This is a genomic window from Sphaerotilus montanus (genome assembly GCF_013410775.1).
GTDB classification, from domain to species: domain Bacteria; phylum Pseudomonadota; class Gammaproteobacteria; order Burkholderiales; family Burkholderiaceae_C; genus Sphaerotilus; species Sphaerotilus montanus.
The window spans coordinates 963,013-1,074,827 of record NZ_JACCFH010000001.1 but is presented as its reverse complement, the minus strand read 5'-3'; the positions used below and the strand labels follow the sequence as shown (position 1 = coordinate 1,074,827).

Genomic DNA, 111,815 nt, shown 5'->3' with positions numbered 1-111,815 from the left:
CCGTGCCACCGTAGACGATGGCGGGAACCTTGCCGGCGATGCGCAGGCGGCGGCTCGCTCCGGTCCCCTGCAGCTCGCGCGTGAATGCGACGAATTTCATGTGGTTTCTCCAAAAGAGGAAGGTGCCCGCGACCAGGCACCTGGGGTAATGCAGCTCAGAAGTTGTTGTTCTGTTCTGCGAAGAGGGAGGTCACCGATTCGCCATCCGAGATGCGACGGATGGTCTCGGCGAACAGGAAGGCCACCGACAGCTGGCGGATCTTCTTGCAGTCCTTGGCGGGGCCCTGGAGCGGGATCGTGTTGGTGATCACCACTTCATCGAGCTTGGAGTTGCTGATGCGCTCCACGGCCGGGCCGGACAGGATGGGGTGCGTGCAGTACGCGAACACGCTCTTGGCGCCGCGCTCCTTGAGCACCTCGGCCGCCTTCACCAGCGTGCCGGCGGTGTCGATCATGTCGTCCATGATCACGCAGTTGCGCTTGTCGATCTCGCCGATGACGTGCATCACTTCCGACACGTTCGCCTTCGGGCGGCGCTTGTCGATGATGGCCAGGTCGCAGCCGAGCTGCTTGGCCAGCGCCCGGGCACGCACCACGCCACCGACGTCCGGCGACACCACGACCAGATCTTCGTAGCGCTTGCTCTTCAGATCGGTCAGCAGCACCGGCGAGGCGTAGATGTTGTCGACCGGGATGTCGAAGAAGCCCTGGATCTGGTCGGCGTGGAGATCCATGGTCAGCACGCGGTTGACACCGGCGGCTTCGAGCATGTTGGCCACGACCTTGGCGCTGATCGGCACACGCGTCGAGCGCGGGCGGCGGTCCTGGCGGGCGTAACCGTAGTAGGGGATGACGGCGGTGATGCGGCGGGCCGAGGCGCGCTTGAGTGCATCGACCATCAGCAGCAGCTCCATCAGGTGCTCGTTGGTCGGGGCGCAGGTCGGCTGCACCACGAACACGTCACGTGCACGCACGTTCTGCTGGATTTCGATCGTCACTTCGCCGTCGGAGAAGTGGCCCACGGCGGCCTTGCCCAGTTCGATGCCCAGATCGGAAGCGATCTCGCGTGCGAGAACAGGGTTGGCGTTGCCGGTGAAGATGACTGTATTGGAAAGCATGCTCGGTGCCCGCTGGGGACTTTGACGTGCCATCAAGAAACAAGCGCCTCACCGGAAGCCGGCGGGCGCTTGATGGATGGTTTGGCAGGGGAGGAAGGACTCGAACCCTCGCATGTCGGAATCAAAATCCGATGCCTTGACCAACTTGGCGACTCCCCTACACAGGACACTTCTTGCGAAGCACCCGAAATCTGGTCTTCAGTCTGTGCACCACCCTAACAGCGGGTGACTTTCAAGACTGCTGCAGTACCTCGCCAACCAACCTGAACCCGGATCAACCAAGCTTCGGACCAACTTGGTCGGTGACTGCGCACTGCATTCTTGCCTAAAAGCATCACAGGGTGCAAATACTGCACTTCCTGATCCACTCATTCTGCTGAGCCCGAAATTCTGCTTGAGAATTTCAAGTCCGTCAACAACTTGTTGGCTGTACGCTTCGGCGCTGGCCTGCAAATCGTTTTTTCCGAAGGACTTCGCCTGTGCAAGAAAGACCGCTATTGTGGTTCGCGGAGTGTCTCGTGTCAAGAGGGGGCTGGAAAATATCGCGGCTGTCGGCACCGCCACCGGAGGTTTGAGGACTGCGTAGGCTGCCGGCGGCAGATCGATCGGCGTGAGCTGCTCGCCTATGCCTTCGACCCAGGCGTTGTGTCCGCCGATGAAGAAGGGCACGTCCGCGCCCAGTGTCAGACCGAGCTGGAGCAGCCGGGAGCGCGGCCAGTGCAGCCCCCATAACCGGTTCAGCGCGATCAGCGTGGTGGCCGCATCCGAGCTTCCTCCACCGAGTCCGGCGCCCCACGGCACCTGCTTGTCGATGGCGATGTGTGCCCCCAGCGTGGTGCCGCTGGCCACCTGGAGGGCCCGGGCCGCCCGGGTGCAGAGGTCGTCTTCGGGCAGGGCCGGGCCGAGATCCTCCCGGCTGATCCGCCCGTCGGCACGCCGTTCCACATGCAGCGTGTCGCACCAGTCGATCAGCGTGAAGACCGACTGCAGCAGGTGGTAGCCGTCCGGCCTGCGGCCGACGACGTGCAGGAACAGGTTGAGCTTGGCCGGCGCGGGCAGGTCGTACAGGGCGGACAGGGACATGCGCGAACAGTCGAAGAGAAGCTGCGAAGGGGGGGTGGTTCAGGGGGGATCGAGCTTGATGCGCACGGTCAGCGTGGGGGCGGGCAGTCGCCGTTGCGCCACGATCACGCCATCGCTGATGCGGGCGGTCTGGACGTTCCAGCCAAGTTGCCGGAAACCGGTTCCGCCCTCGGTGTCCGACAGCGGCCGGCTTGGCATGGCCTGCCACGGCCGACCGGCCATCCAGTCGAACAGGGCGGCCAGCGGCACGGCCTCGCCCAGCATGTCTTCGGCGAGGGCGTCCAGGTTGTCGAATCGGCGTTCGCCATCCGCGCTCTGCCACAGCACCGAACCCGGTTGCCAGACCGCACGGCCCACCTGGGTCCCGATGGGACTGATCAGGGCGAGTTGCCCGCGGACATCGCTGCCCTGCAGATCGAAGCCGGCACTGAACGAGCGCGCGTCATCGCCTTCGACCTTCACGGCCAGCCGGCCGGCGTAGCTGCGTGCGAGCGGATCCGGCGCGGCGGCGGGCGGCGTGACCGTCGCACAGCCGGCCAGGGTCGCCAGCACCAGGACGGCGGCGAGCAACGGGCGTCGTGTCACAGCGCCACCTTCAGGCGCTTGAGGGTCTCGACCAGCACTTCATTGCCGGCATCCCGGGTGCGCGCTTCGCGCCAGACCTTGCGGGCATCGTCCTGGCGGCCCATCGTCCACAGCACCTCGCCCAGGTGGGCGCCGATCTCCACGTCCGGCCGTTGCCGATAGGCGTCGCCCAGCAGGCGGGCAGCTTCTTCCGCACGGCCCAGGCGGAACTCGACCCAGCCCAGACTGTCGGTGATGAACGGGTCGCCGGGGGTGAAGGAGAGGGCCTTCTCGATCAGCGTGCGGGCTTCGGGCAGGCGCACGTTCCGATCGGCCAGGCTGTAGCCGAGGGCGTTGTAGGCGTGCTGCTGGTCGGGCTTGAGCTGGATGACGCGGCGCAGCAGCGTTTCCATCTCGTCGAAACGCAGCAGCTTTTCGGCCAGCAGGGCCTGTTCGTAGAGCAGGTCGGTGTCGTCGGGGATCTGGGTGTTGGCCTGCGCCAGCAGCGTGTAGGCCGTGGTCCACTCCCTGGCGTCGCGCAGCAGCTGGGCTTCGGCCATGAAGCGGGTGCGTTTTTCTTCCACCGTGCCCGTCGGCATCTGCTGGAGCAGGGCGCGCGCCTGTGGCAGCTGGCCCTGGCGCATCAGCAGGGACGCACGGCGCTGCAGCACGCTGGGCACGTCGGCGGCGCTCGACCGGCTGGCCAGCTTCTCGAGCCAGACCAGGGCGCCGGGATAGTCCTGGAGCTGCTCGGCCGTCTGAGAAAGCATCAGGTAGGCCTGGGCCAGCTCCTGGTTCTCGCTGCGCTGCAGAACGGCCCGGGTCTCGCCGTCCGGCGGGTCCGCCATGTCGTCGCTGTCGCCCTCGCTGGCGATGGGCGGCGTCAGCACGGCTGCTGGTTCCGATTCCTTGAGCGACAGGAACTGCTTCAGCGACGTCTGGGCCGCCGCGGGCTGGCCGAGTTCGATCTGCAGCGCGCCCTGCATCAGCCAGCCGGTGGCCAGCTCCGGTTCGCCGGTCGTGAGCTTGCGGACTTCCGCCAGCGCTTCGCCATAGCGCTGCGAGGTCGTGAGCCGCCGGACATAGGCTGCGCGCACGCTGCCGGCCGGTTTCGGGGACGCCAGGTAGTCGGTGACGAGCACTTCGGCCGCGGGCGTGTCCTTCATCAGCTCCAGCGCGATGAGCGCGGTGGGCTGGTAGCCGCGGTCGAGGTCATGGGCCTCGCGCGCCAGCGCCAGGCTGCGGTCGCGCTTGCCCGCGGTCAGCCACGCACCGGACGACGCGCCAAGGGCGGCGAGCCGGGTCGCCGGCCTGGCGCGCCAGGGCTTGAGCGCCTCTTCGATGGCCTGTGCGGCGTCTTCCGGCTTTTCGCCGCTGAGCACCAGCCGCGGCAGGCTGGCGATGGCGCCGGACTGCTCGGCCGCTGGCGTCAGCTCGATGAAGGTGTGCAGTGGCTCCCGGGCGTCCTGGTAGCGGCCGAGCGCCATCAGCATCTGGGTCTCGATCTCGGCGGCATCGCGCGATTTCGGCAGGTTCTGGCGCCAGGCCTTGAGGGCGACGACCGCCTGCTCGCCAGCGCGGGCGCTGATGGCGATGTCGACCGCGCGCCGGAACAGCGCTTCTTCCCGGCTGCGCTTGGCCGCTTCGAGCATCACCTGGAACGCCAGACCGGCGTCCCCCTGGCGCAGCTCCAGTTCGCTGACCAGCAGCTGGTAGAACAACACGCCGTCCATCGCCGAGCGGGTCACGGCCCCGGTGGCCGGCGGCGTCGCAGGCTGCGCCGTCTGGGCGATGCCCAGTGCGGGATTCAATCCGAGTGCGACCAGCAACGCGAGCCATCGCCGGGCAGGGCGGCGGGCGGACCGGGTGCGGTCCGCGCGGATGGGGCATGCGGCGTGGTGCTGTGGCATCGAGATGGGCTCCGTGGTGCAGGCCATTCTAGGCGGGCGCCGGGCGGGCGTTCGGGCGCTCCGATAATGCGGCCATGCCCGAGTTGCCTGAAGTCGAAATCACCCGCCTGAGTCTGACGGACCGCATCCAGGGCGCGCGCGTGCGCTCCGCCCGACTGGGCAAGCCGCTGCGCTGGCCACTGGGCGTGGCGCCCGAGGTGCTCGTGGGCCGGACCGTCGGGCCGCTGACGCGGCGTGGCAAGTACCTGTGGATGCCCCTGGCTCCGGCGCCGGGCGCGGCACCGGAGCCAGGGGGTGTGCTGCTGCACCTCGGCATGTCGGGATCGCTCCGCTTCGAGGCGAGCCTGCCGCCGCCGGGGCCGCACGACCACTTCGAGCTGGACACCGACCGCGGCCTGCTGCGGCTGACCGACCCGCGCCGCTTCGGCGCCGTGGTCTGGTCCGAAGGGCTGGACCGCGCGCCAGCGGCGACGCTGCTGGCCCGGCTCGGCGTCGAGCCGCTGGAGCGGGCGTTTTCCGCCTCGGTGCTGCACGAGGCGCTGCGCGGGCGGCGCGTGGCGATCAAGCAGGCGCTGCTCGCGGGCGACGTGGTGGTCGGCGTGGGCAACATCTACTGCTCCGAAGCGCTGTTCGAGGCGGGCATCGATCCGCAGACCCCCGCGCAGCAGCTCGGCCCCGAACGCTGCGCGCGTCTGGTGACCGCCGTGCAGGACGTCTTGCGCCGCGCGCTGGCCGCGGGCGGCTCGACACTGCGCGATTTCCGCGACGCGCACGGCATGGGCGGCGCCTTCCAGTCGCAGGCCTGTGTCTACGACCGGGCCGGCTTGCCCTGCCTGCGCTGCGGCACGCCCATCCGCCGCATCGTGCAAGGACAACGGGCCACCTATTTCTGTCCGGTCTGCCAGCGTTCCTGAGACAGGCGCTGCGCTACCATGCCCGCTGACCTTTTGCGGACGCAGGCAACGGCACAGCGATGAGCGAGCACCCCCACGATCTGAACAGCACCCCGCCGACCCTGGTCGAATCCGTGCTCGCCGAAGCGAGCAGCGGTTCGGTCCAGGAGCCGTTTGTCCGCAGCCTCGACGCACTCGGGGTCTGGCGTGTCACGCTGGAAGAGCGGGTGCGCGATCTGGTGCGCTTCCTGCGCGAGCAGGGTCTGCTGGACGAGGGCGCGGGTGACCTGCTGGACTCGCTGCGCCAGCGGCTGGCGAGCGAGAAGCTCGTGGTGGCCTTCGTCGCCGAGTTCTCGCGCGGCAAGTCCGAGCTGATCAACGCCATCTTCTTCGCCGACGCCGGCCGGCGCATCATGCCGGCCTCGCCGGGGCGCACGACGATGTGCCCGGTCGAGCTGGGCTGGGATCCGGAAGACCCCCCGGGCCTGTCGCTGCTGCCGATCGAGACGCGGCTGGACGGCGCCTCGCTGGCCGAGCTGCGCGGACAGCCGCGGCTCTGGCACCGCCAGTCCATCGACGTGTCCGACCCGGCGTCCTTCGCCCATGCGCTCAATGCCGTCAAGGGCGTGCGGGCCGCCACGGTCGACGAGGCCCGCCAGCTCGGGTTCTGGGACGACGAGCAGCCGGCCGACAACCCGCCGATGCTGGACGACGGCCAGGTCGAGATCCCGCTGTGGCGCCACGCCGTCATCAACGTGCCGCACCCGCTGCTCAAGCGCGGGCTGGTCGTGCTCGACACGCCGGGCCTGAACGCGATCGGCGCCGAGCCGGAGCTGACGGTGGGGCTGTTGCCGAGCGCGCACGTCGTCGTGTTCGTGCTGGGGGCGGACACGGGCGTGACCAAGTCCGATCTGGAGATCTGGCGCGACCACCTCGCCTCGCAGTCCCTGACCCGCTACGTGGTGCTGAACAAGATCGACGCGCTGGTCGACCCCCTGTCGTCCACCGAAGAGAACGAGGCCCAGATCACCCAGCAGTGCGTGCAGGTGTCGCGCACGCTGGAGATGCCGATGGGGCGGGTGTTTCCGCTGTCGGCGCGCCAGGCGCTGGAGGCGCGGGTCGAGGGCAATGCCCAGCTGCTTGCCGACAGCCGCCTGCTGGCGCTGGAGCAGGCGCTGGCGCAGGAGCTGCTGCCGCAGCGCCGCGCGGTGTTCGAGCAGCTCACGCTGGAAGCGCTGGCGGTGGTGCAGCAGCAGACCTCGCGCAACCTCACCGACCTGCGCCGCCACCTGACGGAGCAGCTGCACGAGCTGCGCGGCCTGCGTGGTCGCAACAGCGGCAAGGTGGCGCTCATGCTGCAGCGGGTCGGCGCCGAGACGGTCGAGTTCGAACGTTGCACGACGCAGATCCAGGCCCTGCGCACGGTGCATTCGCGCACGCTGCGCAGCGTGCTGAACGGCGTGTCCGGCGAGCCGCTGCGCGCGCTGGTGGACGGCATGGTCCGCTCGATCCGCGAGTCCTTCCTCAAGCTGGGCGCGCGGCGTTCGTTCGTGCAGCTCTTCGCCGATCTGCGGCTGGCGCTCGACACCGCGCAGAAGGATGCGCAGGACCTGCGCGACCTGCTGGCCGGCTCGTTTGCCCGCCTCAACGCCGAATACGGCTTCAGTCTGGCCACGCCCTCGGCGCCGGAGCTGTCGCGCTTCCGCGATGACCTGGCGCTGATCGAGCGCAACTACGTGCAGTACCTCGGCCTGAGCCAGGCGATGCGGCTGGCCCAGCCCCGCTTCCTGGAGCAGTTCCGCCGCATGCTGATGTCGCGGCTGCGCGTGGTGTTCGAGAGTGCAGCCAGCGAGATCGAGCTGTGGAGCCGCACGACGTCGGCCCAGGTGGATGCGCAGTTGCGCGAGCGCCGCAAGGCCTTCAAGCGCCGGCGCGAGTCGCTGGAGCGCATCCGCATGGCGGCCAGCGATCTGGAGGCCCGCCTGCTGGAGATCGAGGCGCAGGACCAGCGGCTGGCCTCGATCGAGGTGCGGCTGCATGCGCTGTTCGAACGCAGCCGCCGTGCCGCCACCCGCCACGAGATGGGGCTGGCCAGCGACTTCGGGCTGTTCCAGTCGCCCCCGCCGGCCGCCTTGCCGGCGCCGACCGCCACGTCGGCATGAGCCCGCTCGCCGACGCGCTGGTGGCCTGGCAGCGCACCCACGGCCGCCACGCGCTGCCGTGGCAGAACACCCGCGATCCCTACCGCGTCTGGCTGTCGGAGATCATGCTGCAGCAGACGCAGGTGGCGGCGGTGCTGCGCTACTACGCGCGCTTCCTGGAGCGTTTCCCGGATGTCGCCACGCTGGCCGCCGCGCCGCTGGACGACGTGCTGGCGCTGTGGAGTGGCCTGGGCTACTACAGCCGTGCCCGCAACCTGCACCGCTGCGCGCAGACCGTGGTGAACGTGCACGGCGGTGTCTTTCCACCGAGTGCCGCGGTGCTGGCCGAGCTGCCCGGCATCGGGCGCTCGACCGCGGCCGCGATCGCGGCGTTCTGCCACGAGGAGCGGGTCTCCATCCTCGACGGCAACGTCAAGCGCGTGCTGACCCGCGTGCTGGCCTTCGACGGCGATCTGGCCCAGCAGGCGCAGGAGCGTGTCCTGTGGCAGCACGCCGCTGCGCTGCTGCCCGCCGACCGCACCGACATGCCGGCCTACACGCAGGGCCTGATGGACCTCGGGGCCACCGTCTGCGCGCTGCGCCAGCCGGACTGCCTGCTCTGCCCGCTGTCGGGGCTGTGTGCCGCGCGCGCATCGGGCCGGATGACCGACTACCCGGTGCGCACCCGCAAGCTCAAGCGTTCGCGCCGCGAGAACTGGTGTCTCTGGCTGCAGACCGCCGATGCGGTGTGGCTGCAGCAGCGCCCGGACAGCGGCATCTGGGCCGGGCTGTGGTCGCTGCCGCTGTTCGACGATGCCGAGGCGCTGCGGGCGGCAGCGGGGGCTGCAGCGGCGCGCGTGGTCGCGCTGCCCGGCTTCGTCCATGTGCTCACCCACCTCGACTGGACACTGCACCCGCACCGGCTCGACCTCGCCACGCCCGAGGCCGGCGTGGTGGCGGCCGGTCTGGGCGACGGGCGCTGGTGGCCGCTGGACCAGCTCGACCGCATCGGACTGCCGGCACCCTTCAGCCGGCTGCTGCTCAGTCGCTGATGATGCCGTGGCGGCGCAGGAAGCCGTCCACCAGTTGCAGCCGCGCGTGCGGGTCCGGCAGCATCATCAGCTTGTGGCGGGTTGGCAGCGGAATCGGCAGGATCTCGCACCAGCGGTTGGCCACCCAGCCGGCATCGTCCAGCGCATGCGGGGCCAGGAAGGGCGTCTGGTCGCGCACCTGCAAGGTGTCGATGGCCCGCTGCAAGGCGGTGATGCTGGCCTGAAACTCGGTTCGCGGCGGCTCGACCGGGTCGGCTGCCTGCAGCACGGCGTCCGCGCGCCACAGGCCGTCGGGGGCCTGGTGCACCTGCGAGACCGTGAAACGCTGCAGGCCGCGGCAGCGGATCTGCAGGATGCCGGCCTGGGGGCTGTCGCAGTCGATCACCTCGGCCAGGCAGCCTTCATGCTCGAAGCGCACCGGCGCCTCGGCCGCCCCCTGGATTTCGGTCCCCTGGCGCAGCGTCACGACGCCGAAGGGCGCGCCGCTGCGCAGGCAGTGCGTGATCAGGTCGAGGTAACGCGCCTCGAAGATCTTCAGCGCCAGCAGGCCTTGCGGAAACAGCACCGTGCCGAGCGGAAACAGCGGCAGGTGCGGCAGGAGGTCACCGAAGGCCCCGCGCACTGCGGCTGCCGAAGGCGGGCTGCGCACAGGGCGTTCGGGGGCGGGTGGCTGGGTCATTGGTGTGCCGCGGCTTCGCGGGCCTCGATCTCGCGGTGCCGGATCAGCGTCGGGATGCGCTCGCGGAAACGTGCGGCGAGCTGCTCGGCCGAGTACACCGAGCGGTGCTGCCCGCCGGTGCAGCCGATCGCCACCGTCAGGTAGCTGCGCTGGTCCTGCTCGTAGGCGGGCAGCCAGCGGGCGAGGAAACCTTCGATCTGCGCCAGCATCTCGGCCACCTCGGGCTGGGCGCGCAGGAAGTCGATCACGCCGGCGTCGCGGCCGTTCAGCGCGCGCAACTCGCGCACGTAATGCGGGTTCGGCAGCACGCGCAGGTCGAACACCAGATCGGCGTCCCGCGGCACGCCGTGCTTGAAGGCAAACGACTCGAACACCAGCGTCAGCGACGAATGCGCCGCGCCGACGAGCTGCCGCACCCACGAGCGCAGCTGCGTCGGGCGCAGGTCGCTGGTGTCGATCACGGTGCTGATCTCGCGCAGCAGGCTGAGCATCTCGCGCTCGCGTTCGATGGCCTCGCCGAGCGCCGTGCGGGACAGACCGTTGTCGTCGTCCTCGGCCGACAGCGGGTGGCGGCGGCGCGTCTCGGAGAAGCGCCGCACCAGCGTCTCGGTGCGCGAATCCAGGAAGATCGGCAGCACGGGCGTGCCTTCGCGGCGCAGTGCGTCGATCACCGGCAGCAGCTTGGGCAGCGACGAGGCGGTGCGCACGTCGGCGGCGATGGCCAGGCGGCGGCTCGGGAACTTGCGCTCCAGCCGGATGAAGTCGTGCAGCAGCTCCGGCGGCAGGTTGTCCACGCAGAAGTAGCCCGCGTCTTCGAGGGCATTGAGTGCCACGGATTTTCCGGAGCCCGAGATGCCCGAGATCAGGACCACCGGCGGAACCTTCTCCGTCGCCGGGGTGGCAGGGCTGCTGTCGTTGATGTGCATGGTCAGGGAACGCGGTTGGTCTTGGAATTCTGGGAGCGGGAGTCCACGGCGGCGAGCATCTCACGGGCATGGGCCAGCCCGGCGTCCGAGCGGGCTTGTCCCCCCAGCATGCGGGCAATTTCGCCGATGCGCTCGCTGGTGTCCAGCGTCCGGATGTCGCTGCGGGTGCGGCCGCCCTCGCTGGCCTTGCTCACGAGCAGGTGCGTGTCGGCGCAGGCGGCGACCTGCGGCAGGTGCGTGACCGCCAGCACCTGCCGCTCGCGGCCCAGGCGGCGCATCAGCTGGCCGACCGTGTCCGCCACCGCGCCACCCACGCCCGAATCCACCTCGTCGAAGATCAGCGTGGCCGCGCCCGCGCCGCGCGCCTGGCGCTGCTGGCTGGTGGTGACAGCAATCGCCAGCGCGATCCGCGACAGCTCGCCGCCCGAGGCGACCTTGCCCAGCGGCCGCGGCGTGCTGCCCGCGTGGCCGGCGACGAGGAACTCGGCCGACTCCAGCCCGTGCGACTGCGGCTCCGGCAGCGGCTCCAGCGCGATCTCGAAACGCCCGCCCGCCATGCCCAGCGCCTGCATCGCGGCGGTGACGGCGGCGGCCAGCGTCGGCGCGGCCCGGTGGCGTGCGGCCGAGACCCGGCTGGCGGCGGCCAGATAACGCTGCCACGCCGCTTCGGCCTGCTGCTGCAGGGCATCGAGGTCGGCGGTGGCATCGATTTTCTGCAGCTGCGCGCGCCACTGCGCCAGCACCGCCGGCAGCTCTTCTGGCATGCGCCGGTAGCGCCGCGCCAGCCCGATCCAGGACGACAGCCGGGCGTCGAGTTCATCGAGCCGGTCGGGGTCGAGTTCGGTGCGGCGCAGCAGGGCGCTCAGGCTGTGGGCGGCGTCGGCGAGCTGGGCCTGCGCGCTCTGCAGCACCTCGATGACCTCCTGCAGCTCGGGCGCGTAGCCGCTGACTTCGCTGAGCGTGTCCAGCGCGCGGCCGGTGAGCGTGTCGGCGCTGGCCTCGCCCTCGCTGGTGGCCTCGATGGCGGTGCGCAGCGCGTCGAGGATGGCCTGTGCGTGCGCGAGCCGCTGGTGCTCGGCGTTCAGCTCGGCCCATTCGTGTTCGCCCGGCGCGAGCTTGTCGACCTCGCCGATCTGCCAGGCCAGCCGTTCGCGCTCCAGCGCCCGCTCGGCGCCTTGCTGGCGGGCGGTGTCGAGCCGGGCCTGCTGGACACGCCACTGCTGCCAGGCGTCGGCCATGTGCCGGGTGTCGATGGCCGCGTAGTCGTCGAGCAGCGCACGCACCGAGGCCGGCCGGGTCAGGCTCTGCCAGGCGTGCTGGCCGTGGATGTCCACCAGGTGTTCGCCGACCTCCTTGAGCTGGCCGACCGTCGCCGCGCTGCCGTTGATCCAGGCGCGGCTCTTGCCCTGCGCGTCCACCGTGCGGCGCAGCAGCAGGGTGGTCGGCGCGTCGTCCTGGGCCTCGAAGCCAGCTTCGTCCAGCCACGCGGTCAGCACGGCGGGAATCGGCTCGAACTCGGCGCTGATCTCGGCCCGCGTCTCGCCTTCGCGGACCACGCCGGCATCGCCCCGGCCGCCGAGCGCCAGTTGCAGCGCATCGATCAGGATGGACTTGCCGGCGCCCGTCTCGCCGGTCAGCACGGCGAAGCCGGGTTGAAACTCCACTTCCAGCCGGCTGACGATCACGAAGTGGCGCAGGGACAGCCGTCGCAGCATCAGTGGCCTCCGTCGCCGGGCACGACGCCTTCGTTCCAGTGCAGCTTGTGGCGCAGCGTGGCGTAGTAGTTCCAGCCGCGCGGGTGCAGGAAGCGCACGCGGTGTTCCGAGCGTTTCACGAGGATCTTGTCGCCGTGCAGCAGGCTGGCCAGCGACTGCATGTCGAAGTTCACCGAGGGCTCGCGCGCCGAGACGATCTCGATGCTGATCTCGCCCGCGTCGGGCAGCACGATCGGCCGGTTGGAGAGCATGTGCGGCGCGATCGGCACCATCAGCCAGCCGGCCACGCCCGGGTGCAGGATCGGCCCGCCCGCCGACAGCGCATACGCGGTCGAGCCGGTCGGCGAGGACACGATCAGCCCGTCGGCGCGGAAGTTGGCGACGAACTGGCCGTCCACCTCGACGCGCAGCTCCAGCATCGAGGTCGTGCCGCTGCGCAGCACCACGTCGTTCATCGCCACCGCCGTGTAGATCGCCTCGCCGCCGCGCACCACGCGGCCGTCGAGCATGGCGCGGTGTTCCTCCTCGTAGTCACCGGCCAGCATCGCGCGCAGCGCCTGCGTCACGCGGGCCACGGGGATGTCGGTGATGAAGCCCAGCCGGCCCTGGTTGATGCCCACCATCGGCACACCGTAACGCGCCAGCGTCCGCGCGATGCCGAGCATGGTGCCGTCGCCGCCGACCACGATGGCCAGGTCACAGTGCTGGCCCAGCTCGTCGGGGGTGAGCATCGGATAGCCGGTCAGGCCGGTGTTCAATGCGGTGTCCACCTCGATCGACACCTCCAGCCCACGCCGGGTGAGCAGGTGGGCGATCTCTTCCAGCAGCGGGCGCATGCCCTGGGCCTGGTACTTGCCGATGAGCGCGGCGTGTCGGAATCGGCTGGTCATGCAGAAATTACACCACAGGCGTTTGACAGTTCCCCGCGGGCTGAACCCACCCGGGTACTCCGGCGAACTCTACAATCGGTTGCATGATGGATGACCGCGCGAAGATGCTGTTGAAGACGCTCGTCGAGCGCTATATCGCCGATGGGCAGCCCGTGGGGTCGCGCACGCTGTCGAAGACCTCGGGGCTGGAGCTGTCGCCTGCCACGATCCGCAACGTGATGGCCGATCTGGAGGAACTCGGACTCATCGCCAGCCCGCACACCTCGGCTGGCCGCATCCCCACCGCACGCGGCTACCGTGTCTTCGTCGACACGATGCTCACCTCGCGCCCGGCGCAGCGCTTCGAGGATTCCTCGATGGCGCCGCTGATCGAGCCGCTGCAGCCCGACCAGCCCAAGCGTGTCATCGCCAGCGCGGCGCACCTGCTGTCCAACCTGTCGAGCTTCGTCGGCGTCATCACCGCGCCGCGCAAGACCAGCGTGTTCCGCCACATGGAGTTCTTGCGGCTGGGCGAACGCCGCGTGCTGCTGATCCTGGTCTCGCCGGACGGCGACGTGCAGAACCGCGTGCTCTTCACGGTGCACGACTACACCCAGAGCCAGCTGGTCGAGGCCACCAACTACCTCAATACCCACTACGCCGGCCGCAGCATCGAGGACGTGCGCGAGGGGCTGAAGCACGAGGTCGACGCCCTGCGCGGCGAGATCGCCACGCTGATGCAGGCGGCGGTGCAGGCCGGCAGCGAGGCCGCCAGCGACGACTCGGCCCGCGTCGTCGTCTCGGGCGAGCGCAAGCTGCTGCAGGTCAGCGACTTCGGCAGCGACCTCGGCTCGCTGCGCAAGATGTTCGACCTGTTCGAGCAGAAGACCCAGCTCATGCGCCTGCTCGACGGATCGAGCCGTGCCGAGGGCGTGCGCATCTACATCGGCGGCGAGAGCGGGCTGGTGCCGATCGAGGACCTGTCGGTGGTGTCGGCGCCCTATGAAGTCGACGGGCAGGTGGTCGGCACGCTGGGCGTGATCGGCCCGACGCGCATGGCCTATGACCGCATGATCCAGATCGTCGACATCACCTCGCGGCTGGTCGGCAACGCGCTCAGCCAGAAGTAGGGTGGGCGTAGGGTGAAAATGAAAAGACCCTACAATTGCGGTCCTTCTTCCGGGGGCCGCTAGCTCATGTTGGTTAGAGCAGCAGACTCATAATCTGTTGGTGCCGTGTTCGACTCACGGGCGGCCTACCAATCAAATCAAGGACTTAGGCGCGGTTCGGCGTCTGTCGCAGTCGGTGCGGTGCTTCCATGTAAGCGTCCATGTACGCACTTCTCCACGGTGGCCCTTCGGCGTGGCGCTTTCACCGCGTCAGCATCGCAGCACAGAAGGCAGCGCCAGCAGCGTCGGCATCTGCTCCCCCGTTTTGGGGAGCTGCTCCCCTGAACGGTGGCGCATGTCGGGGCATGGGTTTCCTACCTGCTGGTAGCAAAGGGGCCGGCTCGATTCGGCGTGGCATTCCCCCGACAAGGGGAGAACTTGACCTACCAGCAGGTAGGGCAGCTAGGAACACGGTACCGGGCCATGTTTCCCGATGCAAATACACGGGGCGTGAACCTCAGCGCCAGCAGAAGCGACAAGGCCAGCGCATCGGCTGGCCTCTTGGCGGTTACGTTTTTACCGTCTGACGCAACACGGGTGTTGCATCTCTGCTCGCCTGTATCGGCCTGTTAACTCAGACGCTTCCCCTCTTGCGTCGTCCGATGCCAGCGGCGGCCCGTAGCTCCTTCCTCTGCTGCGGCGTGGACTCACCGAACACCAGCTCTAGCAGCGCGTCCATTCGTTCGGCCTCTTCCTCTCGGTCAAAGCGCCGACACGGGGCATTCACGACGGGCAGCGCCAGCGGTTCGCCGGCCAGCGCGTTGACCATCTCACTCCAACGGCGGCCGGCTTCGGTCATCGTGCGAGCGCCTGGGCAATGGCTTCGACAATCCACCACGCAAGCGCGCAGCCGGTCAGGAGGGCGGTGATGTCGCTCATTGCAGCGTGTGCGTGTTGTCGCCGGCCACGCGCACAACGCCACCGATACCCAGCGCCTCCAGTTCGCGGGCATGCTCTTCCAGGTCGTCCGGGTCCGCGTCCAGTGCAGCGGCGATGGCCTCCAGGCTGTACAGCGGTTCCCCGTCATCGGTGCAGCGGTCAGGCTTCGGCATCTGAATTCCGCACTCAGCCAGCATCCGGCTACAGCAGCCGGGTTCCTTCAGGTTCACGGCTTTGATGACTGCATCCAGCGTGCGCGGGTCATCCTCCCCCAGCGTGTCCATGAGGGTGCGGGCCTCCTTGAAAGCCTCTCGAATGGCCTTCTGGTGCGGTGTCTCGGCGTGCAGCACGGCCCATGCATCCAGCGCGGTCAGGATGGCGCCTATCAGCTCATCGTCAAGCAGCCCGGTAGCAGCACCACGCAGGGCACGCACTCGCGCAGCCTGCACACGCTCCGGGTCTGCCAGCTCATCCGGGTTCATCGCATCGGCCAGCGTGCGCAGGCTGGCGGCGTAGGTGCTGGCGCTGAATGGCGCCATGCCCAGCGCCACGGCCAGCCCCGCCTCATCGTCAGCGGCCACGGCTTCGCGCAGGTCTTCCAGCAGGAAAGCGCGTTCCTCGGCATAGGTGCCCGTGCGTGCTGCGGCGTGGTCGGTCAGCGTCTGGTCAATCAGCGCGGCGAAGTCGTCACCGATAGTGCAGCCGGGCCGGGCGCAGGCCTGTAGAGCCTTCTGGATGGCTTGCCGGGCCTCTGCTTCGGTATTGCCGTGCAGGTCGGCTAGGCGGTCGCTGAACTGGCGCAGGTCGCAGGGCAGGCGCGGAATCACTGCCTCGAACTGTTCAATCGTCGGGCCGGCTTGCAGCAGGTCGCGGAGTTCGGTTTCGGTCACGTAGGCGTTCATGGTGTTGGCGGTAGCGGTCATGGCGTTTGCTTTCGGTGTGGTGTTCATGCGTGGGTCAGCACCAGCCCGAAAGGGTCGGCGTCAGCACGGCAGGCGGGCGGCGGTGGCGCCAGTTGTCGGCGGTCTTCGGTGCGGTAATGGCGCGGCAGCGAGCGAACAGGCGCCCGATGTTTTCCAGCCTTGCGGCGGTGTCCTGCGTGTCGCCTTGGGTGCCCGTTTTGCCCGCTTGGAGGGGCTTCGGGCATGGCGTCATCGGTGTGGCTGGCGTGGCCTCGAAAACAGGCGTTTGTGGCCCGTTTTCCGTGACGGCTTGGGTGAGGGGAAGCACTGCGCAATAAGGGGGTTGCCCTTTTTGGTGTGCATGGGGGTTGCCCGTTGCGACCGACAGACCCCCATGCACATCGACGGCACCGACCCCCATGCACACATCAGCCCGCTTCCAGTCGGCACCAGCTTTTCGGCTTAGTTCTGCGTCTCGGCTTGCGGCTCCTGCGGCAGTCCGCGCGCCCTTGCCCGTGGACAGCGCCAGCCGTTTCAATGGGTCAGCGGCTCGCCTGTTCGGTCGCAGTCCGAGGGTTGCGAAGACGTGCGCCATGGGGCACTTCTAGAAACCGGCCCTGCAGCCCTGAACCTGGTCTGAGCCTGCACAAATCCAGCTCAGACGAGCAGTGGATGACGGCGGCGAGCCCCTGTCCCCACCGTCGCGGTACCCCGCGACGGGGTTTTGCCCCTCACGCGGGCTGTGCGGACGGACCTGCGCTCTTGACCAGCCACACCAGCCTGCGTGCGTTGTAGGCCGCGCACTGCAGCGTGATCGCCAGCGCATTGCGCGCCAGCGTCATCGCCCGCACGCACTTGCCGCCCTGCTGGCTCAGCGCCGCAAAGACGTGCTCGACCCGCGCCCGCGTGCGGTTGATCGTCTTGTTGCGCTGCTTGAGTCGAACCTTGGCCGTCTGCCCTGGCTTGGCGCGACGTGCGATGCCGTCGGCCAGTCCGTGCTGCTGCAGCGTCTGGCGGTTGGCCGCGCTGTCGTAGCCCCGGTCGGCCAGCAGCCGCTTGCGCGTATTCGCCACCTGCAGCACGTCGGGCAGTTGCTGTCCGTCGTCGGCGTTGGCCGCCGTGATCTTCATCTGGCGGATCAGCTTGTAGCGTGCGTCCACGTTGCCGTGCAGCTTGTAGCCGTAGTACGACTTGCCGTGCTTTTGCGTCCAGCGCGCGTCCCGGTCGGTGTGCGCCAGGCGCTTCTTGCTCCAGCCCTCGGGCGCCTCCCCCTTGTTCAGCGCCTCGCGCTCCCGGGCGTTGGCCTGCGTGATCGGCGCCTGCACGATGCTGGCGTCCACGATCTGCCCGCCCCTCGGGATGAAGCCGTGCCGCTGCAACTGCTGGCTCAACGCCTCGAAAATCGCCCGGCCGCCCAGCCCGCCTTCGGCCAGCCGCTGCCGGAAGTTCCACAGCGTGCGTGCGTCCGGAATGTTCAGCGCGCCGTCCAGCCGGCAGAAGCGCTGGAAGCTCAGCCTGTCCAGCACCTGGTGCTCGCACTGCTCGTCCGACAGGTTGTACAGCCCCTGCAGGAACACCATGCGCACCAGCGCCTCGGTCGGGTACGGCGGGCGTCCGCCCTTGCTGCGGTCAGCGCGAGGGCAGGCCTTGTCCACCGCCGAGGCCATCGCTGCGAAGTCGATCAGTTCGTCCATCGCCGCCAGCGTCTGCACGTAGCCCTCCAGCTTGGCCTTGCGCTGCTGCACCACGAACAGGTCGTCCGCGGCCTCCTCAGGAAAGAAGCTCGATGGCTTGGTGCGGGGTGTGATCATGGGGCGGCATCTTGCCGCAGCGCGCGGCTCAGGTGGCGGTCAGGGTCGGTTTCTAGAAGTGCCCCATGAACTCGCGTCGCTGGCGCTGCAGCAGGTTGACGCCTGACGTGAGCGTGTTCCCGGCCAGTCTTCCATCGGCCACGGCCAAAGCAATGATGTGCATGTGTGCCCGTTTCTGGTCGCGATGGACCACAGCACTGACGACGTGTTGATAACGGCCATCTACCCAGCGGAGGCACTCAGACCAGAACGCGGACGTGTCGTGTCCGTCAGGCGGTTGAAACATCAGCTCGATACCGGCGATGGCGTCCGCACGAGCCGGGACAATGCCCAGCTCATCGAAGGCATTGCGCACCAGTTCCACGGCTACGGGCAGGCTCGCAGGACCCCGCAAAACCTCGTTTAAGCCCCTGCGCGTCGGGTCAATGGGGCTACGGTGGCGGTGCGCCTCGTTGCCTTCCCGCAGGTTGTGCGACAGACAGACCGGCAGCACCTCGCCGAAGTCGGCGGCGCGTCGAACGGTCTTGACGTTCAGCGCCTTGCCTGCGAACCACAGGCCGGCTCTCCATTCGTCGGGGTTCATCGCCTTGTCGGCGCCGGCGGTCATTTCCGGCCACCTTTCAGCATCTTGCGCGCAATCGGAATGTCTTTCCTCGATAGCCCGTAGCTGGTGATTGTTCTACCTGGGCAGGCTATCGTCGGCGCCGGAATTTCTCGGTTATTGAAACCCCATCCGTGCAGGTGGTGCAACTGCCAAACATGAGCGGACAAGCGCCAAGAGCCTGTTTTTATTTCCCACTCAGGGCATGTGGAACGGTCACCCGCTGCGAAGTATTCCAACGCTTTGCGGGGCTGGGTTCCCGGATTCGGCAGACTGCGCGGCGCCTCTGCGGCACCCCCGAAAAGGTCCGTCTGAATCTCTTGCCGGGTATCCTTGCGGCTCGTCTGCGCGCTCGGCTTTCCATTCGTGGGGGTCGGGCGCTTCTTCATTGCGCCACCTCCAGACCCAGCACGCGGCTAATTTCAGCCACAGGCCAAAGCAGGCCACTGCATCCGGGGATGCGATGCGGGCGGATAACTCCCGTCTCGAAACATGCGTGAGCGCGCAGCGTCTGCGGGCGCAGATTCAGATGGTGCGCGGCCTCTTCGGTGGTGATATGGGTCCGGGTTTCCAGCGCCAGCGGCGTGAAGGTCCGGGGAATCGAGCGGTCGCGGGGGCGACGGCCTCGGGGTTTTGCGGTAGCGGTATCAGCTTGCATGAACATCTTCCAACGGGGAAAGATGCTCAATGTCTCGACGGGCTACCCTATCCCGTCAACGTCTCCCGTTCATCGGGATAGTCTCCCGTTGCGCCCTACCTCGCGCATAACCGCGCTCACAAGGTCTTGCCGCACCCCATCCTTGGTGCTCATCGGCCTGCCTGCGGCCTGTTCACGCGCTGTCAGCCTTGCGAGCGCGCCACGCCTCCCCCCCCGCACCTGTCCGTGCCGTTTCTCCCTGTCGGTCACTATGAATTCCGCCCCATCGGCGCGCAGTTCGCGCAAGCGCCGGTCTTGCCTCTCTTGCGTGGTTTCATCGGGGTCTGCAACCGGGGCCGCCACACGCTCAGGAACGGCCACGGCGGGCGCGCTGGCGCTTGGTGCAGGGGTAGATGCATCCACGGCAACGGATGGCGCTACTGGCTCAGGAATGCGGTGCAGATGCCCGATACGCTCAAGCCATGCGTTCAGCTCTTTCCTGCTTGTCGTTTCGCCATACAGACCGAAATGCCCCGCATACTCGCCCGGCTCGATTCTCAGTCCGCCATGGTCGTTGAAAACCAGCCTGCCCGCTTCCACTTCTCTGCACAGCCATTGAAGAGGGTCAATCCTGAATGGCCCGTGAGTTTTTCCGGTCGGCGGCGGTTGAATGCCGTAACGCTCAAGAAGGCCGACAGCCTCGAAAACAGTTAGCCTATCTGGCGGGCTAATGATGCGCCTGAATTTCTGTATGGCATTCTCGACCGTTATTACGTCATCGGATGATGATGAACGCAAAACCACTTCGCTACAGGGAGGGAGGCCTAGTAACTCCTTCGGTATATCCTGCGCGAATGCGGTAATTTCAAACCTCGGCAGCGAATGAATCCGCCCTATCTCTTCGGGCGTATAGGCGCCATCAATCAAACGAAAAAGGTTAAGCCTTAGACGGTCCGCTTCAGGTATTTCAAGATATGCGGAAGGGCGCGCCTCCTGCCAAACCTTTTCCCCTGTCTGTTCATCAACCCGCTCAACAACGAGAACCGGCTTTATATCCATCATTGCGTACCTCTACGCGCCTCGTTTAAGGTGCCACGGCAGGCGGGTGAGGTTGTCCCGCTTTTCGGTCCGGTTTCGACGCGGGCCTATCCGTGGCAGAAACTCAGGCGGGCGCGCGCTCGATGCGCACCACAGCCCGGCACCCAAGCGCCTGGGCGTACCGCTGCACCGTGCGCAGGGACGGCGGGCGCCTGCCGCTTTCCATGCGGGCAATCGTGCTTTGCGTCGTGCCCATGCGTTCGGCTACCTGCTGTTGCGTCAAGCCAGCGCGGGCACGGGCGGCCACCAGTTCGCGGGCCGTCTCGAACTCGGGCGCCAGTGCGTCATAGGCTGCACGGGTTGCAGGGTCGGCCAGCAGTTCGGCCTTGATGTCGTTCAGGGTCTTCATGGGGCGTTCTCCAGTCGTTTGCGGGCGGCGTCCAGTGCCTTGCGGGGTGTGGTCTGGGTCTTCTTGACGAACACATGCAACACCAGCAGGCGCCGGCCATGCATTGCCACGTACACGGCGCGGGCGATGCCGTCACGCCCCTGCATCCGCATCTCCCACAGCTTGCCTTCCAGCGGGCGAACGTGGGGCAACCCGACTTGATGCGGGCCGAACTCCTGCAGCATGTCGGCAATGCGCAGGAAGCGGGCGCGCATGTCGTCAGGCAGCGCCAGCAACTCGGGCTCCGCTTCGGGGTGAAGTGCAACAGTCCACATGGCTAAATTATGCTCTTTTTGCTATGTTACTGCACAGCGCGCAGGCGGGCGGGTTCCTCGCTGGCGCTGGGTTGCTCGATGCCGGCCTGTTCCAGCATCCACGCCTCGGCGCGGGTGTGCCACATGCGCAGCAGGTCCAGCGGGCGGCGGCGGTAGTGCTTCTCTGCCGTGGCGCTCGGCTTGTGCCCCTGAATCTGCGCTACGACACCGGCAGGCATCTCGACCCACTCGCACAGCGTGCCGAACGAACGGCGCAGGCCATGAATCGTCAGGTGTGGCAAACCCGCAGCAGATAGGGCGCGTTCGTGCGCCTCTCGGGGGTCTTGAATGCGGCCATCGGCAGCGGTCGGACTACTGAAAACCCATTGATTGCGACGGGGCAGGGCGGCCAGCAATTGCGAAACGAGGGGCGTTAGCGGGATTGTGCGGATGCCTTCCACCTTGTCGCGGATGCTCAGGGAACCCCAGCGGAAATCCACGTCATCCCAGCGCAACCCGGCCAGCTCTTCGCGGCGTGCGCCAGTCAGTAGGGCGGTTTGCAGGAACGCAGCCGGCACCGGGTTCGACAGCCTGCGCACGGCCTCGAACCACAGGGGGAGCTGTTCGCGCTGTAGGCAATCGTCCTTTGTGCCCACCTCCGGGACCAGCTCCCGCACGCGGCGCGGCTTGTGGGCTTCTGCCTGGGCGATGGCGCCGAACTCGGGATGCTCCCCGCACCAGCGCAGGAACGCGGCCAACTGCCTGAACGCCAGCGCGGCCACAGCAGGGCGTGCAGGGGCTTCGGCGGTCATCCATGCGGCGATGGTGTCGGCGTCAATCAGCGCCAGCGGACGGGCCAGCAGGGGGCGCAGGATGCCGGCTTGCAGGGTCTTGACCTTGGCACGGGTGCGCGGCTCTCCACCGGCTTGCACCATCACGGCATGGTTTCGGGCGTGGCGTTCGCTCCAGTGCGAAGCGCGGGCGGTGCAGTAGGTGCCCCACGCCTCAAGCCCCGTGACTTGCTGGCGCTGGCGTTCTACCTTGGCTTCCGCACGGTCGGCGGTGTCGGTGGCGATGGTGGCGGCCTTCGCGGCTCGCGGGTCGGCGCCCTTGTCCACCAGCGTCTGTAATCGGCGGGCCTCGGTGCGAGCTTCGGGGATGCTCCACGCTTCCGGCTTGCCTATGGTCATCCGCAGTACCGCGCCATTCAGCCGTGATTGGAAGATGAACGCCTTATCCCCGGCAGCAGTCACCCTCAGCGCCAGACCGGGCGCGGCGTCATCCCAGACGAATGCCTGAGCTTTCCCGTCCGGGCATGTAGCCGATGCAATGCGGCCGGCAGTGAGTCTGATTCGAGCCATCCTGAGTCCATGTAAGCGCCTATGTAAGCACCATTCTTGCACACGGATAAACGCCACTCAACGCGAGAACGTTTGCAAGTCATTGATTCACATGGTCTGCGGTATGGCTGGCGGGTATCTTCGGGGCTGGGTTTTGCTATGGCCTGCAGACTCATAATCTGTTGGTGCCGTGTTCGACTCACGGGCGGCCTACCAATCCAATCAAGGACTTGCAAGCGATTCGTCTGGCAGTTCCGGTGCCAGTCCGCACACCCGGTTGCGCCCCGCCGCCTTGGCGGCATAGAGCGCCTGGTCCGCCCGCTGCATCAGCGTGTTCAGGTCACCGCCGCAGTCGGCCATGGTCGCGATGCCGGCGCTGACCGTGCAGACCACCTCGCCCGCGGCCGTGCTGGCCGGGGACGCCGCCAGCTTGCGGCAGAAACGCTCGGCCACGGTGTGGGCGCCCTGGAGATCGGTCGACGGCAGCAGCACCGCAAATTCCTCGCCGCCGATGCGGGCGACCACGTCCACCTCGCGGAACGAGGCGCGCAGCGTGCTGGCGATGTGGCACAGCACCGCGTCACCGGCCGGGTGGCCCAGGGAGTCGTTGATGCGCTTGAAGTGGTCGGCGTCGAACAGCACCACCGACAGCGGCCGGGGGCGCTGCTTCACGCGCCGGGTCTCGCGCTCTGCGGCTTCGAAGAAGGCGCGGCGGTTGTGGATCCCGGTGAGGTAGTCGCAGACCGCTGCCTGCCGGACCTCGACGGCCGTGTCGCGGTGGTCGCTCAGGTCGCGCAGGATCAGGCAGTAGGCGGCATCGGCCGTGCGCCCGCCGCCGGCCGGTCGCAGCGGCGTGATCAGCATGCTGCCCCAGTAGCGGGTGCCGTCGGCGCGTGCGCGCCAGCCTTCATCCAGGCTGCAGCCGCTCTGGTCGGCTTCGCGAAGATGGTCCAGCACGCGCTCGGGCGTGATGCTGTCGGGCGGGTAGAACAGCGCCAGGGTCTGACCGTGCACGGCCTCGGGGCTGAAGCCGCTGATGCGCTGGATGCTGTCGTTCCACTCGACGACGCCCCCGCCGGGGTCCAGCGTGACCAGGGCGTAGTCCGTCACGCCGGAGAGGATGGCGCCGAGCCAGGCTTCCTGCTGCCGCAGCCGGTGTTCGCGGCGGACCTGCTCGGTCACGTCCTGCAGCAGGACCATGCAGTGTTCCGTGTCAATCCTGATCAGGCTGAACGACAGCAGACGCGCCTCGGATCTGGTGCCCTGGCCGATCTGCACCGGCAACTGCCGCCCGTCGCAGACCACGCCACTGGCGGGCGTGCCGGTGTCCAGCAGATCCTGCAGGTCGGGTGCGACCTCCCGCAAGGCCGTGAACAGGTTGTCCAGCGTGCCGTCGCGCGACAGGGGCATCAGCAGTTGCGCTGCCGTCGGGTTGACCATCACGATCTCGCCATCGCTGCGGACCTGCACCAGCCCGACCGGCGCCAGGTACACGAACTGCAGCAGCGCCTGGTGCTCCCGCTCCAGCTGCTGCAGGGCTTCCCGGGCGTCCATGGGCGTCAGACGCCGGTCTTGCGCTGGATCAGAACGAACCGGCGGGCTTCCCCCGGCCGCGCCAGCAGGCGCAACTGCACGCGCTGGGGACGCATGCGCAGGGTCAGCACGTAGTCGATGGTGGCGTCCAGTGGCAGGCCGTTCTCGGCGGCTTCCTCGAACCGATGGGCCACCATGAAGTTGTTCATGCAGATCGCGACCGCCGTGAACAGCGGCAGGCCGATCACCTTGTCGCGCGACAGCCCGGCCATGCGGGACTCGACGGCGTTGTAGTCCCGCACGATGGTGTCCACATCGAAGCCGATGACGCCGAACCCCAGGGCATCCAGGCCTTCACGGTCCAGCGGCAGCAGGGCATCCAGCAGGGCGTCCTGCGTGAAGTCGAGAGTGACCAGTGGCGGCATGGAGGGCTCCGTCGAGGTGCCGGAGCCATCTACCACGCGACTCCGACCAATTCCCGTTATCGGCCCTGGTCGGTCGCACTTGAAGCGATCCCCGCCCGCACAGCCCTCACATCACCGCCCCCAGCGACCACGGCACGAATTCGTTCTGGCCGTAGCCGTGGCGCTCGCTGGCGGTGCGCTCGCCCGACGCGGTGGCCAGCATCTGCCGGAAGATGCGCTCGCCCACCGCGTCGATGGTGGCCAGCCCTTCGACGATCGGGCCGCAGTCCAGGTCGATGTCCTCCTGCTGGCGCAGCCACAGCGCGGTGTTGGTCGAGAGTTTGAGCGAGGGCGCCGGTGCGCAGCCGTAGGCCGATCCGCGCCCGGTGGTGAAGCAGATCAGGTTCGCGCCGCCCGCGACCTGGCCGGTCGCGGACACCGGGTCGTAGCCGGGGGTGTCCATGTAGACCAGGCCCCGAGCGTGGACGGGCTCGGCGTACTCGAACACGTCCACGAGCGCCGAAGTCCCGCTCTTGGCGATGGCGCCGAGCGACTTTTCCAGGATGGTGGTCAGCCCGCCGGCCTTGTTGCCGGCCGAGGGGTTGTTGTCCATCTTCATGCCGTTGCGGGCGGTGTAGTCCTCCCACCAGCGGATGCGGGCGAGCAGCTTGTCGGCCACCTGGGTCGAGACGGCCCGGCGCAGCAGCAGGTGCTCGCCGCCGTAGATCTCGGGCGTCTCGGAGAGGATGGCGGTGCCGCCGTGTGCCACCAGCCGGTCCACGGCGGCACCGAGCGCCGGATTGGCGCTGATGCCGGAATAGCCGTCGGAGCCGCCGCACTGCAGCCCGACCGTCAGGTGGCGGGCCGGCACGGGTTCGCGCCGGACCGCGTTGGCCGGACCGAGCAGCGCCTGGATGGCGGCGACGCCGCGTGCCACGGTCCGTGCCGTGCCGCCCGAGTCCTGGATGCTGAAGGTCACCAGCCGGGTGCCTTCCTGCAGCGCCTCCTGGGCGACCAGGCCCTGGATCTGGTTCGTCTCGCAGCCCAGCCCGACGATCAGCACGGCGGCGAAGTTCGGGTGCCGCGCATACCCGCCCAGCGTGCGGCGCAGCACCTTCAGCGGTTCGCCGTCGCCATCGGTGGCGCAGCCGGTGCCGTGGGTCAGCGCCACCACGCCGTCGATGTTCGGGTAGTCGGCCAGCGCTTCGGGATGGATGTCGCGGCGGAAGTGGTCGGCAATGGCGCGGGCTGCCGTGGCCGAGCAGTTCACCGAGGTCAGCACGCCGATGTAGTTGCGCGTCGCCACCCGGCCATCGGCCCGGACGATGCCCTGGAAGGTGGCCGGCTCCTCGACGAACCGGGTCGGCCGGGCGTCGATGCCCACCTCGTGGTCACGGGTGAACTCGGCGTAGCGCAGGTTGTGGGTGTGGACATGCGCACCGGCCGCCACCGGCGCGCTGAGGTGGCCGATCACCTGGTTGTAGCGCCGCACTGGCGCGCCAGCCGGCAGGTCGCGCAGTGCCACCTTGTGGCCGGGCGGCACCATCCCGCGCACGACGACGCCGAGCGTGTCGAGCCGGGTGCCCGACAGCATCTGGCGCCGGGCAATGGCCACGTCATCGGCCGGGTGGATGCGCAGGGCCGCCTCGGTGGCGGGCACCGGCGCCGGGGTGGTGGCGGAGGGCTGGGGCATGTCTTGATTCATCCATTGGCAAATAATGTGTTCATGGATGAACATTAGTGTGGGCGCAGGCCGTTTACACTGGGACTTTCCCGCCCTCTGCGCCGCCATGTCCAGCCCCTTCGCCGATACCGAGGTCGATCGCTACCGCGCCCCTGCGCTGGACAAGGGCCTCGACATCCTGGAGCTGCTGTCGGAGCAGGCGCAGGGACTCACCCGCGCCGAGATCGTCAAGGCGATGGGGCGCAGTCCCAGCGAGATCTACCGGATGCTGGAGCGGCTGGTGGCCCGCGACTACGTCACCCGCTCGACCGAGGGAGACCGCTATGCGCTGAGCCTGAAGCTGTTCGTGCTGGCGCACCGCCACCCCCCGGTGAACCGGCTGGTGGCGCAGGCGCAGCCGGTGATCGAGGCCTTTGCCACGGCGGTCGAGCAGAGTGGCCACCTCGGTCTGTACGACCGCGGCAACATCACGGTGGTGGCGCAGGTGGACAGTCCCCACAAGCTCGGGTTCGCCTTGCGGCTGGGCGCCCGGGTCAGTCTGGTGGACACGGCCTCCGGCCATGTGCTGCTTGCCTTCCAGAGCGCAGAGCGCCGCGCCGAGATGCTGGCGGCGCACGAGGCGCTGGAGGGCGAGATTCCGCTGGCCGAGGCCGAGTTGCAGGCCCGGCTGGCCCGGGTGCGTGCCGATGGGGGCTGGGTGGGCGCCAGCCTGCAGACGGAGGGGGTGACCGATCTGTCGATGCCGGTGCTGGGGCCGGACGGCCATGCGGTGGCCGTGCTGACCTGCCCGTTCATCCGGCGCATCGACCGCCACCCGGGGCCGGACATCGGCGCCACCCGCGTCCTGCTGGCGGCTGCGGCGAGCGCCTTGTCGATCAGCTGACGGGGATGCTGGCGGGACCCGGACCGCGCAGGCCGTGGCGTTCGCCGGGTGCCAGGGCGGCGGGCGTGTCCAGCAGCCGTCGCAGGGCGGTGGCCACGGCCTCGACCTGTCCGAGCTGGCCGTCGCGCTGCCGTCGGGCGAAGGCGGCAGCGCCTGGATAGTCCGTGCTCGACGCGCTGCGCAGCACCGCCTGCATGTCGGTGTCGAGCGCGCCGGGGTCGAGGCTCAGTGCGAGGAAGGGATGTGCCTGGTGCGTCTGCTCGGCGGCGACGACGCGCATGAACTGGTCCATGCCCGCCTTGGCCGCGCTGTAGAGCGACAGCCCGGCGTGGGCGCGCACGGCCGCCCCCGAGGTGATCTGCGCGACGACCTTGCGGCCCGGGCAGGACTGGAAATGCGCCATCGCGGTGACGAGGAAGGCGATGCCCGAGACGAGGTTGACGTTCAGCGCGTCGATGACCTCGCCGACGGGCTTGTTGGCCGCGGGTCCGACTGGCTGCACGGTGCCCGCGTTGTGCAGCACGAGCAGTTCGCTGACCGAGATCGGATCGATCCCGGCCAGTGCCTCGGCGAGCACCTGCGCCACCGCGGCCGGCTGCGCCAGATCGACCCGTACCGAGTCCGCCATCGGCGCCGAGCGCGACAGCTCGACCACGCGCCAGCCCTCGGCCTGCAACTGCGTGACCAGCGCCCTACCGAGGCCGCGCGAGCCGCCCGTGACCAGCGCCAGCCGCGGGTTCAAAGCACCACCTTGCGGGCGTGCAGCGCTTCGGCCTGTCCGCTCGGGGCGCGGCACTCGATGCCGCGCAGCGCCATCAGCCCCTGGAAGGTCGCCTCGGTGAACCAGCCCTTCGAGCGCTGCGTGCCGAAGTGCTTCATCAGGTGGCGCACCTTGCGGCGAGCGATCTCCGCCGGCAGCGGCACGTAGACATTGGGCTGGCCGAGGTCGCCCTCGTACTTCGGGATCTCGTACTCCAGCACGAGGTGGTCGCGCCACGCCTGCCAGGTCAGCTCGGCGACGGTGCGGTGGTCCTGGTGGCGGTCTTCCAGGCGGTGGGTGAGCACGAGGTCGGGCGTGGTGCGCCGGCCCAGCTCGGCGAAGAAGGCCTTTATCCGCGCCGTCTCCGACGGGAAGTGCGCGTCGCTGAAATCGCCGATCACCACCTCGGCGGACGCTGCGCCCTTCAGCAGCGCCTTGGCGCTGCGCCGCGCCTCCAGGGCGCGCTCGCCGGGCGCGCTCAGCACGACCCAGGTCACATGCACTTCCGGCACCTCGGCCAGCCAGCGCAGCACGGCGCCGCTGCAGCCGATCTCGAGGTCGTCGCTGTGCGCCCCAAGGCAGAGCAGGTGCAGCCGGTCGCGGCCGGTCGCCGGGTTCAGGGACAGCATGGCGTGCGCGCTGGCTCGATGCGCTCGTGCTGCCAGACCATCCACGGGCAGTCGCCCTTGCCGGCCATGCGGTCGTAGCCGATCTTGTCCTTGAAGGTGTCCATCGGCTGCCAGAAGCCGCGGTGGCGGAAGGTGCCAAGCTGGCGCTGGGCGATGAGCCGCTGGAAGGGCGCTTCGACCAGTTCGTCGCCTTCGTTCAGCACGTCGAAGATCCCGCGGCGCAGGCAGAAGAAGCCGGCGTTGATCCAGTACGGCCGCTCGTTGAGCGGGCCGAAGCTGGTGACGATGCCGTTGTCGTCCTCGTGCAGCGCGTGGAAGCTCTGCGGCGACGGCACGGTGGCGAAGCTGGCCGTGACGCCGCTGGCGCGGAAGTCGGCGATCTGCGCATCCAGCGGCAGGTCGCTCAGGCCGTCGGCGTAGTTGGCCAGGAACTCCTCGTCATCACCCAGGTACTTGCGGGCGCGCAGCAGGCGCTGGCCGATGTTGGCGTGCAGGCCGGTGTCGACGAAGGTGATCTTCCAGTCCTGCAGATCGCTGTGGACCAGATCGATCTTGCGCCCGCCCTCGCTGAGCACGAAGTCGTTCGACAGCGCCTCGTTGTAGTTCAGGAAGTACTCGCGGATCAGGTCACCGCGGTAGCCCAGGCAGAGGATGAACTCCTTGTGGCCGTAGTGCGCGTAGTAGCGCATCAGGTGCCACAGGATCGGCCGCACGCCGATGTTGACCAGCGGCTTCGGGATGGTGTCGGAGTGCTCGCGCAGGCGCGTGCCGAGTCCGCCGCAGAAGAGGACGACTTTCATGGGGAAGGGCCTTTCGGTTCGGATTCGTGGGGACGGTCCAGCGTGCGCAGCAGGCCGGCGTGTTCGAGCGCGGCTGCGGCCTGCTCGACCTGCTCGAACGGCAGCCGGGCGCGCTCGGCGATGGCCAGCAGGTTGCGCGTCCCATCGGCCTGGTTGAGCACCCAGAGCAGCGCATGCTCGAACGCACCGGGCGCGCCGCCGCCGACGCTGCCGTACAGGCCGCGCTTGCCGAGCCGCGGCTCGCCCTTGGGGCTGAGGTTGAGCGGCGTGCGGTTGGCGTCGAGCACCGAGGCGAGGCGGGCCAGCGTCTGCAGTGCCTTGGCGAGCTGCGCCGGGCGGATCAGCGACAGGTCGTCGGCGCTGGTGTGATACTCGGGATACGTGCTGTTGGGAGAGCGGGTGAGGCGGCCCATCGGCAGGTCGAAGCCGGGGGAGCAGAACTGGCGCTCGTCGTAGCCGTAGGGCTCGAATTCCAGCAGCCTGGCGTCCGTGCCGCGCAGCACGTGGGCGGCGGCGCGGTCGGTCAGCGTGTCGCCGCGGCGGCTGTGCTTGTAGTGCAGCACGCCCGGATCGCCCAGCAGCCCGAGCACCAGCCCGGCGCGCACGCGGCCCAGGCGCTCCTCGTTGCGCGACAGCCAGGCCAGCGAGCCGATCGTGCCGGGGCCGAAGATGAAGCGCCACGTCAGCCGCGGTTTCGTCGGCGCTTGATGCAGCGCCCGCGCCAGCTCGACCGCCACGGCGATGCCACTCAGGTTGTCGTTGGCCAGCGCCGGGTGGCAGGTGTGCGTGTAGACCAGCACCTCGTCGGTGGACTGGCCCGGCACCACCGACTCGGCGTAGCTCAGGTGCCCCGGCGCCAGCGTGGCGTCGATCACCACCTCGTAGGGTCCGGGTCCGAGCCGCTCCCGGTCGCGGTGGCGCAGGCAGAAGCCCCACTGCTCGCGGTAGTAGCTGGTGCGGTATGGAATCCAGTCCGGCTGGTCGGGCAGCGAGTGCAGGTGCGGCTGCAGCTCTTCCAGCGTCATCGTGCGGCGCACCGGCACCGAGTAGCCCATGACGTGCAGGCTGTGCGCGCGGAAGTCGACCGCGCGGCGCCCCTCGGCATCCGCGATCCACGCATCCCGCAGGTTCCACTCGCGCGGGATCTCCCAGTCGAAGGCGGGCGTGCCGCTCGGGACTTCGGTGCGGATCAGCGGGATGCGCTCGCCGATCCGGTCCAGCGTCTGGCGCACGCCGTCGCCGGTCAGGCTGCGGCACAGCGGGTAGAGCGCCTCGATCAACGTCCAGGCGTCGGCGGCGCTGGCGCTGGCCGCGTCGTCGGGGAGCAGGGCGTCGAGCAGCATCAGCGCTCCAGCCCGGCGGCGTAGCGTTGGCGGTGCGCGGCCTCGTCGAAGAGCGGGCCGTCGCGGTCCCGGTCCGAGAGCGCGCTCACGGGCAGCGGCCAGGTCAACCCGAACGCCGGATCGTCCGCCCGCACACCGGCGCTGAGGTCGCCCCGGTACGCCTCGGTCATCATGTAGAAGACCTCGCTGTCATCGACCAGCGTCTGGAAGCCGTGCGCCACGCCGCGCGGAATCCACAGCGCGTTGCCCAGCGCCGAGTCCAGCGTGACCGACACCGTGGCGAGGTAGGTCGGCGACTCGGGGCGCAGATCGAGCAACTGGTCGAACACCCGCCCGCGTGTGCAGCGCACCAGCTTGCACTCGGTCGCCGGCGGCCACGCGAAGTGCATGCCGCGCAGCGTGCCGGCGCGAACGTTGAACGAGGTGCTGGTCTGCACCATCGCCGCGTCCAGCCCGTTCGCCGCAAACGTTTCCCGGCACCACGTCCGCGCGAACGAGCCGCGTTCGTCGGCCATCGGCGCGAGGCGGATGTGCCGCACGCCGTCGATCGCCGTCGGCTCGAAGACCAGACTCAACGCGCGCTCCAGAACAGGTCGTCGTCCACCTGCCCGGTGCGCTGCAGGTATTGCAACTGCTTCAGGCGGGTGTAGGGGCGCCAGCGGTGGTCGGCCTCGGTGAAGTCGATGCGCTGGAACAGGCTGGCCAGCTCCTCGGCGCCGCGCTTCGCAGTCCAGCGGGCGACAAAGCCGGGCAGGCGCTGCTCGATCTTCTCGAACGAGACGCGGTAGCTGCGGTTGTCCGCACTCGGCGGGCCGGCGGTGACTTCGCAGCCGGGGAAGGCGGCGGCCACCAGCGCGGCGATCTCGCGCACGCGGAAGTTCTCGTCCGTGCGCCCGACGTTGAACACCTCGCCGTTGATCGCGTCCGCCGGCGCTTCCACCGCGCAGCGCATCGCTTCGCAGATGTCCTCGACGTGGACGATCGGGCGCCACGGGCTGCCGTCGCTGACCATGGCGATGCGGCCGGTCGTGCGGGCCAGTGCGCAGAGGTCGTTCAGCACGATGTCGAAGCGCATGCGCGGCGACGGGCCGTAGGCGGTGGCGTTGCGCAGGAAGACGACGCTGAAATCGCTGCTGGCCATCGGCGTCACGTCGCGCTCGACCAGTGTCTTGCACACGGCGTAGGCGGTCTGCGGGTTGACGGGCGAGCGCTCGTCGAGGAAGTCGCCGGTGCCGACGCCGTAGACGCTGCACGACGAGGCGTAGACGAAGCGCTTCACGCCGGCTTCGCGCGCCGCCTGGGCGATGCGCACGGAGCCTTCGTGGTTGATCTTCATCGTGATCTCGGGGCGGTTCTGGCCCAGCGGATCGTTCGACAGCTCGGCCAGGTGGATCACCGCGTCGAAGCCGGCGAAATCGGCCGGCGTGACGGTGCGCAGATCCTTGTAGAGCGTGCGGGCGCTGAGGCGGGCGGCGAGCGGGTCGTGGTAGAGCCGGCCATCGCCGTAGAAGCCGATGTCGAGGCCGGTGACTTCATGGCCCGCGGCTTCGAGCCAGGGAGCGAGGCGGGCGCCGATGTAGCCCTCGGTGCCAGTGACGAGAATTTTCATGTGGACAGCTCGGTGAACGGGTCGGGAGGTCAGGCTCAGAACACGGTGACTTCGGGGATCGGCACGACGAACTGCCCGCCCCATTCGCGGATGTAGGCGGCGTCGCGGGCGATCTCGTCCTTCAGGTTCCACGGCAGGATCAGCACGTAGTCGGGCCTGGCTTCGCGGATGGCGGCCGGGGCCAGGATCGGGATGCGGGTGCCGGGGGTGAACTTGCCCTGCTTGTAGGGGTTGGCGTCCACCGTGAAGTCGAGGAAGTCGGTGCGGATGCCGCAGTAGTTCAGCAGCGTGTTGCCCTTGCCCGGCGCGCCGTAGCCGACGACGGTCTTGCCGTGCGCCTTGGCGTCGATCAGGAAGGCCAGCAGCTTGCGCTTGGTCTCGCGCACGCGTTCGCCAAAGCCCTGGTAGCGCTCGGTGCCGAGGTAGCCGTCGGCGATCTCGCGTTCGCGCAGCGCGTGGACCCGCTCGCCGACCGGGCGCGCGGTGTCCTCGGTGTGGCGCGCAAAAATGCGCAGCGAGCCGCCGTGCGTGGGCAGCTCCTCCACGTCGAACAGCGTCAGGCCGTGGTGCGCGAAGATGCGCTCGACCGTGACCAGCGACAGGTAGCTGAAGTGCTCGTGGTAGATGGTGTCGAACTGCACGCCCTCGATCAGGCGCAGCAGGTGCGGGAACTCCATCGTGATCGTGCCGCCCGGGGCGAGCAGGTCTTTCATGCCGCCGACGAAGTCGTTGATGTCGGGCACGTGCGCCAGCACGTTGTTGCCCAGCAGCAGGTCGGCCTTGCCGTGTTCGCGGGCGATGTCGGCGGCGGAGGCGCGGCCCATGAAGCGCACCGTCGTCGGGATGCCCTTGTCGATGGCCACCTGGGCGACGTTGGCGGCCGGCTCGATCCCCAGCACCGGGATGCCGGCGGCGACGAAGTGCTGGAGCAGGTAGCCGTCGTTGCTGGCGATTTCCATCACGCGGCTGTGCGCGCCCAGCTTGAAGCGATCCGCGGCCATCACGGCGTAACGGCGCGCATGTTCCACCCAGCTCGACGAGTAGGACGAGAAGTAGGCGTACTCGCTGAAGATCGAATCGGGGGCGACGAACTCCTGCAGCTGCACCAGGTGGCAGTCGTCGCAGACGTAGGCGTGCAGCGGGTAGAACGGCTCCATGTCGCCGAGCTGGTCGGGCGCGATGTGCGTCTGGCACAGCGGGCTCATCCCCAGGTCAACGAAGCTGGTGCGCAGCGGCGCCTTGCAGAAGCGGCATTCGAGGGCGGAGGAGCGTGTCGTCATGTCGGCAGGATCGGCGGTTCGGGTGGAAGGTTGAGGGCGGTGGCTCAGGCGCCCAGGCGCCTGGTCCAGCGGGTGACGGTTTCCCAGACCGGGTTGGCGCGGCTGGTGGACATCACCGCCGCCGCCATCGCATCCGGCAGGTAGAGCGCCCCGCTGGCCCAGGCCAACATCGCGGTGCGCTGCGTCGGGTTGTAGCCCGGGCAGACCTTGAGCGAGTCGCGCATCAGCTGCCAGAGGCTGCTGGCGGTGTCTTCCGGGAAGGGGTGTGCTTCCCGCGCCCAGCGCCAGGAGGTGATGCGGTGGCGCACATGGGTGGGCAGCATCAGGAAGGGGCCGTCCACCACGATGCCCGAGCGTTCGCGCAGCAGCGCCATCGTCCGGTCGCGGCTGCGCTCGACGAGGCTGACTTCGAGGCCGATGCTGCCGCTGTAGTTGCCGCGGTAGCCGGGAGCGGCCTGGGTGTCGGGCTTGCGGTGCAGGCGGTAGCCGCCGAGCGGGCGGTCGGCGCCGACCACCAGGCCGTGGAAGGGCGCGGTGATGAAGGGCACGGTGTCGGTGCAGATCGGCCAGTCTTCGGGCTTGACGGGGAAGTAGGGCGCGACGGCCGAGCGGCGGTAGAGGTTGCCGCTGCCGGGCGGGCCGGCGTAGTGGCCGAGCGCCTCGATGATCGGCACGACGTCGCCGTCATGGCGCAGGAACGGGATCACGCCGCCCAGCGGCGCCCCCTCCGCGTCGATCAGCCGCATCGGGTAGTGGACCTTGGCGGTGCCGGCATCGGCCAGCGACAGGCAGGTGGCCATCGCGTCGTCGTCGAGCACGTCGTCGGCGTCGAGCCAGACGATCCACTCGCCCCGCGCAGCCGCGATGCCGAGGTTGTAGCCCTGGCCCTGGCCGATGTTGACCTTCTGGCGCACGAGCCGCACCCGGTCGCCGTAGCGGCCGATCACCGCCAGCGAGTCGTCGGTCGAGCCGTTGTCGACCACGATCACCTCGCACTCGCCGGGCGGCAGCGTCTGGCGCAGGGCGGAGTCGATCGCCGCGCTGACAAAACGGGCGTAGTTGTAGTTCAGGACGACGATCGAGACTTGCATCAGGGCATACCAGGCAGAGGAGGCTGAATCGTAAATGAACGTAACGAGTGTTCTTTGATGCTGGAATATCGGCTGCGGCGCGGCATTTCGGAGGGTTCGGCGCGACATATACGATGGACGCATGCATCGCTTGCCGAACCGACCCCTCGCGCTGGATTGCCTGCGCACCTTCGAGGCCGCCGCACGGCGCCTGAGCTTCAGCGCCGCGGCGGAGGAACTGCACCTCACCCAGCCCGCCATCAGCCGCCAGATCAAGGGGCTGGAGGAGGCGCTCGGGGCCCAGCTGTTCCACCGCGGCACCCGCAGGATCGAGCTGACCCTGGCCGGCCAGACCCTGCAGCGCACCGTGCAGCCCGCTCTGGCGCGGCTGGACAGTTGTGTGCGGCAGATCCGCCTGTCGCACAGCCGGGCCATGGTCAGCGTGACCACCTTCCCCTCGTTTGCCTCGCTGTGGCTGATGCCGCGCCTGCCCGATTTCGAACGGGCGCACCCCGATGCCGACCTGCGCATCGCGGCATCGGACCGACTGGTCGAGACCGAGGATGTCGAACTGGACGTGGCGCTGCGCCATTGCAGCGCGGACAAGGTGCCGGCCGGTGCGGTGCGGCTCTTTGGCGAGGTGCTGACGCCGGTGGTCAGCGCGGGGCTGGCGGACGCGATTGACCGCGGACACGCCCCGCGGCTGGCGCAGCCGGCGGACCTGACCGAGCACACGCTGCTGGAGATGGACGATGGCCATTCGCCGTCGACGCTGCTGTCCTGGCCACGCTGGCTGGCCGGTTGCGGGCTGGCGCATCTGACGCCGCGGCGCTGGATCAGCGTCAACTACACCCACCAGCAGGTGCAGGCCGCGCTCGCCGGACAAGGGGTGGCGCTGGCGCGGCTGGCGATGGTGCACGACGCGCTGGCGCGTGGCGATCTGGTCGAGCCCTTTGGTGCCGGTGGGCGGCGCTGGGCGGAGCCGTGTTACTGGCTGGTGCCGCTGGTGCCGCCGGGTGGTCGCACCGGTGCAGCCGCACAGCGGCCGGAAGTCCGGGCGTTCTCGGACTGGGTGCTGGCACAGGCGGCGCTGACGCGGGCCGCGATCGGTGATGTGGCCGATCCGGAGACCGATGCCCACGCCGATTGAGGCTGTTCCAGGCCAACCGCACGCATGCGTGCAGTGCATGCATGCCATGCAGGATCGTCACCCGAGCGCACGGCTTCCCCCCGTAGCATCGACCCCATTCCAACGCAGAATCCCCACACGGAAGGCCCCTCATGCAGATCTACATCGGCAACAAGAACTATTCCTCCTGGTCCATGCGGCCGTGGGTGCTGCTGCGCCAGTTCGGCATCCCGTTCGACGAGGTGATGGTGCGCTTCGACAGTTTCGACGCCGGTTCGGTGTTCAAGACGACCCTGGCGCGGGTGACCCCGACGGGCACGGTGCCGGTGCTGGTGGACGACGGCGGACTGGCGGTGTGGGACACGCTGGCGATCGCCGAGTACCTGGCCGAGCGCCACCCGGAGCGGGCGCTGTGGCCGCGGGATGCGCGTCAGCGGGCCCGTGCCCGTTCGGTGTGCGCCGAGATGCATGCCGGTTTCCGGGCGCTGCGCAGCGCCTGCCCGATGAACATCGAGGCGTCGTTGCCGGAGGTGGGCGCGCAGGTGCTGGCCGAGCAGCCGGCGGTGCAGGCCGATCTGGACCGGCTGGTGGCGCTGTGGAGCGAGGCCCTGGCCGACAGCGGCGGGCCCTTCCTGTTCGGCACGTTCACCATCGCGGATGCGTACTTCGCGCCGGTCGTGTCCCGCCTGCGGACCTATGCGCTGCCGGTGCCGCCGGTGGTGGCAGACTGGATGGCGCAGGTCTGGGCCGCGCCGGGCGTGGCGGCCTGGGTGGCCGAGGCGCTCGCGGAGCGGGATTTCCTGGACTTCGAGGAGCCGTACCGGACCGCCCGCTGAGGGCGGATCAGTCCCCGCAGTGGACGCCTGCGAGCAGGGACTCGCGGGTGGCCGGCTCGTTCAGCAGCAGCTCCTGCAGCGGGCGGGAGCTGGCAGCCGGCAGCAGCTGGTCCTGCGCCGGCACGGTGTCGTCCGGCACCAGCACCTCGAAGCTCATCGTGCGTGCCTGCGTGCGTTCGGCAGGGGTCGTCGCCACCTTCTGCAGCACGACCACCATCGACGCCGCCTTCTCGCGGCGGCAGTTCTTGCGGTTCAGGTCGCGGTAGCCGGAGTTCTCGATCTGGAAACGGTGCGTGAACCAGCCGAGCTGCCAGAAGGTCTCGGTGTAGCAGGTCCAGGCGTTCTCGTTGAGCGCGCGCAGATGGGTCGGATCGCGCCAGGCGGTCGGCGAATGCTCGCAGGGCACCTCGACGACCAGGTGGCCCCCCTCGCGCAGCAGCGCCAGCGCCTGCGTCATCAGCAAGGCCAGATCCGGCGTGCGGACCAGCACGTTGCCGGCGCAGATCTCGGCGAACTGGCCTGCTTCCAGCCGCACCGGTCCGCAGAGCGTGCCACTGGTCAGCAGCGGCAGCGCCTGTGGCTGGCCGAGGTCGAGTACCAGGTCCGGCTGGGTCTCCGGGCTGGCGTCGATGTTGAGCCAGCCGACGCGGTAGTCGGCGCCTGCGGCCAGGTTCAGCCGCAGCGGGCGCCATGGTTCCGGGTCGCGGGTGCGCACATTGGTCTTGCCGTAGCCGCTGACGAAGGCCAGCATGTCGGCGAAGGCCTCGGCCGGATCCAGTTCCTCGAAATGCGCCAGTTGTGCGCGCGCCAGATCGAACCAGGCCGGCGTGCCGAAGTCCTGTTGGAAGAAGGCTTCCAGATGGTCGCTGTCGATCCAGCAGGCGGCCTCCTCGTAGAAGGCGGCCGTGGTGGCGTGGGGGGGCTGCTCGCCGATGACCGGTGTGCCCAGGCTCAGGCAATGTGCGAGCGTGAGGGGTTCGAGGCGGCTGGTGTCGTGCGGGCGCAGGTGCAGCACGGCCTTGGCCTGGCGGATGTACGCGTCACGCTCGCCGGCATAGACCGGGCGGTCGAACTGGCTCACCGTCACGCCGGTGTCCTCGATGCGCTTGACCAGGCGGCGGATGCGTTCGTTCTGCGTGCCGATGACGAGCAGGTCGATCGGGCGCTCTTCCAGCGGTACGGCAGGAGCCTGGGCATCCCCGGCGAGGTAGGGCGCATGGACGAAGGGCACCAGCGGCACATCGTCCGGGTGGTCGGTGTAGACCTCCAGATTGGCCGGGTCGTGGTCGACCACGGCCGAGCGGCGCAGCAGCTGCAGGTAGGCGGTGGAGACCTGCGAACCTTCGTGTCCGAGCGATTCCAGGTTCACGAACACGCAGGTGTGCTGCAGGCACTGGTTGCCATCGAAGCCCAGGTGGGCCCCAAAGACGAAGTTGATCGCGTCATGGCGCAGCCGGTTCTTGGACAGGCTGACCCGGGCACCCAGTCGCCGGAACTGATAGCGGAAGTAGCGTGCGGGATCGATCAGTGCCAGGGCATGGGGCTGATCGAGCGGCTGGACAACACACAGGTGGATATCCGGCAGGTTCATGGGCGTGGGTTCCGAGCAAAGGGGGCCAGGCCAGTCTAGGTGTCGCCGCCCCGGGGATCAGGCTGATCAGGGTGACCAAATCAGGCTACTTTCACTTCAGGCTGGCTGGGGCGCGCTGTCCAGATGGAACACGTCCACGGCTTGCAGCAGATGGCGCGCTTCCTCGCCGAGGCTGGTGGCGGCGGCGGCGCTCTGCTCGACCAGCGCGGCGTTCTGCTGCGTCATGGTGTCGAGTTCATGCACGGAGCTGTGGATGCTGCTGATGCCGACGCTCTGCTCGCTGGAGGCGGTGCTGATGTCCCGGATCGTCTCCTGCACGCGCTGCACGCTGGCGACGATCTCGGCCATGGTCGTGCCTGCTTCATTGACCAGGCGTGTGCCCGAGGCGACCTTGTCCACGCTGCTGCTGATCAGCTGGTGAATCTCGGTGGCCGCGGTGGCACTGCGCTGGGCCAGGTTGCGGACCTCTCCCGCGACCACGGCAAATCCGCGCCCCTGCTCGCCGGCACGGGCGGCTTCGACCGCGGCGTTGAGCGCCAGGATGTTGGTCTGGAAGGCGATGCCGTTGATGACGCCGATGATGTCGACGATCTTTTTCGAGCTGGCATCGATGTCGTGCATGGTGGTGATGACCTGGGTCACCACCTGGCCACCCCGCTGCGCCACCTCGCAGGCGGCGCTGGCGAGCGTGCTGGCTGCCTGAGCGCCGAGCGAGGTCTGCTGGACCGTGCTGGTCAGCTGCTCCATCGCGCTGGCCGTGGCCTGCAGGTGGCTGGCGGTCATCTCGGTGCGGCGCGACAGGTCGGTGTTGCCGCTGGCGATTTCCTGCGAGGCGGAGCCCACCTGGGTGGCGCTGGTCCGCACCAGCAGGATGGCGCGCTCGATGCCCCGGAGTGCTTCGAGCAGCGTGCCGGAGGCCGGGTCGCTCGATGTCTGCCGCGAGACCCGCAGGTCGATCCGGCCTTGCGTGTCGAGCAGCGCGTGCGTGATGTCGACCAGACGCTCCGCCGTGCGGAAGTCGGCGCGTGCCCGCTGCGCGAGCATGACCAGGATGCCGGCTTCCGCGACCACGTACAGGGCGTGCTCGATGACGCGGGTCAGGCTGGGCTCGGTGAAGCACACCGGGCCCCAGCCCCAGGCCTGGAAGTAGTTGAACGACAGGTGGTGCACGGCGATCGTGGCCGCGGCCGACAGCACCGGCAGCCAGTGCCGGTAGACCACCGTCACCGCCAGGAAGGCGAACACCGCGAAATGGGCCTCGGGGCGGCCCCGTGCCACGTGGATCAGCAGCGCCACCATGGCCATGCCCAGCATGGGCAGCCCGATGCGGCTGGCGATGCCCGAGCGTGAGGTCCAGGCCACCGCCCAGGACAGCGACAGGATGAGACCACCGGCCACCAGGGGCAGCATGGTGGTGCCGTTGCCGATGCCATAGGCCAGGGTGCCCGCCAGGATCAGCGTGATGGTGACCAGCAGGGAGCGGTCGTTGGCGTGCAGGGCAGGGAGGGATTGTGTGTCTGTGGACATGGTCATGTGTCAGTCTTGGCGGGAATCAAGGCGGTACTGCATGCGCGCAGCACCCCCAGGTTGTGCGTGGCGAGATGGCTGCCACGGCCGTGGACGGCGCCTTCCAGATCGGGCCGCTCTCCGATCTCCAGGCAGCGCTGCCAGGCGCCTTCGATCATGGGCAGCAGCTCGCCTGCACGGGCTGGTTCGCTGGCGGCCCAGTCGAGCATCAGGTCGCCCAGCGCGAAGAAGAAATCGGGGGAGCGCTCCCAGCGCGCCATGCCGTCCGAGGCGCGCTGCACGCCGTCGGCGTGGCGGCCGCAGCACTTGAGCGCGTGCAGGCTGCGCACGCTGAGGTCGTGCAGCCAGCTCGGCGTGCTGGCCTGTTCTGACAGCAGCCCCTCCGCCTGCGCGAAGCAGTGCAGCGCCTCGGCGTGGCGGCCGTAGACATCGTGGTCCTTGCCGAGCTGGTACCAGAGGTAGGGATCGCCCGGGTGCTCGTCGATCGAGCGTTGCAGCAGCACGGCGTTGCGGCCGGCCTTGCGGTCCAGCGCGACGGCGGCATAGCCATCGTGTCCGACCCGCAGCGGCAGACGCCGCACGGGCAGCGTGTGCTGCGGCTGCTCGTGGATGCGGCCGGCGTAGCGCACGTGGCCGGGCAGGAGGCGACTGATCCAGCTGGAGGCGACGCTGGTGTGCTCCTTCGGTCCGTGGTCGCTGTCCACCCGCACCGCGCCGACGAAGTCGGGCCGCAGCGTGCGCAGCGTGGCCAGGGTCTCGCCGCCGCGGGCCAGCCATTCGTCGCCGTCGAGCACGATGTGCCAGTCGGCGCCGGCCCGCTCCAGTGCGGCGTTGCGGGCGAGGCTGAAGTCGTCGCACCAGCGGACGTGCGACACCTCCGCGCCCCCCGCACGGGCGACGGCGATGGTGTCGTCCTGCGAGCCGGTGTCGACCACCACCAGACGGTCGGTCCAGGGGCGCAAGCTGTCGAGTGCGCGGCGCAGGCGCGGGGCCTCGTCGCGCACGATCAGGACGGCAGCGACGGTGTAGCGTTGCATTCAGTCTCTCCGGGGAGCCGGCTCGGCGGCCAGCGGGGTGGGGGGCAGTCCGGCGTCGTGGCGCGCGACCATGCGGGCCAGCAGGTGTTCCAGATCGCGTGCGCTGCGCGCGACGTCCAGGTGCGTCGCGTGGCTCCGCACGGCGGCGAGCCGGGTCTTGAGCTGTGCCATGGCGTCGGCGTCCCGCAGCAGGAGCACGGCAGTACGGACGTAGTGGTCGGCGTCCGCGCACACCAGTGCGGGCAGCCGGAACGCGGCCAGCAGGCTGGCGGTGCAGCGCGCCGCGAAGCCCTGGCCGAGGCGGGTCAGCACTGGCACGCCGGTCCCGAGCGCGTCCCGCGCCGCGGTCTCGGCGTTGCCGGGGAAGCAGTCGAGCACGAGGTCGGCCAGCGGCAGACGCGCCAGATGCGCCTGTGGCGCGACCCTGGGTGCAAAGACCAGCCGCACCGGATCGATGCCGGCGCGGGCCAGGCTGGCGCGCAGCCGCCGCCGGGCATCGGCCGCTGGCGCCAGCAGCCACAGCACCGCGCCGGGCACGGCCGACAGGATCTGGCACCACGCCCGGAACTGCTCGGCGGTGATGCGCTCCGGCGGGTTGAAGCTGGCGAGCACCGGGGCGGTGTCGGGCAGGCCACAGTCGGCGCGGCGAGGCGGGGCGGGCGGCTGCGACTCCGGCGGCGGCAGGTCGGCTGGCCGGTGGCATCCGGGCAGCTGGGCGATGCATTCGCTGAACTGCGCCTGTGCATCCAGCGGCGTGACGACCGGATCGCCGATCAGGTAGTCGACCCAGGGCGCGCCGGTGGTGCCGGCATGGCCCAGCCAGGCGACCTGGACTGGCGCCGGCCGCTGGGCGAGCACGCCCAGACGCGAGTCGTCGCCGGGGCCGGTGAGGTCCAGCAGCAGGTCGATCCGGTCGCCGCGGATGACGCTGACGAGGTCGTCGGTGCTGGCGTGGCGGCTGTCGTGCCAGTGCGCAGCGGCGAGCGCGGGTGGGGAGGCGGACCGGGCATCCGAGTAGACGTACAGCGCGACCTGTGCCCAGTCGAAGGCCTCGAACAGCGCCGCCACGGATGGCTCCAGCGCGGATCCGGATCGTTCGCGCCCGCCAGCGAGGATGCCGAGGCGCCATTTTCCTTGGCGGCGGTGGTCGCGGGCACCGGGTTTCGGCTTCTCGCGTGGGGCGCCGGGGCCATGGCGCTGCTGGCAGGCGAGTGCGGCGAGCCAGCGCTGCAGCAGCGGGTGGTCCAGCAAGGGGATGAGCTGGCTCGGGTCGAGCGGCACCGCCAGCGGCCACTGCGCCGCCGCGGGCGACTGGGCCATGCCGGCCAGCAGGCGGTCGAGGTGGGCCGGCAGGGCCTCCCAGTCCAGATCCGATGCACGGCCGAAGGCGGCGGCGAGCGCGGCATCGGCGGCCTGTGGCTGCGCGTCGAGGGCCATCTGGTGGCACCACGCGGCCTCGGTGTGTTCCTGCCGCCGCGTCAGGCCCTGGCCGAGTTGCAGCAGGGCGCGCTGGTGCAGGGCCGCATCCGGGCCTGCCTTGGCCACCGCTGCCTTGGCGTCGCACACCGCCTGCCGGTCGTCCCGCAGCGCGGACAGGGCGGTCGCCCGGGCCAGGTGCCAGGCGGCGCTGCGCTCGACGCTGGCATCGAGCAGGTCCAGGCAGTCGAGCACCTCGGTCGGGCGGTGCCGGGCCAGCAGCAGCTCGGCGGTGCGCACGCAGGCGGCGGCGTCGCGCCGGTTCAGGTCGAAGGCCTGGCGCGCCAGCAGCAGGGTCGGCAGCGCCAGCCGCAGCGCGGCGGTCGAACGGGGCGGGTGGTCGTGTGGTCGTGCCTGGGCGCTTGCATGGACAGGAACTTCGCCATGCCGTGCCGCCGGACGCTGGGTCCCGTGCGCATCGATGCCGGGCCCCGACGACGGACGGAGGCTGGCAGCAGCAGGGGCAGGGCGGAGGGCGTCCATGACGTGGCGGGTCGGGCCGCGGTCGGCGGCAATATGGACAGCCAGTCTAGGCAGCGGGTTCCCGGTGCATCGCGCGATAAGGCGCGCCACGGCGGCGGAGTTCGGAGTTCCGGCAGCGCCATGAAAAAAGCCCGTGCAGCGATTGCACGGGCTTTTCAGAATTTTGGTGGCGCTTCACGGACTCGAACCGCGGACCTGTGGATTATGATTCCATCGCTCTAACCGACTGAGCTAAAGCGCCAACAGCCCGCTATTATGCAGATGACCATCTGGTCGAGCAAGCATTTTCTGAAGAATTATTTGGTTCGCGTCTTGCTACCCTCGAAGACCGCGAACCACACACCGAGACCTGCCCCCATGAGCCCACTCCATTCGATCCCCGGACGCACCAAGAAACTGCCCCCGCTGCGCGTCGGCGTGGGCGGGCCGGTCGGCTCCGGCAAGACGACGCTGGTCGAGATGCTGTGCAAGACGATGCGCGATCGCTGGGACCTGGTGGTCGTCACCAACGACATCTACACCAAGGAAGACCAGCGCCTGCTGACGGTGGCCGGCGCGCTCGACCCGGAGCGCATCATGGGCGTGGAGACCGGCGGCTGCCCGCACACGGCGATCCGCGAGGACGCCTCGATCAACCTCGAGGCCGTCGACCGGATGCTGGAGAAGTTCCCGGACGCCGACATCGTCTTCATCGAGTCGGGCGGTGACAACCTGGCCGCCACCTTCAGCCCCGAGTTGTCCGACCTGACGATCTACGTCATCGACGTGGCTGCCGGCGAGAAGATCCCGCGCAAGGGCGGCCCCGGCATCACCAAGAGCGACCTGTTCGTGATCAACAAGACCGACCTGGCGCCCCATGTCGGGGCAAATCTGGATGTCATGCGCACCGATACGGTGCGCATGCGACCAAATCGGGCGTTTGTCATGACCAATCTCAAGACCCGCGACGGGCTGGCCGAGGTGGTGTCGTTCATCGAGCAGCGGGGTCTGCTGGTGGGCTGAGCGGGCCGTGCCTGGCTGCGCGCACCCTGTGCAGCGTGCCGCGCCCTCAATGCACCGCCGGCAGCGCGCGCAGCGCCCGCACGGCGCCTTCGCCCAGCGACGCGCCGAAGCGCTTGGCCAGCCGCTCGGCGACGTTTTCCTTGGTCGTGTAGTCGATGATGTCCTCGGCCTTGATCACCTCGCGGGCGACGTAGTCGAGGTTGCCGATGCCGTCGGCCAGCCCCATCTTGATGGCTTCCTCGCCGCTCCAGAACAGGCCGGAGAAGGTCTCCGGCGTTTCCTTCAGGCGCTTGCCTCGGCCTTCCTTCACCGTGTCGATGAACTGGCGGTGGATCTGGTCGAGCATGGTCTGGGCGTAGCCACGCTGCTTCTCGTCGAGCGGCGAGAACGGGTCGAGCATCCCCTTGTTGCTGCCGGCGGTCAGCAGGCGGCGTTCGACACCGACCTTCTTCATGACTTCCTCGAAGCCGAAGCCGTCCATCAGCACACCGATCGAGCCGACGATGGAGGCCTTGTCGACGTAGATCTCGTCGGCTGCGACGGCGATGTAGTACGCGCCCGAGGCCGCGCTTTCCTCGACCACCGCATAGACCTTCTTGTGGTGCTTTTCCTTCAGGCGGCGCAGTTCGTCGTAGACGATGCCCGCCTGCACCGGGCTGCCGCCAGGCGAGTTGATGCGCAGCACCACGGCCTGGGCACCGACGTCCTCGAAGGCGTCCTTCAGGCCCGACAGCAGCACTTCGGCACTGGCCTCGCCGCCCGAGGCGATCTCGCCGCGCAGATCGACCAGTGCGGTGTGCGGTCCGGTCGGGGCGCTGTTGTGCCGGTTCTCGCTGTAGACCGTCCAGGCCGCGAACAGGCCCAGACCCAGCCAGCCGAGCCGGAAGAACAGGCTCCAGCGCCGCGAACTGCGCCGGTCGCGCAGGTAGTCGCGCGCGAACTGCTCCATCACGTGGTCGAAGGCGCCGCGGGAGGCGGCCGGGGCCACCGGCGTGGCGGGCGTGGAGGCCGGTGCAGCGGAGGGGGCTGTGGAGGGAGTGTCGTCTGGCTGGGTCATGGAATCTTCAGTCGCCGAACGCCGGCGTCAAGGTGACAGAAGGATACCAAGACACCTGTCCGTCGTGCTCGTCCACCCGCAGCGCCTTGAGCCGCTTGCCCCGGCACGGCCCGCCCACGCAGTAGCCCGAGGCCGGCTCGTAGGCCGCCCCGTGGATGGAACAGAGGATCCACTGGCCGCTGTCGTCGAGGAACTGCCCCTCCTTCCAGTCCATCTCGGCCGGCACGTGGGCGCACTGGTTGAGATAGCCGACCACCTTTCCGCCGTGGCGCAGCACGAAGCCGCGCGCGGGCTGGCCGTATTCGAGCAGGTCGAAGACATGGGCCCGGCCGCCGTCGGCGAGGTCGGCGGAGGCGCACAGGGGGATGGCGCTGGCCTGGTCGCTCATGCGTGCGTCCCGAGCCACGCGCGCAGTTCCGCCACCGAATGCGCCACATGCCGCGGTCCCAGCTCCCGCAGCGGCGCGTGCTCGTGCGCGCCATAGGTGACGGCCACGCTGTGCGCGCCGGCGTTGGCGGCGAGCTGCAGGTCGTGCGTGGTGTCGCCGATCATCAGCGTGCGCTCGGGCTCGACGCCGAACTCGCGCATCAGCTCGTGCAGCATCTGCGGGTGCGGCTTGGAGCGGGTCTCGTCGGCGGTGCGGGTGGCGTCGAACAGCGGGGCCAGACCGGACAGGCGCAGCGCGTCGTTCAGGCCCTGCCGGTTCTTGCCGGTGGCCACGGCCAGCCAGTGCTGGCGCTGGCGCAGATCGGCCAGCAGATCGGGCACGCCACTGAAGAGCGTGACGTCCTCGTGGTCCTTGAAGTAGTGCTGGCGGTAGCGGCGGCCGAGTTCGGGGTAGCGGTCGGGGCTCAGGCCGGGGACGGCGTGCATCAGCGCATCCTGCAGCCCGAGGCCGATGACGTAGGACGCCGCTTCGTCGCTCGGCACGGCCACGCCCAGGTCCCGGCACGCGGCCTGGATGGCGCGCACGATCAGCGCGGTCGAGTCATAGAGCGTGCCGTCCCAGTCGAAGACGATGAGGTCGTACTGGCGCGGGCGGAAGGCGGTGGTGTCGGTCATGGCGCGGGGGCTGGAGCAGCGGCAGGTTTAGCGGCGGGACGCAGGTGGGACAGCAGGGCGGTGCATTCGGGCGGCAGCGGCGCTTCCAGCTCGATGCGCTCGCCCGTGGCGGGGTGGTCGAAGGCGAGACGGCGGGCGTGCAGGAACATGCGCTCGAAGCGGCAGCCCGGCGCGGCCGGCGCGTCGCCGCGGGCCAGCGCCTTGTTGAGCGCGAAGTCGCCGTACTTGTCGTCGCCGACGATGGCATGGCCTTCGTTCAGCAGGTGGACGCGGATCTGGTGCGTGCGGCCGGTCTTGATGGTCACGTCCAGCAGCGTGCAGTCCGCGTAGGTCTGCGCGATGCGCACGAGCGAGACCGAGCGGCGCCCGTCCGGGTGGTCCGCCTCGACCGCGCGCACGCGGCGCTCGCCCGCGGCATCCAGGTACTTGTGCAGCGCCACATCGACCACCTTGCGCGCGGCCGGCCAGGCGCCGATCACCAGCGCGGCGTAGGTCTTGCCGGTCTCGCGCTGGCGGAACTGGTCCTGCAGGGCGGTCAGGGCGCTGCGCTTCTTGGCGATCAGCAGCAGGCCCGAGGTCTCGCGGTCCAGCCGGTGCACCAGTTCGAGGAACTTCGCCTGCGGCCGCGCCCGGCGCAACTGCTCGATCACGCCGTGGCTCACGCCCGAGCCGCCGTGCACGGCCACGCCCGCCGGCTTGTCGATCACCAGCAGGTGCTCGTCCTCGAAGCGGACCGGGAACTCGCGCGGCGGCGCGGTCGACACCGTCGGCTCGCTCAGGCGCAGCGGCGGCACACGCACGTCATCGCCGGCCTCGACACGCGAATCGGCATGGGCGCGGCCCTTGTTGATGCGCACCTCGCCGCTGCGGATGATCCGGTAGACGAGGGTCTTGGGTGCGCCCTTGAGTTCGCGCAGCAGGAAGTTGTCGAGCCGCTGACCGGCGCTGTCGTCATCGACCAGCAGGTGGCGCACCTGCGGCGCGACCGGTGCGACCGCAGGTGCGGGCGCTGGCGGAACGGGTGGCCGAGGCACGGGTACTCCCGCGTTCACAGGCTTGCGCGTGGCTGGTTTCGGGCCGGCTTTTCCGGAGCCGGGCCGGCTGGGCTTTGCCCCTATAATGCGTTGGACCACGATTGCGCTGTAAGTGTTTGATTTGCCTGAGTTTAGCGGGCACTGAGAAGCAGCCCCCGGTGCAGGGTGGTCGGACTGGCACGCGACACCTGAGGTGGGTGCGGGCCGGGTCCAGACGCTGATGCAGCGTGTTGCCTGGCGCATGGTGTGCACTCCCAAGGTGAGTGTGCGGATGGACCGGCAGCATGCAAGAGACCACGCTGAAAGAGCCCCGACACAAGGTTTTCGGCGGCAGCTTCCGAAAGGGGCTGTCGCCCGCGTCCGACCACCGACGCCGTCGCATGAACGATTTCGAGTTTCCGCTTCCCGACCCGACCCCTGGTGACTGTCGTCCCCGGTCGGAGTCGCACGCCAGCGCGTGTGCGTCGGATGGCGGACCCGTGCCCTGCCGGCCCGGAGGCCGACACCACGGCGACACTGCGTTTCCTGCCCCGGCATCACGGTCGACGCACGCGCCAACGCTGCGCTGCTGAGGGCGCCGGCATCTGCCGGTGTCCGTTGCGCGCAGTCCAGGGCGATTCCTTCCCGGCTCCGCGGCGCGGTCTCGTGCATCTCATGAAGACATGAATCATGAGGAGAGACACGCATGAAACGCATGCTGATCAATGCCACGCAGCCCGAAGAGCGCCGCCTGGCCATCGTTGACGGTCAGAAACTGATCGACTTCGAAACCGAGATCGAAGGGCGCGAACAGCGCAAGGGCAACATCTACAAGGCCGTCGTCACCCGCGTCGAGCCTTCGCTGGAAGCCTGTTTCGTCGACTACGGCGAAGACCGCCACGGCTTCCTCCCCTTCAAGGAAATCGCCCGCAGCTACTTCCGCGAAGGCACCGACGTGCGCTCGGCGCGCATCCAGGACGCCATCCGCGAAGGCCAGGAACTGCTGGTCCAGGTCGAGAAGGAAGAGCGCGGCAACAAGGGCGCGGCCCTGACGACGTTTGTCTCGCTGGCCGGCCGCTACCTCGTGCTGATGCCCAACAACCCGCGGGGTGGTGGCGTGTCGCGCCGCATCGAGGGCGAGGACCGCGAGGAGCTGAAGGAGAACCTCGAACAGCTCGAATACCCGAAGGGCATGAGCCTGATCGCCCGCACCGCCGGCATCGGACGCACCGCCCCCGAGCTGCAGTGGGACCTGAACTACATGCTCAAGCTCTGGACCGCGATCGATGACGCGTCCCGGGGCGGCAAGGGCGCCTTCCTGATCTACCAGGAATCGTCGCTGGTGATCCGCGCCATCCGCGACTACTTCACCTCCGACATCGGCGAGATCCTGATCGACACGGACGACATCTACGAGCAGGCCAAGCAGTTCATGCTGCATGTCATGCCCGAGACGGCCAACCGCGTGAAGCGCTACCGCGACGACGCGCCGCTGTTCAGCCGCTTCCAGATCGAGCACCAGATCGAGACCGCGTTCAGCCGCACGGTGCACCTGCCGTCCGGCGGCGCGATCGTGATCGACCACACCGAAGCGCTGGTGTCGATCGACGTCAACTCGGCCCGCGCCACCCGTGGCGGTGACATCGAGGAGACTGCGACCCGCACCAACCTCGAAGCCGCCGACGAGATCGCCCGCCAGGCGCGTCTGCGCGACCTGGGTGGTCTGCTGGTGGTGGACTTCATCGACATGGAAGAGTCGAAGAACCGCCGCGAGGTCGAGACCCGCCTGCGCGACGCGCTGCGCTACGACCGCGCCCGCGTGCAGTTCTCGACCATCAGCAAGTTCGGCCTGCTGGAGATGAGCCGCCAGCGCCTGCGCCCGGCGCTGTCCGAGGGCAGCCACATCACCTGCCCGCGCTGCAACGGCACCGGCCACATCCGCGACACCGAGTCTTCCGCGCTGCAGACGCTGCGCATCATCCAGGAAGAGTCGATGAAGGAAGGCACGGCGGCGGTCCACGTCCAGGTGCCGGTCGAGGTGGCCAGCTTCCTGCTGAACGAGAAGCGCCCCGAGATCACCAAGATCGAGATGAAGCAGCGTGTGACGGTGATGCTGGTGCCGAACAAGCACCTCGACACGCCGAACTACAAGCTGGAGCGCCTGCGCCACGACGATCCGCGTCTGGAGAATCTGCAATCGAGCTACTCGATGGTGGAAGAGCCGGAAGAGGACGTCGGCATCACGCGCCGCGAGAAGAACATCAAGCCCAAGCAGGCGCCGATGATCCGCGGCGTGCTGCCTGACCAGCCGGCTCCGGTCGCTGTACCGAAGGCCGAAGCCGCACCGGCTCCGGTCGCTGCCGCACCGGCCCCCGTGGCCGCGCCTGCCCCGGTGGCCCCTGCGCCTGCTCCGGAAGCCGTGGCCGCCGGCACCGGCTTCTTCGGCTGGATGAAGCGTCTGTTCGGCGTTGCGCCGGCGCCGGCACCGGTCGCCCCGGTGGCCGCGCCGGTGGCTCCGGTGGTCGAAGCGCCGGTGGAAGCGAAGACCGACAAGCCCGCTGACAAGGCGGACGGCCGTGGCGAACGCCGCGGTGGCCGCGAAGGTGGACGTGAGGGTGGCCGCGACGGCAATCGCCGTGACGGGCGCCGTGGCGAGCGTGGTGGTGAGCGCGCCAAGCCCGAAGCGGCCGAGCGCAACGGTGAACGCCCGGCTGAACGTGCGCCGGCCGAGGCCCGCCCCGAAGGGGGCCGCGGTGGACGCGGTGACCGTTCGCAGGACCGCCGCCCGGCCGAGGCCGGCGCCGAACTGCCGAGCGGTGGTCGCCCGCCGCGCGAGCGCCGCCCCGCGCCCGAAGTGGCCGCGCTGGCCGTCGAGGACGTGCAACCCGGGTTCGAGGACACCGCGTCCCCGGCACCGGAAGGCGAGAGCGCTGCGGCCCAGGCCGAGCGCGAAGGCCGCCGCCGCCGCCGTGGTGGCCGTGGTCGCCGTGACCGCGATGAAGCCCGCGTGGGTGAAAACGGTGTCGAGGCCGAAGCCGAAGCGGGTGACGTTGCCGCTGCGGTGAGCACCGAGGCGGCTCCCGCCGCCGAGCCGGTGGCCGCCGAGGCTGCCGCTGGTGTCGAAGCGCGTGCGGACGAGTCGACCGAGGAGGGCCGTGAGGAAGGTCGCCGCCGTCGCCGTGGCCGTGGTGGTCGCAACCGCGAAGAGGCGCAGGCCGATGCGGCTGCCGAGGCCGACGTTGCACCCGTCGCCACCGAGGTCGCTGCCCCCGTCGTGGCCGCAGCAGCAGCCGTTGCGGCTGCGGTGGTGACCGATGCGGTCGAGGCGGATGCTGCGCCGGTGGCGGAGGCGCCCGCGGTGGCCCAGGTCGCCGAGCCGGTGGCTGCTCCCGTGGCCGAAGCGGTTCCGGAGGTCGTGGTCCAGGCGCCTGCAGTGGTGGCGCCCGCCGCCGCTGCTGCGGTCGTCGCGGCACCCGCCGCCTACGTCCTGCAGCTCGACGAGCTGGCCGCGGTCGCCCGCAGCGCCGGACTGGAGTGGATCAACAGCGACACCGACAAGGTCCGCGCCGTGCAGGACGCCATTGCCAGCACGCCGGCCCCGGTGCGCCAGCCGCGCGAGCCGCGTCCGGTGGTCGTGGTCGATGAAGGCCCGCTGATCCTGGTCGAGACGCGCCGCGATCTGGCCGGACTGCAACTGCCGTTCGAAACCACCAACTCGGAGTCCGCCGAGGCCTGATCGGCCAACGTGCTCCCCGTGCCAGCGGGGTGCTTCGGCACTCCGCCCTACAAAACGCCGCCCGGCCTTGTGCCCGGCGGCGTTTTTGCTTGCACCGCATCATCCGCACCCTGTGCCACTGTCCGTCTGCCTGTCCGACCATGCTTGATCCGCTCTCGACCGCTCCTTCGCCTGCTCCGGTCTTCGCCCTGCTGGACGATGCCAGCGCCCCTGCCGACCGGGCGGTGAGCCGGCTGTACACCGGCTGGCTCGGGGAACACCGCTGTGCGGACCCGGCCGAGCTGGACACGGTCTGGTCGGCCGCCGCGGCCGATCTGGCGCAGGGCGTGCACCTGGTGCTGCTGGCCGACTACGAATGGGGCGTGCGCCTGGCCGGGCTGGCCGCGCCGCCCGGCAGCCTGCGGCTGCTGCGTTTCGCGCACTGCGCGCGGCTCACACGCGATGCGGTGGATGCCTGGCTGGCGCAGCAGGACGGCACGCCGGTTCCCTCGGCTGCCGGCGTGTTCGGCCTGACGCCAGACGATGACGAGGCGACCTACACCGCCGCGATCGACGAGATCCACGCCCGCATCCGCGCGGGCGAGACCTACCAGGTCAACCACACGCAGCGCCTGCGCGGCCGCAGCGTCGGCTCACCCCTGGCGCTGTACCGGCGCTTGCGGGCGGCGCAGCCGGTGCCGTTCGGCGCGCTGATCGCCTTGCCGCAGGACCGCTGGGTGCTGTCGTGCTCGCCGGAGCTGTTCGTGCGCCACCAGGCGGGGCACCTCGTCACCCGCCCGATGAAGGGCACCGCGCCGCGCCACGCTGACCCGGCCGCCGACCAGGCCAGCGCCGACTGGCTGGCCCGCGACGTGAAGAACCGCGCCGAGAACCTGATGATCGTCGACCTGCTGCGCAACGACCTCGGCCGGCTGGCGACGGTGGGCAGCGTGCGCGTGCCGCAGTTGTTCCAGGTCGAGCCGTACCGGACGGTGTTCCAGATGACCTCGACCGTCGAGGCCGATCTGCCGCCCGCCACCGAGTTCCCCGCGGTGCTGCGGGCGCTGTTCCCCTGCGGCTCGATCACCGGCGCGCCCAAGCGCCAGACGATGTCGGTCATCGGCCGGCTGGAATCCTCGCCCCGCGGCCTCTACACCGGCGCGATCGGCTGGCTGGATGCGCCGGACGCCGCCGACCGCGCCGCGGGCCGGTCAATGGGCAATTTCTGCCTGTCGGTGGCGATCCGCACGCTGGAGATGGGCGCCGGCGATCCGCGGGACGGCACGCGGGCGGTGACGCTGGGCGTGGGCGGCGGCATCGTGCTGGACTCGGAGGCGGCGTCGGAGGCCGCGGAGTGCCGGCACAAGGTCCGCTTCCTGACCCGCACCGACCCCGGCTTCACGCTGTTCGAGACGCTGCGCGTCGAGGGCCGGCGGGTGTGCCGCTTCGAGGCCCATCTGGCGCGCTTGCTGGGCAGCGCGGCGGCACTCGGGTTCAGCGCTTCGGCGTCGGCGGTGCAGGCCGCGGTGGACGAGGTGTTGCAGACCTTCCCGGCGGACCCGGCGCAGGTGTTCCGCCTGCGGGTCGATCTGTCCCGTGACGGGCGGGTGTCCTGTCGCAGCGGGGCGCTGGTGCCCTTGCCCGAAGGGCCGGTGCGCCTGCTTGGTCCGACGGGCCGGGTTCCCCTGCAGGAGTCGGCGCTGCTGGGCCACAAGACGTCCCTGCGCACCGCCTACGACGCCGCCGTGCGCGACGCCGAAGCGGTCGGGGCCTTCGACCGGCTGTTCGTCAACGCCGACGGCGCGCTGACCGAAGGGGGGCGCAGCACGCTGCTGGTCCGGCTGGACGGGCGCTGGACCACGCCGCCGCTGTCGGCTGGCGTGCTGCCGGGGGTGATGCGGTCCGCGCTGATGGTGGATCCGGTCTGGCTGGTGTCCGAGCGCGTGCTCTGGCCGGCCGATCTGGGACGCGCGCAGGCGCTGGCGGTGTGCAACGCGCTGCGCGGCGTGCTGCCTGCGGTGCTGGGTTCTACATAGTACCCAAGCTTATCGGTTACCCCGATCCTCTCCGAAAGGATGTTAAAGAAGTCACAGGTACCGATACATTACTCGGCATTACGAACACAGGTGCCTGTGCAGTGACCCGGTCCGGGTGGGCCGTGATCGCTCGAACGGCGAGGAGGAGAAGCGATGTCGAGGCGATGGTTGAGCTGCCCGGTCTGCACCATGCTGGGCCTGGCCGGTCTGGCCCTGCTGGCCTGGATGCTGATCGGGCGTGGAGATGCCAAGGCGGACGCCGTGCGCCAGCGCACGGAAGCGGACGCAGCCCAGGTGCTCGGTGCTGCGGGGTTCCCGTGGGCGAGTCTGAAGATCGACAACGAGGTCGGCCGCATCGTCGGTGACGCGCCATCGCCCGCCCAGCGCGCGGCGGCCTACGCGGCGGCCAGCGTCACGCTGCTGCCGATGATGGGGGTGCCCGGCGTGTTCGCCCGGCTGGAAGACGGCCAGTCCTCGCCCGCGCTGACGCTGCCGCAGGTGTCCGCGCCGGCGCCGGCCGCTGCACCGGTGGTGGCCGCGGCCTCTCGTCCGCCGGTGGCGGCTTCCGGTCCGCTGACCGCCGCGGACTGCCAGGTGGCGATGGCCAAGGTGCTGGAAGCCCGGCAGATCCGCTTCAAGCTGGCGTCGGCCGAGCTGGACCCGTCCAGCGTGCCCCTGCTGGAGTCGCTGCACCAGTTGTCCATGCGCTGCCCGCAGGCCCGCATGCGCGTCGATGGCCACACCGATGCCCAGGGCGATGCCGCCGCGAACCTGCGCCTGTCGCAGCGCCGCGCGCAGGCCGTCGTCGATGCGCTGGTCAAGCGCGGTGTGCCGACCAGCCGGCTGCAGGCTCAGGGCTTTGGCGAGGACCGCCTGCTGGACCAGGGCACGACACCCGAGGCCCACGAGCGCAACCGCCGCATCGAGTTCCACCTGGCGTCCAAGGCGCCCTGAGTTCCGGCGGCACGCCGACGACCCACACCCGAACCTGCAAACACTGCGGAGAGATCACCATGTACCTGTTGAGCCAGTTGTGGCTGTACCTCCTGCTGGCCTGCCTGGCCGGCCTCGGACTCGGCCTTCTGCTGAACCGCATCTGCCAGCAACGCCGCCATGCCGCGGAGCTGGCTGCGCTGCAGACCCAGTACCGCGACGACCGTGCCCGTGCCGACGCTGCCCTCGCGGCGCAGCGCACCGCGCATGCGCAGGCGCTCGAAACCGCTGGCGCGGAGCAGGCGGCGCTGCAGGCCCGTCTGGATGCGCTGGACATCGAGCACGGCCAGACCAGCGCCCGCGCGCTGGCGCTGAGCAGCAGCGTCGATGAACACCACGCTGCGCGCCAGGGGCTGGGTGCCGAGGTCGAGTCGCTGCAAGGGCGCCTGGACGCGCTGCAGACGGCCTATGAATCGCGCATCATGCTGCTCAACACGGAGACCAGCCGCGCTGCGCACCTGTCCGACCAGCTCGCCGAGCTGCAGACCCGCCATGCGGCGCTGGAAGCGGCGCACGCCAAGGCGCTGGCCAACCAGGCCGACGTGGCCGGGGAGGCCTATGAAGCCCTGCTGACGGCCCGGTCCGAGCGCGATACGGCTCGCCAGGCGCTCGCTCGCACCGAGACCGAGCTGACCCATGAGCGCGCAGCCGCCCTGCTGGCTGCGGGTGCCGCGGCCACCGCGGCGCTGGCCGCTCGCCAGTCCCACCAGGACGAACTCGCGGCGCTGAAGGGCGAACTGACGGCGCTACAAGACACCCACAGCGCGACCGTGCGCGCCCAGGAAGCGCAAGCCGAGGCTGCACGCCAAGCGGCAGAACAGGCCGCGGCGGCACAGCAGCAGGCCGACGCCGCGGCCAAGGCCGCCGCGCAAGCAGCTGCCGACGAGGCCGAGCGCGCCGCCGCCGCGGCCCGCCAGCAAGCCGACGCCATCGCCGCACTGGAAGCCGAACTGGCCGCACTGCGCGACCAGCGTCAGGCGCTGCAGGGCGACCTGGGCCACCACCAGTCGCTGCTGTCGACCGAAACCGGCCGCGGCGTGGAACTGCTCGCCGCGCTGACGGCGCTGCAAGGCACCCACAGCGCGACCGTGAGCGCTCAAGAAGCACAAGCCGAGGCCGCACGTCAGGCCGCCGAGCAAGCCGCCGCGGCCCAGCAGCAGGCCGACGAAGCGCTGGCCCGCCTGCGCGCTGAACTGGAGGCGGCGCGTCAAGCCGCCGCTGCCACCGAGAGTGATCTGCAGGCCCGACTGGCTGCCGAGCACGCCGCAGCGCAGCAGGCCGACGCCGCGGCCAAGGCCGCCGCGCAAGCAGCTGCCGACGAGGCCGAGCGCGCCGCCGCCGCGGCCCGCCAGCAAGCCGACGCCATCGCCGCACTGGAAGCCGAACTGGCCGCACTGCGCGACCAGCGTCAGGCGCTGCAGGGCGACCTGGGCCACCACCAGTCGCTGCTGTCGACCGAAACCGGCCGCGGCGTGGAACTGCTCGCCGCGCTGACGGCGCTGCAAGGCACCCACAGCGCGACCGTGAGCGCTCAAGAAGCACAAGCCGAGGCCGCACGTCAGGCCGCCGCGGCCCAGCAGCAGGCCGACGAGGCGCTGGCCCGCCTGCGCGCTGAACTGGAGGCGGCGCGTCAAGCCGCCGCTGCCACCGAGAGTGATCTGCAGGCCCGACTGGCTGCCGAGCACGCCGCAGCGCAGCAGGCGAACGCCGCGGCCAAGGCCGCCGCGCAAGCAGCTGCCGACGAGGCCGAGCGCGCCGCCGCCGCGGCCCGCCAGCAAGCGGACGCCATCGCCTCGCTGGAAGCCGAACTGGCCGCACTGCGCGACCAGCGCCAGGCGCTGCAAGGCGACCTGAGCCACCACCAGTCGCTGCTGTCGACCCAAACCGGCCGTGGTGCGGAACTGCTCGGCGAACTGGACGCCGCGCGCCAGGCTGCTGCCGCCACCGAACGCGATCTGCAGGCACGACTCGCGGCTGAACACGCGGCCGTGCAGCAGGCGGAGGCGGCGGCCCAGGCCGCTGCGCAAGCTGCCGCCGACGACGCCGAACAGGCCGCCGCGGCCGCCCGACAGCAGGCTGACACGATCGCCGCGCTGGAAGCCCAGCTGGCGTCGGTCCGGCAGGAAGTGGTGTCCTCGGAAGCCGATGTGGCAGCGCGCGCCACCCGCGTGACCGAGCTGGAGTCCGAGCTGACCCAGGAGCGGGAACTCGCGGTGCTGGCGGCGGCGGCCGCTGCGGCGGCGGCGCTGCACAGCCGCCAGTCGCACCAGGATGCGCTGGCCGCGCTGGAACGGCAGCAGGCCGCGCTGGTCGATCAGGCGGCGCAGCGCGACCGCCAGCTCGCCGAGATGCAGGCCACGCTGGCCGATCAGGACGCCGCATGGCAGGCCGCCGAACGCCAGGCGCAGGAGCTGCGGGACGCCCAGGCCGCCGGCCAGTCGGCCACCCAGCTGCGCGAGCAAGCCCTGCAGCAGGAGCTGGCGCAGTCGCAGTCCCGTGCCCAGGAGCTGGAGGCTGAACTGCAGGCCCTGCGCCTGACGCTGGCCGAGAACGACGAGCAGCTCGCCACGCTGAGCGCCCGCCTGCAGGCCGAGCGTGAGCAGCAGCAGGCGGCCCAGGCCCGCATGGCCGAACTGGCGGCGCCGCCGGCACCGGAGGTGCCCATGGTCGTGCGACCGGCCGTGTCGGCCGCGGCGACGATCACCAGCGCCGAACTGGAGCGGCTGGTGCTGGAGGCCGGTGCCGGGCAGCAGCCCGCGCCGGTCGAGATCGACCACCAGCGCCCCGATGACCTGAAGATCATCGACGGCATCGGCCCGGTCAACGAGCGCTGGCTGCACGCGCAGGGTGTGCGCTACTTCTGGCAGATCGCGAGCTGGTCGCCGGCCGAGCTGGCGTGGGTGGCGCACCACCTGCCCAACTTCGGCTCCCGCGTCTACCGCGAGAACTGGATCGCGCAGGCGGCGAAACTGGCCGCCCAGCAGTCGATGGCCTGACGGCCGCGTGGGGGGCGGCCCGGCCGGGTCAGCTCCCCAGCCGCTCCAGCGCCCGCAGGTAGGGCGCGTGGTGCATCAGGTCATCCCACGGGATCGGCGGCGTCTGGGGCAGCAGCGCCAGGCGCCGTTCCTCGCTGTCGGGGCTGGTCTGCCACTCGCCGCGCTCCAGTGCCGCGGTCAAGCCGTCGAGCAGGTCGTCCACCGCCTTGCCGCCGTCCAGCGACTGGTTGCACAGCAGCACCATGTCGCAGCCCGCCGCCAGCGCCAGCACCGCCGCTTCGGCGTAGCTCAGCACCGCGCCGTTCTGCACCCCCGGCACGCGCCGCGCCCCTTCCATGCTCAGGTCGTCGCTGAACACCACCCCCGTGAAGCCAAGCCGCTCGCGCAGGATGTCGTTCAGCCAGCGCGTCGAGTAGCCGGCCGGGCGCTTGTCCACCTTCGGGTAGATGACGTGCGCCGGCATCACGCTGGTCAGGCTGGTCGAGAGCCATTCGTAGGGCCGCGCGTCGTCCGCGAGGATGGCGGTGAGCGTGCGTTCGTCCTTGGGCACCGCGACGTGGCTGTCGGCTTCCGCCCAGCCGTGGCCGGGGAAATGCTTGCCGCAGTTGGCCATGCCGGCTTGCAGCAGGCCGTGCATCAGGCTGCGGGCGAGTGTGCCGACCACCCGCGGATCGCGGTGGAAGGCGCGGCTGCCGATCACGCCGCTGCGGCCGTGGTCGAGGTCGAGCACCGGCGTGAAGCTCAGATCGACCCCGCACGCACGCAGCTCGGCCGCGAGGATGTAGCCCGCCGCGGTCGCCATGTCGCAGGCGGTCATCGCGCCGTGGCCCGGCCCGTGGCGGCCGTCGTTCAGCCAGCGCTCGCCCAGCGTGCGCATCGCTGGCAGGTGCGTGAAACCGTCGGTGCGGAAGCGCTGCACCCGGCCGCCTTCGTGGTCCACGCTGACCACCACGTCCGGGCGGACCGCCTTGATCTCGGCGACGAGCTGCGTGAGCTGCGCGCGGTCCTGCCAGTTGCGGCTGAACAGGATCAGGCCGCCGACCAGCGGGTGCTGCAGGCGGCGGCGGTCGTCGTCGTTGAGCGTGAGACCGGCGACATCGAGGACGACAGGAGCGTGGGCGTGGTGCATCGGCGGGGCAGGGTCCGTGGGGAGAGGTCAGGGGGTGCGGGTTTCGACCACGACGAAGCTGGTCGCGTAGTCGGTCTCGTCGGTCAGGCTCACATGGGCGCTCAGGTCACGCGCGGCGAACCAGTCGGCCAGCGCGCCGTGCAGGCGGATGAAGGGCTTGCCGCTTGGCTCGTTGAGCGTCTCGCAGTCGCGCCACTGCATCGGCGTGTGCAGCCCGAGGCCGATCGCCTTGGAAAACGATTCCTTGGCTGAAAAGCGCGTAGCCAGATACGCAACGCCGCGTGCCTCGACCTTGGCGCGCCGGTAGTGGAACACCTTCAGCTCGGTCGGCCCGAGCACCTTCTCGGCGAAGCGGTCGCCGCGCCGCGCGAGCACCGCGGCGATGCGCCGGATGTCGCAGATGTCCGTGCCGATGCCGTAGACCATCGCGGCGTCCGTCCCGGCTCAGCGCTGGGGGGCGAAGGCGCGCTGGATGCAGCGCTGGTAGTCGCGGATCGTCTCGGTGTAGCCGAGTTCGAGCGCATCGGCGACCAGCGCGTGGCCGATCGACACCTCCTGCACGCCCGGCACGGCGCGCAGGAAGTCGGTCAGGTTGTCGCGGTTCAGGTCATGGCCGGCGTTGATCCCGAGCCCCACCGACAGCGCGGCTTCCGCGGCGCGCACGTAGCGGTCGAGCACCTCGGCCTGCCGAGGTGTGCCCCAGGCGCTGGCGTAGGCCTCGGTGTACAGCTCGACCCGGTCGGCACCGATGTCGCGGGCGGCGCGCATCATCTCGGGGATCGGGTCCATGAACAGGCTCACGCGCACGCCGAGCGCCCGCGTTTCCTCGATCAACGGGCGCAGCCGCTCGGCGTCGTCGGGGAAGGTCCAGCCGTGGTCGGAGGTGAACTGGCCGACCGTGTCCGGCACGAACGTGGCCTGGTGCGGGCGCACGGCGCGGATCACGTCCATCAGGTTGTGGAACGGGTTGCCCTCAATGTTGTACTCGACGTGCGGCCAGGCCTTGAGCAGCTCGGCCAGATCGGTCACGTCGCCTGCGCGGATGTGGCGCTCGTCGGGGCGCGGGTGGACGGTGATGCCTTGGGCGCCGGCTTCCAGCACGAAGATGGCCGCACGGGTCACGCTCGGGATGCCGAGGTGGCGCGTGTTGCGCAGCAGCGCGACCTTGTTGAGGTTGACCGACAGCGCGGTGCGGCCACCGTGGGCGGACGATTCGGGGGCGACGAGGGGGTTCATGGGGACTCAGTCAGTTTCTGTACCTCGACCATCAGCGCGCGGGTGCGCAGCATCGAGGTGCCGAGATGGTAGTGCAGCAGGTGGCGCAGCTGCGTGCGTAGCTCGGGCAGCGCACCCTGGCAGGTCTGCTGCAGCGCGCCGAGGTCGAAGGCGTTCATGGCCGATTGCAGCGCCAGCAGCGTTGCGCCGCCCAGGCCGGCTGCGCCATCGGGCAGCGGGTGGACGCCCGTGTCGGGGTGCAGCCCGTGACGCGCGTCCGTGCGCACCGGCACCTGCGTCAGCGTGACCCGATCCAGCTCCGGCAGCACGCCCGATTCGCGCAGCAGCCACAGCTCGAAGGCGCGCAGCGCGGCGGCGGTCTGCGCCTCGTCGTGCGGGGCGAGGCGGGGCAGGGTGGCGGCGTAGACCTCGAACAGGCGCGGGTGGGCGTCATGCCGCGCCAGTCCGCGCAGCAGCAGCTCGTTCAGGTGGAAGCCCGCCAGCAGTGCGGCGCCGGACGGCATCGCGCCGCCGCCCGCCCATTCGGCGCTGCGCAGCAGGTGGAGATCAGGGGGCGCTTCGTGGCCACCGTGGTCGGGGCCGGGTTCGGTGTCGCGCCGGGCGGTCTTGCCGCCGAGCACGATGGTCAGCCGCTGGAAGGGCAGCAGCACGCAGCGCATCTGCGAATGTGGCCGTTTCGCGCCCTTGGCGACCGCGGCGATGCGGCCGTGCTCGCGGGTCCAGAGATCGAGGATCAGGCTGGACTCGCTCCAGTCGTGGTGGTGCAGCACGTAGGCCGCGATCGCAGCAGGCGCGGCACGGCGCGTGGCCATCAGCGCAGCGCCTCGGGCTTACTCGTAGCCGTAGCTCTTCAGGCGCTTCTCGTCGTCGGCCCAGCCCGAGCGGACCTTGACCCAGACTTCGAGGAAGACCTTCCGGCCGGTCAAGCGCTCCATCTCGGTGCGGGCTTCGGTGCTGATGCGCTTGAGGCGCTCGCCACCTTCGCCGATGACCATGCCCTTGTGCGCATCGCGCTCGACGATGATGGTCGCGGCGATGCGGTTCAGGCGCCCGCCTTCGACTTCCTCGTACTTGTCGATCTGCACCGTGGAGGTGTACGGCAGCTCGTCGCCGGTCAGCCGGAACAGCTTCTCGCGGATCAGCTCGGCCGCCAGGAACTTGTCGCTGCGGTCGGTCAGCGCGTCCTCGTCGTAGTACCAGGGCTGCTCGGGCAGGTAGGGGCGGATGATGTCCAGCAGGCGCTGGGTGTCGTCCTTCTTCGTCGCGGTCAGCGGCACGAACTCGGTGAAGGCGTGCCTGGCCTGCATCTGCTGCAGCCAGGGCAGCAGGTCCGAGCGGCGCGTGATCAGGTCGAGCTTGTTGGCGATCAGGAAGGTCGGCTTGCCCGGCGGGATCAGCGACAGCACCTTGGCATCGGCCGGGTTGAAGCGGCCGGCGTCCACCACGAACAGCACGACGTCCACGTCGCCCAGCACCGACTGCACCGTCTTGTTCAGGTTGCGGTTCAGCGCCGCGGTGCCGCGGGTGGTGTGGGTGGTCTGGAAGCCGGGCGTGTCGACGAAGACGTACTGCGTGTCGGCCTGGGTCGAGATGCCGGTGATGCGGTGGCGGGTGGTCTGCGCCTTGCGCGAGGTGATGCTGACCTTCTGGCCGATCAGCGTGTTCAGCAGCGTCGACTTGCCCACGTTCGGCCGGCCGACGATGGCGATCAGGCCGCAGCGGCGGTCGCCGTCGTTGGAGCCGACGGCGGCCTTGAGCATCGTGTCCAGGTCGGGTGCGTCGTAGGCGAGGGCGTCGATGTCTTCGCCGAGGTCGTCTTCGTCCTCGTCCTCGGCGTCCACGATGGGCTGTCCGTCGTCGTCGAGTTCGATCAGCGCGTCGTTCAGACCGTCTTCATCGGCGAATTCGTCCACCGGATCGAGCAGGTCGTCCGGCAGGGTGGCCGCATGCGGCTTGGAGGTGGTGGTCATTGTTCTGGAGCAGCGCTCAGTTGTTCGAGGACCAGGCGCGCGGCTTCCTGTTCGGCAGCGCGGCGTGAGCGGCCTTCGCCGCGGGCCTGCACACCGGAGCCGGCGATGGTGCACAGGACGACGAAGGTCTGGTCGTGTGCGCGGCCACGGGTGGCTTCGATGCGGTAGTCGGGGACGCTCTGGCGGCGTGCCTGCAGCCATTCCTGGAGCTGGGTCTTGGCGTCCTTGCCCCAGGCCTGGGTGGCGGTCTCGGAGATCAGCGGCTCGAACAGCCGGCGCACCAGCGCCTCGGCCGACTCGAAGCCGGAGTCGCGGTAGACGGCGCCGATGATCGCTTCGAGCGCGTCGGCCAGGATCGACGGACGCTGGGCGCCGCCGCCGCGGGCTTCGCCTTCGGACAGGCGCAGCACCGCCGGCAGGTCGAGCGAGAGCGCGATGCGGTGCAGCATGTCCTGGCGCACCAGGTGGGCGCGGATGCGGGTCAGGTCGCCTTCGGGGGACTCGTCGTACTGGTCGAACAGCAGGTCGGAGACGGCCATGTTCAGCACGGAGTCACCGAGGAATTCGAGCCGCTCGTTGTGGTCCGTGCCGAAGCTGCGGTGGGTCAGCGCGCAGGTGAGCAGCTCGCGCTGGCGGAAGGTGTAGCCCAGTCGCTGCGACAGGGATTCAAGAGGAGACGGATTCAAGGGAGGACCTTCGGGATCACGGGGCACAGGCGGTTCACTGGGACCGGCCGCGGTACTTGATCAGCAGCGACACGGGTCCGAACAGTTCGATTTCCTTGTCGTAGGCAAAGCTCACGACCACACGGTCATTGTCCTTCGTGATGTCGAGATCCTTGCCGGTGATCGACTGTATCGAATACTCGATGTCCTTGATCCGGTCGAAGGCAGCCCGGATCTCGGTCACGGTGCTGCCGCCTTCGGCGGCGACCTTGGTCACGGCGCGCTTGATGGTGGCAAATTCATTGACGGTCGGCAACACCCGCATCGCGACCAGGGCCGACATCGAGATCAGCACGGCCCAGAAGACGAGGCCGATCAGCGTGACGCCACGCTGGCCCGTCGGGCGGTTCGATACAGCGGGCGGTCGGAGACGAAAGGTCATCGAAGAACTCCTCGACGGCGGTCGCTGCAAGCCGACCGGCCGTGCGTCATGCCGGGATCAATGGAAGGGGCCGATGCGCTTGAGACTGCCGAAGTTCATCCACACGAAGAAGGCCCGGCCCACGATGTTCTCGTCCGGCACGAAGCCCCAGAAGCGCGAATCCTCGGAGTTGTCGCGGTTGTCGCCCATCATGAAGTAGTGTCCTGCAGGAACCTTGCAGGTGACGCCTTCGGCGGTGTAACGACAGTTTTCAGATCCGGGGAACGGCCGGGCACGCATGCCGTAGCTCGACGGCTGTTGCGGGTCCACCAGCAGACGGTGGGTCACGCCGCCGCCAACGTCCTCGCGGAACTGGCGCGAGTAGGTGCGGCGGTCTTCGTCGTAGTAGTCGTCGAGCTGCTGCAGCGGGGCGAGCTGGCCGTTCAGGTAGAGCTTCTGGTTGATGTAGGCCACCTCGTCCCCCGGTACGCCGACCACGCGCTTGATGAAGTCGATGCCCGGATCGACCGGGTAACGGAACACCATCACGTCGCCCCGCTTCGGATCGTTCAGCGGCACGACCTTCTTGTTGAGCACCGGAATGCGGATGCCGTAGTGGAACTTGTTCACCAGGATCAGGTCGCCGATCTCCAGCGTCGGGATCATCGAACCGGACGGGATCTTGAACGGCTCGAACAGGAACGAGCGCAGCAGGAACACCATCAGGATCACCGGGAACAGGCCGGCGGTCCAGTCCAGCCACCACGGCTGCGCCAGCAGGCGTTCGCGCGCGGACTCGACATCCATGTCCACCTTGTCGATGCCCAGGCGTGCCAGTTCGGCACGGCGCTCGCCGTCCTGGTGGGTCAGCGTCGCGGCGGCGGCCAGACGGCGTGGCAGGAACACGAAACGCTCGGCCAGCCAGTAGGCTGCGGTGACCACGGTCAGGGTGAACAGCAGCAGCGAGAAATTGCCGCTCCACTTGCCGAGGTACCAGCCAGTGCCAAAGAAGGCGAGGCAAGCGTAGAGGATGCCGGTGAGGAGGCCCATCGTTCGTCCGGTTGGGTGGGTTGCGAGCGCAGGGCTCAGTCTTCGACGCGCAGGATGGCGAGGAAGGCTTCCTGCGGCACTTCGACCGAGCCGATCTGCTTCATGCGCTTCTTGCCGGCCTTCTGCTTTTCGAGCAGCTTGCGCTTGCGGCTGATGTCGCCGCCGTAGCATTTTGCCAGCACGTTCTTGCGCAAGGCCTTGATGTTCTCGCGCGCGATGATGTTGGCGCCGATGGCGGCCTGGATCACCACGTCGTACATCTGGCGGGGAATCTGCTCGCGCATCTTCGAGGCCACGGCACGGCCGCGGTACAGGCTCTGCGCGCGGTGGACGATGATCGACAGCGCGTCGACCCGGTCGCCGTTGATCAGCAGATCGACCTTGACCACGTCCGAGGCACGGTATTCCTTGAACTCGTAGTCCATCGACGCGTAGCCGCGCGAGACGGATTTCAGCTTGTCGAAGAAGTCGAGCACGATCTCGGCCAGCGGCATCTCGTAGGTCAGCATGACCTGGCGGCCGTGGTAGGCCATGTTGAGCTGCACGCCGCGCTTCTGGTTGGCCAGCGTCATCACGGCGCCAACATAGTCCTGCGGCATGTACAGGTGCACGGTGACGATCGGCTCGCGGATCTCCTTGATGCGGCCCAGGTCCGGCATCTTGGACGGGTTCTCGACCTGGATGACCTCGCCGCCGTTCAGCTCGACCTCGTACACCACGCTCGGCGCGGTGGTGATCAGGTCCTGGTCGAATTCGCGCTCCAGGCGCTCCTGCACGATTTCCATGTGCAGCAGACCCAGGAAGCCGCAGCGGAAGCCGAAGCCCAGCGCCTGCGAGACTTCCGGTTCATAGCGCAGCGAGGAGTCGTTGAGCTTGAGCTTTTCCAGCGCGTCGCGGAGCTGGTCGTACTCGCTCGCCTCGGTGGGGTAGAGGCCGGCGAAGACCTGCGGCTGGATTTCCTTGAAGCCGGGCAGGGCTTCGGTGGCCGGGCCGGCGTTGTTCGGGAGCTTCTTTTCCAGCGTGATGGTATCGCCGACCTTGGCCGCCTGCAGCTCCTTGATGCCGCAGATGATGAAGCCGACCTCGCCGGCCTTCAGCAGTTCGCGGTTCTCGGACTTCGGGGTGAACACACCCAGGTGCTCGATCGGGTAGAGCGCGTTGCTCGCCATCATGCGGATGCGCTCGTTCTTGCGCAGCATGCCGTCCACCACGCGCACCAGCATCACGACGCCGACGTAGTTGTCGAACCACGAGTCGATGATCATCGCGCGTGGCGGGCCGTCCGGGTTGCCCTTGGGCGGGGGCATGCGGGTGATGACGGCTTCGAGGATCTCGTCGATGCCCATGCCGGTCTTGGCCGAGCAGGGGATGGCGTCGGTGGCATCGATGCCGATGACGTCCTCGATCTCCGACTTGGCGTTGTCCGGGTCGGCACTCGCCAGGTCCATCTTGTTCAGGACCGGCACCACCAGCACGCCCAGGTCGAGCGCGGTGTAGCAGTTCGCCACCGTCTGCGCTTCCACGCCCTGGCTGGCGTCCACCACCAGCAGCGCGCCTTCGCAGGCCGACAGCGAGCGGCTGACTTCGTAGGAGAAGTCCACGTGTCCGGGGGTGTCGATCAGGTTGAGGTTGTAGACCTGTCCGTTCTGCGCCTTGTAGTGCAGTGCCGCGGTCTGGGCCTTGATCGTGATGCCGCGCTCGCGCTCGATGTCCATCGAGTCGAGCACCTGCGCTTCCATCTCGCGGTCGCTCAGGCCTCCGCAGCGCTGAATGATCCGGTCGGCCAGCGTGCTCTTGCCGTGGTCGATGTGGGCGATGATGGAGAAGTTTCTGATGTGGTCCATGGGCCTGGGGGCATGCGCGCGGCGACAAAAAAAAGGCACGTCCTAGCGTTGACGCGCCTTCCAACACGCGTGTACGTCGGGCAACCGGGTCGCAGTGTTGGCGGGCGATTGTAGCGCGCAGCCGCACAGGGGGCCGTTTCCGTCCCTGCGCGGCTGCGCGGGGGTCAGCGGCCGGGGCGGATCACCACGTACTGCGCCCACTCGCCGCGGCGCAGCAGCAGGCTGACCGGGCGCGACTTGTCGAGCCTGGCCACCAGCGCCTCGAACTGGCGGGCATCGGTCACCTCGCTGTTGGCCACAGCGAGGACCAGATCGCCCTCCTGCACCCCGGCGCGGGCGGCCGGGCCGTCCACCGCGGAGATCAGCACGCCGCCCTTGAGCTTGAGTTCCTTGCGCTGCTCGGCGGTGAGGTCGACGACCGTCAGGCCGAGCGAGGCCACCTGCGTGCTGGCGGGCGGGGCCTTGGGGTCGGCCTTGCCGCGCTGGGCGACCGGGCGGGCTTCGGGTTCCAGCTCGGCCACGGTGATGCCGAGGTCGCGCGTGGATCCGCGGCGCAGCACCTGCAGCGTGCTCTTCGTTCCCGGCTTCGTGTTGCCGACCAGGCGGGGCAGATCGCTCCACTTCTCCACCGGCTTGCCGTCGAAGCGGGTCACGATGTCGCCGGCTTCCAGGCCCGCCTTCTCCGCCGGGCCGCCGGGCTCGACCGAGCGCACCAGTGCACCCGCCGCCTTGGGCAGGCCGAGCGACTCGGCCACGTCCTTGGTGACCTCGCCGATCTGCACGCCGATGCGTCCGCGCACGACCCGGCCGCTGCTCCTGAGCTGCTCGGCGACGCGGGTGGCCTCGTCGATGGGAATCGCGAACGAGATGCCCATGTAGCCGCCCGAGCGGCTGTAGATCTGCGAGTTGATGCCCACCACCTCGCCGCGCAGGTTGATCAGCGGACCGCCGGAGTTGCCGGGGTTGATCGCCACGTCGGTCTGGATGAAGGGCAGCAGATCGCCCGTGTCGCGTGCCTTGGCGCTGACGATGCCGGCGGTCACCGTGTTGTCGAGGTCGAAGGGCGAGCCGATGGCGATCACCCATTCCCCGACGCGCAGCTCGCCCACATCACCGAAGCGCACGGTGGGCAGGCCGCTGGCCTCGATCTTGAGCACGGCCACGTCGGTGCGCTTGTCGGCGCCGACCACCTTGGCCTTGAATTCGCGCTTGTCGGTCAGGCGCACGATGACCTCGTCCGCGCCCTCGACGACATGGGCGTTGGTCATCACGAGACCGTCCGCTGCGACGATGAACCCCGAGCCGACGCCACGGGGGGCACCACCACTGCCGTCGCCTTCCCCGTCATCCGGCTGGGGCTGGCCGCGCCGAGGGTCCTGCTGGCGCGGAATCGGGATGCCGAAGAAGCGGCGGAAGAATTCCTGCATCTCCGCATCGGGCATGCCGCCACCTTGCGGTCCCTGGGCCGTGCTGGTGGCCACCCTGGTCGATGTGCGGATGTTGACGACGGCCGGGCCGACCTGCTCGACGAGGTCGGCAAAGTCCGGCAATCCACGCACCAGCGGTGCGCTGGTGGCCGCCTGCGCAGCCGTGGAGGTCACGGCCAAGGAGGACTGCGCCGTGGCATCGTGGTGACTGACCAGGGCGGCGGTCAGACCGACGGAGGTGATCAATGCAGCGCCGGCGACCAGCCAGCGCCGCGAGGCGTGTCGGACATTGAACTCGGGCATCGAATGTTCCTGTGCAATCAGAGAAAGGACAGTATGAAACGGGAGCTTGTCGGGGTGTGGCGTCAGGGCTTGCGCCGCTCCAGCCCGCCGACGAACTGCTGCAGCGCCGCGACCGGCACGGCACCGACCGCCGTGATCCACCACTCCCCCTGCCGGTGGCTCAGCGCACTGGTGCTGCCGATCGTCGCCGGTGTTCCCCGTTTGTGCAGGGCTGCCACGAACGGTTCGATGAAGACCGAGACGTGCGTCAGTCCATCGCTGTAGACCGCTTGGAGGACCATGGCGTTGTCCGCGGCGGGCCCGGTGTCCGAAACGCCAGAGGCCGCCGTCCGTGCGATCCAGGGCGCCATCGGCCGCCGGACCACCTGCAGGGTCTCGAAGCCCGCCACCGGCGGGCGCATGGTCCAGCCCTCGCTGTCGAGGCTGGTAGGCAGATAGACCGGCCTGTTCACCCGGTAGCCGTCCAGGCGGTTCATTTCCTGGAGCAGGGTCTGCGCGGACAGCCGGACATTGATCTGCAACTCGGAGAACGAGGCCGATTCCAGCACGTCACCGCGCTCGTTGAGCAGGTCGGAGCGCAGCAGCAGCCCGGTGCGCCGCTCCAGCCACAGCCGTCTTGGATACCGCAAGGCGTCGCGGGGCTTGAAGAGCACGACCTGCGCATCGTGACCGGCGACCCGTTCGTCACCGCCCACCTGCAGTTCGTACTGGTGGATCTGTGTCCCGTCACCGGGCTGCAGCGGGGCAGGGAAGCGACCCACCAGTTCGCGCTGCTCGACCAGTGCGGTGCGACTGCCGGGCCAGAGCACGTGCACGGTGTCGTTGTGGCGATAGACCTGCCGCATCTGGCCGTCGAGGGCCTCGATGCGCTCGATCTGGTCGCGGCCGTCGCAGAAGTGGGTGATGCGCGAACTGGTCATGTGGCCGCCGTGGCTGACCACGTACGTGCCCACGAAACTGCGCCGCTGAGCGGCCTCCTGGATGCGCTTCACGACCGCGACGATGTCCTGCGGTGCCTGGGCGGCCCAGACCGCCGAGGCCGGTCCGACCAGGGCGCCCGCCAGCGCGACCGTGGCCTTCCAGCGGATGCGGTGCCGCGCGACCGAGGGTGCACTCATCGCGACGGCGTCGGCTCGTAGGTGGCGCTGCGCAGGAAGCCTGGGGCCGGGCCGAGGGCGGGTGTGCCGGGGAACTGCTGGTGCGCGTCGAGGTAGCGCACGAGTTCGGTGTCCGTCATGGGCGCTTTCGGATCGAGGGGAACCTGGATCGGCTCGACGCGTGTCACCGACGCCATCGTCAGGTCGGACAGTCCGTTGCCCGGGCGGGTCACCAGCACGGCTCCGGCGACCAGGGCCACGCCCGCCGCCATGCCGACCGGCGCCACCCAGCGGCGCAGGTGGAAGCGCGATCGGCGGCTGCCGCCCGCCTGTGCGATCCGCTCGGCGACAACCGTGTCGCCTGCCACACCGGCTGTTGCCTGCACGGGCGTCGGGGCCAGCACGATCGGTTCCTGGGCCAGGCGTTCACGCACGCCACGCAGGAAGTCGGCATCGCCGACACTGCGCTGCGACAGGTCTTCCGAGCGCAGCACGTCACCGATCAGGTGGTAGGTGTGCCACTGGGCACGGGTATCCGCGTCCTGGCGCCACTGGCGACAGGCGCGCGCGACGCTCTCTGCGGCAGCATCGCCATCCATTAGCGACGACAGTTGTTCCCGGGCACGGGTCCGGTCCTCGGGCAGATCTGGTTCGATCATCAGGCACTCCAGGCAAGGCTGCGCATCACCAGCGCTGACCCTGTTTCGTATCCAGCAAGGGACGCAGCTTCACGGCAATCGCTTCGCGGGCGCGGAAGATCCGCGAGCGAACCGTGCCGATCGGACACGCCATGGCCAAGGCAATTTCTTCATACGAGAGACCTTCGACTTCGCGCAGGAGAATGGCTTGACGCAGATCTTCCGGCAAGGCCTCGATGGCGTTGTTGACCGTGCTCGCGATCTCGCGGCTGGCCATCAGCGCCTCGGGTGTCTCGTCATGGCTTAGTTCGTGTCGGGGACGGTTAGTTTCATCGTCTTCGTCCGAAGACGATGCCAAGGCACTTTCCGTCAGCACCGGATCACGCTTCATGTCCGACAGCGCCTTCTTGGCGGTGTTGACGGCGATGCGGTAGAGCCAGGTGTAGAAGGCGCTTTCACCCCGGAACTGCGGAATGGCCCGGTAGGCGCGGATGAAGGTTTCCTGCGCGAGGTCCGGCACCAGGTCAACGTCGCGCACGAAGCGCCCGATCAGGCGTTCGATGCGGCGCTGGTACTTGACCACCAGCATCTCGAAGGCCTGCATGTCGCCGCGCTTGATGCGTTCGACCAGCAGCTGGTCGGCGTCGTCACTCATCGGAAGCCGCTGCCGGTTCGGGGCGTGCACCGGGGCTGAACACGGCGCAGCGCAGGGTGTGCCAATGGGCGGGATGGTCGCGGTGCGACACGCACAGCCAGACCGAGGCAATACCGCGACCGGTGTGGCGCAGCAGCATCCAGCGCATCCCGTCGGCGACACAATCGAGCCGGCCCGACCGGAGTGGGCTGGCCTGGCCGTTCGAATCCAGCGTTTGCAGACACCATTGGGCCTTTTCCGGATGCCACGACAGGTTGCAGCCGACCGCAGCCGTCGGCGTGTCCCTGCAGAGCAGCCAGAGCGCGGGCAGGCTGCACAAGGCGGCCAGCAGCAGCATCACCGGAGTGGGCGTGCCGGTCCGGACGGCGTGCCAGCCCAGCCAGACCAATGCCACGAGCAGGGCGGAGACACCGAGTATCCGGACGCTGCCCAGCCACAGGCGGTCGGGCGGCAGGGTGAGTGCAAGGGCGGGCGCCTGGTGCATCGCCGACGCCCGTCGCCGTGGGGGTGGGTGTACTCAGACGCGCCGGAACACCAGGGTGCCGTTGGTGCCGCCAAAACCGAAGTTGTTCTTGACGGCCACGTCGATGCGCATCTCGCGCGCCGTGTTGGCGCAGTAGTCGAGATCGCACGCCGGATCCTGGTTGAAGAGGTTGATCGTCGGCGGCGAGATCTGGTGGTAGAGCGCCAGCGTCGTGAACACCGACTCGATGCCCCCGGCGCCACCCAGCAGGTGACCGGTCATCGACTTGGTGGAGTTCACCACGAGGCTCTTCGCGTGATCGCCGAACGCCAGCTTGATCGCGTTGGTCTCGTTGGCATCGCCCAGCGGGGTCGAGGTGCCGTGGGCGTTGACGTACTGCACTGCGTCGGCGTTGATGCCGGCGTTGCGCAGGGCCAGCTGCATCGAGCGCTTCGGACCGTCCACGTTCGGGGCGGTCATGTGGTACGCGTCGCCGGTCATGCCGAAACCGGAGATTTCAGCGTAGATCCTGGCGCCACGCTTCTTCGCGTGTTCGTATTCCTCGACGACCATCACGCCAGCGCCTTCGCCGAGCACGAAGCCGTCGCGGTCCTTGTCCCAGGGGCGCGAGGCGGTCTTGGGATCGTCGTTGCGGGTGGACAGGGCCTTGGCCGAGGCAAAGCCGCCCATGCCCAACGGGGAAACCGTCGCTTCCGCGCCACCGGCGACCATCACGTCCGCATCGCCGCATTCGATCATGCGGGCGGCCATGCCGATGCTGTGCAGGCCCGTGGTGCAGGCCGTGACGATGGCCAGATTCGGTCCCTTGAAACCGCTCAGGATCGAGACGTGGCCAGAAATCATGTTGATGATCGAGGCCGGCACGAAGAAGGGCGAGATGCGGCGCGCACCGCGGGCGCGGTACTCGTCGTTCGTCGCTTCGATCAGCGGCAGGCCACCGATGCCCGAGCCCACCATCACGCCGATGCGTTCGGCGAGTTCGTCGCTCAGCGCATCGCCCGTGGGCAGCCCGGAATCCTTGATCGCCTGCAGCGACGCGGCAATGCCGTAATGGATGAAGGTATCCATGTGGCGGGCTTCCTTGGCGGGGATGTAATCCTCGATGCGGAAACCCTTGACCTCGCCCGCGAAGCGCACCGACATGTTCGATGCATCGAAACGGGTGACGTGGTCGATACCGGATTGTCCGGCCACGAGGTTGGCCCAGGACTCGTCCACGGTGTTGCCCACCGGGGTGACGAGGCCCAGACCGGTCACGACGATACGGCGACGGGTCATGCGTTTGCGTGCTGCGAAAGTGGCGAAAAGGAGGTCCGGCTGATCAGGAGATCAGCGGATCAGGGCTTGGCGTGGGCCGTGGCGTACTCGATCGCCGCCTTGACGGTGGTGATCTTTTCGGCCTCTTCATCGGGGATCTCGATGCCGAATTCGTCTTCCAGCGCCATCACGAGTTCGACCGTGTCCAGCGAGTCGGCACCCAGATCGGCCACGAAGGACTTTTCCGACGTGACTTCTTCTTCGGCCACACCGAGTTGTTCGGCGATGATCTTCTTGACGCGTGCTTCGATGTCGCTCATTTCTCTCCTCCGAGAGGGTTGGTACAAAACAGCCTGCGATTCTAAGGGTTCCGTGCGACAAGTCACTCGGAAGCTGCCTGAGGGGTCCGCGCAGGGCAGAAGTCGGACCCGCCAGGCGGGGTCATCAGTTCATGAACATGCCGCCATTGACGTGCAGTTCGGTCCCCGTGATGTAGCCGGCCGCCGGCGATGCCAGGAAGGCCACCGCTTCGGCGATGTCCTCGGGCGAGCCCAGGCGGCCGAGCGGGATCTGTGCGGTGAGCGCGGCCTTCTGGGCCTCGGGCAGCCCCTCGGTCATGTCGGTGGCGATGAAGCCCGGGGCGACGCAGTTGACCGTGATGTTGCGGCTGCCGAGTTCGCGGGCCAGCGAACGTGTCATCCCCGCCACACCGGCCTTGGAGGCGCAGTAGTTGGCCTGGCCCGGATTGCCGGAGGCGCCGACCACCGAGGTGATGTTGACGATGCGGCCGAAGCGCTGCTTCATCATTGGCTTGATCGCGGCGCGGCAGGCGCGGAAGACGGACTTGAGGTTGGTGTCGATCACCGCGTCCCAGTCGTCGTCCTTCAGGCGCATGGCCAGCGTGTCGCGGGTGATGCCGGCGTTGTTGACCAGCACGTGCAGGCCGCCATGCTGCTTGACGATGCCGTCGATGGCGGCGTCCAGCGCCGCGGCGTCGGTCACGTTCAGCGTCAGGCCCAGGCCGCCGAACGGGGCCAGCGCCTCGCCGATGGCGGCCGAGCCGCTGTCGCTGGTGGCGGTGCCGATGACCTTGAAGCCGCGCTGCGCGAGCGTCAGCGCGATGGCGCGTCCGATGCCGCGGCTGGCGCCGGTGACGAGGGCGATCTGTTGGGAGGCTTGGGCAGGAGCGTTCATGCGAGCAGCGCCTTGGCAGCGGCCAGCGTGGCCGGGTCGTAGAAGGGGGCAGTGACGAGGTCGGCGTCGATGCGCTTGACCATGCCGGACAGGACTTTGCCCGGGCCGCATTCGAGCACATGGGTCATGCCGCGGGCCTTGAGTTCGGTCACGAGTTCGACCCAGCGCACGGCGCCGAAGGCCTGGCGGTAGAGCGCGTCGCGGATCGCGTCCGGCTCGGTCTGCACCGCCACGTCGACGTTGTTCAGCACGGGGATCTGCGGCGTCTTCAGGTCGATCGACACCAGCCGCTCGCGCAGGCGCTCGGCCGCGGGCTTCATCAGGCTGGAGTGGAACGGCGCCGATACCGGCAGCGACAGCGCGCGCTTGGCGCCCATCGCCTTGAGGACCACGCAGCCGTGCTCGACACCGGCCTTGCTGCCGGCGATGACGGTCTGCTTCGGATCGTTGAAGTTGACGGCCTCGACCACCTCACCAGACTCTGCCGCCGCCTTGGCACAGCCTTCGCGCACGGCAGCCGGGTCAAGCCCGAGGATCGCGGCCATGCCACCAGTGCCGACCGGCACGGCGTCCTGCATCGCCTGGGCGCGCAGGCGCACCAGCGGCAATGCATCGGCCAGCGTCAGGCTGCCCGCGGCGACCAGCGCGGTGTATTCGCCCAGCGAGTGGCCGGCGACGATGGCTGGCGTAGCGCCACCTTCGGCCAGCCAGGCGCGGTAGCTGGCGATGCCGGCGGTCAGCATCACGGGCTGGGTGTTGGTGGTCAGGTCCAGCGCGTCCTTGGGGCCTTCGGCGATCAGGCGGGCGATGTCTTCGCCGAGGGCGGCACTGGCTTCTTCGAGGGTGGCGCGCACGGCGGGGTGGTCACCCCAGTCCGAAAGCATGCCCACCGACTGAGACCCCTGGCCGGGAAACACGAAGGCGAACGCGGTCATGGTGCGAGATCCGTGAAGAGAGGAATGAACGAGATGGGGTGAGGAGGCGGGGACGGTGGGCGCGCAGTGCGCTCAGTAGTCCACCAGCACCGAGCCCCAGGTGAATCCGCCGCCGACCCCTTCGAGCAGCAGCGTCTGGCCGCGCTGGATGCGGCCACTGCGCACGCCGGTGTCGAGCGCCAGCGGGATCGAGGCGGCGGAGGTGTTGCCGTGCTGGTCGACGGTGACGATCACCTTCTCCAGCGGCAGCTTCAGCTTCTTCGCCGTGCTCTGCATGATGCGGATGTTGGCCTGGTGCGGGATCAGCCAGTCGATGTCGCTGTCCTGGCGGTCGGCCTTGGCGAGGCTGGCGCGGGCGGTCTTCTCCAGCACGCCGACCGCCAGCTTGAACACGGCCTGCCCGTCCATCTTGAGCAGCGGATCGCCCAGGATCTGCCCGCCCGAGACGGTGCCCGGCACGCACAGGATGTCCAGATGGCGTCCGTCGGCGTTCAGATCGGTGGCCAGGATGCCCGGCGTGTCGCTGCCCGACAGCACCACGGCGCCGGCGCCGTCACCGAACAGCACGCAGGTCGTGCGGTCCTTGAAATCGAGGATGCGCGAGAACACCTCGGCGCCGATCACCAGCGCGTGGCGGGCGGTGCCGGTGCGGATCATCGCGTCGGCCACGGTCAGCGCGTAGACAAAGCCCGAGCAGACGGCCTGCACGTCGAATGCGGGGCAGCCGTGCACGATGCCGAGCTTGCGCTGCACGATGGTCGCGGTGGACGGGAACACCATGTCCGGCGTCGAGGTCGCGACGATGATCAGGCCGATGTCGGCACCGCTCAGCCCCGCGGCCTCGATGGCGTGGCGGCCTGCCTCGACGGCCAGGTCACTGGCGTTCTGGTCTGCGCCGACGAAATGCCGGGCGCGGATGCCGGTGCGCTCGACGATCCAGTCGTCCGAGGACTCGATGCCCTGCGCAGCCAGTTCGGCGACGAGGTCGGCATTGGTCAGGCGGCGCGGGGGCAGGGCACTGCCGGTGCCTGCGATGCGCGAGAAACGGGGTGTGGTGGTGGTCATGCGGCGTGGCGTGCCGCTGGCGCCTCGGGTTGAGCGGCGGACTGGCCCGCACCTGGGAGGGCCTGCAGCGTCTCGAGGATCCGGTCGTGCACGCGGTCCAGCAGTCGATTTCGGGCGGCATCATACGCCCGGTTCAGCGCGTTCTCGAAGGCCAGCGCATCGGCTGAGCCGTGGCTCTTGAACACGAGACCGCGCAGCCCGAGCAGGGCCGCACCGTTGAATCGGCGGTGGTCGAGGCGGCGCGAGAAGCGCTTGAGCGTCGGCATGGCCAGCATCGCGACCAGCTTCGTCAGCGGCGTGCGGGTGAACTCCTGCTTGAGGAAGCTGGTGATCATTCCGGCCAGACCTTCGGCGGTCTTCAGTGCCACATTGCCGACAAATCCGTCGCACACCACGAGGTCGGTGGTGCCCTTGAAGATGTCGTTGCCTTCGACGTTGCCGTGGAAGTTCAGGTGACCGGCGAGCGAAGCCGCGCGCAGCAGCTCGCCTGCGCGCTTGATCGTCTCGCTGCCCTTGATGACTTCCTCGCCGATGTTCAGGAGACCGACCGTGGGCTGCTCCTTGCCATCGACCGCCGACACCAGGGCGCTGCCCATCACCGCAAACTGCAGCAGGTGCTCCGCACTGCAATCGACATTGGCGCCCAGATCGAGCATGGTCGTGTAGTGGCCATGCTGGTTGGGCATCACGCTCGCGATGGCGGGCCGGTCGATGCCTTCGAGTGTCTTCAGCAGATAGCGGGCGACCGCCATCAGCGCGCCGGTGTTGCCGGCAGACACGCAGGCATCTGCCTCCGAGACACCTTCGGCATTGCGCTTGACCTGCTGGATGGCCACCCGCATCGAGGAGTCACGCTTCTTGCGAAGTGCAATCTCGACAGGATCGTCCATCTCGACCACCTCGCTCGCCTCGACCAGGCGGCAGCGCGCCCAGCCAGCAGCGGGCGCAAGTGCCTCGGCCTTGCCGACGAGAATCAGCTCAGCCTGCGGATGCTGATCAAGGAAGGAGCGGCAGGCGGGCAACGTCACGGAGGGACCGTGGTCTCCGCCCATGCAATCCACCGACAACCGGACCGTGCGCGAAAGAGGGGTAGTGGCGTTCAAGACTGGTCAGACTCGGTGTCAATACCCGCAGGCGATCGCGGGGCCCTGAGGCTGGGATGACTCAGGCGTCGGCCTTGGTCTTGAACACCTTGCGACCGCGGTAGAAGCCGGTCGGGCTGATGTGGTGGCGCAGATGCACTTCACCGGTGGTGGACTCGATCGCGGTGCCCGGGGTGTTCAGGGCGTTGTGCGAGCGGTGCATACCGCGCTTGGAAGGCGACTTCTTGTTTTGCTGGACAGCCATGGCTTACTCCTGGGATCCTGGGTTTTCCGATTGGAAAAGCTTTCGATTGTAGCACTACCCGGGACATCGGTCCAAAGACGCACTGGACGCATCGGCGGGACGCTGTTGCATTCACGCCGACAGGTCAGTCTTTCGCCGGGGTCTTGCGCAGGGAGGCCAGCACCGCGAACGGGTTCGGCTTGTCTGTGGTGGAGGGCTCCGCGGATGCCTCGGACGTCTCGTCTGCAGGCGCGTCGGACCAGTCGCCGACCGACAGCACCACGGGCGTCGGGCAGACCTCGTGCCGTGGCACGATCGGTGCGACGAGCAGCAGTTCGTCCTCGACCAGTTCCAGCAGGTCGAACTGGCGGCTGATGACCAGCACGTCGTCCTCGGACTCCGCATCGAGTTCGGCGGCCTGGCGTTCGTTGTCGACAAACTGGAACCAGCGCTCGAACGCCAGGGGGACCTCGACCGTTTCCAGGCAGCGCTGGCACTGCTGCGACAAGGCGGTCGATCCTGTCAGGTACAGCCACACCTCGGGCGGTCCGCTGCGCTGGGAGCGCAATTCGCCCTGTGCCGACCAGCGCACCGGCGCGGCGGTGTCGACGGCGGCGTCCGTGTGGCGCAGATGGAGCAGGCGCTCGAAGTCCCCGAGCGGGGTGCTGCCGTCGATCGGCTCGCCTGTCTCGGCGAAGGGCCGCACGTCGAGGCGGCGGGGATGGATTTCACGCGCTTTCATGGCGCGCAGTGTACGGGTGCCGCCGGGGTGGTGGAACAATGCCGGCATGGCCCCTTCCTCCTCCCCTGCTTTCGTGCCGCTGCAGCCCCTGGCGCTGGTGCTGGCGTCTACCTCCGCCTACCGGCGCGAGTTGCTGGCGCGGCTGCGCCTGCCGTTCGACGTGGTGTCCCCCGATGTCGACGAATCTCCCTGGCCCGGCGAGTCGCCTGCCGCGCTGAGCGAGCGGCTCGCGCTGGCCAAGGCGCGTGCCGTGTCGGCGCAGCGGCCGCACGCGGTCGTGATCGGCTCCGACCAGGTGGCCGAACTCGATGGTGTTCCCATGGGCAAACCCGGCGACCATGCCAACGCGGTGGCGCAGCTGCGGGCGATGCGCGGCCGCGCGGTGGTCTTCCACACGGCGGTGGCCGTGTTGCGGCACGACACGGCGTTCGAGGCGGTGCGGCGCGTGCCGGTGACCGTGCGCTTCCGGGCGCTGAGCGATGTGGAGATCGAGACCTACCTGCGCCTGGAGCAGCCCTACGACTGCGCCGGCAGCGCCAAGTGCGAGACGCTGGGCATCACGCTGCTCGACGCGATCGAGTCCGACGATCCGACCGCGCTGATCGGCCTGCCGCTGATCGTCACGTCGGCGCTGCTGCGGCAGGCGGGGCTGGACACGCTGGCGGTCCACGCCGGACACGGGGGTGCGGCATGAAGGGGCGTCTCTGGCTGATGCCCAACACGCTGGATCTGGGGACCGTGGCGGATGGCAAGCCGCTGCCCGACTTGCAGGAGGTGCTCCCGCTGGGCGCCATTCGCGTCGCGGCCGGCCTGACGCACTGGGTCGCCGAGAACGCCCGCAGCGCACGCGCACTCCTCAAGCGGGTCGATGCGGTGGTGCCGCTGGCGCAGCCGCTGCAGGCGCTGTCGATCCGCGAACTGCCGCGCCCGCCCAAGGGCAAACCGGATGCGCGCGCTCCGGCGCCGGATTGGGCTGGGCTGCTCGCGCCCGCGATGGAGGGGCACGATGTGGGGCTGGTGTCCGAAGCGGGGTTGCCGGCCGTGGCCGATCCCGGTGCTGAACTGGTGCGGGTCGCCCACGCGCAGGGTGTGACGGTGATGCCGCTGTCGGGGCCGAGTTCGCTGATCCTGGCGGTGGCGGCCAGCGGGCTCAATGGGCAGAGCTTCGCCTTTGTCGGCTACCTGCCGACCGATGCCACAGCCCGCACCCAGCGCCTGCGCGAGCTGGAGGCCCACTCGCGCCGCTGGCAGCAGACCCAGTTGCTGATCGAGACGCCCTACCGCAACGCCGCCATGGCGCAGGCCTTGCTGGCGAGCCTGCACCCGGACACGTGGCTGAGCATCAGTTGCGGCCTGACCCTGGAGGGCGGCAGTACCCGCACCCAGCGCGTGGCGAAATGGCGCGCCGCACCGCCAGCCTTGCCGTCCGACGTGCCGGCGGTGTTCGCGTTCCTGGCCTGACGCGATCCCGGCTTCCGGCCCGGATTCAGGTGGGCATCTTGCCGCCCAGCAGGGTGGCAATGCGGCGCTTGGGCTTGTGAACGGGATTCGACACCGGATTGACACCGGCGGACGGGCTCACCGGAGCGGGGGAGTCTTCCCAGACCGGCGCAGCTTTCGGATCCGGCTCGTACGGTCGATCGAAGAACGGATCCTGCGACGACCGGCTGCGCACCGGGCGTGGCGCGGGTGCAGCCGCCGGGGCCGCCATCGGGCGCGGTTCGTTGAGGGCTGCGGGGGCCTCTTCGGTCTCGCGGCGGCGGCGCGGCCGATCGTTCTCCAGCTCGGCCGTCTCCAGCGTGATCGTCTTCTTGATCAGCTTCTCGATGTCGCCCACCAGGCGCGCGTCGTCGCGGGTGGCCAGCGTGATGGCGATGCCCGAGGCGCCGGCACGGCCCGTGCGGCCGATGCGGTGGACGTAGTCCTCGGCGTTGAAGGGCACGTCGTAGTTGAAGACGGCAGGCAGGTCGGCGATGTCCAGGCCACGGGCGGCCACGTCGGTGGCCACCAGCAGATCGACTTCACCCGCCTTGAACGCCGCCAGCGACTTCAGGCGCTCGTCCTGCGACTTGTCGCCGTGCAGCGCGGCGGTGCGCAGGCCGTCGCGCTCGAACGTGCGCGCCAGTCGGGCCGCGCCGAGCTTGGAATTGACGAAGATGATGGCCTGGCGGATGTCGCGCTGGCGCAGGATCTGGGCGATCAGGCGGCGCTTGTCCTCGTCGGCGACGCTGTAGAAGCGCTGCTCGACGTTGGTGGCGGTCGCGTTCGGGCGGGCGACCTCCACCAGTACGGGGTCCTGCAGGTAGCTCTGCGCCAGCTTCTTGATCTCGGGCGAGAAGGTGGCCGAGAACAGCAGCGTCTGGCGCGTCTTGGGCAGGAAGCTCAGGATGCGCTGCAGGTCGGGCAGGAAGCCGATGTCGAGCATGCGGTCGGCTTCGTCAAGCACGACGTACTCGACCTGGTTGAGCTGGCAGTTCTTGAGCTGGATGTGGTCGAGCAGGCGGCCGGGGGTGGCGATCAGGACCTCGACGCCGCGCTTGAGTTCGGCGGTCTGTGGCGCGATGTCGATGCCGCCGAAGACGCAGGCCACGCGCAGGTTGCTGTGCTTCGCATAGGTCTTGACGTTCACGGCGACCTGGTCGGCCAGTTCGCGGGTCGGCGCCAGCACCAGTGCGCGCACCGGGTGGCGGGCGGGCGAAGCGCTCGCGTTTTCGTGCTTGAGCATCTTCTGCAGCAGCGGCAGCGAAAAGGCCGCCGTCTTGCCGGTACCCGTCTGGGCCGCACCCATCACGTCTCGGCCTTCCAGCACGATCGGGATGGCCTTGGCCTGGATGGGGGTCATCGTCTCGTAACCGGCGTCACCGATGGCGCGCTGGAGCTTGGCGTCCAGGGGCAGGGTGTCGAAGCGGGCGGGTGCGGCCAGATCGGGCGCAGCGTCAAGTTGGGGCGTCATCACGGCGGCGATTATCCCGCGGATGCTGCGCGTGGGTGTCGTTCTGGCGTGAAATGACCACAAGCGGGGTTTGGCTTGTCAAGTCCGGTGTCCGTTTCTCGCGTCACGCACTGGCGAGAACGTGCCGCGTGGTCTTCCTTGGCCTCGGCTGAATATGGAACAAACTTTGCACGGCAGGCGGTCCCTTGGACAGCTCCGGACCAGGAATTGACCCGGACGGTCTGCACAATTCAGGGCATCTACTCACCATCAGGGACACGGGCATCTCATGAGCCAACCTATTTCCGCATCTTCGCCGGTCGCCGTTCAACCCGTCATCATGGCCGGAGGCAGTGGCACGCGGCTGTGGCCGCTGTCGCGCGCGGGCTATCCCAAGCAGTTCCTGGTGCTGGGCGACAGCAACCAGAGCCTGTTCCAGGAAGCCGCAGAGCGCCTGTCCGCGCTGGCAGCGGACGATCTGGCCATTGCTGCCCCGCTGATCGTCGGCAACGAGGAGCACCGCTTCCTCGTGCTCGACCAGTTGCGCGAGATCCGCCAGACGCCGCTGGCGGTGGTGCTGGAGCCGATGGGCCGCAACACGGCGCCCGCGCTGACGCTGGCCGCGCTGCAGGCGCTCGAAGGCGGTGCCGATCCGGTGCTGGTGGTGACGCCGGCCGACCAGACCGTCACCGACCCGGCCGCCTACACCGCCGCGCTGCAGCAGGCGGTGCGGCTGGCCGCGCAAGGGGTGATCGCCATCCTCGGCATCACGCCGGACGCGCCCGAAACCGGCTACGGCTACATCCGCACGACCCCGGAACTCGGCGCCGCCCGCGTGGCCCAGTTCGTCGAGAAGCCGAACCTGGAGACCGCCCAGCGCTACCTGAGCGAAGGCGGCTATTTCTGGAACAGCGGCATGTTCGTGCTGAAGGCCTCGGTGTGGATGCAGGCGCTGGAGAACTTCCGCCCCGACATCGCCGAGGCGACCCGTGCGGCCTGGACGCCGCGCAAGTGCGATGCCAGCTTCGTGCGCCCCGGCAAGACCGAATTTGCCGCGGTGCCCAGCGAGTCGGTGGACTATGCGGTGATGGAGCGTTGCCCCGGCAGCGACTTCGACATCCGCATGGTGCCGCTGAGCGCCGGTTGGAACGACCTGGGCGCATGGGACGCCGTGTGGCAAGTAGCCCGCAAGGATGCGAACGGCAATGCCAGCGTCGGTGACGTGATCACGCAGGACAGCAACAACACGCTGGTCCACGCCTCGGGCCGGCTGGTCAGCGTGGTCGGGCTGGACGACGTGGTGGTGATCGAGACGGCCGACGCCGTGATGGTCGCCGACCGCAGCCGCAGCCAGGACGTGAAGAAGATCGTCGCGCAACTCGACAAGGCCGGCCGCACCGAGCACAGCCTGCACCGCAAGGTCCACCGCCCCTGGGGCTGGTATGACAGCATCGACAGCGGCCCGCGCTTCCAGGTCAAGCGCATCATGGTCAAGCCGGGCGCGTCCCTGAGCCTGCAGATGCACTACCACCGTGCCGAGCACTGGATCGTGGTCACCGGCACCGCCGAGATCACCAACGGCGACAAGGTGCTGGTGCTGAGCGAGAACCAGTCGACCTACATCCCGCTGGGGCAGGTGCACCGGCTGGCCAACCCGGGCCGGGTGCCGCTGGAGATCATCGAGGTGCAGTCGGGGTCCTACCTCGGCGAGGATGACATCGTGCGCTACGAGGACACCTACGGGCGCAACTGAGCCTCCTGCACAATCGCGAAAATCCGAGTCACCCACCCGTATGTACAGCACATGATCCTCATCACAGGCGCAGCCGGCTTCATCGGCGGAAATTTTGTCCACCACTGGTTCGAGCGCAGCGAAGAACCGATCGTCGTGCTGGACAAGCTGACGTACGCGGGCAACCCGCAGACGATCGCGGCGCACGTGGGGGCAGGGCGCTGCACGCTGGTGCAGGGTGATATCGGCGACCGGGCGCTGGTCAGCCAGTTGCTGCAGACGCACCAGCCGCGCGCCGTGCTGCACTTCGCGGCCGAGAGCCACGTCGACCGCAGCATCCACGGCCCCGGCGAGTTCATCCAGACCAACATGGTCGGCACGTTCGAGCTGCTCGAAGCCGTGCGGTCGTACTGGGGCGCGATGGCGGCGGAGGCCAAGGCGGCGTTCCGCTTCCTGCACGTCTCGACCGACGAGGTCTACGGCTCGCTGTCCGAGACCGACCCGGCGTTCAGCGAAACCACGCCCTACGCGCCCAACAGCCCGTATTCGGCGAGCAAGGCCGGCTCGGACCACCTGGTGCGCGCTTACCACCACACCTACGGCCTGCCGACGCTGACCACCAACTGCTCGAACAACTACGGCCCGTACCATTTCCCCGAGAAGCTCATCCCGCTGATGATCCTCAACGCGCTGGACGGCAAGCCGCTGCCGGTCTACGGCGATGGGCAGAACATCCGCGACTGGCTGTACGTGCGCGACCACTGCGAGGCGATCCGGCAGGTGCTGGCCAAGGGCCGGCTGGGCGAGGTCTACAACGTCGGCGGCAAGAACGAGATCAAGAACCTCGACGTGGTGCAGGTCATCTGCCGCAAGCTCGACGCGCTGCGGCCGAAGGCGGACGGCACGCAGTACGAAGCGCAGATCACCTTCGTCACTGACCGCCCCGGTCATGACCGCCGCTACGCGATCGACCCGACCAAGATCGAGCGCGAGATCGGCTGGACGCCAGCGGAGACGTTTGAATCGGGCATCGACAAGACGGTGCGCTGGTACCTGGAGAACACGCAGTGGATCGACGCGGTGCGCACTGGCGCCTACCGCGACTGGGTGAACCAGAACTACGGGGCGCGGGCATGAGCGGCCTGAAGATCCTGCTGCTCGGCAAGGGCGGGCAGGTTGGCTGGGAGCTGCAGCGCGCGCTGGCCCCGCTGGGCGACGTCGTCGGCCTGGACCACGACAGCACCGAACTGCATGGCGACTTCAGCCGGCCCGAGCGGCTGTCCGAGACCGTGGCGGCGGTGCGCCCGGACATCATCGTCAATGCTGCGGCGCACACCGCCGTGGACAAGGCCGAAAGCGAACCCGACCTCGCCCGCGCGATCAACGCCACCGCGCCGGCTGTGCTCGCCCGCTGTGCGGCCGAGACCGGTGCGTGGCTGGTCCACTACAGCACCGACTACGTCTTCGACGGCTCGGGCGACCAGCCCCGCAGCGAAGACGCGCCGACCGGCCCGCTGAGCGTCTACGGGCAGACCAAGCTCGAAGGCGAGGACGCCATCCGCGCCAGTGGCTGCCGGCACCTGATCCTGCGCACGAGCTGGGTCTACGCGGCGCGCGGTGGCAACTTTGCCAAGACCATGTTGCGGCTGGCGGCCGAGCGCGAGCGACTCACCGTCATCGACGACCAGATCGGAGCCCCCACCGGCGCCGACCTGCTGGCCGACCTGACCGCGCAGATGCTGCGCACCGCGGTGGCGCAACCGGATCTGGACCTCTCGGGCACCTACCACGCCGTGGCTGGTGGCCAGACGAGCTGGCACGGCTACGCCAGCTTCGTGGTCGAGCAGGCGCGCCGACTCGGGCGCGAGCTGAAGGTGCAGGCGATCGACCCGGTGCCGACCACCGCCTTCCCGACGCCAGCCAAGCGCCCGCTGAACTCGCGCCTCGCCACCACGAAGCTGCAGGCCACGTTCGGGCTGCGCCTGCCGCCGTGGCAGCAGGGCGTCGAGCGCATGCTCACCGAAATCCTCGGCTGATCCACTGGAGTTCCCATGCAACGCAAAGGCATCATCCTGGCCGGCGGCTCCGGCACCCGGCTGCACCCGGCGACACTGGCCATCAGCAAGCAGCTGCTGCCGGTGTATGACAAGCCGATGATCTACTACCCGCTGAGCACGCTGATGCTCGCCGGGATCCGCGACATCCTCATCATCAGCACGCCGCAGGACACGCCGCGTTTCGAGGCGCTGTTCGGTGACGGCAGCCGCTGGGGCCTTTCCTTGAGCTACTGCGTGCAGCCGAGCCCGGACGGGCTGGCGCAGGCGTTCATCCTCGGCCGCGCGTTCGTCGGCGGTGCGCCGAGCGCGCTGGTGCTGGGCGACAACATTTTCCACGGCCACGACCTGCAGCAACTGCTCAACAGCGCGACGGCCCGCACCAAAGGCGCCAGCGTCTTCGCCTACCACGTGCACGATCCGGAGCGCTACGGCGTGGTCGACTTCGACAGCCACCGCCGCGCGCTGAGCATCGAGGAAAAGCCCAAGGCACCGAAGAGCAACTACGCCGTCACGGGCCTGTACTTCTACGACGAGCAGGTCTGCGACATCGCGGCGGGCATCACTCCCAGCCAGCGCGGCGAGTTGGAGATCACCGACGTGAACGCGGCCTACCTGCAGCAGGGGCAGCTCACTGTCGAGATCATGGGCCGCGGCTACGCCTGGCTCGACACCGGCACGCACGACAGCCTGCTGGAAGCCGGGCAGTTCATCGCGACGCTGGAGAAGCGCCAAGGCCTGAAGGTGGCGTGTCCGGAGGAGATCGCGTACCGGCGTGGCTGGATCGACGCGGCGCAACTGGAGCGGCTTGCGCAGCCGCTGCTCAAGAACGGCTACGGGCAGTACCTGCAGAAGGTGCTGCACGAGAAGATCTACTGAAGAACCTGCTGAACATGAATGTCATCCGCACCGCCATTCCCGATGTGCTCATCCTAGAGCCCAAGGTCTTCGGGGACACCCGCGGCTTCTTCATGGAGAGTTACAACCAGAAGGTTTTCAACGAGGCCGTCGGCCACGACGTGCACTTCGTGCAGGACAACCACTCGCGCTCTGCCAAGGGCGTGCTGCGCGGGCTGCACTACCAGTTGCCGCCGCACGCGCAGGGCAAGCTCGTGCGCTGCACGCAAGGCGCCGTGTTTGACGTCGCGGTCGATCTGCGCCATAGCAGCCCGACCTTCGGGCGGTGGGTTGGAGTCGAACTGTCCGCCGAGAGTCACCGGCAGTGCTGGATCCCGCCGGGTTTCGCGCACGGGTTTGTCGTGACCAGCGACAGCGCGGACTTTCTCTACAAGACCACGGACCTCTACGCACCCGAGTGCGAAGGTGTTGTGCGCTGGGACGATCTTGCCATCGGCATCACCTGGCCCGACCTGGGGATCGCGCCTCTGTTGTCCGCGAAGGATGTGGCTGCGCCCGTGCTGGCAGCCGCACGCCACTTCGACTGAATCCTTACCACCCGCAGGACGACAGGCGGGCGTCCGGAATCCACCCTCTACAATCGCCGTCGGCCCCGGAACCCCGCGGGTCGGCCCCGTTTTGCTCCGACGCTCCATGTTCGCTTCTCGCCTGAAATATCCTCTTTGCCGCCTGAGCACCGTGGTCCTGGTTGCTGCAGGTTCGTCCTCCTTGGTGCTGGCGCAGACCGCCACGACGCAGACGACCGATGGTTCGACGGCAACGACGACTAGCACCAGTTCAGGGTCTGTCGCGGGCGGTCCGGTCCGGTTGCAGCAAGCGCCTGCACGGTCTTCCGGTGCCCGCAGCAGCCTGCAGGAGCTTCCCGATGAGCGCATGCCAGATCGCGACGAGGGCGCAGGCTCGCCTCTGACCCGCGTCTCCGGCGCGGGTGTCGACGAGTTCGAGGCCTATGTGCGCAAGCTGGGCTATGCCGGCGTGCAGCGCTTCGGACAGGAACTCATCACCGGCAAGGCCAGTTACGACACGGCCGAGTCGAGCGGGCTGGTGCCTGCCGACTATGTGGTCGGCACCGACGACGAGCTGCAGATCGCGCTCTGGGGCTCGGTGGATGCCGACCTGCGCGTCATGGTCGATCGCAGCGGCCGCATCTCGATTCCCCGCGTCGGCACGATCATGGTGGCCGGTGTGCGCTATGGTGACCTGACCGAGGTCATCTCCCGGCGCGTCGGACAGGTGTTCCGCAACTACCAGATCAGCGTGTCGCTGGGCCAGATCCGCAGCGTGCGGGTCTATCTCACCGGGTACGTCAAGCGCCCGGGGGTGTACACCGTGGGCGGGCTGTCGAGCGTGGTCAATGCGCTGATGCGCAGCGGCGGACCTGCCTCTGCGGGCAGCCTGCGCAGCATCGAGTTGCGGCGAGGCAAGGACACCATCACGCGCTACGACCTCTACGACCTGCTGCTCAAGGGCGACCGCAGCGCAGACCGTGTCGTGCAGAACGGCGATGTGATCCATGTCGGCCCGATCGGCCCGCAGGTCGCACTGGTGGGCAGTGTCAACCGTCCGGCCATCTTCGAGATGAAGCCCGGAGAGAAGGTCGCCGACATCGTCGCGATGGCTGGTGGCTTCACGGCCGTGGCCGACCGCCATCGTCTGGCCATCGAGCGCCTGGACGACCGCTCCAAGACGCGCATCACCCAGCTCAGCCTGCCCGAAGACAGTGCCCAGGCGCCAGGCAGCGGCGATGTGCTGCGGGCCTTCAGTGCCGTGGAGGCGACCCAGCCTGTGGCGCGCCAGAACAAGCGTGTGCGGATTGAAGGCGAGGTGCTCAAGCCTGGCGAATATGTGCTGCCGCCTGGCGTCACGACCCGCATGGCGGTTGGTCTGGCTGGTGGACTCACGCCGAATGCCTATGTGTACGGCACGGAGTTGACCCGTGAAAGCGTGCGCGTGGCGCAACAGCAGAGTTACGACCGGGCCTTGCGCGACATGGAAACCGAGTTCGCCCGCGCTTCGGCCACCCAGCGTGCCATCAGCGCCGATGAAGCGGCGACCTTCGAGCAGCGCAGCACGGCGACCTCTCGCCTGATCGAAAAACTGCGCCAGGTGCGCCCGACCGGCCGGATCGTCCTGCAGCTGGAGCCGGATGCCAGCACGATTCCGGACCTGCCCATCGAGGACGGTGACCGCGTCTACGTGCCGGCGCGCCCGACCACGGTCAGCGTGTTCGGCTCGGTCTTCAACAGCGGTGCGTTCCTGCTGGAGTCTGGCCGGACGGTGGGCGATGTCCTGAATCTGGCGGGTGGCCCGACGCGTGGATCCGATCCGGGCAGCACCTTTGTCTTGCGTCCGAACGGCAGTGTGCTGAGCCAGCTCCAGCGCTCATCCTTTTTCGGGTTGGTGGGCGGTGTGACCAAGCTCAAGGCTGAGCCTGGTGATACCGTGTTCGTGCCGGAAATGATGAACAAGACGACCTGGACGCAGGATCTGAAGGAATGGACGCAGATCATGTACCAGTTTGGTATCGGGGCGGCGGCGTTGAAGACGTTGCAGAATTGAAAGACGTCATGCCCGAATCGACAAAACAATCTGATGTGAGACTTTCGGGTCAAACACTGACCCACGGCTGGGAAGATGAAGACGATGGTGTGGACCTGATGGAGTTGGCTGCTGCCATCGGTGCCCGCTGGAAGGTGATCCTTGCGGGATCTGTCGTGGCCGGCATGCTTGGCTTCGGTGCCTCATCGCTGATGAAGCCTGTCTACACCGCGCGCACGGTGGTGATGCCGCCGCAGCAGCAGGGTTCGGCCGCCGCAGCCCTGGGCTCACTGGGTGCGCTCGCTGGACTGGCCGGAGGGGGCATCAAGAGTCCGGTTGACCAGTACATCGCGCTAATGCAAAGCGTCACGGTGTCCGACCGGTTGATCAGCCGTTTCCGGCTGATGGATGTGTACGAAGCTGAGCTCCACTCAGTGGCTCGTCAGACGCTGCTGGCAAATGCAATCATTTCCGCTGGAAAGAAAGATGGCCTGATCTCCATTGAGGTCGATGACCACGATCCGAAGCGCGCTGCCGAGATGGCCAATGCGTATGTCGATGAGTTGCGTCTGATGACCAACACACTGGCCGTCAGCGAGGCCCAGCAACGGCGCCGGTTTTTCGAGCAGCAGCTCGAGATCACCAAGAAGCGACTGACCGAGGCGCAGGTCACTCTGCAGGAGAGTGGCTTCAGTGCAGGGGTGCTGCGCGCCGAGCCGAAGGCTGCTGCGGATGGCTATGCCAGGATGCGTGCCGAGGTCACGGCAGCCGAAGTGCGACTGCAGACGATGCGCCGTGCGCTGGCAGATGGTGCGCCCGAAATGCAGCAGCAGCAGGCCCAGCTTGCTGCATTGCGTTCCGAATTGGCGAAACTGGAGCAGCGCGAGGCGAGCCCCGCCCAACGCGATATTGGCTACATCGGGCGTTACCGCGACTACAAGTACCAGGAGACGCTGTTCGATCTGTATGCCAAGCAGTTCGAGCTGGCTCGTCTCGACGAGAGCCGCGAGGGCGGCCTGATCCAGGTGGTGGATGTCGCGACTGCACCTGATCGCAAAAGCAAGCCCAAGCGCGCGATGTACGCGCTGGGTGCCGCCGTGCTCGCGGGCATGCTGCTGTCGGTCTGGGCTGTGGTGACCGGGTTGCGTGCTCGGCGTCCGGTCTGACACCCTGTCTCGAACCATTTCCCTATGCAGACATCTTCCGTTCTTCCTCTCGGCGCTCCGATCTTCGTCAGCGGCCACCGCGGCATGGTCGGCAGTGCGCTGCTGCGCAGACTGCAGGCGAGCGGTTACACGAACGTGATCACCCGCAGCCGCAGCGAGCTCGACTTGCTCGACCAGCACGCGGTGCAGGCTTTCCTGGCCGAGCAGAAGCCTGACTACATCTTCATTGCCGCAGCCCGTGTCGGTGGTATTCAGGCCAACAATACCTACCGCGCCGACTTCATCTACCAGAACCTGATGATCGAGGCGAACCTGATCCACGGTGCGCACCTGGCGGGCGTGCAGCGGCTGATGTTCCTCGGCTCCAGCTGCATCTACCCTCGCGACTGTCCGCAGCCGATTCGCGAGGACTACCTGCTGACTGGTCCGCTGGAGCCGACCAACGAGCCCTACGCGATCGCCAAGATCGCCGGCATCAAGCTGGCCGAGAGCTACAACCGCCAGCACGGCCGCCAGTACGTCAGCGTGATGCCGACCAACCTGTACGGCCCGAACGACAACTACGATCTGGCCAACAGCCATGTGCTGCCGGCGCTGCTGAGGAAGGCCCACGAGGCGAAGCTGCGCGGTGACGCGGAGTACGTGGTGTGGGGCACCGGCCGGCCGATGCGCGAGTTCCTGTACGTGGACGATCTGGCCGATGCGTGTGTGCACCTGATGGAGCGGGGCTACGATGGCCCGCTGGTGAACATGGGCACTGGCACCGATGTGACGATCCGGGAGCTCGCCGAGACAGTGATGCAGGTCGTCGGTTTCGGTGGTCGGATCGTGTTCGACGACAGCAAGCCCGATGGCACGCCGCGCAAGCTGCTGGATGTCAGCCGGCTGGCCGGACTCGGCTGGACAGCGAAGACCACGCTGCGCGACGGCATCCGCATGGCCTACAAGGCTGCCCCGTTTTTCCGTGGACAGGCCAGTTGATGCGTCAGCAATCTGCTGTCTTTCCGCAAACGACAGAATCGACATGAGCGAACAGAAAACCCTGAACAATTCCGCCGGCAAGGTGGCCCTGATCACTGGCGTCACCGGCCAGGATGGTGCGTATTTGGCCGAACTGCTCCTCAAAAAGGGCTACGAGGTCCACGGTATCAAGCGCCGCTCCAGCCTCTTCAACACCGACCGGATCGACCATCTCTATCAGGACCCACACGTCGATGGCCGAAAGTTCACGCTCCACTACGGGGACCTGACCGACTCCACCAGCCTGGTGCGCATCATCCAGCAGGTCCAGCCCGACGAGATCTACAACCTGGCGGCGATGAGCCATGTGGCGGTGTCATTCGAGGCGCCGGAGTACACGGCGAACGCAGACGGCATCGGCACGCTGCGCATCCTGGAAGCCATCCGCATTCTGGGTCTGACGAAGAAAACGCGTTTCTACCAGGCCTCGACCTCGGAGTTGTACGGGCTGGTGCAAGAGATTCCGCAGAAGGAGACGACGCCCTTCTACCCGCGCAGCCCGTACGCGGTGGCGAAGATGTATGCCTACTGGATCACGGTCAACTACCGTGAGGCCTACGGCATGTACGCCTGCAACGGCGTGCTGTTCAATCACGAGAGCCCGCTGCGTGGCGAGACTTTCGTGACGCGCAAGATCACCCGCGCGGTGGCTCGCATTGCGCTGGGTCTGCAGGACTGCCTGTACCTGGGCAACATGAGCGCGCTGCGCGACTGGGGCCATGCCCGCGACTATGTCGAGATGCAGTGGCTGATGCTCCAGCAGAACCAGCCGGAGGACTTCGTCATCGCCACTGGCGTGCAGTACAGCGTGCGGCAGTTCGTGGAGCGATCGGCAGCTGAGCTGGGCATCACGCTCAAGTTCGAAGGTGAAGGCGAAAAAGAAGTGGGTGTGGTCGTGCATGTCACGGGAGACAAGGCCAAGTGCAACGTGGGTGATGTGATCGTCAAGGTTGATCCACGTTATTACCGTCCTACCGAGGTCGAGACGTTGCTTGGCGACCCGACCAAGGCGAAAGAAAAGCTGGGCTGGGTGCCGACGACATCGTTCGATGAACTGGTCCGGGAGATGATCGAAGCCGACTACACTACGGCGCGCAAGGACAGCCTTGTCAGGATGGCTGGATTCCAGGCTTTTGATCACAATGAGTGAATCACCCCACTCCTATCAGGATATCGGATATGGCCAATAACACCTTCGTTACCCAGCCTTCACTGCCGCCCTTGGATGACTTCATTCCCTATCTGCGCGAGATCTGGGAGAGCAAGAACCTCACCAACGGCGGGCCATTCCACCAACGGCTGGAAGCTGCGCTTTGCGAGTACCTGGGTGTCGAGCACATTGCCCTGTTCTCAAACGGGACTTTGGGTCTGGTGACCGCCTTGCAGGCCTTGCGCGTAACGGGTGAGGTCATCACCACGCCTTACTCGTTCGTGGCCACGGCGCATTCGCTGCTCTGGAACGGTATCAAGCCGGTTTTCGTCGACGTTCAGGCCGATACCCTGAACTTGGATCCGGAAAAAATTGAGGCCGCTATCACGCCACAGACTACTGCCATCATGCCAGTGCACTGTTACGGCCATCCGTGCGATGTCGATGCCATTGCCAAGATCGCCGATACCTATGGCTTGAAGGTGATCTACGATGCGGCCCATTCCTTCGGTGTCCAGACTGAGACAGGAAGCGTGTTGCGCTACGGTGATCTATCTGTGCTGAGTTTTCACGCCACCAAGGTGTTCAATACTTTCGAGGGCGGTGCCATCGTCTGCCCCGACGCAAAGACCAAGCAGCGCATTGACCATCTCAAGAACTTCGGTTTTGTCGATGAAGTGACCGTGGTTGCGCCAGGTATCAACGGCAAGATGAATGAAGTATGTGCCTCGTTCGGCCTACTACAACTGCAGGGCGTAGATGAGGCTATCCGCCTGCGGGGCGAGGTTGACATACGCTACCGCCAAGGCCTCGAAAGTGTCCGCGGCATTCGTTGCTTGGGCGATGCTGGGGAGAGGGTCAAGAATTATTCCTATTTCCCCATCATGGTGGGTGTGGAGTACGGAATGAGTCGTGACGAGTTGTACGCTAAGCTGCGCAGCGAGGGCATCTATGGTCGACGATATTTCTATCCGCTGATCACTGATTTTCCAATGTACCGTGGTTTGCCATCGGCTGCTAGATCGAACCTGCCCAACGCGGCGAAAGCCGCTGCGGAAGTGATCTGTCTGCCTATTTATCCCTCTCTCGAGAAGGATATCCAAGACAAGATCATCTCGATCATCGCGGCCTGAGCGCCATGGCTTGGCTCACGTCCGAAAAGATTGCTTCAATGGGGTTTGCCGAGGTTGGTAAAGAAGTCTACCTGTCTGACAAAGCATCTTTCCATAACTGTGCGGCCATTCGTCTAGGCACCCGTGTACGCATCGACGACTTTTGTATTTTATCCGCAGGTGCTGGAGGCATCTATATTGGCAGTCATGTGCATGTGGCTGTGTTTTCGAGTCTGATTGGCGCTGGAGAAATTCGTCTGGATGATTTCTCTAACATCTCCTCGCGGGTTGCGATTTATAGCAGCACTGATGACTTCACTGGTGAGGCGATGACCAATCCCATGGTGCCAGCGCGCTTCACGAACGTTACCAGCGCACCGGTACACATCGGTCGCCACGTTGTCATTGGCACAGGATCGGTCGTGCTGCCCGGTTGCGTTCTCGCGGAAGGTGTCGCGGTGGGGGCGCTCAGCATGGTCAATCGTTCCTGTGAGGCATTTGGGATCTATGCGGGCGTACCTGCCCGTCTCAAGCGCCCACGCAGCAATCACCTGCTTGAGTTAGAGCAGCGTTTCGCAAGCGACATCGGCGCCCGCTGAGCTGCCTTCGACGTGGTCATTTCTGTACCCTGGATCAGGCCGAAGGCATGAGTTTTCGCAAGAATATCGCTGCGTCCTACGCCAGCCAGATCTACGTGACCCTCATTAGCATCGCGATGATGCCGATCTACCGGGGCTTGCTCGGTTCGGAGCCCTACGGGCTGGTCGGATTCTTCGCGATGATTCAAGCTTGGTTCATGTTGCTTGATCTCGGCTTGACACCCACGCTGGCTCGCGAAGCGGCCCGCTATCGGGGGGGGGCACTGTCAGCGCATGACTTCAGCTGTCTGCTCCGGGCGCTGGAGTGGTTCTTTGTTGGTGTGGCGGTGATTGGGGCGGCGCTCTTGTGGGTGGCTGCAGGGCCGATCGCTGGTTCGTGGCTCCGTTTGACGCAGATCCCCGTGGACGAGGTCCGCAGAGCTCTGCAGATCATGGCACTGATCGTAGCGCTTCGCTGGGTTAGCGGACTGTATCGCAGCCTTGTTAACGGCACCGAGGCGCTGGTCTGGTTGGCGTCCTTCACGAGTGGCTTCGCGACCTTGCGCTTCGTCGGGGTTCTTCTGGCGCTCAAGATGATCGATGCCTCCATCCAAGTGTTTTTCACTTATCAGTTGGTGGTGGCGGTCTTGGAGTTGATTTTCTTGCGGCGGCATGCCATTTCGCTGGCTCCGCCTCGTCCATCGGTGCGGGATCCCTGGCCTGAGGTCTGGCGGGTAGCTCGTCCCTTGCTGAAGCTATCCTTGTCGATCGCTTTGACGGCGTCCATCTGGATCGTGGTCACCCAGATCGACAAGTTGGTGCTATCGAAGATGCTGAACCTAGCGGACTACGGTGACTTTACGCTCGCAGTGCTGGTGGCTGGGGCCGTGTCCGTGCTGAGCGGGCCTGTGAGTTCCGTTGTTATGCCCCGCATGGCTCGCTTGGAAGCAGAATGTGACTTGGCTGGGCTGGAGTTGGTGTACCGGCGGTCTACGCAAGGCGTAGTTGCTGTTGCCTGCGCAGCCGGCGCGACCTTGGCAGTGTCCGCTCAGGCCCTTCTGCGCTCTTGGTCCGGCGATGCGGTGCTGGCTGAGCGTGCTGCACCGATCTTGGCCTTGTATGCGATTGGCAATAGCTTGCTGGCAGTGTCCGCTTTCCCCTACTACCTGCAGTACGCCAAGGGAACGATGCGCATGCATCTGTTGGGCAATCTCTTTTTTCTGGTGCTCCTTTTGCCTGCGATGGTGTTTGCGTCCATGAATTTCGGCGGCGTGGGCGCTGGGTGGGTCTGGCTCGGGATCAACCTCTTATACCTGCTGTTTTGGATTCCGCTGACGCACCGTAAGATTTGGCAGGGGATACATGCCCGTTGGATGCTGCGGGATGTGCTGGCTGTGGCAGTACCGGTTGCAGCCACCGCCTACGGTTTGAGCCAAGTCGGGATTCATTACCCGGTGCGCTGGCTGGAGTTTGTCGCCGTCGGTTTGCAGTTCGTGTTGACGGCCTCGGTGGGGCTGGCATGCACCTCGGCAGGGCGCCAGTGGTTGATGATGCGCGCCAGACGGTTGTTCGGGCGGCGGCGTGCAGGAGAGTCGCTTGTGGGAGATGGACCGTGATGGATGGCTTGAGAACAGAGGTGGAAATCACCGCTACATGGCGTGACATGGAGGTGCCGTTGCTCAGCATCGTGTGCACCACCTACAACCATGCTCGCTACGTCGAGGAAGCTCTGCACGGTTTCCTGATGCAGGAAACTGACTTCCCCTTCGAGATCATCCTTCACGACGATGTCTCAACCGACGGGACCCAGGCGATCATCTCGGCCTACGCCGAGCGTTATCCGCGGATCATCCGGACTGTTCTGCAGACGGTCAACCAGTACTCGCAGGGACGCACGTCCGCTGTGGTTGCCTTCGGCTACTGCCGCGGGCGCTACATCGCCTTCTGCGAGGGCGACGATTACTGGACTGATCCGCGCAAGCTCCAATTGCAAGTCGATGTGATGATGGTGAATCCTGCAGTCACGCTGACATTTCACGATTGCCTGTTGCGACATGAGGTGCGAGGAGACAGTACCAATGAGCGGGCCTGCCTGCTCGAAAAAATCGTATTCACGCTGGAGGACATCGTCCAGCGCGACTGGTTCATCCCGTCGCAGAGCATGGTGTTTCGCGCGGATGCTCTGCCCCTGCCTGAATGGTTGCATCGCGTCTTTGGCCTGGATTGGGCCATGCACTTGCTCCTCGCCGAACAGGGCGAGGTCCACTTTCTCGATCGTCTCATGGGGGTCTACCGCATCAATGGCGCGTCCATCTCCGCAAGTCGGCCCCCTGGCTTTTTTCAAGTCAAGCACATCCAGACTCTTAGCTACTTCAACGTCTATACCGAGTTTAAGCATGATCGCATCATTGCTCGACGACTAGATCGCGAGCGTGAACTCCTCTACCTCGCCTACCTGAATGGCCGGCCTGCCTATATCCGCTTGTGCTCTGTCGATTACTACCGCTTCAAGTTCCGTAACCTCCTGCACCGCTGGCGTCGCCGGACGAAACCACAAGTCGAACCATGACGACCAAGGCACTTGTCAGGCTGCGCTGGCAGTTTGGCTCAGCTGCAGCTGCCGGCGCGTGCAACGAGTCGGCACCGCGCTGGGGGTGGGCGGGTTTGGCTATTTTCGTGGGGATCAGTGCGGCCAATGCGATAGGCGGCGTTTTGCAGTTGCTTTTCTTCGGACTGTGCTTGGGCGTGTTGTTTCTGCGGCGGCATCGTGTGCCGCTTGGCCTGCTGGGCGGTGTGATGCTATGCGGCATGATCGCCACGTTGACCAGTCTGCGCGGAGAGCCGGGTATTGCGCCGCTGCTGCGCTTTGTCCGGCCGTTCGTTGAAGGCTATCTGCTGGCAATTCTGCTGTATCACGGCTGCCGCATCCGGACGCTGCAGTCGCTACTGGCTGCACTGGCTGGTTATGTCCTGATCGAGATGTTCTGCGCTCTGGCGATGGCCGCCTTGCCCGAGTTGCGCTCCAGTCTGCTTGAGCGCTGGTATGGCGACGATTCCTATGATGGACAGGCCTTCCAGGCGGCCCTGTTGTTTCGTGGTTTCGGGGTGTCCCGCCATCACCTGTTTGGTATGCCACTGGCGCTGGGCATCATCGGTGCGCTGCTGCTGGTCGGAGCGAGTCTTGAGCATCGACTGCTGCGGCGCATGCTGCTCACCGGTAGCGCATTTGCTTGCGCACTGCTGATTCTGCCGAATGCCCGTATCGGGCTGGTGCCGCTGATGCTCTGCTATGCGCTTGGCATCAGCCTACTTTTTCGCTTCTGCTACCTGCGTCAGCTCCTGGTTTTGTTTGGTGTTGGGCTGCCGCTGCTGTTGCTGCTGGTGCGCATGTACTTAGGCGATGCCGGAGAGGTTCTGATCGACTGGATGCTAGAGGGCGTAATCCAGTTCATTGATCCATCCCAGGCCTCCGACGTGACGACGGTCAGTGATCTGGGCGGTATGGTGATACTCCCAGTAGAACCGCTGGCTTGGCTGATCGGAGATGGGCGCATCTGTCAGCCTGGCGAGATCTGCTATTCGGACATCGGCTGGATCCGATTGCTGCAGGAAGGTGGGTTGCTGCTGGCGGTCCCGGTGTCCCTGCTCTATCTGGGTCTGATGCTGCAGATTCATGCCGGCCTGCGCCGCCTCGGTATGAACCGGCCGCTGCGCCGTGTACGCTCCTCGCGCGATTTGTTGCTGTGGGTGCTGCTGCTGACCTTCGTGCTGGCGACGGTCAAGGGCGAGGCATACGCTCCGAATGACTATTCTCGGCTGCTGATGGCCTTGGCGGTGCTGGTGCACCAGCTGCCGCGTCGGCGTGCGCGCATCTCTTCTGCTAGCTAATCCAATCTACGACGTGATCAGGCATTTCCTCAACTTTTTCCTGTGCTGGTTGCCACCCTCCCGCTTGTTTGCGCTGCGGCGCTGGCTGCTGCGCCGTGCCGGGGTCGATCTGGCCGACGATGTCTGCTTCTGCGGTGGCGGCTGGATCTACGGTCCCGGGCAGCTTCGCATTGGCGAGGGTAGCTGGCTCAGCCCTGCATGTATCTTTTACACCCATCACCAAGCTGCCATTCACATCGGTCAGCGATGTGATGTCGGCCCTGGCGTTGAGTTCATTCCAGGTGGACACTGCATTGGTACCGCTTGGCGCCGTGCCGGCCAAGGTACGGCGCTGCCGATCGACATCGGTGATGGCTGCTGGATTGGTGCGCGCTCCGTCATCTTGGGGGGCGTGCGTATCGGCGCCGGCAGCGTGATTGCGGCTGGCAGCGTGGTCACCCGCGATGTGCCGGACAACATGCTAGTCGCTGGTGTGCCAGCTTGCATCAAGCGGGAGCTTGGCGAATGAGCGGTCGTCCGTTCTGTCATGACCGCCCAGTGGTGCTCGTGGTGTGTAACGCGCTGGATGATGTCACCCGGATGGAGCGGCGCATCAGCACCGACAGCCCTGCGGCTTCGCGTAAGGTATTCCTGATGGCTCAAGCCCTGAGGCTGGCCGGTGTACGTCCGGTCGTGCTGAGCCTGGGCCGCGGCCGTGCGGACGGTTCGGGTGACTCCTTCTCAGCGAAGGTCTGCCGCGTTGGCGGCGTGCTGACGATCTATGCCCCCTTTTCTCATCGGCGTGGTGTCTCGGAGTTGCTGTCCCTGTTCGGGTTACTGAAACCATTGCGGCGCTTGGCGCGTCATCCACAGCGGGCTGTGATCTTCTACAACCGCATTCCTGCCTATCTGCCGCTGCTGCGCGCTGCCTCGCGCCTAGGCTACCGCAGCTTTCTCGATCTGGAGGACGGTGAAGTCATCACTGGCCAGTCGCTGAAGGACCGTTTGGCCCGAATCGTGCCTACTCAGTTCGATCGCCACTGCCGTAACGGGGCACTGCTGGCGTGTAGCGCGCTGGAGGCGATGACCACGGTGCGACCTATTCACTGCTATTACGGCACCGCGGTGGGGGATGTCGATGTGCCGCGCTGGCAGTCTTCCAGCATCACCTGCCTGATGTCGGGTACGCTGGCGCCGGATACCGGCGCTCCGCTACTGCTCGAGGCGATCCGGCGCTTGCGCGCGCGTCAACCGGGCTGGGCTGCTGGGCTGAGCTTCGAGGTCACCGGCAAGGGCGAGAGCCTAGCCGAGTTCGAGCGGCTGGCGGTCGAGTCTAGTCGGCCACTGGTGCGCGTTCATGGCCGCACGTCCGATGCTCGTTACCTTGAAATCTTGCGTAGCTGCGAGATAGGGCTAGCGCTCAAGCCGGTCGGAGGTACCCTTGCTGACACTACTTTTCCGTCGAAGGTCATCGAGTTTGCTGGTTCCGGACTGCTGGTGCTGTCGACTGACATCAGCGACGTGCGTCGGTTGCTCGGTGATGGTGTTCGCTATCTCCAGCGCAACGATCCGGAACTGCTGATCGAGCGGCTTGCAGAGATCGCTAGCGATCGCGAGGCCGCCGAACGCTGTGCTCGCCAAGGCCGCCTGACAGCTGAGCGCTACTGTGCGCCGCAGCGCGCGGGCGAGGACTTGCGCCAGTTTCTCTTCGGGAGGTCGGTATGAGGCCGCAGGTCAAAAGAATTGTTGCCTGGCATCCTGTTCTGACAGATCACCAAGCTTATACATACCAGGAGTTGTCGCGCCAGAGCGGCTTGCCGGTGGTAGTCCAAGTGGCAAAGCTTCAGGACGAGACCCGTCGAGCTCAAGGCTGGACTGATACTCGTGTGACTGGTGTCGGGCGTCAACTGATACCGTGCGATGGCTTTTTGAATTATGGGTTGAGGTATTTGTTTTCGAATAGACGGCAAATTCATATATTTGGTAGTGCGTTTGAGAATTGGAGAATGATGATAATTCTCTGGGTCGCATCGTTGCTGCGGGTTGAATTCTATATTGTTTCTGAGCCATACTCCAAGGTTGAGTTTGGCTATCTTGGGGATGGGTCGTCATTTTCCGGGAGGGCGAAGGCATTTCTGAGGCCTGTTCTTTATAAAATATATTCTAGGGTTCTTTGTAAAGGCATTTCTGGTTTGTTTGCTATATCAAGGGTGGCAATAGATCAGTATAAATTATCTGGTATTCCGGCTAAAAAAATATTCCCTTTTGGATATTTTGTACCCAGTGAGCCGGCTGGTGAGGAGAATTATTCTGTGTCCCTCGTTGAAGAGCGGGGCTCTCTGAATATTGTATTTATTGGAAGTTTGATAAAAATCAAAGGTATTCCGACGCTCTTGGCTGGGGTCCGTAGAGCTGCTGGCTCCGGTGCCTCTGTGAGGCTTGATGTCTATGGCCCGGGTGATGCTTCACAATTTGATTTTGATGGCGATCATGTGCGTTATCGCGGAAAAATACCTTTCGGTAAGGCTCAGAGCTATTTGACTGGGTATGACATTTTGGTGCTGCCCAGTTACTACGACGGCTGGGGTGTCGTAGTCAACGAGGCGCTGTGTGCCGGCGTGCCGGTGCTCTGCAGCGATCAGGTCGGCGCCCGCGTGCTGGTCGAGACCTTTGGGGCTGGACAGGTCTTTCCGCGTGGTAATGAGCAGGCGCTGGCCGAGCAGCTCATTGCGTTGGCGGCCAATCCGGCCAAATTGCAGGCCATGAAGTCGGCCTGTCCCGCCGCTGCCGATGCCATCCAGCCGGCGCGGGCCGCGGCCTACATGCTGCAGGTGCTGTCGGCCGAGCCGGCCGCGCGCGCCGCCATTCCTTCTCCTTGGTACCGGACTGCCTGATTGATGACTGTCGCCGTTTTTTCCCGCATCCCGGTACGGATCCATCTGACTAATGTGGCAGGTGCCGGTGCCTCGCAGCTGCTGCAGTCGCTGCTGCCGGCGCTGGAGCGCGATCCTAGTGTCGTCGTCGAGCGCATCGAGCTGCCCGATCGCGGCAAGCTGGCGGCCTACCGCAGCAGCAACGCCAGCACGGTGACCGAGGTCTACCGCCGTCGCCTGCCCAATGCGCTGTCGCGCATGCTGGAGTGCACCTGGCTGGCCAGTCGTTTTGATGGCAACTCGCCGTTGCTGGTGCTGGGGGATTTGCCGTTGCGTTGCCGCGGGCCGCAGACGGTGTTTCTGCAGCAATCCAATTTGCTGAAGCCTGTGCGGACTGACTGGCGGCCGGGGCGCCTGAAATATGCGCTTGGTCGAGCCATCTTCCGTTGGAACCTTGGCTTGGTGCACTCCTTCATCGTCCAGACCGACGTGATGCGCGACGCGCTCGAGCGCAGTTACCCCGGTGTCGCCGGTCGGGTCCATGTGATCGCCCAGCCGGTACCGTCCTGGTTGCTGCACAGCGGACTGAAGCGCCGAGCCCGGGTACATCCGACTGGGCAAGGATTGAACCTGATCTATCCGGCTGCCGGCTATCCGCACAAGAACCATGCGCTGCTGTCTCGGCTCGATCCTCAGGCTGGCTGGCCAGTCGAGCGGCTGACACTCACGCTCGATGCACCAGCCCATCCCGCACCGCAACTGTCCTGGGTGCACTGCAGCGGCTTCCTGTCGCCTCAGGCGATGATCGAGGCCTACTCGCAGGTTGACGCACTGCTGTTCCTGTCGAGGGACGAGAGCTATGGATTTCCGCTGGTCGAGGCGATGTTCGTCGGCCTGCCCATTGTCTGTCCGGACCTGCCGTACGCGCGCACGCTGTGCGGTGACCGGGCGATCTACTTCGACCCCGAACAGCCCGAATCGCTGCGTCAGGCGCTGCGCACGCTGCAGTCGCGTCTCGACGAAGGCTGGTGGCCGGACTGGCGGGACCGCCTGGCCGGCGTGCCGCCCGACTGGGAGACCGTGGCCCGCCGAATGCTGGCAGTGGCATGCGACAACAGGGGCAATGCGCCGATGACGCCATGAAGATCACCCTCATCACGGTCTCCTATAACAGCGCCGCGACGATCGGGGACACGCTGCGCTCGGTGGAGGAGCAGACCCATCCGGACATCGAGCACATCGTGATCGATGGAGGATCTAAGGATGGCACGCTGGAAATCGTGCAGCGACTTGGGCAGCGGGTCAGCCGCTGCGTATCCGAGCCAGACCGCGGCATCTACGATGGCATGAACAAGGGCCTGCGCCAGGCGACCGGCGAGTTCGTCGGTTTCCTGAACGCCGACGATGTCCTTGCTGATCCCGACGCGATCGCCCGGATGGCCAGGCTGCTGCAGCAGCAGCCTGGCGCGGACGCTGTCTACTCCGATCTGGTCTACGTGAAAGCCGATGACCTTCAGTCGGTCATCCGGCACTGGTACAGCGGACACTTCGTGCCGGCTTCGCTGAGGCGGGGCTGGATGCCGCCTCATCCGACCTTCTATCTCCGTCGTTCTCGCCTGGTCGATATCGGCGAGTTCGACACTGGCCTGCGCATCGCTGCCGACTATGATTTCATGCTGCGTTGCCTGTCGCGCAGCGACTTCTCTGTGGTCTACCTGCCGGGAATCTTGGTCAGGATGCGTACCGGTGGTGCCAGTAATCGCTCGCTGAAAGCCATGCTGCGCAAGAGTCGCGAGGACCTCTGGGCCATGAAACGCAGCCGTGTCGGTGGCATTGGGACGCTGCTCTGCAAGAATCTGCGCAAAATTCCTCAGTTCTTGCTGAGAGCCGCTCGCAAAGCGGGTTGAGTCCACCAGTGTGGGTTCGGCTGGATTGTTTCATCCGGACAACAGGCTGGACGTAATATTTGTCGTGGTCGCAATCGGCATAAACATGTCTTTACATGTCGCGCTTGCATCGGTACGAGTCTGCCGGCATCTTCGCAGCGTGACCTATTGCGCATGAGTGCAACCCTATCTCTGTAAGAGACAAACAGAGCAGGGCTTCGCTGGCACACCCCAGCAAAAGGATTGACTGCATGCTGTTTCTGATTGTTTCTTTCCTGGCGGCTTTCGTCACTACCTTGGCGGTGGTCCGCTCGTCGGTGCACCACGCCCACTTGACAGGCGATACCGACAAGGACCAGCCCCAGAAGTTCCATGCACGGGTCGTGCCACGCATCGGCGGCATCGGGATCCTGGTCGGTGTGGTGTGCGGTGGATTGATCGCCGTCGAGAAAGGCTCGGACGACTGGCAACTGCTGGTGGCGCTGATCGGCTGCAGCCTTGTCGCCTTCGGCGCCGGCCTGATCGAAGACTTCACCAAGCGCGTCACGCCCAAACAGCGCTTGCTCGCGACCATCGCCGCTGCCGCACTCGCGGTCTGGCTGGCGGATGCCATCATTTCCCGCACAGGCATTCCCGGCGTGGACAGCCTGCTGCTGGTCGCTGGATTCCCGCTCGCGCTGACACTGCTGGCGGTGGCCGGTGTCGCCAATTCGGTCAACATCATCGACGGCTTCAACGGCCTGGCCTCGATGTGCGTGGCCATCATGCTGGCGGCGCTGGCCTATGTGGCGTTCCAGGTGGGGGACTACGCGATCATGAACTGCGCGCTGATCGGCCTGGGTGCGGTGCTGGGCTTCTTCGTCCTCAACTACCCGCTCGGCCTGATCTTCCTCGGTGACGGCGGCGCCTACTTCCTCGGTTTCTGGGTCGCAGAACTCGGCATCCTGCTGGTGCATCGCAACCCGGAGGTTTCCCCGGTGTTTCCGCTGCTGCTGTGCGCCTATCCGATCTTCGAAACGCTGTTCACGATGTACCGCCGCCGCGTGATCCGCGGGCGCCCCGTCGGACTGCCCGACGCGACCCATCTGCACAGCCTCATCTACCGCCGCCTGATGCGCTGGGCCATCGGCAAGCGCGACGCTGCCAACCTGCTTCGCCGCAATTCGATGACTTCGCCCTACCTCTGGGCGCTGTGCTCGATGTCGGTGGTGCCTGCCGTGCTCTGGTGGGATGACGGGCAGTCGCTCTCGATCTGGCTGCTGCTGTTCTGCGTGTCCTATCTGGCCATCTACCGCGCCATTGTCCAGTTCCGTACACCCCGCTTCCTGCTGCGCAAGGCCGACCACTGGGCCGTCCCGGTCGAGGAACTCTGACCGAGGGGCACGGCGCGCGGTTACGATCCGCGCTGTCGCTGCCTACTCCACAGGTTCCTTCCTTGAACGTTTCGCTGTCTCTTCTCCAGGCCGCCCGGGTCCTCGTCGTCGGCGATGCCATGCTCGACCGCTACTGGTTCGGCTCCGTCGATCGCATCTCTCCGGAGGCGCCGGTTCCCATCGTGCGCGTCACCCGCGAGGAGGAGCGCCTCGGCGGTGCGGCCAACGTCGCGCTCAACGTCAAGACGCTCGGCGCACAGTGCACGCTGCTGACCGTCGTCGGCGAGGACGAACCCGCGCGCATCCTGCGCCGCCTGCTGGAAGAGCAGGGCGTCACCACCGTGCTCGGCAGCGATCCAAGGCTCTACACCATCGTCAAGCTGCGCGTCATCGGCCGCTCGCAGCAGCTCATCCGCGTCGATTTCGAGAACCAGCCCGAACACGAGGTGCTGCAGCAGATGCTCACCGACTACGAGCGTGTGTTGCCTGCGCACGAGGCGGTGCTGTTCTCCGACTACGGCAAGGGGGGCCTGACCCACATCCCGCGCATGATCGAGCTGGCGCGTGCCGCGGGCAAGCCGGTGCTGATCGATCCCAAGGGCAGCGACTACCGCCGCTACGCCGGCGCCACCGTGATCACGCCGAACCGGGCCGAGCTGGCCCAGGTGATCGGCGCCTGGTCGGGCGAGGCGCAACTGCATGAACGCGCGCAGAACCTGCGGGCCGAGCTGGGCCTGACCGGTCTGCTGCTGACCCGATCGGAAGAGGGCATGACGCTGTTCGACGACGCCGGCCACCTGGATGTGCCGGCGCAGGCGCGCGAGGTGTTCGATGTCACCGGGGCGGGCGACACCGTCATCGCCACGATGGCCACCCTGCTGGCTGCGGGCCTGTCGCTGCGCGAGGCCGTGCCCATCGCCAACCGCGCCGGCAGCATCGTGGTCGGCAAGTTCGGCACGGCCAGCGTGTCCTATGAGGAGTTGTTCGCATGAGAGTCGTCGTCACCGGCGCCGCCGGCATGATCGGCAGCAATCTGGTCCACGGGCTGAACCGCCTGGGGGCCAAGGAGGTCATCGCCGTCGATGACCTGACCGATGGACCGAAGTACCGCAACCTGCTCGGCTCGACGTTGGCCGACTACTTCGACAAGGACGAGTTCTACCGCCGTTTCGCGGCCGGTGAACTCGGCCACATCGACGCCATCCTGCATGAAGGCGCCTGCTCCGACACCATGGAGCACGACGGCAAGTACATGCTGGAAACCAACTACCGCTGCTCGAAGACGCTGCTCGACGCCTGCCTGGCGCAAGGCACGCGGCTGCTCTACGCCAGCTCGGCCGCGACCTACGGCGGCAGCGAGACCTTCCGCGAGGAGCCCGCCTTCGAGGCGCCGCTGAACGTCTACGGCTACTCCAAGCTGCTGTTTGACCAGGTGGTGCGGCGTTACCTGCCGACGCTGCGCTCGCAGGGCGGCACGCAGGACGGACAGGTGGTCGGTTTCCGCTACTTCAACGTCTACGGCCCGCGCGAGCAGCACAAGGCCCGCATGGCCAGCGTCGCCTTCCACCACTTCCACCAGTTCCGCCAGCACGGCCACGTCAAGCTCTTCGGCGAGTACAACGGCTACGCCCCGGGGATGCAGTCACGCGATTTCGTCTATGTCGATGACGTGGTCGCGGTGAACCTGTGGTTCCTGCAGCATCCGGACCAGAGCGGCATCTTCAACCTGGGCTCCGGTCGGGCACAGCCGTTCAATGACGTGGCACACGCGACGGTCAACGCCTGCCGGGCTCTGGATGGACTGCCCGCCTTGACGCTGGCGGAACAGGTCGCGCACGGGCTGGTGAGCTACATCGACTTCCCGGATGCGCTGCGGGGCAAGTACCAGTGCCACACCGAGGCCGATCTGACGCGCTTGCGCGCCACAGGTTGTGACCATGTGTTCAGCAGTGTGGCCAGTGGTGTGTCGGGCTACGTGGCCTGGCTGGCCGGCCAACCCAGCAACTGAGCCACCACCGCGACGGCCAGCACCGCCGGTTCCTTGCCGGCGATGCCTGGCAGCCCGATCGGACACGTCATCCGCGCCAGCACCGCGCCAGACAGGCCCCGCGCCTCGAACCGGTGCAGAAACCGCGCCCGCTTCGTCCCGCTCCCGATCAGCCCGCAGTACCCGAAATCCCCCCGCAGCAGCACCGCTTCCGTGATCCGCTCATCCAGGTCATGCCGATGTGTCATCACCAGATAGAACGCCCCCGGCGGCGCCAGCGCGACCTCGGCCTCCGGCGTGTCGACACACACCCGTTCGATGTGCGGCGGCTCTGCGCCCGTCAGCCGGGGGAATTCCTCCTCGCGCTCGTCGATCCACTGGACGCGGCAGTCGATGTCGGCGAGCAGCCGCACGATCGCGCGGCCGACATGCCCGGCGCCGTGCAACTGCAGGAAGAAGCGCGGCTGCGGCGCCGGCCAGTCGGCCAGAGAGGCTTCGGACAGCGCCTGCAGCCGCAGCACGACCCGGCCGCCGCAGCACTGCCCCAGCGCCGGCCCCAGTGGCAGGTCCAGATCCTGCGGAGCGAAGAGCGCTTGGCGCAGACCTTCCCGTGCCGCCGTGATCGCCAGCAACTCCAGATGCCCGCCGCCGATGGTGCCGAGCACGGCGTCCTCGGCGACGACCATGCGCGTGCCGGTCTCGCGCGGGGTCGAGCCGCGGTGCGACAGGATCTGTACCTCGACCGCGCGCCGCCCCTGCGCGAGCCAGCGCCGCGCTTCAGCCTTCAGTACGCCGGGCGTCATCCGGCCTGCGCCGCCTGCACCGCTTGGACCGCGCCGATGGCGTCGAGCGCGTCGAGGATCGCCTCGCTGGTCGCCGGTGCCCGCAGCGGCGGATCGATCTGGTGCTCGCCCACCGCCGACACCGCATCGCGGATCGCCAGGAACACGCTGAACGGCAGCAGCAGCGGCGGCTCGCCCACGGCCTTGCTGCGGTGGATGCTGTCGGCCGGGTTGCGGTGGTCGTAGAGCCGGACGTTGAACGCGCCCGGCGTGACCGGTACGTCGTTGGCGGTTGGAATCTTGTAGGTGCTCGGAGCGTGCGTCAGCAGCAGGCCGGCGTTGCGCGAGCCGTCCATCGGCTGCCAGCGCAGTTCCTCCGTGGTCAGCCAGCCCATGCCCTGCACGAAGGCGCCCTCGATCTGGCCGATGTCCACGGCCGGGTTCAGCGACGCGCCGACATCGTGCAGCGCATCCGCCCGCAGCAGCCGCCACTCGCCGGTCAGCGTGTCCACGACGACTTCGCTCAGCGCCGCGCCGTAGGCGAAGTAGTAGAACGGCTTGCCTTGCAGCTTCTCGCGGTCCCAGTGCAGGCCGGGGGTGGCGTAGAAGCCGTCGCTCCAGAGCTGGACCCGCGCGGCGTAGGCCTGTGCGACGAGGTCGTCGAAGGCCATCGCGTGGGCGCCCGCAGTGACTCGGCCGTCGGCGAACTGCACCGCGCCGACCGGGACCAGCCAGCGCGCCGCGATGTGCTGCGCCAGTCGGAACACGATCTGGCGGGCAGCGTCCTGCGCGGCCTTGCCGTTGAGGTCGGTGCCGGTGGAGGCGGCGGTGGCGGAGGTGTTGGCGACCTTGTGCGTGTCGGTGGCGCTGACCCGCACGCGCTCGAAGGGAATGCCAAGTTCGTGCGCGACGACCTGCGCGACCTTGGTGTTCAGCCCTTGCCCCATTTCGGTGCCGCCGTGGTTCACCAGCACCGAGCCGTCGGTGTAGACGTGGACCAGTGCGCCGGCCTGGTTGAAGTGCGCGACGTTGAAGCTGATGCCGAACTTGACCGGCGTGAGCGCCAGGCCGCGTTTCAGCACCGGGCTGGTGGCGTTGAAGCTGGCGATCTCGGCGCGGCGCTGGCGGTAGTGGGCGGTGTCGGCGAGTTCGGTGACCAGCGGGGCGATGATGTTGTCCTCGACCGTCTGGCCGTAGGGCGTGACGTTGTGCTCGGTCGTGCCGTAGAAGTTGGCGCGGCGCACCTCCAGCGGGTCCAGCCCGAGCCTGCGCGCCACCGAGTCCAGCACCATCTCCACCGCGAGCGCCCCTTGCGGCCCGCCGAAGCCGCGGAAGGCGGTGTTGCTCTGCGTGTTGGTTCGCGCACAGTAACCGCGCAGGTCGACGTTCGGCAGCCAGTAGGTATTGTCGAAATGGCACAGCGCCCGCGTCATCACCGGCGCCGACAGGTCCGCCGACGCCCCCGCGTTCGACACCATTTCCACGTCCGCGCCGAGGATCCGCCCGAGGTCGTCGTGGCCGATGCGGTAGCGGAACTCGAAGCCGTGGCGCCGGCCGGTGATCAGGAAATCGTCGTCGCGGTCGGGGCGCAGCTTGACCGGGCATTGCAGCCGGTGCGCGGCGATGGCGGCGACGGCGGCGAACACGGCCGACTGCGATTCCTTGCCACCAAAACCGCCGCCCATGCGCCGGCACTGCACCTGCACCTGGTGCGCCGACAGCCCGAGCGCGTGCGCGACGACGTGCTGCATCTCGGTCGGGTGCTGGGTGGAGCTGTGGACGAGCAGGCCGTCGTTTTCCTGCGGGATGGCGTAGGCGATCTGGCCTTCCAGGTAGAACTGCTCCTGGCCGCCGAGGCTGAAGCGGCCGTCGAGCTGGTGCGGCGCGCTGGCGATGGCGGCTTTTGCGTCGCCGCGGACGAGGTGCATCGGCGGCACGACGTACTGCTGCAGCGCGTGGGCTTCGAGCGGGTCGAGCACGGCGGGCAGCGGCTCGATCGTCGCCACCTGCACGGCGAGGGCGGCGGCGCGGCGGGCTTCACCGCGGCTGCGGGCGATGACGGCGAACATCGGCTGGCCGCGCCACGTCACGGTGTCCTGGGCGAGGATCGGGTCGTCGTGGACGATCGGGCCGCAGTCGTTGGTGCCTGGGATGTCAGCGGCGCTCAGCACGGCGACGACGCCGGGCATGGCGCGCACCCGGTCGAGGTCCAGCGCCAGCAGCCGGCCGTGTGCGATGGGCGACAGACCGAGCGCGGCGTGCAGCGTGCCGGCGACTTCGGCGATGTCGTCGATGTAGGGCGCGGCGCCGGCGACGTGCAGGTGGGCCGACTCGTGCGGGCGGGCGGTGCCGACGGTGCTCATGCGCGGGTCTCCGGGTGGATCGGGACGGTCAGGCGCGGCGTCCAGACCGTGGTGTCTTCGGGCGGCAGCGGATCATCCGGCCGGGTTTCGAGCCACAGCCGGCGCAGCAGGTTGGCGCTGACCTTCAGCCGGTAGGCGGCGCTGGCGCGCAGGTCGCTCAAGGGGTGGAAGTCCTGCGCGAGCGCGGCCTGTGCGGCGACGAGGGTGGCCTCGGTCCACGGCTGGCCGAGCAGCGCGGCCTCGGTTTGAGCGGCGCGCTGGACGATCGCCGCCATGCCGCCGAACGCCAGCCGCACCTCGGCCACGCGGTCCCCGTCGAGCCGCAGCGCAAACGCGGCGCAGACGGCGGAGATGTCGCTGTCGTAGCGCTTGCTGATCTTCCAGGCGCGGACCTGCGTGCCGTCGGTCGGTTTCGGCACGACGAGCCGCGCGACGAACTCACCAGGCTGCAGCGCGTTTCTCATGTAGTCGAGGTAGAACGCCTGCAGCGGCATCGTGCGCTCCACCGCGCCGCGCCGCAGCACGATGTCCGCCCCGAGCGCGATCAGCACCGGCGCGCTGTCCCCGATCGGCGAGCCGTTGGCGATGTTGCCGCCCATCGTGCCGGCGTGGCGGATCGGCGGCGAGGCGAAGCGCTGCCACACCTCGCGCAGCGTCGGCACCACGTCGGCCAGCGTGCGCCAGGCGTCTTCGAGCGACGCGGCGGCGCCGATGTGCAGCGCGTCGGCGGTGACCTCGATGCGCCGGAGTTCGGCCACACGCCCGATCCACAGCGGCTCGCCGATGTCGCGGAACTGCTTGTTCACCCACAGCGCGACATCGGTGGCGCCGGCCACGATGCGGGTGTCCGGGCGGGCCAGTCGCTGCGCGGCGAAGTCGTCGAGCGTCAGCGGCGTGGCGTCGGCGGCCAGCGTGTCGAGTTGCTGGCGCAGGGCGGCGCGGTCGATCGGCGCGGCCGGCGCGTCGAACATCTGCTCGCCTGCGTCCACGATCGGCCGGTAGCCGGTGCAGCGGCAGAGGTTGCCGGCGAGGTCGTCGGCGAGTTGCTGGCGCGTCGGGCGGGTGCCGGCGGCGCAGTGTTCTTCATAGATGCCGGTCATCGTCATCGCGAAGCCGGGTGTGCAGAACCCGCACTGCGAGCCGTGGCAGGCGACCAGCGCTTGCTGCACCGGGTGCGCGGGCTGGCCATGCGCGACAGCGATCGGCTTCAGGTCTTCGACGGTGAGCACCGCGCAACCGTCCAGCGTCGGCAGGAAGCGCAGGCAGGCGTTGACGTTGCGGATCGCCACGCCGCCCGGCGCCGCGTCGTCGCGCTCGGCCACCAAGACGGTGCAGGCGCCGCAGTCCCCTTCGTTGCAGCCTTCCTTGGTGCCGGTGCAGCGCGGGCGGGCATCCTCGCGCAGCCAGTCGAGCAGGGTGCGTGTGGGCGCGGCACTGTCGATCTGCTGCAGGGCGCCGCGGTGGAAGAACCGGATGGGCCGGGTCGGTCGGGGTGGATGAGACGCTGACATGGCGCCGAACATACTCCTTTGCATGGTTCTCGCTATGGGTCTAGGGTGATGACCAGTATCAGAATGCACGTATGACGAGCCGCCCCGTTTTCGACACCATCGAGCTTCATCTCGTCAGGGTCTTCCACACCGTGATCTCCGAACGCAGTGTCTCGCGGGCCGCGATGCACCTGTCCTCCACCCAGCCGGTTGTCAGCGCACAGCTCAAGCGGCTGCGCGCGCTGATCGGCGACCCGCTGCTGGTGCGGGCGGGCAGCGGCATGGTGCCGACCGAGGTCGCGCTGCAGCTGATGGAGCCGGCCGAGACCCTGCTGCGCAGCGCCGAGCAGCTCTTCGGCGGCAAGTCCGGCAGCCGCGCCTTCACGCCCGGGGCGGCCGAGATCGAGTTCCGCATCGCCGCCAGCGACTACATCGACCCGCTCTTCCTGCCCGCCCTCGTCACCCGGCTGCGCCAGGAAGCGCCCCGCGCCCGGGTCACCATCCACGCGCTGTCGGCCGAGTTCGACTACCGCGCCAGGCTCGCCCGCGGCGAGGTGGATCTGGTGATCGGCAACTGGCTGGAGCCACCCGCCGAGCTGCACATCGGCCGGCTCTTCTCCGACGAGATCGTCTGCCTCGTCGGTGCCGACCACCTCGCCGCGCGCCGTCCCGACGAGTGGACACCCGCGCACTATCTGGAGTCCGACCACGTCGCCCCGACCGCCTTGCACACCGGCGGCCACGGCGTCATCGACGAACACCTCGACCGCCTCGGCCTGCGTCGGCGCATCGTCGTGCGCAGCCCGCATTTCGCGCTGGTGCCGACGATGCTGGCGCAGTCTTCTCTCGTGCTGACCACCGGGCGGCTGTTCTGCCTGCGCCACCTGGAGCGGCTGCCGCTGCGCATCGTGCCCAGCCCGATCGCCTTTCCTTCGATGACGTACTACCAGCTCTGGCACGACGTGACGCACAGCGCCGCGTCGCTGCGCTGGCTGCGCGAGACGGTGCGCGATGTCGCCCGCCGCCTCACCGCTCAACCTCTGGCCCTCTCATGACCCGATCCCGCCTGGCGCTGCGCGCCGACCTGCTTGATTTCACCGCCGACCCGGGCTGGAGCGCGCCCGACGCCGCGCCCGGCGTGCGCTGGCGCCCGGACCACTGGCTGCTGGTCGAGGACGGCAAGATCCTCGGTGCCGAGCCGGCCGGCGTCTTCACCCCCGGCGCGGACTGGCAGACCGAAGACCACCGCGGCCGCCTGCTGCTCCCCGGCTTCATCGACACCCACGTCCACAGCCCGCAGCTTGACGTCATCGCCAGCTTCGGCACCGAGCTGCTCGACTGGCTGAACACCTACACCTTCCCGGCCGAGCTGCGCCACGCCGATCCAGTCGTCGCGGGGCAGGGCGCCGAGACCTTCCTCGACGCGCTGCTGTCGCACGGCACGACCACGGCCGTCGTCTTCCCCACCGTGCACCGCACCTCCGCCGACGCGCTGCTGTCCGGCGCGCACCGCCGCGGGATGCGCCTGATCGCCGGCAAGGTGCTGATGGACCGCCACGCGCCGGATGGTCTGCGCGACGACGTGGTTGGCGCCGAACGTGACAGCCGCGAACTGATCCACCAGTGGCATGGCACCGGGCGGCTGTCCTACGCGATGACCGTGCGCTTCGCCCCGACCAGCACGCCCGAGCAGCTCGCGATGGCGGGCCGGCTGATGCGCGAGGTTCCCGGCCTCTACATGCAGACCCACGTCGCCGAGAACCGCGCCGAGGTCGCCTGGGTCGCCGAGCTGTTCCCCGAGGCGCGCAGCTACCTTGATGTCTACCACCGCGCCGGCCTGCTGAACGAGCGCGCCGTGCTCGCCCACGGCATCTGGCTTGACGACGCCGACCGCCAGCTGCTCGCCGACACCGGCGCCCAGATCGCGCACAGCCCGAGTTCCAACCTCTTCCTCGGCAGCGGCCTGTGCGCGTGGCCCGAGCTGGAGGCCGCGGGCGCGCGCGTCACGCTGGCCAGCGACGTGGGCGGCGGCACCAGCCTGTCGATGCTGCGCACGCTGGCGGATGCCTACAAGGTGCAGGCGATGCGCGGCGTGAAGCTCACTGCATGGAAGGCGCTGCACGGCGCGACGCTGGGCGCCGCGCAGGCGCTTGGGCTCGACCACGAGATCGGCTCGCTCGACGCCGGCCGCACCGCCGATCTGGCGCTGTGGGACTGGGCGCACGGGCCGGTCGCGCAGCACCGCGACGGGCGGGCCCGGAAGGTGCATGAGCGGGTGTTTGCCTGGATGACGCTGGGCGACGAGCGCAACCTCGCGGCCACCTGGGTCGCGGGTCACGCGATTTTCCGGCGTCCCGGGTCGGAACCGTGACAGTTTCCATGACAATGCGCACCGCTTCAGTGCGCCCGACCGCGTAACGACCTGCGCGATGACCTTCACCCGGAGTCCGTTCATGACTGCTCCCCCCCGCCTGGAACTCCTGGGCATCACCAAGCAGTACCCCGCGGTGCGCGCCAACGATGGCGTGGCGCTGACGGTGGCGCCTGGGCAGATCCACGCCGTGCTGGGCGAGAACGGCGCGGGCAAGTCCACGATGATGAAGATCATCTACGGCGCGGTGAAACCCGACGCGGGCGAGATCCGCTGGAACGGCCAGTCGGTGCAGATCGCGAGCCCCGCCCACGCCCGTGCGCTGGGCATCAGCATGGTCTACCAGCACTTCTCGCTGTTCGACACGCTGACCGCCGCCGAGAACGTCTGGCTCGGCCTCGACAAGGCGATGTCGCTGGCGCAGGTGATCGAGCGCATCCGGGCGGTGGCGGGCGAGTACGGGCTGGACGTGGATCCGCTGCGCCCCGTGCACAGCTTGAGCGTCGGCGAACGCCAGCGCGTCGAGATCGTGCGCGCGCTGCTGACCAACCCGAAGCTGCTGATCCTCGACGAGCCGACCTCGGTGCTGACCCCGCAGGCGGTGGAAAAGCTCTTCGTCACGCTGCGCAAGCTCTCCGCCAACGGCTGCTCGATCCTCTACATCAGCCACAAGCTCGACGAGATCCGCGCGCTGTGCCACCACTGCACCGTGCTGCGCGGTGGCAAGGTGACGGGCGAAGTCGATCCGACGAAGGAAACCAACGCCTCGTTGTCCCGCCTGATGATCGGCGCCGAACCACCGCAGTTGCAGCACCGGCCGGCGAAGCTCGGCGAGGTCGCGCTGGCGGTGCGCGGGCTGGCGCTGCCGAAGGAAGACCCGTTCGGCACGACGCTGGAGCGCATCGGCTTCGAGGTCCGCGCGGGCGAGATCGTCGGCATCGCGGGCGTGTCCGGCAACGGGCAGCAGGAACTCATGGCCGCGCTCTCCGGCGAGGACCGGCGCGCCCCGGCCGGCTCGGTCACGCTCTTCGGCCAGGACATCGCGCAGGCCTCGCCCATGGCACGGCGTCGGCAGGGCCTGCATTTCGTGCCGGAAGAGCGCCTCGGCCGTGGCGCGGTGCCGACGTTGTCGCTCGCGCACAACGTGCTGCTGACCCGCACCGAAGGGGTGAACCGCCGCACCGGCTGGCTCGACATGGCCGCGATCCGCGCGCAGTCGGCCGAGCTGATCCGGCGCTTCAACGTCAAGGCGGGCGGGCCGGAGTCGGCGGCGAAGTCGCTGTCGGGCGGCAACCTGCAGAAGTACCTCGTCGGCCGCGAGATCGCCGCCAACCCGAAGCTGCTGATCGTCAGCCAGCCGACCTGGGGCGTGGACGTGGGCGCAGCGGCGCAGATCCGCGGCGAGCTGCTGGCGCTGCGCGACGCGGGCTGCGCGCTGCTGGTGGTGAGCGAGGAACTGGACGAGCTGTTCGAGATCTGCGACCGGCTGGTGGTCATCGCGCAGGGCCGCGTGTCGCCGTCGATCGCGACCAAGGACGCCACCATCGAGCGCATCGGCGCGTGGATGTCGGGATTGTGGGAGCGTGACCATGTTGAAGCTTGAAGCGCGGCCGCAGCCGTCGCAGGTGATGTCGCTGGCGTCGCCGCTGATCGCGCTGGTGCTGACGGTGCTGATCGGCATCGCGCTGTTCGCCCTGCTCGGCAAGGATCCGGTGAAGGGCCTGCAGGTCTTCTTCGTCGAGCCGGTGAAGAACGCGCGGGCGCTGTCGGAGCTGGCGGTGAAGGCGGTGCCGCTGGTGCTGATCGCGCTGGGGCTGGCGGTGTGTTTCCGCTCCAACCTGTGGAACATCGGCGCCGAGGGGCAGTTCATCCTGGGCGCGATCGCCGCGGGCTGGGTGGCGCTGCAGGCGGATGCGTCGTCGTCGAAGTGGATCGTCGTGGCCATTCTCGCGGCGGGTGTGCTCGGTGGCATGGCCTGGGCGGCGATCACGGCGCTGCTGCGCGACCGTTTCAACGCCAGCGAGATCCTGGTCAGCCTGATGCTGGTCTACGTGGCGGAGATGGTGCTGAGCTACCTCGTGTACGGCCCGTGGAAGGATCCGCAGGGCTTCAATTTCCCGCAGACCATCACCTTCGCCGCACCGACCAAGGTGCCGCGGCTGATCGACGGGATGCGCGCCAACATCGGCGTGCTGATCGCGCTGGGGC

At 68.0% G+C, this 111,815-nt stretch carries 104 protein-coding genes and 3 tRNA genes (2 of these 107 only partly in view); 41 read left to right on the top strand and 66 right to left on the bottom strand.

Annotated elements, in window-relative coordinates; translation table 11 throughout:
• From BDD16_RS04780 to BDD16_RS04755, 6 genes are all read right to left on the bottom strand, one after another.
• Positions 1 to 100 carry the 5' end (the start) of a 50S ribosomal protein L25/general stress protein Ctc gene (locus BDD16_RS04780; RefSeq protein WP_179632891.1) on the bottom strand. The gene continues 521 nt to the left of window position 1, outside the view, so only the first 100 of its 621 coding nucleotides appear in the window; its start codon is at positions 98 to 100; its stop codon lies beyond the left edge, outside the window.
• Positions 101 to 155: 55 nt separating this feature from the next.
• Positions 156 to 1,118 carry a ribose-phosphate pyrophosphokinase gene (locus BDD16_RS04775; RefSeq protein ID WP_179632890.1) on the bottom strand — a complete coding sequence of 321 codons (963 nt, stop codon included), beginning with the start codon at positions 1,116 to 1,118 and terminating at the stop codon, positions 156 to 158.
• A gap of 82 nt (positions 1,119 to 1,200) precedes the next feature.
• Positions 1,201 to 1,277 (bottom strand) — tRNA-Gln (locus BDD16_RS04770).
• Positions 1,278 to 1,316: 39 nt separating this feature from the next.
• Entirely contained in the window at positions 1,317 to 2,201 is an 885-nt protein-coding gene (gene ispE, locus BDD16_RS04765) for a 4-(cytidine 5'-diphospho)-2-C-methyl-D-erythritol kinase (RefSeq protein ID WP_179632889.1), read from the bottom strand.
• A 39-nt stretch (positions 2,202 to 2,240) separates the two neighbouring features.
• Positions 2,241 to 2,786, bottom strand: coding sequence for a lipoprotein insertase outer membrane protein LolB (locus BDD16_RS04760; protein ID WP_180552410.1), 546 nt, complete (start codon positions 2,784 to 2,786; stop codon positions 2,241 to 2,243).
• The gene (locus BDD16_RS04755) at positions 2,783 to 4,675 is read right to left on the bottom strand and encodes a tetratricopeptide repeat protein (RefSeq protein WP_179632887.1); all 1,893 of its coding nucleotides are present in this window, start codon (positions 4,673 to 4,675) and stop codon (positions 2,783 to 2,785) included. Before BDD16_RS04755 ends, BDD16_RS04760 begins: the two co-directional genes overlap by 4 nt.
• Before the next feature lie 74 nt (positions 4,676 to 4,749).
• Between BDD16_RS04755 and mutM the strand changes: the two genes are divergently transcribed.
• Genes mutM through mutY form a run of 3 tightly spaced genes read left to right on the top strand, consistent with a single transcriptional unit; the run spans position 4,750 to position 8,761 of the window.
• Positions 4,750 to 5,589, top strand: a complete 840-nt coding sequence (gene mutM / locus BDD16_RS04750; RefSeq protein ID WP_179632886.1) for a bifunctional DNA-formamidopyrimidine glycosylase/DNA-(apurinic or apyrimidinic site) lyase — start codon at positions 4,750 to 4,752, stop codon at positions 5,587 to 5,589.
• 59 nt (positions 5,590 to 5,648) lie between these two features.
• On the top strand, positions 5,649 to 7,730 hold the full coding sequence (locus BDD16_RS04745) for a dynamin family protein (protein WP_179632885.1): 2,082 nt from the start codon (positions 5,649 to 5,651) through the stop codon (positions 7,728 to 7,730).
• Positions 7,727 to 8,761 (top strand): A/G-specific adenine glycosylase, encoded by a 1,035-nt coding sequence (gene mutY, locus BDD16_RS04740; protein ID WP_179632884.1) that lies wholly within the window; start codon positions 7,727 to 7,729, stop codon positions 8,759 to 8,761. The genes BDD16_RS04745 and mutY overlap by 4 nt, the downstream gene beginning before the upstream one ends.
• On the opposite strand, the gene BDD16_RS04735 is transcribed toward mutY, so the two are convergent.
• The 4 genes from BDD16_RS04735 to BDD16_RS04720 are packed head-to-tail and all read right to left on the bottom strand — an operon-like array spanning position 8,751 to position 12,971.
• Complete coding sequence (locus BDD16_RS04735) at positions 8,751 to 9,440, bottom strand: LON peptidase substrate-binding domain-containing protein (RefSeq protein ID WP_179632883.1); 690 nt, start codon at positions 9,438 to 9,440, stop codon at positions 8,751 to 8,753. The two genes, mutY and BDD16_RS04735, sit on opposite strands and share 11 nt — an antisense overlap.
• On the bottom strand, positions 9,437 to 10,366 hold the full coding sequence (gene rapZ, locus BDD16_RS04730; protein ID WP_179632882.1) for an RNase adapter RapZ: 930 nt from the start codon (positions 10,364 to 10,366) through the stop codon (positions 9,437 to 9,439). Before rapZ ends, BDD16_RS04735 begins: the two co-directional genes overlap by 4 nt.
• A 2-nt stretch (positions 10,367 to 10,368) precedes the next feature.
• A complete protein-coding gene (gene recN, locus BDD16_RS04725) occupies positions 10,369 to 12,081 on the bottom strand; it encodes a DNA repair protein RecN (RefSeq protein ID WP_179632881.1) in 1,713 nt (570 codons plus the stop codon).
• Positions 12,081 to 12,971 (bottom strand): NAD kinase, encoded by an 891-nt coding sequence (locus BDD16_RS04720; RefSeq protein WP_179632880.1) that lies wholly within the window; start codon positions 12,969 to 12,971, stop codon positions 12,081 to 12,083. Before BDD16_RS04720 ends, recN begins: the two co-directional genes overlap by 1 nt.
• A gap of 83 nt (positions 12,972 to 13,054) precedes the next feature.
• Here BDD16_RS04720 and hrcA point away from each other — a divergent pair, with 83 nt between their 5' ends.
• Together hrcA and BDD16_RS04710 are read left to right on the top strand one after the other, a co-directional pair.
• A complete protein-coding gene (gene hrcA, locus BDD16_RS04715) occupies positions 13,055 to 14,080 on the top strand; it encodes a heat-inducible transcriptional repressor HrcA (protein WP_179632879.1) in 1,026 nt (341 codons plus the stop codon).
• A 53-nt stretch (positions 14,081 to 14,133) separates the two neighbouring features.
• Positions 14,134 to 14,211: transfer RNA gene (locus BDD16_RS04710), tRNA-Ile, on the top strand.
• A gap of 482 nt (positions 14,212 to 14,693) precedes the next feature.
• Here BDD16_RS04710 and BDD16_RS04705 read toward each other — a convergent pair.
• From BDD16_RS04705 to BDD16_RS04645, 13 genes are all read right to left on the bottom strand, one after another.
• Positions 14,694 to 14,918 carry a hypothetical protein gene (locus tag BDD16_RS04705; RefSeq protein ID WP_179632878.1) on the bottom strand — a complete coding sequence of 75 codons (225 nt, stop codon included), beginning with the start codon at positions 14,916 to 14,918 and terminating at the stop codon, positions 14,694 to 14,696.
• Positions 14,919 to 14,994: 76 nt separating this feature from the next.
• Positions 14,995 to 15,948 carry a hypothetical protein gene (locus tag BDD16_RS04700; protein WP_179632877.1) on the bottom strand — a complete coding sequence of 318 codons (954 nt, stop codon included), beginning with the start codon at positions 15,946 to 15,948 and terminating at the stop codon, positions 14,995 to 14,997.
• 7 nt (positions 15,949 to 15,955) lie between these two features.
• On the bottom strand, positions 15,956 to 16,495 hold the full coding sequence (locus BDD16_RS04695; protein WP_179632876.1) for a hypothetical protein: 540 nt from the start codon (positions 16,493 to 16,495) through the stop codon (positions 15,956 to 15,958).
• A 136-nt stretch (positions 16,496 to 16,631) separates the two neighbouring features.
• Positions 16,632 to 17,711 (bottom strand): IS5 family transposase, encoded by a 1,080-nt coding sequence (locus BDD16_RS04690; protein WP_179632875.1) that lies wholly within the window; start codon positions 17,709 to 17,711, stop codon positions 16,632 to 16,634.
• A 52-nt stretch (positions 17,712 to 17,763) separates the two neighbouring features.
• On the bottom strand, positions 17,764 to 18,318 hold the full coding sequence (locus tag BDD16_RS04685) for a plasmid recombination protein (protein ID WP_179632874.1): 555 nt from the start codon (positions 18,316 to 18,318) through the stop codon (positions 17,764 to 17,766).
• Between the two features lie 379 nt (positions 18,319 to 18,697).
• The gene (locus BDD16_RS04680) at positions 18,698 to 18,970 is read right to left on the bottom strand and encodes a hypothetical protein (protein WP_218897690.1); all 273 of its coding nucleotides are present in this window, start codon (positions 18,968 to 18,970) and stop codon (positions 18,698 to 18,700) included.
• Positions 18,971 to 19,039: 69 nt separating this feature from the next.
• Positions 19,040 to 20,008 carry a hypothetical protein gene (locus BDD16_RS04675; RefSeq protein WP_179632873.1) on the bottom strand — a complete coding sequence of 323 codons (969 nt, stop codon included), beginning with the start codon at positions 20,006 to 20,008 and terminating at the stop codon, positions 19,040 to 19,042.
• Positions 20,009 to 20,111: 103 nt separating this feature from the next.
• Positions 20,112 to 20,396, bottom strand: coding sequence for a helix-turn-helix domain-containing protein (locus BDD16_RS04670; protein ID WP_179632872.1), 285 nt, complete (start codon positions 20,394 to 20,396; stop codon positions 20,112 to 20,114).
• Entirely contained in the window at positions 20,393 to 20,671 is a 279-nt protein-coding gene (locus tag BDD16_RS04665; protein WP_246332467.1) for a type II toxin-antitoxin system RelE/ParE family toxin, read from the bottom strand. The genes BDD16_RS04670 and BDD16_RS04665 overlap by 4 nt, the downstream gene beginning before the upstream one ends.
• A gap of 65 nt (positions 20,672 to 20,736) precedes the next feature.
• Positions 20,737 to 22,050, bottom strand: coding sequence for a tyrosine-type recombinase/integrase (locus tag BDD16_RS04660; protein ID WP_179632870.1), 1,314 nt, complete (start codon positions 22,048 to 22,050; stop codon positions 20,737 to 20,739).
• A gap of 201 nt (positions 22,051 to 22,251) precedes the next feature.
• The gene (locus BDD16_RS04655; RefSeq protein WP_179632869.1) at positions 22,252 to 23,583 is read right to left on the bottom strand and encodes a sensor domain-containing diguanylate cyclase; all 1,332 of its coding nucleotides are present in this window, start codon (positions 23,581 to 23,583) and stop codon (positions 22,252 to 22,254) included.
• A 5-nt stretch (positions 23,584 to 23,588) separates the two neighbouring features.
• Positions 23,589 to 23,987, bottom strand: coding sequence for a phosphonate transporter (locus BDD16_RS04650; protein WP_179632868.1), 399 nt, complete (start codon positions 23,985 to 23,987; stop codon positions 23,589 to 23,591).
• Between the two features lie 106 nt (positions 23,988 to 24,093).
• A complete protein-coding gene (locus tag BDD16_RS04645; protein WP_246332466.1) occupies positions 24,094 to 25,659 on the bottom strand; it encodes a UxaA family hydrolase in 1,566 nt (521 codons plus the stop codon).
• A gap of 97 nt (positions 25,660 to 25,756) precedes the next feature.
• Here BDD16_RS04645 and BDD16_RS04640 point away from each other — a divergent pair, with 97 nt between their 5' ends.
• Positions 25,757 to 26,533, top strand: a complete 777-nt coding sequence (locus BDD16_RS04640; RefSeq protein WP_179632866.1) for an IclR family transcriptional regulator — start codon at positions 25,757 to 25,759, stop codon at positions 26,531 to 26,533.
• Here the strand turns inward: BDD16_RS04640 and BDD16_RS04635 are convergent.
• The 8 genes from BDD16_RS04635 to BDD16_RS04600 are packed head-to-tail and all read right to left on the bottom strand — an operon-like array spanning position 26,526 to position 34,045.
• Positions 26,526 to 27,275, bottom strand: a complete 750-nt coding sequence (locus BDD16_RS04635; protein ID WP_179632865.1) for an SDR family NAD(P)-dependent oxidoreductase — start codon at positions 27,273 to 27,275, stop codon at positions 26,526 to 26,528. The two genes, BDD16_RS04640 and BDD16_RS04635, sit on opposite strands and share 8 nt — an antisense overlap.
• A complete protein-coding gene (locus BDD16_RS04630; protein ID WP_179632864.1) occupies positions 27,272 to 27,922 on the bottom strand; it encodes a PIG-L deacetylase family protein in 651 nt (216 codons plus the stop codon). Before BDD16_RS04630 ends, BDD16_RS04635 begins: the two co-directional genes overlap by 4 nt.
• Positions 27,910 to 28,722: a sugar phosphate nucleotidyltransferase gene (locus tag BDD16_RS04625; RefSeq protein WP_179632863.1), complete on the bottom strand. Its 813-nt coding sequence runs from the start codon at positions 28,720 to 28,722 to the stop codon at positions 27,910 to 27,912. Before BDD16_RS04625 ends, BDD16_RS04630 begins: the two co-directional genes overlap by 13 nt.
• Entirely contained in the window at positions 28,719 to 30,065 is a 1,347-nt protein-coding gene (locus BDD16_RS04620) for a DUF4910 domain-containing protein (RefSeq protein ID WP_179632862.1), read from the bottom strand. Before BDD16_RS04620 ends, BDD16_RS04625 begins: the two co-directional genes overlap by 4 nt.
• Complete coding sequence (locus BDD16_RS04615; protein ID WP_246332465.1) at positions 30,065 to 30,640, bottom strand: dTDP-4-dehydrorhamnose 3,5-epimerase family protein; 576 nt, start codon at positions 30,638 to 30,640, stop codon at positions 30,065 to 30,067. Before BDD16_RS04615 ends, BDD16_RS04620 begins: the two co-directional genes overlap by 1 nt.
• Positions 30,637 to 31,674 carry an NAD-dependent epimerase/dehydratase family protein gene (locus BDD16_RS04610; protein ID WP_179632861.1) on the bottom strand — a complete coding sequence of 346 codons (1,038 nt, stop codon included), beginning with the start codon at positions 31,672 to 31,674 and terminating at the stop codon, positions 30,637 to 30,639. Before BDD16_RS04610 ends, BDD16_RS04615 begins: the two co-directional genes overlap by 4 nt.
• A gap of 35 nt (positions 31,675 to 31,709) precedes the next feature.
• The gene (locus BDD16_RS04605; RefSeq protein WP_179632860.1) at positions 31,710 to 32,954 is read right to left on the bottom strand and encodes a class I SAM-dependent methyltransferase; all 1,245 of its coding nucleotides are present in this window, start codon (positions 32,952 to 32,954) and stop codon (positions 31,710 to 31,712) included.
• A 44-nt stretch (positions 32,955 to 32,998) separates the two neighbouring features.
• Positions 32,999 to 34,045, bottom strand: a complete 1,047-nt coding sequence (locus tag BDD16_RS04600; protein WP_179632859.1) for a glycosyltransferase family 2 protein — start codon at positions 34,043 to 34,045, stop codon at positions 32,999 to 33,001.
• Between the two features lie 121 nt (positions 34,046 to 34,166).
• On the opposite strand from BDD16_RS04600, the gene BDD16_RS04595 reads away from it, so the two are divergent.
• Complete coding sequence (locus BDD16_RS04595; protein ID WP_179632858.1) at positions 34,167 to 35,174, top strand: LysR family transcriptional regulator; 1,008 nt, start codon at positions 34,167 to 34,169, stop codon at positions 35,172 to 35,174.
• 131 nt (positions 35,175 to 35,305) lie between these two features.
• Entirely contained in the window at positions 35,306 to 35,989 is a 684-nt protein-coding gene (locus BDD16_RS04590; protein ID WP_179632857.1) for a glutathione S-transferase family protein, read from the top strand.
• Between the two features lie 7 nt (positions 35,990 to 35,996).
• Here BDD16_RS04590 and BDD16_RS04585 read toward each other — a convergent pair whose 3' ends face one another.
• From BDD16_RS04585 to BDD16_RS04565, 5 genes are all read right to left on the bottom strand, one after another.
• Positions 35,997 to 37,580: a class I SAM-dependent methyltransferase gene (locus tag BDD16_RS04585; protein WP_179632856.1), complete on the bottom strand. Its 1,584-nt coding sequence runs from the start codon at positions 37,578 to 37,580 to the stop codon at positions 35,997 to 35,999.
• A 96-nt stretch (positions 37,581 to 37,676) separates the two neighbouring features.
• A complete protein-coding gene (locus BDD16_RS23255; RefSeq protein WP_218897688.1) occupies positions 37,677 to 39,113 on the bottom strand; it encodes a methyl-accepting chemotaxis protein in 1,437 nt (478 codons plus the stop codon).
• Positions 39,110 to 40,144, bottom strand: a complete 1,035-nt coding sequence (locus BDD16_RS04575) for a glycosyltransferase (RefSeq protein WP_179632855.1) — start codon at positions 40,142 to 40,144, stop codon at positions 39,110 to 39,112. The genes BDD16_RS23255 and BDD16_RS04575 overlap by 4 nt, the downstream gene beginning before the upstream one ends.
• Positions 40,145 to 42,103 (bottom strand): O-linked N-acetylglucosamine transferase, SPINDLY family protein, encoded by a 1,959-nt coding sequence (locus BDD16_RS04570; RefSeq protein WP_179632854.1) that lies wholly within the window; start codon positions 42,101 to 42,103, stop codon positions 40,145 to 40,147. It abuts the gene before it with no gap.
• Positions 42,104 to 42,267: 164 nt separating this feature from the next.
• Positions 42,268 to 42,344 (bottom strand) — tRNA-Met (locus tag BDD16_RS04565).
• A gap of 116 nt (positions 42,345 to 42,460) precedes the next feature.
• Between BDD16_RS04565 and ureG the strand changes: the two genes are divergently transcribed.
• On the top strand, positions 42,461 to 43,105 hold the full coding sequence (gene ureG / locus BDD16_RS04560) for an urease accessory protein UreG (RefSeq protein WP_179632853.1): 645 nt from the start codon (positions 42,461 to 42,463) through the stop codon (positions 43,103 to 43,105).
• A gap of 46 nt (positions 43,106 to 43,151) precedes the next feature.
• Here the strand turns inward: ureG and BDD16_RS04555 are convergent, their stop codons facing one another.
• From BDD16_RS04555 to BDD16_RS04540, 4 genes are read right to left on the bottom strand one after another with little or no spacing between them, the layout of a single operon-like run.
• Entirely contained in the window at positions 43,152 to 44,162 is a 1,011-nt protein-coding gene (locus tag BDD16_RS04555) for a S49 family peptidase (protein WP_179632852.1), read from the bottom strand.
• Between the two features lie 7 nt (positions 44,163 to 44,169).
• On the bottom strand, positions 44,170 to 44,568 hold the full coding sequence (locus BDD16_RS04550; RefSeq protein WP_375139062.1) for a Rieske (2Fe-2S) protein: 399 nt from the start codon (positions 44,566 to 44,568) through the stop codon (positions 44,170 to 44,172).
• Complete coding sequence (locus BDD16_RS04545) at positions 44,547 to 45,224, bottom strand: HAD family hydrolase (protein ID WP_179632851.1); 678 nt, start codon at positions 45,222 to 45,224, stop codon at positions 44,547 to 44,549. The genes BDD16_RS04550 and BDD16_RS04545 overlap by 22 nt, the downstream gene beginning before the upstream one ends.
• Positions 45,221 to 46,198 (bottom strand): RluA family pseudouridine synthase, encoded by a 978-nt coding sequence (locus tag BDD16_RS04540; RefSeq protein WP_179635995.1) that lies wholly within the window; start codon positions 46,196 to 46,198, stop codon positions 45,221 to 45,223. Before BDD16_RS04540 ends, BDD16_RS04545 begins: the two co-directional genes overlap by 4 nt.
• Positions 46,199 to 46,943: 745 nt before the next feature.
• On the opposite strand from BDD16_RS04540, the gene BDD16_RS04535 reads away from it, so the two are divergent.
• The 4 genes from BDD16_RS04535 (at position 46,944) to BDD16_RS04520 (ending at position 55,977) form a co-directional block, all read left to right on the top strand.
• The gene (locus BDD16_RS04535) at positions 46,944 to 49,973 is read left to right on the top strand and encodes an Rne/Rng family ribonuclease (protein ID WP_179632850.1); all 3,030 of its coding nucleotides are present in this window, start codon (positions 46,944 to 46,946) and stop codon (positions 49,971 to 49,973) included.
• 140 nt (positions 49,974 to 50,113) lie between these two features.
• On the top strand, positions 50,114 to 51,988 hold the full coding sequence (gene pabB / locus BDD16_RS04530; RefSeq protein WP_179632849.1) for an aminodeoxychorismate synthase component I: 1,875 nt from the start codon (positions 50,114 to 50,116) through the stop codon (positions 51,986 to 51,988).
• A 153-nt stretch (positions 51,989 to 52,141) separates the two neighbouring features.
• Positions 52,142 to 52,942: an OmpA family protein gene (locus BDD16_RS04525; RefSeq protein WP_179632848.1), complete on the top strand. Its 801-nt coding sequence runs from the start codon at positions 52,142 to 52,144 to the stop codon at positions 52,940 to 52,942.
• A gap of 59 nt (positions 52,943 to 53,001) precedes the next feature.
• Positions 53,002 to 55,977: a hypothetical protein gene (locus BDD16_RS04520; RefSeq protein WP_179632847.1), complete on the top strand. Its 2,976-nt coding sequence runs from the start codon at positions 53,002 to 53,004 to the stop codon at positions 55,975 to 55,977.
• Between the two features lie 28 nt (positions 55,978 to 56,005).
• On the opposite strand, the gene nagZ is transcribed toward BDD16_RS04520, so the two are convergent.
• The 22 genes from nagZ to BDD16_RS04410 all read right to left on the bottom strand — a co-directional run bounded on the left by nagZ (position 56,006) and on the right by BDD16_RS04410 (position 75,415).
• Positions 56,006 to 57,106: a beta-N-acetylhexosaminidase gene (nagZ, locus tag BDD16_RS04515; RefSeq protein WP_179632846.1), complete on the bottom strand. Its 1,101-nt coding sequence runs from the start codon at positions 57,104 to 57,106 to the stop codon at positions 56,006 to 56,008.
• A 27-nt stretch (positions 57,107 to 57,133) separates the two neighbouring features.
• Positions 57,134 to 57,532, bottom strand: coding sequence for a holo-ACP synthase (gene acpS / locus BDD16_RS04510; protein WP_179632845.1), 399 nt, complete (start codon positions 57,530 to 57,532; stop codon positions 57,134 to 57,136).
• Between the two features lie 18 nt (positions 57,533 to 57,550).
• Positions 57,551 to 58,342 carry a pyridoxine 5'-phosphate synthase gene (locus BDD16_RS04505; RefSeq protein WP_179632844.1) on the bottom strand — a complete coding sequence of 264 codons (792 nt, stop codon included), beginning with the start codon at positions 58,340 to 58,342 and terminating at the stop codon, positions 57,551 to 57,553.
• Entirely contained in the window at positions 58,339 to 59,154 is an 816-nt protein-coding gene (gene recO / locus BDD16_RS04500) for a DNA repair protein RecO (protein ID WP_179632843.1), read from the bottom strand. Before recO ends, BDD16_RS04505 begins: the two co-directional genes overlap by 4 nt.
• An 18-nt stretch (positions 59,155 to 59,172) precedes the next feature.
• Positions 59,173 to 60,102 (bottom strand): GTPase Era, encoded by a 930-nt coding sequence (gene era, locus BDD16_RS04495; protein WP_179635994.1) that lies wholly within the window; start codon positions 60,100 to 60,102, stop codon positions 59,173 to 59,175.
• Positions 60,103 to 60,308: 206 nt separating this feature from the next.
• On the bottom strand, positions 60,309 to 60,998 hold the full coding sequence (rnc, locus tag BDD16_RS04490; protein WP_179632842.1) for a ribonuclease III: 690 nt from the start codon (positions 60,996 to 60,998) through the stop codon (positions 60,309 to 60,311).
• Between the two features lie 34 nt (positions 60,999 to 61,032).
• Positions 61,033 to 61,419: a DUF4845 domain-containing protein gene (locus BDD16_RS04485; RefSeq protein ID WP_179632841.1), complete on the bottom strand. Its 387-nt coding sequence runs from the start codon at positions 61,417 to 61,419 to the stop codon at positions 61,033 to 61,035.
• A 57-nt stretch (positions 61,420 to 61,476) separates the two neighbouring features.
• Complete coding sequence (lepB, locus tag BDD16_RS04480; protein ID WP_179632840.1) at positions 61,477 to 62,448, bottom strand: signal peptidase I; 972 nt, start codon at positions 62,446 to 62,448, stop codon at positions 61,477 to 61,479.
• Positions 62,449 to 62,483: 35 nt separating this feature from the next.
• A complete protein-coding gene (gene lepA, locus BDD16_RS04475) occupies positions 62,484 to 64,292 on the bottom strand; it encodes a translation elongation factor 4 (RefSeq protein WP_179632839.1) in 1,809 nt (602 codons plus the stop codon).
• A gap of 164 nt (positions 64,293 to 64,456) precedes the next feature.
• The gene (locus BDD16_RS04470; protein ID WP_179632838.1) at positions 64,457 to 66,022 is read right to left on the bottom strand and encodes a DegQ family serine endoprotease; all 1,566 of its coding nucleotides are present in this window, start codon (positions 66,020 to 66,022) and stop codon (positions 64,457 to 64,459) included.
• 62 nt (positions 66,023 to 66,084) lie between these two features.
• Positions 66,085 to 67,140, bottom strand: a complete 1,056-nt coding sequence (locus tag BDD16_RS04465; protein ID WP_179632837.1) for a MucB/RseB C-terminal domain-containing protein — start codon at positions 67,138 to 67,140, stop codon at positions 66,085 to 66,087.
• A complete protein-coding gene (locus BDD16_RS04460; protein WP_179632836.1) occupies positions 67,137 to 67,778 on the bottom strand; it encodes a sigma-E factor negative regulatory protein in 642 nt (213 codons plus the stop codon). Before BDD16_RS04460 ends, BDD16_RS04465 begins: the two co-directional genes overlap by 4 nt.
• 25 nt (positions 67,779 to 67,803) lie before the next feature.
• Entirely contained in the window at positions 67,804 to 68,412 is a 609-nt protein-coding gene (gene rpoE / locus BDD16_RS04455) for an RNA polymerase sigma factor RpoE (RefSeq protein WP_179635993.1), read from the bottom strand.
• Complete coding sequence (locus BDD16_RS04450; protein ID WP_179632835.1) at positions 68,405 to 68,896, bottom strand: hypothetical protein; 492 nt, start codon at positions 68,894 to 68,896, stop codon at positions 68,405 to 68,407. Before BDD16_RS04450 ends, rpoE begins: the two co-directional genes overlap by 8 nt.
• Before the next feature lie 33 nt (positions 68,897 to 68,929).
• Positions 68,930 to 70,174, bottom strand: coding sequence for a beta-ketoacyl-ACP synthase II (gene fabF / locus BDD16_RS04445; RefSeq protein ID WP_179632834.1), 1,245 nt, complete (start codon positions 70,172 to 70,174; stop codon positions 68,930 to 68,932).
• 59 nt (positions 70,175 to 70,233) lie between these two features.
• Positions 70,234 to 70,473 (bottom strand): acyl carrier protein, encoded by a 240-nt coding sequence (gene acpP / locus BDD16_RS04440; RefSeq protein WP_179632833.1) that lies wholly within the window; start codon positions 70,471 to 70,473, stop codon positions 70,234 to 70,236.
• 124 nt (positions 70,474 to 70,597) lie between these two features.
• Entirely contained in the window at positions 70,598 to 71,347 is a 750-nt protein-coding gene (gene fabG, locus BDD16_RS04435; protein WP_179632832.1) for a 3-oxoacyl-ACP reductase FabG, read from the bottom strand.
• Entirely contained in the window at positions 71,344 to 72,282 is a 939-nt protein-coding gene (gene fabD / locus BDD16_RS04430) for an ACP S-malonyltransferase (protein ID WP_179632831.1), read from the bottom strand. Before fabD ends, fabG begins: the two co-directional genes overlap by 4 nt.
• A gap of 72 nt (positions 72,283 to 72,354) precedes the next feature.
• Positions 72,355 to 73,347 (bottom strand): beta-ketoacyl-ACP synthase III, encoded by a 993-nt coding sequence (locus tag BDD16_RS04425; protein WP_179632830.1) that lies wholly within the window; start codon positions 73,345 to 73,347, stop codon positions 72,355 to 72,357.
• A complete protein-coding gene (gene plsX / locus BDD16_RS04420) occupies positions 73,344 to 74,450 on the bottom strand; it encodes a phosphate acyltransferase PlsX (protein WP_257645057.1) in 1,107 nt (368 codons plus the stop codon). Before plsX ends, BDD16_RS04425 begins: the two co-directional genes overlap by 4 nt.
• Positions 74,451 to 74,511: 61 nt before the next feature.
• On the bottom strand, positions 74,512 to 74,694 hold the full coding sequence (gene rpmF, locus BDD16_RS04415) for a 50S ribosomal protein L32 (protein WP_179632828.1): 183 nt from the start codon (positions 74,692 to 74,694) through the stop codon (positions 74,512 to 74,514).
• A 124-nt stretch (positions 74,695 to 74,818) separates the two neighbouring features.
• Positions 74,819 to 75,415 (bottom strand): YceD family protein, encoded by a 597-nt coding sequence (locus BDD16_RS04410; protein ID WP_179632827.1) that lies wholly within the window; start codon positions 75,413 to 75,415, stop codon positions 74,819 to 74,821.
• Between the two features lie 46 nt (positions 75,416 to 75,461).
• Here BDD16_RS04410 and BDD16_RS04405 point away from each other — a divergent pair, with 46 nt between their 5' ends.
• The gene (locus BDD16_RS04405) at positions 75,462 to 76,109 is read left to right on the top strand and encodes a Maf family nucleotide pyrophosphatase (protein WP_179632826.1); all 648 of its coding nucleotides are present in this window, start codon (positions 75,462 to 75,464) and stop codon (positions 76,107 to 76,109) included.
• Positions 76,106 to 76,876, top strand: coding sequence for an SAM-dependent methyltransferase (locus BDD16_RS04400; RefSeq protein WP_179632825.1), 771 nt, complete (start codon positions 76,106 to 76,108; stop codon positions 76,874 to 76,876). The genes BDD16_RS04405 and BDD16_RS04400 overlap by 4 nt, the downstream gene beginning before the upstream one ends.
• 25 nt (positions 76,877 to 76,901) lie before the next feature.
• Here the strand turns inward: BDD16_RS04400 and BDD16_RS04395 are convergent, their stop codons facing one another.
• Positions 76,902 to 78,368 carry a DEAD/DEAH box helicase gene (locus BDD16_RS04395; RefSeq protein WP_179632824.1) on the bottom strand — a complete coding sequence of 489 codons (1,467 nt, stop codon included), beginning with the start codon at positions 78,366 to 78,368 and terminating at the stop codon, positions 76,902 to 76,904.
• Between the two features lie 268 nt (positions 78,369 to 78,636).
• Between BDD16_RS04395 and BDD16_RS04390 the strand changes: the two genes are divergently transcribed.
• The 22 genes from BDD16_RS04390 (at position 78,637) to rfaD (ending at position 102,622) form a co-directional block, all read left to right on the top strand.
• Positions 78,637 to 80,100, top strand: coding sequence for a mannose-1-phosphate guanylyltransferase/mannose-6-phosphate isomerase (locus tag BDD16_RS04390; protein WP_246332464.1), 1,464 nt, complete (start codon positions 78,637 to 78,639; stop codon positions 80,098 to 80,100).
• 51 nt (positions 80,101 to 80,151) lie between these two features.
• On the top strand, positions 80,152 to 81,216 hold the full coding sequence (gene rfbB / locus BDD16_RS04385) for a dTDP-glucose 4,6-dehydratase (RefSeq protein WP_179632823.1): 1,065 nt from the start codon (positions 80,152 to 80,154) through the stop codon (positions 81,214 to 81,216).
• Positions 81,217 to 81,221: 5 nt separating this feature from the next.
• Positions 81,222 to 82,115 carry a dTDP-4-dehydrorhamnose reductase gene (gene rfbD / locus BDD16_RS04380; RefSeq protein WP_179635991.1) on the top strand — a complete coding sequence of 298 codons (894 nt, stop codon included), beginning with the start codon at positions 81,222 to 81,224 and terminating at the stop codon, positions 82,113 to 82,115.
• A 15-nt stretch (positions 82,116 to 82,130) separates the two neighbouring features.
• A complete protein-coding gene (gene rfbA, locus BDD16_RS04375) occupies positions 82,131 to 83,012 on the top strand; it encodes a glucose-1-phosphate thymidylyltransferase RfbA (protein ID WP_179632822.1) in 882 nt (293 codons plus the stop codon).
• A 14-nt stretch (positions 83,013 to 83,026) separates the two neighbouring features.
• Positions 83,027 to 83,578 carry a dTDP-4-dehydrorhamnose 3,5-epimerase gene (gene rfbC, locus BDD16_RS04370; RefSeq protein WP_179632821.1) on the top strand — a complete coding sequence of 184 codons (552 nt, stop codon included), beginning with the start codon at positions 83,027 to 83,029 and terminating at the stop codon, positions 83,576 to 83,578.
• 346 nt (positions 83,579 to 83,924) lie between these two features.
• A complete protein-coding gene (locus tag BDD16_RS04365) occupies positions 83,925 to 85,610 on the top strand; it encodes an SLBB domain-containing protein (protein WP_179632820.1) in 1,686 nt (561 codons plus the stop codon).
• Positions 85,547 to 86,755, top strand: a complete 1,209-nt coding sequence (locus BDD16_RS04360; RefSeq protein ID WP_246332463.1) for a Wzz/FepE/Etk N-terminal domain-containing protein — start codon at positions 85,547 to 85,549, stop codon at positions 86,753 to 86,755. The genes BDD16_RS04365 and BDD16_RS04360 overlap by 64 nt, the downstream gene beginning before the upstream one ends.
• A 24-nt stretch (positions 86,756 to 86,779) precedes the next feature.
• Complete coding sequence (locus tag BDD16_RS04355) at positions 86,780 to 87,736, top strand: GDP-L-fucose synthase family protein (protein WP_179632819.1); 957 nt, start codon at positions 86,780 to 86,782, stop codon at positions 87,734 to 87,736.
• Between the two features lie 43 nt (positions 87,737 to 87,779).
• Positions 87,780 to 88,925: a GDP-mannose 4,6-dehydratase gene (gene gmd, locus BDD16_RS04350; protein WP_179632818.1), complete on the top strand. Its 1,146-nt coding sequence runs from the start codon at positions 87,780 to 87,782 to the stop codon at positions 88,923 to 88,925.
• 29 nt (positions 88,926 to 88,954) lie between these two features.
• Positions 88,955 to 90,058 (top strand): DegT/DnrJ/EryC1/StrS family aminotransferase, encoded by a 1,104-nt coding sequence (locus BDD16_RS04345; RefSeq protein ID WP_179632817.1) that lies wholly within the window; start codon positions 88,955 to 88,957, stop codon positions 90,056 to 90,058.
• 5 nt (positions 90,059 to 90,063) lie between these two features.
• Entirely contained in the window at positions 90,064 to 90,636 is a 573-nt protein-coding gene (locus tag BDD16_RS04340; protein WP_179632816.1) for an acyltransferase, read from the top strand.
• 47 nt (positions 90,637 to 90,683) lie between these two features.
• A complete protein-coding gene (locus BDD16_RS04335) occupies positions 90,684 to 92,231 on the top strand; it encodes a lipopolysaccharide biosynthesis protein (protein ID WP_179632815.1) in 1,548 nt (515 codons plus the stop codon).
• 20 nt (positions 92,232 to 92,251) lie between these two features.
• Positions 92,252 to 93,184 (top strand): glycosyltransferase, encoded by a 933-nt coding sequence (locus tag BDD16_RS04330; RefSeq protein ID WP_179632814.1) that lies wholly within the window; start codon positions 92,252 to 92,254, stop codon positions 93,182 to 93,184.
• On the top strand, positions 93,181 to 94,503 hold the full coding sequence (locus tag BDD16_RS04325) for a hypothetical protein (protein ID WP_179632813.1): 1,323 nt from the start codon (positions 93,181 to 93,183) through the stop codon (positions 94,501 to 94,503). Before BDD16_RS04330 ends, BDD16_RS04325 begins: the two co-directional genes overlap by 4 nt.
• Entirely contained in the window at positions 94,478 to 95,011 is a 534-nt protein-coding gene (locus tag BDD16_RS04320; protein ID WP_310733986.1) for an acyltransferase, read from the top strand. The genes BDD16_RS04325 and BDD16_RS04320 overlap by 26 nt, the downstream gene beginning before the upstream one ends.
• Positions 95,008 to 96,207 (top strand): glycosyltransferase, encoded by a 1,200-nt coding sequence (locus BDD16_RS04315; protein ID WP_179632812.1) that lies wholly within the window; start codon positions 95,008 to 95,010, stop codon positions 96,205 to 96,207. The genes BDD16_RS04320 and BDD16_RS04315 overlap by 4 nt, the downstream gene beginning before the upstream one ends.
• Positions 96,204 to 97,376, top strand: a complete 1,173-nt coding sequence (locus BDD16_RS04310) for a glycosyltransferase family 4 protein (protein WP_179632811.1) — start codon at positions 96,204 to 96,206, stop codon at positions 97,374 to 97,376. The genes BDD16_RS04315 and BDD16_RS04310 overlap by 4 nt, the downstream gene beginning before the upstream one ends.
• Positions 97,377 to 97,379: 3 nt before the next feature.
• Complete coding sequence (locus BDD16_RS04305; protein ID WP_179632810.1) at positions 97,380 to 98,498, top strand: glycosyltransferase; 1,119 nt, start codon at positions 97,380 to 97,382, stop codon at positions 98,496 to 98,498.
• Entirely contained in the window at positions 98,495 to 99,262 is a 768-nt protein-coding gene (locus BDD16_RS04300) for a glycosyltransferase family 2 protein (RefSeq protein WP_179632809.1), read from the top strand. Before BDD16_RS04305 ends, BDD16_RS04300 begins: the two co-directional genes overlap by 4 nt.
• A 230-nt stretch (positions 99,263 to 99,492) precedes the next feature.
• Positions 99,493 to 100,614, top strand: coding sequence for an MraY family glycosyltransferase (locus BDD16_RS04295; RefSeq protein ID WP_179632808.1), 1,122 nt, complete (start codon positions 99,493 to 99,495; stop codon positions 100,612 to 100,614).
• A 62-nt stretch (positions 100,615 to 100,676) separates the two neighbouring features.
• Positions 100,677 to 101,606 (top strand): D-glycero-beta-D-manno-heptose-7-phosphate kinase, encoded by a 930-nt coding sequence (gene rfaE1 / locus BDD16_RS04290; RefSeq protein WP_179632807.1) that lies wholly within the window; start codon positions 100,677 to 100,679, stop codon positions 101,604 to 101,606.
• Positions 101,603 to 102,622, top strand: coding sequence for an ADP-glyceromanno-heptose 6-epimerase (rfaD, locus tag BDD16_RS04285; RefSeq protein WP_179632806.1), 1,020 nt, complete (start codon positions 101,603 to 101,605; stop codon positions 102,620 to 102,622). Before rfaE1 ends, rfaD begins: the two co-directional genes overlap by 4 nt.
• On the opposite strand, the gene xdhC is transcribed toward rfaD, so the two are convergent.
• From xdhC to xdhA, 3 genes are read right to left on the bottom strand one after another with little or no spacing between them, the layout of a single operon-like run.
• Complete coding sequence (gene xdhC / locus BDD16_RS04280; protein ID WP_179632805.1) at positions 102,586 to 103,404, bottom strand: xanthine dehydrogenase accessory protein XdhC; 819 nt, start codon at positions 103,402 to 103,404, stop codon at positions 102,586 to 102,588. The two genes, rfaD and xdhC, sit on opposite strands and share 37 nt — an antisense overlap.
• On the bottom strand, positions 103,401 to 105,746 hold the full coding sequence (gene xdhB / locus BDD16_RS04275) for a xanthine dehydrogenase molybdopterin binding subunit (protein ID WP_179632804.1): 2,346 nt from the start codon (positions 105,744 to 105,746) through the stop codon (positions 103,401 to 103,403). Before xdhB ends, xdhC begins: the two co-directional genes overlap by 4 nt.
• Positions 105,743 to 107,257: a xanthine dehydrogenase small subunit gene (gene xdhA / locus BDD16_RS04270; RefSeq protein WP_179632803.1), complete on the bottom strand. Its 1,515-nt coding sequence runs from the start codon at positions 107,255 to 107,257 to the stop codon at positions 105,743 to 105,745. The genes xdhB and xdhA overlap by 4 nt, the downstream gene beginning before the upstream one ends.
• A 71-nt stretch (positions 107,258 to 107,328) precedes the next feature.
• Here xdhA and BDD16_RS04265 point away from each other — a divergent pair, with 71 nt between their 5' ends.
• The 4 genes from BDD16_RS04265 to BDD16_RS04250 all read left to right on the top strand — a co-directional run.
• Positions 107,329 to 108,291 (top strand): LysR family transcriptional regulator, encoded by a 963-nt coding sequence (locus BDD16_RS04265; RefSeq protein ID WP_179632802.1) that lies wholly within the window; start codon positions 107,329 to 107,331, stop codon positions 108,289 to 108,291.
• Positions 108,288 to 109,607 (top strand): guanine deaminase, encoded by a 1,320-nt coding sequence (gene guaD / locus BDD16_RS04260; protein WP_179632801.1) that lies wholly within the window; start codon positions 108,288 to 108,290, stop codon positions 109,605 to 109,607. The genes BDD16_RS04265 and guaD overlap by 4 nt, the downstream gene beginning before the upstream one ends.
• Before the next feature lie 82 nt (positions 109,608 to 109,689).
• On the top strand, positions 109,690 to 111,210 hold the full coding sequence (locus BDD16_RS04255) for an ABC transporter ATP-binding protein (RefSeq protein WP_179632800.1): 1,521 nt from the start codon (positions 109,690 to 109,692) through the stop codon (positions 111,208 to 111,210).
• Positions 111,197 to 111,815, top strand: the 5' portion of a protein-coding gene (locus BDD16_RS04250; RefSeq protein WP_179632799.1) for an ABC transporter permease. Its footprint extends 443 nt past the window's final position; only the first 619 of its 1,062 coding nucleotides appear in the window; the start codon lies at positions 111,197 to 111,199; its stop codon lies off the right edge, out of view. Before BDD16_RS04255 ends, BDD16_RS04250 begins: the two co-directional genes overlap by 14 nt.

Coding starts and splice junctions, on each gene's coding strand:
- BDD16_RS04775 (WP_179632890.1), bottom strand. CDS start 1,118: ATGCTTTCCAATACAGTCATCTTCACCGGCAACGCCAACCCTGTTCTC.
- ispE (WP_179632889.1), bottom strand. CDS start 2,201: ATGTCCCTGTCCGCCCTGTACGACCTGCCCGCGCCGGCCAAGCTCAAC.
- BDD16_RS04755 (WP_179632887.1), bottom strand. CDS start 4,675: ATGCCACAGCACCACGCCGCATGCCCCATCCGCGCGGACCGCACCCGG.
- mutM (WP_179632886.1), top strand. CDS start 4,750: ATGCCCGAGTTGCCTGAAGTCGAAATCACCCGCCTGAGTCTGACGGAC.
- BDD16_RS04745 (WP_179632885.1), top strand. CDS start 5,649: ATGAGCGAGCACCCCCACGATCTGAACAGCACCCCGCCGACCCTGGTC.
- mutY (WP_179632884.1), top strand. CDS start 7,727: ATGAGCCCGCTCGCCGACGCGCTGGTGGCCTGGCAGCGCACCCACGGC.
- BDD16_RS04735 (WP_179632883.1), bottom strand. CDS start 9,440: ATGACCCAGCCACCCGCCCCCGAACGCCCTGTGCGCAGCCCGCCTTCG.
- rapZ (WP_179632882.1), bottom strand. CDS start 10,366: ATGCACATCAACGACAGCAGCCCTGCCACCCCGGCGACGGAGAAGGTT.
- recN (WP_179632881.1), bottom strand. CDS start 12,081: ATGCTGCGACGGCTGTCCCTGCGCCACTTCGTGATCGTCAGCCGGCTG.
- BDD16_RS04720 (WP_179632880.1), bottom strand. CDS start 12,971: ATGACCAGCCGATTCCGACACGCCGCGCTCATCGGCAAGTACCAGGCC.
- hrcA (WP_179632879.1), top strand. CDS start 13,055: ATGATGGATGACCGCGCGAAGATGCTGTTGAAGACGCTCGTCGAGCGC.
- BDD16_RS04705 (WP_179632878.1), bottom strand. CDS start 14,918: ATGACCGAAGCCGGCCGCCGTTGGAGTGAGATGGTCAACGCGCTGGCC.
- BDD16_RS04700 (WP_179632877.1), bottom strand. CDS start 15,948: ATGAACACCACACCGAAAGCAAACGCCATGACCGCTACCGCCAACACC.
- BDD16_RS04695 (WP_179632876.1), bottom strand. CDS start 16,495: ATGGCGCACGTCTTCGCAACCCTCGGACTGCGACCGAACAGGCGAGCC.
- BDD16_RS04690 (WP_179632875.1), bottom strand. CDS start 17,711: ATGATCACACCCCGCACCAAGCCATCGAGCTTCTTTCCTGAGGAGGCC.
- BDD16_RS04685 (WP_179632874.1), bottom strand. CDS start 18,318: ATGACCGCCGGCGCCGACAAGGCGATGAACCCCGACGAATGGAGAGCC.
- BDD16_RS04680 (WP_218897690.1), bottom strand. CDS start 18,970: ATGCAAGCTGATACCGCTACCGCAAAACCCCGAGGCCGTCGCCCCCGC.
- BDD16_RS04675 (WP_179632873.1), bottom strand. CDS start 20,008: ATGGATATAAAGCCGGTTCTCGTTGTTGAGCGGGTTGATGAACAGACA.
- BDD16_RS04670 (WP_179632872.1), bottom strand. CDS start 20,396: ATGAAGACCCTGAACGACATCAAGGCCGAACTGCTGGCCGACCCTGCA.
- BDD16_RS04660 (WP_179632870.1), bottom strand. CDS start 22,050: ATGGCTCGAATCAGACTCACTGCCGGCCGCATTGCATCGGCTACATGC.
- BDD16_RS04655 (WP_179632869.1), bottom strand. CDS start 23,583: ATGGACGCCCGGGAAGCCCTGCAGCAGCTGGAGCGGGAGCACCAGGCG.
- BDD16_RS04650 (WP_179632868.1), bottom strand. CDS start 23,987: ATGCCGCCACTGGTCACTCTCGACTTCACGCAGGACGCCCTGCTGGAT.
- BDD16_RS04645 (WP_246332466.1), bottom strand. CDS start 25,659: ATGCCCCAGCCCTCCGCCACCACCCCGGCGCCGGTGCCCGCCACCGAG.
- BDD16_RS04640 (WP_179632866.1), top strand. CDS start 25,757: ATGTCCAGCCCCTTCGCCGATACCGAGGTCGATCGCTACCGCGCCCCT.
- BDD16_RS04630 (WP_179632864.1), bottom strand. CDS start 27,922: ATGCTGTCCCTGAACCCGGCGACCGGCCGCGACCGGCTGCACCTGCTC.
- BDD16_RS04625 (WP_179632863.1), bottom strand. CDS start 28,722: ATGAAAGTCGTCCTCTTCTGCGGCGGACTCGGCACGCGCCTGCGCGAG.
- BDD16_RS04620 (WP_179632862.1), bottom strand. CDS start 30,065: ATGCTGCTCGACGCCCTGCTCCCCGACGACGCGGCCAGCGCCAGCGCC.
- BDD16_RS04610 (WP_179632861.1), bottom strand. CDS start 31,674: ATGAAAATTCTCGTCACTGGCACCGAGGGCTACATCGGCGCCCGCCTC.
- BDD16_RS04605 (WP_179632860.1), bottom strand. CDS start 32,954: ATGACGACACGCTCCTCCGCCCTCGAATGCCGCTTCTGCAAGGCGCCG.
- BDD16_RS04600 (WP_179632859.1), bottom strand. CDS start 34,045: ATGCAAGTCTCGATCGTCGTCCTGAACTACAACTACGCCCGTTTTGTC.
- BDD16_RS04595 (WP_179632858.1), top strand. CDS start 34,167: ATGCATCGCTTGCCGAACCGACCCCTCGCGCTGGATTGCCTGCGCACC.
- BDD16_RS04590 (WP_179632857.1), top strand. CDS start 35,306: ATGCAGATCTACATCGGCAACAAGAACTATTCCTCCTGGTCCATGCGG.
- BDD16_RS04585 (WP_179632856.1), bottom strand. CDS start 37,580: ATGAACCTGCCGGATATCCACCTGTGTGTTGTCCAGCCGCTCGATCAG.
- BDD16_RS23255 (WP_218897688.1), bottom strand. CDS start 39,113: ATGACCATGTCCACAGACACACAATCCCTCCCTGCCCTGCACGCCAAC.
- BDD16_RS04575 (WP_179632855.1), bottom strand. CDS start 40,144: ATGCAACGCTACACCGTCGCTGCCGTCCTGATCGTGCGCGACGAGGCC.
- BDD16_RS04570 (WP_179632854.1), bottom strand. CDS start 42,103: ATGGACGCCCTCCGCCCTGCCCCTGCTGCTGCCAGCCTCCGTCCGTCG.
- ureG (WP_179632853.1), top strand. CDS start 42,461: ATGAGCCCACTCCATTCGATCCCCGGACGCACCAAGAAACTGCCCCCG.
- BDD16_RS04555 (WP_179632852.1), bottom strand. CDS start 44,162: ATGACCCAGCCAGACGACACTCCCTCCACAGCCCCCTCCGCTGCACCG.
- BDD16_RS04545 (WP_179632851.1), bottom strand. CDS start 45,224: ATGACCGACACCACCGCCTTCCGCCCGCGCCAGTACGACCTCATCGTC.
- BDD16_RS04535 (WP_179632850.1), top strand. CDS start 46,944: ATGAAACGCATGCTGATCAATGCCACGCAGCCCGAAGAGCGCCGCCTG.
- pabB (WP_179632849.1), top strand. CDS start 50,114: ATGCTTGATCCGCTCTCGACCGCTCCTTCGCCTGCTCCGGTCTTCGCC.
- BDD16_RS04525 (WP_179632848.1), top strand. CDS start 52,142: ATGTCGAGGCGATGGTTGAGCTGCCCGGTCTGCACCATGCTGGGCCTG.
- BDD16_RS04520 (WP_179632847.1), top strand. CDS start 53,002: ATGTACCTGTTGAGCCAGTTGTGGCTGTACCTCCTGCTGGCCTGCCTG.
- nagZ (WP_179632846.1), bottom strand. CDS start 57,106: ATGCACCACGCCCACGCTCCTGTCGTCCTCGATGTCGCCGGTCTCACG.
- acpS (WP_179632845.1), bottom strand. CDS start 57,532: ATGGTCTACGGCATCGGCACGGACATCTGCGACATCCGGCGCATCGCC.
- BDD16_RS04505 (WP_179632844.1), bottom strand. CDS start 58,342: ATGAACCCCCTCGTCGCCCCCGAATCGTCCGCCCACGGTGGCCGCACC.
- recO (WP_179632843.1), bottom strand. CDS start 59,154: ATGGCCACGCGCCGTGCCGCGCCTGCTGCGATCGCGGCCTACGTGCTG.
- era (WP_179635994.1), bottom strand. CDS start 60,102: ATGCTCAAGGCCGCCGTCGGCTCCAACGACGGCGACCGCCGCTGCGGC.
- BDD16_RS04485 (WP_179632841.1), bottom strand. CDS start 61,419: ATGACCTTTCGTCTCCGACCGCCCGCTGTATCGAACCGCCCGACGGGC.
- lepB (WP_179632840.1), bottom strand. CDS start 62,448: ATGGGCCTCCTCACCGGCATCCTCTACGCTTGCCTCGCCTTCTTTGGC.
- lepA (WP_179632839.1), bottom strand. CDS start 64,292: ATGGACCACATCAGAAACTTCTCCATCATCGCCCACATCGACCACGGC.
- BDD16_RS04470 (WP_179632838.1), bottom strand. CDS start 66,022: ATGCCCGAGTTCAATGTCCGACACGCCTCGCGGCGCTGGCTGGTCGCC.
- BDD16_RS04465 (WP_179632837.1), bottom strand. CDS start 67,140: ATGAGTGCACCCTCGGTCGCGCGGCACCGCATCCGCTGGAAGGCCACG.
- BDD16_RS04460 (WP_179632836.1), bottom strand. CDS start 67,778: ATGATCGAACCAGATCTGCCCGAGGACCGGACCCGTGCCCGGGAACAA.
- rpoE (WP_179635993.1), bottom strand. CDS start 68,412: ATGAGTGACGACGCCGACCAGCTGCTGGTCGAACGCATCAAGCGCGGC.
- BDD16_RS04450 (WP_179632835.1), bottom strand. CDS start 68,896: ATGCACCAGGCGCCCGCCCTTGCACTCACCCTGCCGCCCGACCGCCTG.
- fabF (WP_179632834.1), bottom strand. CDS start 70,174: ATGACCCGTCGCCGTATCGTCGTGACCGGTCTGGGCCTCGTCACCCCG.
- acpP (WP_179632833.1), bottom strand. CDS start 70,473: ATGAGCGACATCGAAGCACGCGTCAAGAAGATCATCGCCGAACAACTC.
- fabG (WP_179632832.1), bottom strand. CDS start 71,347: ATGAACGCTCCTGCCCAAGCCTCCCAACAGATCGCCCTCGTCACCGGC.
- fabD (WP_179632831.1), bottom strand. CDS start 72,282: ATGACCGCGTTCGCCTTCGTGTTTCCCGGCCAGGGGTCTCAGTCGGTG.
- BDD16_RS04425 (WP_179632830.1), bottom strand. CDS start 73,347: ATGACCACCACCACACCCCGTTTCTCGCGCATCGCAGGCACCGGCAGT.
- rpmF (WP_179632828.1), bottom strand. CDS start 74,694: ATGGCTGTCCAGCAAAACAAGAAGTCGCCTTCCAAGCGCGGTATGCAC.
- BDD16_RS04410 (WP_179632827.1), bottom strand. CDS start 75,415: ATGAAAGCGCGTGAAATCCATCCCCGCCGCCTCGACGTGCGGCCCTTC.
- BDD16_RS04405 (WP_179632826.1), top strand. CDS start 75,462: ATGGCCCCTTCCTCCTCCCCTGCTTTCGTGCCGCTGCAGCCCCTGGCG.
- BDD16_RS04400 (WP_179632825.1), top strand. CDS start 76,106: ATGAAGGGGCGTCTCTGGCTGATGCCCAACACGCTGGATCTGGGGACC.
- BDD16_RS04395 (WP_179632824.1), bottom strand. CDS start 78,368: ATGACGCCCCAACTTGACGCTGCGCCCGATCTGGCCGCACCCGCCCGC.
- BDD16_RS04390 (WP_246332464.1), top strand. CDS start 78,637: ATGAGCCAACCTATTTCCGCATCTTCGCCGGTCGCCGTTCAACCCGTC.
- rfbB (WP_179632823.1), top strand. CDS start 80,152: ATGATCCTCATCACAGGCGCAGCCGGCTTCATCGGCGGAAATTTTGTC.
- rfbA (WP_179632822.1), top strand. CDS start 82,131: ATGCAACGCAAAGGCATCATCCTGGCCGGCGGCTCCGGCACCCGGCTG.
- rfbC (WP_179632821.1), top strand. CDS start 83,027: ATGAATGTCATCCGCACCGCCATTCCCGATGTGCTCATCCTAGAGCCC.
- BDD16_RS04365 (WP_179632820.1), top strand. CDS start 83,925: ATGCCAGATCGCGACGAGGGCGCAGGCTCGCCTCTGACCCGCGTCTCC.
- BDD16_RS04360 (WP_246332463.1), top strand. CDS start 85,547: ATGGACGCAGATCATGTACCAGTTTGGTATCGGGGCGGCGGCGTTGAA.
- BDD16_RS04355 (WP_179632819.1), top strand. CDS start 86,780: ATGCAGACATCTTCCGTTCTTCCTCTCGGCGCTCCGATCTTCGTCAGC.
- gmd (WP_179632818.1), top strand. CDS start 87,780: ATGAGCGAACAGAAAACCCTGAACAATTCCGCCGGCAAGGTGGCCCTG.
- BDD16_RS04345 (WP_179632817.1), top strand. CDS start 88,955: ATGGCCAATAACACCTTCGTTACCCAGCCTTCACTGCCGCCCTTGGAT.
- BDD16_RS04340 (WP_179632816.1), top strand. CDS start 90,064: ATGGCTTGGCTCACGTCCGAAAAGATTGCTTCAATGGGGTTTGCCGAG.
- BDD16_RS04335 (WP_179632815.1), top strand. CDS start 90,684: ATGAGTTTTCGCAAGAATATCGCTGCGTCCTACGCCAGCCAGATCTAC.
- BDD16_RS04325 (WP_179632813.1), top strand. CDS start 93,181: ATGACGACCAAGGCACTTGTCAGGCTGCGCTGGCAGTTTGGCTCAGCT.
- BDD16_RS04315 (WP_179632812.1), top strand. CDS start 95,008: ATGAGCGGTCGTCCGTTCTGTCATGACCGCCCAGTGGTGCTCGTGGTG.
- BDD16_RS04310 (WP_179632811.1), top strand. CDS start 96,204: ATGAGGCCGCAGGTCAAAAGAATTGTTGCCTGGCATCCTGTTCTGACA.
- BDD16_RS04305 (WP_179632810.1), top strand. CDS start 97,380: ATGACTGTCGCCGTTTTTTCCCGCATCCCGGTACGGATCCATCTGACT.
- BDD16_RS04300 (WP_179632809.1), top strand. CDS start 98,495: ATGAAGATCACCCTCATCACGGTCTCCTATAACAGCGCCGCGACGATC.
- BDD16_RS04295 (WP_179632808.1), top strand. CDS start 99,493: ATGCTGTTTCTGATTGTTTCTTTCCTGGCGGCTTTCGTCACTACCTTG.
- rfaD (WP_179632806.1), top strand. CDS start 101,603: ATGAGAGTCGTCGTCACCGGCGCCGCCGGCATGATCGGCAGCAATCTG.
- xdhC (WP_179632805.1), bottom strand. CDS start 103,404: ATGACGCCCGGCGTACTGAAGGCTGAAGCGCGGCGCTGGCTCGCGCAG.
- xdhB (WP_179632804.1), bottom strand. CDS start 105,746: ATGAGCACCGTCGGCACCGCCCGCCCGCACGAGTCGGCCCACCTGCAC.
- xdhA (WP_179632803.1), bottom strand. CDS start 107,257: ATGTCAGCGTCTCATCCACCCCGACCGACCCGGCCCATCCGGTTCTTC.
- BDD16_RS04265 (WP_179632802.1), top strand. CDS start 107,329: ATGACGAGCCGCCCCGTTTTCGACACCATCGAGCTTCATCTCGTCAGG.
- guaD (WP_179632801.1), top strand. CDS start 108,288: ATGACCCGATCCCGCCTGGCGCTGCGCGCCGACCTGCTTGATTTCACC.
- BDD16_RS04255 (WP_179632800.1), top strand. CDS start 109,690: ATGACTGCTCCCCCCCGCCTGGAACTCCTGGGCATCACCAAGCAGTAC.